At 56.6% G+C, this 115,343-nt stretch carries 104 protein-coding genes, 3 tRNA genes and 1 pseudogene (2 of these 108 cut by a window edge); 67 read left to right on the top strand and 41 right to left on the bottom strand.

Features of this window, described 5'->3' with window-relative positions; all coding sequences use genetic code 11:
* The 3 genes from mscM to rsgA all read right to left on the bottom strand — a co-directional run.
* On the bottom strand, positions 1-1,751 hold the 5' portion of the coding sequence (gene mscM / locus ABIE02_RS11945) for a miniconductance mechanosensitive channel MscM (RefSeq protein WP_032616168.1). Its footprint begins 1,573 nt before the window's first position; only the first 1,751 of its 3,324 coding nucleotides appear in the window; the start codon lies at positions 1,749-1,751; its stop codon lies beyond the left edge, outside the window.
* A 16-nt stretch (positions 1,752-1,767) separates the two neighbouring features.
* Positions 1,768-2,736 carry an archaetidylserine decarboxylase gene (gene asd, locus ABIE02_RS11940; RefSeq protein ID WP_032616169.1) on the bottom strand — a complete coding sequence of 323 codons (969 nt, stop codon included), beginning with the start codon at positions 2,734-2,736 and terminating at the stop codon, positions 1,768-1,770.
* 99 nt (positions 2,737-2,835) lie between these two features.
* Entirely contained in the window at positions 2,836-3,888 is a 1,053-nt protein-coding gene (gene rsgA / locus ABIE02_RS11935) for a small ribosomal subunit biogenesis GTPase RsgA (protein WP_072250796.1), read from the bottom strand.
* Between the two features lie 107 nt (positions 3,889-3,995).
* Between rsgA and orn the strand changes: the two genes are divergently transcribed.
* The 4 genes from orn (at position 3,996) to ABIE02_RS11915 (ending at position 5,136) form a co-directional block, all read left to right on the top strand.
* Entirely contained in the window at positions 3,996-4,541 is a 546-nt protein-coding gene (gene orn, locus ABIE02_RS11930; RefSeq protein WP_032616171.1) for an oligoribonuclease, read from the top strand.
* A gap of 198 nt (positions 4,542-4,739) precedes the next feature.
* Positions 4,740-4,815 (top strand) — tRNA-Gly (locus ABIE02_RS11925).
* An 81-nt stretch (positions 4,816-4,896) separates the two neighbouring features.
* Positions 4,897-4,972, top strand: a tRNA-Gly gene (locus tag ABIE02_RS11920).
* 88 nt (positions 4,973-5,060) lie between these two features.
* A tRNA-Gly gene (locus ABIE02_RS11915) sits at positions 5,061-5,136 on the top strand.
* A gap of 270 nt (positions 5,137-5,406) precedes the next feature.
* Here the strand turns inward: ABIE02_RS11915 and queG are convergent.
* Positions 5,407-6,546 (bottom strand): tRNA epoxyqueuosine(34) reductase QueG, encoded by a 1,140-nt coding sequence (gene queG, locus ABIE02_RS11910; protein ID WP_059308905.1) that lies wholly within the window; start codon positions 6,544-6,546, stop codon positions 5,407-5,409.
* Here queG and nnr point away from each other — a divergent pair.
* The 13 genes from nnr (at position 6,545) to rlmB (ending at position 22,496) form a co-directional block, all read left to right on the top strand.
* Positions 6,545-8,071, top strand: a complete 1,527-nt coding sequence (gene nnr, locus ABIE02_RS11905) for a bifunctional ADP-dependent NAD(P)H-hydrate dehydratase/NAD(P)H-hydrate epimerase (RefSeq protein WP_103793117.1) — start codon at positions 6,545-6,547, stop codon at positions 8,069-8,071. The two genes, queG and nnr, sit on opposite strands and share 2 nt — an antisense overlap.
* Entirely contained in the window at positions 8,064-8,525 is a 462-nt protein-coding gene (gene tsaE / locus ABIE02_RS11900) for a tRNA (adenosine(37)-N6)-threonylcarbamoyltransferase complex ATPase subunit type 1 TsaE (protein WP_032616175.1), read from the top strand. Before nnr ends, tsaE begins: the two co-directional genes overlap by 8 nt.
* Positions 8,526-8,541: 16 nt before the next feature.
* Positions 8,542-9,876, top strand: a complete 1,335-nt coding sequence (gene amiB / locus ABIE02_RS11895; RefSeq protein WP_032616176.1) for an N-acetylmuramoyl-L-alanine amidase AmiB — start codon at positions 8,542-8,544, stop codon at positions 9,874-9,876.
* Positions 9,877-9,885: 9 nt separating this feature from the next.
* On the top strand, positions 9,886-11,733 hold the full coding sequence (gene mutL / locus ABIE02_RS11890; RefSeq protein WP_230431130.1) for a DNA mismatch repair endonuclease MutL: 1,848 nt from the start codon (positions 9,886-9,888) through the stop codon (positions 11,731-11,733).
* The gene (gene miaA, locus ABIE02_RS11885) at positions 11,726-12,676 is read left to right on the top strand and encodes a tRNA (adenosine(37)-N6)-dimethylallyltransferase MiaA (RefSeq protein WP_032616178.1); all 951 of its coding nucleotides are present in this window, start codon (positions 11,726-11,728) and stop codon (positions 12,674-12,676) included. Before mutL ends, miaA begins: the two co-directional genes overlap by 8 nt.
* 85 nt (positions 12,677-12,761) lie before the next feature.
* Entirely contained in the window at positions 12,762-13,070 is a 309-nt protein-coding gene (gene hfq, locus ABIE02_RS11880) for an RNA chaperone Hfq (RefSeq protein WP_032616179.1), read from the top strand.
* A 76-nt stretch (positions 13,071-13,146) separates the two neighbouring features.
* Positions 13,147-14,427, top strand: coding sequence for a ribosome rescue GTPase HflX (gene hflX / locus ABIE02_RS11875; protein WP_032616180.1), 1,281 nt, complete (start codon positions 13,147-13,149; stop codon positions 14,425-14,427).
* Positions 14,428-14,543: 116 nt separating this feature from the next.
* A complete protein-coding gene (gene hflK, locus ABIE02_RS11870) occupies positions 14,544-15,800 on the top strand; it encodes an FtsH protease activity modulator HflK (protein ID WP_077227713.1) in 1,257 nt (418 codons plus the stop codon).
* Positions 15,801-15,802: 2 nt separating this feature from the next.
* Positions 15,803-16,804, top strand: a complete 1,002-nt coding sequence (gene hflC, locus ABIE02_RS11865; protein WP_032616182.1) for a protease modulator HflC — start codon at positions 15,803-15,805, stop codon at positions 16,802-16,804.
* A 266-nt stretch (positions 16,805-17,070) separates the two neighbouring features.
* Positions 17,071-18,369 carry an adenylosuccinate synthase gene (gene purA / locus ABIE02_RS11860; RefSeq protein WP_032616183.1) on the top strand — a complete coding sequence of 433 codons (1,299 nt, stop codon included), beginning with the start codon at positions 17,071-17,073 and terminating at the stop codon, positions 18,367-18,369.
* Between the two features lie 201 nt (positions 18,370-18,570).
* Entirely contained in the window at positions 18,571-18,996 is a 426-nt protein-coding gene (nsrR, locus tag ABIE02_RS11855; RefSeq protein WP_032616184.1) for a nitric oxide-sensing transcriptional repressor NsrR, read from the top strand.
* 38 nt (positions 18,997-19,034) lie between these two features.
* The gene (gene rnr, locus ABIE02_RS11850; protein WP_032616185.1) at positions 19,035-21,476 is read left to right on the top strand and encodes a ribonuclease R; all 2,442 of its coding nucleotides are present in this window, start codon (positions 19,035-19,037) and stop codon (positions 21,474-21,476) included.
* Positions 21,477-21,761: 285 nt separating this feature from the next.
* Entirely contained in the window at positions 21,762-22,496 is a 735-nt protein-coding gene (gene rlmB, locus ABIE02_RS11845) for a 23S rRNA (guanosine(2251)-2'-O)-methyltransferase RlmB (protein WP_032616186.1), read from the top strand.
* Between the two features lie 123 nt (positions 22,497-22,619).
* On the opposite strand, the gene ABIE02_RS11840 is transcribed toward rlmB, so the two are convergent.
* Positions 22,620-23,909 carry an MFS transporter gene (locus ABIE02_RS11840; protein WP_032616187.1) on the bottom strand — a complete coding sequence of 430 codons (1,290 nt, stop codon included), beginning with the start codon at positions 23,907-23,909 and terminating at the stop codon, positions 22,620-22,622.
* A gap of 183 nt (positions 23,910-24,092) precedes the next feature.
* Between ABIE02_RS11840 and ABIE02_RS11835 the strand changes: the two genes are divergently transcribed.
* Positions 24,093-25,715, top strand: coding sequence for an isovaleryl-CoA dehydrogenase (locus ABIE02_RS11835; RefSeq protein ID WP_032616188.1), 1,623 nt, complete (start codon positions 24,093-24,095; stop codon positions 25,713-25,715).
* 3 nt (positions 25,716-25,718) lie between these two features.
* Here the strand turns inward: ABIE02_RS11835 and ABIE02_RS11830 are convergent, their stop codons facing one another.
* The 3 genes from ABIE02_RS11830 to bsmA form a co-directional block, all read right to left on the bottom strand.
* Positions 25,719-27,644 carry a methyl-accepting chemotaxis protein gene (locus tag ABIE02_RS11830; RefSeq protein ID WP_032616189.1) on the bottom strand — a complete coding sequence of 642 codons (1,926 nt, stop codon included), beginning with the start codon at positions 27,642-27,644 and terminating at the stop codon, positions 25,719-25,721.
* Between the two features lie 172 nt (positions 27,645-27,816).
* A complete protein-coding gene (gene yjfN / locus ABIE02_RS11825; RefSeq protein WP_032616190.1) occupies positions 27,817-28,104 on the bottom strand; it encodes a DUF1471 family protease activator YjfN in 288 nt (95 codons plus the stop codon).
* Between the two features lie 136 nt (positions 28,105-28,240).
* Entirely contained in the window at positions 28,241-28,570 is a 330-nt protein-coding gene (gene bsmA / locus ABIE02_RS11820; protein WP_071886502.1) for a biofilm peroxide resistance protein BsmA, read from the bottom strand.
* Between the two features lie 138 nt (positions 28,571-28,708).
* On the opposite strand from bsmA, the gene yjfP reads away from it, so the two are divergent.
* A complete protein-coding gene (gene yjfP / locus ABIE02_RS11815; protein ID WP_336994950.1) occupies positions 28,709-29,440 on the top strand; it encodes an esterase in 732 nt (243 codons plus the stop codon).
* On the opposite strand, the gene ulaR is transcribed toward yjfP, so the two are convergent.
* Both ulaR and ulaG read right to left on the bottom strand, forming a co-directional pair.
* Positions 29,437-30,192 carry an HTH-type transcriptional regulator UlaR gene (gene ulaR / locus ABIE02_RS11810; protein WP_032616193.1) on the bottom strand — a complete coding sequence of 252 codons (756 nt, stop codon included), beginning with the start codon at positions 30,190-30,192 and terminating at the stop codon, positions 29,437-29,439. The genes yjfP and ulaR overlap by 4 nt on opposite strands.
* Before the next feature lie 108 nt (positions 30,193-30,300).
* Positions 30,301-31,365: an L-ascorbate 6-phosphate lactonase gene (gene ulaG / locus ABIE02_RS11805; RefSeq protein WP_032616194.1), complete on the bottom strand. Its 1,065-nt coding sequence runs from the start codon at positions 31,363-31,365 to the stop codon at positions 30,301-30,303.
* Between the two features lie 356 nt (positions 31,366-31,721).
* Between ulaG and ulaA the strand changes: the two genes are divergently transcribed.
* The 6 genes from ulaA to ABIE02_RS11775 are packed head-to-tail and all read left to right on the top strand — an operon-like array spanning position 31,722 to position 36,129.
* A complete protein-coding gene (gene ulaA, locus ABIE02_RS11800; protein WP_032616195.1) occupies positions 31,722-33,122 on the top strand; it encodes a PTS ascorbate transporter subunit IIC in 1,401 nt (466 codons plus the stop codon).
* A gap of 12 nt (positions 33,123-33,134) precedes the next feature.
* Positions 33,135-33,440, top strand: coding sequence for a PTS ascorbate transporter subunit IIB (gene ulaB, locus ABIE02_RS11795; RefSeq protein ID WP_032616196.1), 306 nt, complete (start codon positions 33,135-33,137; stop codon positions 33,438-33,440).
* A gap of 9 nt (positions 33,441-33,449) precedes the next feature.
* Positions 33,450-33,917 (top strand): PTS ascorbate transporter subunit IIA, encoded by a 468-nt coding sequence (gene ulaC, locus ABIE02_RS11790; RefSeq protein WP_032616197.1) that lies wholly within the window; start codon positions 33,450-33,452, stop codon positions 33,915-33,917.
* A 12-nt stretch (positions 33,918-33,929) separates the two neighbouring features.
* Positions 33,930-34,580, top strand: a complete 651-nt coding sequence (locus tag ABIE02_RS11785) for a 3-keto-L-gulonate-6-phosphate decarboxylase UlaD (protein WP_032616198.1) — start codon at positions 33,930-33,932, stop codon at positions 34,578-34,580.
* A gap of 9 nt (positions 34,581-34,589) precedes the next feature.
* Positions 34,590-35,456 carry an L-ribulose-5-phosphate 3-epimerase gene (locus ABIE02_RS11780; RefSeq protein ID WP_032616199.1) on the top strand — a complete coding sequence of 289 codons (867 nt, stop codon included), beginning with the start codon at positions 34,590-34,592 and terminating at the stop codon, positions 35,454-35,456.
* On the top strand, positions 35,443-36,129 hold the full coding sequence (locus ABIE02_RS11775; RefSeq protein ID WP_032616200.1) for an L-ribulose-5-phosphate 4-epimerase: 687 nt from the start codon (positions 35,443-35,445) through the stop codon (positions 36,127-36,129). Before ABIE02_RS11780 ends, ABIE02_RS11775 begins: the two co-directional genes overlap by 14 nt.
* A 79-nt stretch (positions 36,130-36,208) precedes the next feature.
* Here the strand turns inward: ABIE02_RS11775 and yjfY are convergent, their stop codons facing one another.
* Entirely contained in the window at positions 36,209-36,484 is a 276-nt protein-coding gene (gene yjfY, locus ABIE02_RS11770) for a DUF1471 family protein YjfY (RefSeq protein ID WP_032616201.1), read from the bottom strand.
* Positions 36,485-36,827: 343 nt separating this feature from the next.
* Here yjfY and rpsF point away from each other — a divergent pair, with 343 nt between their 5' ends.
* The 5 genes from rpsF (at position 36,828) to ABIE02_RS11745 (ending at position 39,362) form a co-directional block, all read left to right on the top strand.
* Entirely contained in the window at positions 36,828-37,223 is a 396-nt protein-coding gene (gene rpsF / locus ABIE02_RS11765; RefSeq protein WP_011915632.1) for a 30S ribosomal protein S6, read from the top strand.
* Positions 37,224-37,229: 6 nt separating this feature from the next.
* Entirely contained in the window at positions 37,230-37,544 is a 315-nt protein-coding gene (gene priB, locus ABIE02_RS11760; protein WP_006178996.1) for a primosomal replication protein N, read from the top strand.
* A gap of 4 nt (positions 37,545-37,548) precedes the next feature.
* Positions 37,549-37,776 (top strand): 30S ribosomal protein S18, encoded by a 228-nt coding sequence (gene rpsR, locus ABIE02_RS11755; RefSeq protein ID WP_000135199.1) that lies wholly within the window; start codon positions 37,549-37,551, stop codon positions 37,774-37,776.
* A 41-nt stretch (positions 37,777-37,817) separates the two neighbouring features.
* Entirely contained in the window at positions 37,818-38,267 is a 450-nt protein-coding gene (gene rplI, locus ABIE02_RS11750; protein ID WP_032616202.1) for a 50S ribosomal protein L9, read from the top strand.
* A 153-nt stretch (positions 38,268-38,420) separates the two neighbouring features.
* Positions 38,421-39,362 carry a DMT family transporter gene (locus ABIE02_RS11745; RefSeq protein WP_032616203.1) on the top strand — a complete coding sequence of 314 codons (942 nt, stop codon included), beginning with the start codon at positions 38,421-38,423 and terminating at the stop codon, positions 39,360-39,362.
* Positions 39,363-39,385: 23 nt separating this feature from the next.
* Here the strand turns inward: ABIE02_RS11745 and ABIE02_RS11740 are convergent, their stop codons facing one another.
* Positions 39,386-40,021, bottom strand: coding sequence for an OapA family protein (locus ABIE02_RS11740; protein ID WP_032616204.1), 636 nt, complete (start codon positions 40,019-40,021; stop codon positions 39,386-39,388).
* 231 nt (positions 40,022-40,252) lie between these two features.
* Between ABIE02_RS11740 and fklB the strand changes: the two genes are divergently transcribed.
* Both fklB and cycA read left to right on the top strand, forming a co-directional pair.
* Entirely contained in the window at positions 40,253-40,873 is a 621-nt protein-coding gene (gene fklB / locus ABIE02_RS11735) for an FKBP-type peptidyl-prolyl cis-trans isomerase (RefSeq protein WP_032616205.1), read from the top strand.
* Between the two features lie 306 nt (positions 40,874-41,179).
* On the top strand, positions 41,180-42,589 hold the full coding sequence (gene cycA, locus ABIE02_RS11730) for a D-serine/D-alanine/glycine transporter (RefSeq protein ID WP_032616206.1): 1,410 nt from the start codon (positions 41,180-41,182) through the stop codon (positions 42,587-42,589).
* An 84-nt stretch (positions 42,590-42,673) separates the two neighbouring features.
* On the opposite strand, the gene ytfE is transcribed toward cycA, so the two are convergent.
* Entirely contained in the window at positions 42,674-43,336 is a 663-nt protein-coding gene (gene ytfE / locus ABIE02_RS11725) for an iron-sulfur cluster repair protein YtfE (protein ID WP_032616207.1), read from the bottom strand.
* Positions 43,337-43,578: 242 nt separating this feature from the next.
* On the opposite strand from ytfE, the gene ABIE02_RS11720 reads away from it, so the two are divergent.
* Positions 43,579-45,228 carry a methyl-accepting chemotaxis protein gene (locus ABIE02_RS11720; RefSeq protein ID WP_336994949.1) on the top strand — a complete coding sequence of 550 codons (1,650 nt, stop codon included), beginning with the start codon at positions 43,579-43,581 and terminating at the stop codon, positions 45,226-45,228.
* Between the two features lie 280 nt (positions 45,229-45,508).
* On the opposite strand, the gene ABIE02_RS11715 is transcribed toward ABIE02_RS11720, so the two are convergent.
* Positions 45,509-46,357, bottom strand: coding sequence for an SDR family oxidoreductase (locus ABIE02_RS11715; protein ID WP_336994948.1), 849 nt, complete (start codon positions 46,355-46,357; stop codon positions 45,509-45,511).
* Positions 46,358-46,446: 89 nt separating this feature from the next.
* On the opposite strand from ABIE02_RS11715, the gene ABIE02_RS11710 reads away from it, so the two are divergent.
* Positions 46,447-46,827: a winged helix-turn-helix transcriptional regulator gene (locus tag ABIE02_RS11710; protein ID WP_032616210.1), complete on the top strand. Its 381-nt coding sequence runs from the start codon at positions 46,447-46,449 to the stop codon at positions 46,825-46,827.
* Positions 46,828-46,902: 75 nt separating this feature from the next.
* Here ABIE02_RS11710 and ABIE02_RS11705 read toward each other — a convergent pair whose 3' ends face one another.
* The 4 genes from ABIE02_RS11705 to ABIE02_RS11690 form a co-directional block, all read right to left on the bottom strand.
* A complete protein-coding gene (locus ABIE02_RS11705; RefSeq protein WP_336994947.1) occupies positions 46,903-47,868 on the bottom strand; it encodes a DMT family transporter in 966 nt (321 codons plus the stop codon).
* Between the two features lie 75 nt (positions 47,869-47,943).
* Complete coding sequence (locus ABIE02_RS11700) at positions 47,944-48,768, bottom strand: AraC family transcriptional regulator (RefSeq protein ID WP_336994946.1); 825 nt, start codon at positions 48,766-48,768, stop codon at positions 47,944-47,946.
* 80 nt (positions 48,769-48,848) lie between these two features.
* Positions 48,849-48,974: a hypothetical protein gene (locus ABIE02_RS11695; protein WP_255212375.1), complete on the bottom strand. Its 126-nt coding sequence runs from the start codon at positions 48,972-48,974 to the stop codon at positions 48,849-48,851.
* A 529-nt stretch (positions 48,975-49,503) separates the two neighbouring features.
* Positions 49,504-49,734, bottom strand: coding sequence for an ECs_2282 family putative zinc-binding protein (locus ABIE02_RS11690; RefSeq protein WP_032616213.1), 231 nt, complete (start codon positions 49,732-49,734; stop codon positions 49,504-49,506).
* Between the two features lie 591 nt (positions 49,735-50,325).
* Between ABIE02_RS11690 and ABIE02_RS11685 the strand changes: the two genes are divergently transcribed.
* A complete protein-coding gene (locus ABIE02_RS11685) occupies positions 50,326-50,481 on the top strand; it encodes a hypothetical protein (protein ID WP_156107305.1) in 156 nt (51 codons plus the stop codon).
* 133 nt (positions 50,482-50,614) lie between these two features.
* Here ABIE02_RS11685 and arsC read toward each other — a convergent pair whose 3' ends face one another.
* Genes arsC through ABIE02_RS11670 form a run of 3 tightly spaced genes read right to left on the bottom strand, consistent with a single transcriptional unit; the run spans position 50,615 to position 52,707 of the window.
* Entirely contained in the window at positions 50,615-51,040 is a 426-nt protein-coding gene (arsC, locus tag ABIE02_RS11680; protein WP_336994945.1) for a glutaredoxin-dependent arsenate reductase, read from the bottom strand.
* A 12-nt stretch (positions 51,041-51,052) separates the two neighbouring features.
* On the bottom strand, positions 51,053-52,342 hold the full coding sequence (locus tag ABIE02_RS11675; protein ID WP_336994944.1) for an arsenic transporter: 1,290 nt from the start codon (positions 52,340-52,342) through the stop codon (positions 51,053-51,055).
* Between the two features lie 44 nt (positions 52,343-52,386).
* Positions 52,387-52,707, bottom strand: a complete 321-nt coding sequence (locus tag ABIE02_RS11670) for a transcriptional regulator (RefSeq protein ID WP_059308889.1) — start codon at positions 52,705-52,707, stop codon at positions 52,387-52,389.
* Positions 52,708-52,792: 85 nt separating this feature from the next.
* Here ABIE02_RS11670 and arsH point away from each other — a divergent pair, with 85 nt between their 5' ends.
* Positions 52,793-53,491: an arsenical resistance protein ArsH gene (gene arsH, locus ABIE02_RS11665; protein WP_336994943.1), complete on the top strand. Its 699-nt coding sequence runs from the start codon at positions 52,793-52,795 to the stop codon at positions 53,489-53,491.
* A gap of 171 nt (positions 53,492-53,662) precedes the next feature.
* Here arsH and ABIE02_RS11660 read toward each other — a convergent pair whose 3' ends face one another.
* A complete protein-coding gene (locus tag ABIE02_RS11660; protein ID WP_336994942.1) occupies positions 53,663-55,606 on the bottom strand; it encodes a bifunctional 2',3'-cyclic-nucleotide 2'-phosphodiesterase/3'-nucleotidase in 1,944 nt (647 codons plus the stop codon).
* A gap of 190 nt (positions 55,607-55,796) precedes the next feature.
* On the opposite strand from ABIE02_RS11660, the gene cysQ reads away from it, so the two are divergent.
* Positions 55,797-56,537 (top strand): 3'(2'),5'-bisphosphate nucleotidase CysQ, encoded by a 741-nt coding sequence (gene cysQ, locus ABIE02_RS11655; RefSeq protein WP_032616220.1) that lies wholly within the window; start codon positions 55,797-55,799, stop codon positions 56,535-56,537.
* Here cysQ and ABIE02_RS11650 read toward each other — a convergent pair.
* The gene (locus ABIE02_RS11650) at positions 56,531-57,088 is read right to left on the bottom strand and encodes a YtfJ family protein (protein WP_032616221.1); all 558 of its coding nucleotides are present in this window, start codon (positions 57,086-57,088) and stop codon (positions 56,531-56,533) included. The genes cysQ and ABIE02_RS11650 overlap by 7 nt on opposite strands.
* 322 nt (positions 57,089-57,410) lie before the next feature.
* Between ABIE02_RS11650 and ABIE02_RS11645 the strand changes: the two genes are divergently transcribed.
* The gene (locus ABIE02_RS11645; protein ID WP_032616223.1) at positions 57,411-57,617 is read left to right on the top strand and encodes a DUF1107 domain-containing protein; all 207 of its coding nucleotides are present in this window, start codon (positions 57,411-57,413) and stop codon (positions 57,615-57,617) included.
* Between the two features lie 71 nt (positions 57,618-57,688).
* Here the strand turns inward: ABIE02_RS11645 and ABIE02_RS11640 are convergent, their stop codons facing one another.
* On the bottom strand, positions 57,689-59,026 hold the full coding sequence (locus ABIE02_RS11640) for a hemolysin family protein (protein WP_032616224.1): 1,338 nt from the start codon (positions 59,024-59,026) through the stop codon (positions 57,689-57,691).
* Between the two features lie 361 nt (positions 59,027-59,387).
* On the opposite strand from ABIE02_RS11640, the pseudogene ABIE02_RS11635 reads away from it, so the two are divergent.
* Positions 59,388-59,543 (top strand): annotated as a pseudogene (locus ABIE02_RS11635) (LacI family DNA-binding transcriptional regulator); the annotation flags it as partial.
* Here ABIE02_RS11635 and msrA read toward each other — a convergent pair.
* Positions 59,544-60,185, bottom strand: coding sequence for a peptide-methionine (S)-S-oxide reductase MsrA (gene msrA, locus ABIE02_RS11630; RefSeq protein ID WP_032616225.1), 642 nt, complete (start codon positions 60,183-60,185; stop codon positions 59,544-59,546).
* A 224-nt stretch (positions 60,186-60,409) separates the two neighbouring features.
* Here msrA and tamA point away from each other — a divergent pair, with 224 nt between their 5' ends.
* From tamA to ABIE02_RS11615, 3 genes are read left to right on the top strand one after another with little or no spacing between them, the layout of a single operon-like run.
* Positions 60,410-62,143, top strand: coding sequence for an autotransporter assembly complex protein TamA (gene tamA, locus ABIE02_RS11625; protein ID WP_280713672.1), 1,734 nt, complete (start codon positions 60,410-60,412; stop codon positions 62,141-62,143).
* Positions 62,140-65,916 carry an autotransporter assembly complex protein TamB gene (gene tamB / locus ABIE02_RS11620; RefSeq protein ID WP_336994941.1) on the top strand — a complete coding sequence of 1,259 codons (3,777 nt, stop codon included), beginning with the start codon at positions 62,140-62,142 and terminating at the stop codon, positions 65,914-65,916. Before tamA ends, tamB begins: the two co-directional genes overlap by 4 nt.
* Positions 65,917-65,918: 2 nt before the next feature.
* On the top strand, positions 65,919-66,263 hold the full coding sequence (locus ABIE02_RS11615) for a gamma-glutamylcyclotransferase family protein (protein ID WP_032616228.1): 345 nt from the start codon (positions 65,919-65,921) through the stop codon (positions 66,261-66,263).
* 37 nt (positions 66,264-66,300) lie between these two features.
* Here the strand turns inward: ABIE02_RS11615 and ABIE02_RS11610 are convergent, their stop codons facing one another.
* Entirely contained in the window at positions 66,301-67,884 is a 1,584-nt protein-coding gene (locus ABIE02_RS11610; protein WP_336994940.1) for a methyl-accepting chemotaxis protein, read from the bottom strand.
* 219 nt (positions 67,885-68,103) lie between these two features.
* Positions 68,104-68,631 carry an inorganic diphosphatase gene (gene ppa, locus ABIE02_RS11605; protein WP_032616230.1) on the bottom strand — a complete coding sequence of 176 codons (528 nt, stop codon included), beginning with the start codon at positions 68,629-68,631 and terminating at the stop codon, positions 68,104-68,106.
* Between the two features lie 309 nt (positions 68,632-68,940).
* Between ppa and ytfQ the strand changes: the two genes are divergently transcribed.
* The 5 genes from ytfQ (at position 68,941) to ABIE02_RS11580 (ending at position 75,419) form a co-directional block, all read left to right on the top strand.
* Positions 68,941-69,897, top strand: coding sequence for a galactofuranose ABC transporter substrate-binding protein YtfQ (ytfQ, locus tag ABIE02_RS11600; RefSeq protein ID WP_032616231.1), 957 nt, complete (start codon positions 68,941-68,943; stop codon positions 69,895-69,897).
* 333 nt (positions 69,898-70,230) lie between these two features.
* Positions 70,231-71,733, top strand: a complete 1,503-nt coding sequence (gene ytfR, locus ABIE02_RS11595; protein WP_032616233.1) for a galactofuranose ABC transporter, ATP-binding protein YtfR — start codon at positions 70,231-70,233, stop codon at positions 71,731-71,733.
* A gap of 10 nt (positions 71,734-71,743) precedes the next feature.
* Positions 71,744-72,769 (top strand): galactofuranose ABC transporter, ATP-binding protein YtfT, encoded by a 1,026-nt coding sequence (ytfT, locus tag ABIE02_RS11590; protein ID WP_163604553.1) that lies wholly within the window; start codon positions 71,744-71,746, stop codon positions 72,767-72,769.
* Positions 72,756-73,757: a galactofuranose ABC transporter, permease protein YjfF gene (gene yjfF / locus ABIE02_RS11585; RefSeq protein WP_032616236.1), complete on the top strand. Its 1,002-nt coding sequence runs from the start codon at positions 72,756-72,758 to the stop codon at positions 73,755-73,757. Before ytfT ends, yjfF begins: the two co-directional genes overlap by 14 nt.
* A gap of 93 nt (positions 73,758-73,850) precedes the next feature.
* Positions 73,851-75,419: a methyl-accepting chemotaxis protein gene (locus tag ABIE02_RS11580; RefSeq protein ID WP_230431137.1), complete on the top strand. Its 1,569-nt coding sequence runs from the start codon at positions 73,851-73,853 to the stop codon at positions 75,417-75,419.
* On the opposite strand, the gene ABIE02_RS11575 is transcribed toward ABIE02_RS11580, so the two are convergent.
* Both ABIE02_RS11575 and fbp read right to left on the bottom strand, forming a co-directional pair.
* Positions 75,394-75,750: a helix-turn-helix domain-containing protein gene (locus ABIE02_RS11575; RefSeq protein ID WP_051916100.1), complete on the bottom strand. Its 357-nt coding sequence runs from the start codon at positions 75,748-75,750 to the stop codon at positions 75,394-75,396. The genes ABIE02_RS11580 and ABIE02_RS11575 overlap by 26 nt on opposite strands.
* 594 nt (positions 75,751-76,344) lie before the next feature.
* Entirely contained in the window at positions 76,345-77,343 is a 999-nt protein-coding gene (gene fbp, locus ABIE02_RS11570; RefSeq protein ID WP_032616238.1) for a class 1 fructose-bisphosphatase, read from the bottom strand.
* Positions 77,344-77,522: 179 nt separating this feature from the next.
* Here fbp and mpl point away from each other — a divergent pair, with 179 nt between their 5' ends.
* Positions 77,523-78,896 (top strand): UDP-N-acetylmuramate:L-alanyl-gamma-D-glutamyl-meso-diaminopimelate ligase, encoded by a 1,374-nt coding sequence (gene mpl / locus ABIE02_RS11565; protein WP_032616239.1) that lies wholly within the window; start codon positions 77,523-77,525, stop codon positions 78,894-78,896.
* A gap of 79 nt (positions 78,897-78,975) precedes the next feature.
* Here mpl and yjgA read toward each other — a convergent pair whose 3' ends face one another.
* On the bottom strand, positions 78,976-79,527 hold the full coding sequence (yjgA, locus tag ABIE02_RS11560) for a ribosome biogenesis factor YjgA (protein WP_059308883.1): 552 nt from the start codon (positions 79,525-79,527) through the stop codon (positions 78,976-78,978).
* Positions 79,528-79,622: 95 nt separating this feature from the next.
* On the opposite strand from yjgA, the gene pmbA reads away from it, so the two are divergent.
* Positions 79,623-80,975 carry a metalloprotease PmbA gene (pmbA, locus tag ABIE02_RS11555; protein WP_130587939.1) on the top strand — a complete coding sequence of 451 codons (1,353 nt, stop codon included), beginning with the start codon at positions 79,623-79,625 and terminating at the stop codon, positions 80,973-80,975.
* 211 nt (positions 80,976-81,186) lie between these two features.
* On the top strand, positions 81,187-81,570 hold the full coding sequence (gene cybC, locus ABIE02_RS11550) for a cytochrome b562 (protein WP_077226775.1): 384 nt from the start codon (positions 81,187-81,189) through the stop codon (positions 81,568-81,570).
* Positions 81,571-81,643: 73 nt separating this feature from the next.
* Here cybC and ABIE02_RS11545 read toward each other — a convergent pair whose 3' ends face one another.
* On the bottom strand, positions 81,644-81,802 hold the full coding sequence (locus ABIE02_RS11545; RefSeq protein ID WP_059308881.1) for a Hok/Gef family protein: 159 nt from the start codon (positions 81,800-81,802) through the stop codon (positions 81,644-81,646).
* 419 nt (positions 81,803-82,221) lie between these two features.
* Between ABIE02_RS11545 and ABIE02_RS11540 the strand changes: the two genes are divergently transcribed.
* The 10 genes from ABIE02_RS11540 to ABIE02_RS11495 all read left to right on the top strand — a co-directional run bounded on the left by ABIE02_RS11540 (position 82,222) and on the right by ABIE02_RS11495 (position 91,059).
* Positions 82,222-82,560: a glycine dehydrogenase gene (locus ABIE02_RS11540; RefSeq protein ID WP_098946216.1), complete on the top strand. Its 339-nt coding sequence runs from the start codon at positions 82,222-82,224 to the stop codon at positions 82,558-82,560.
* A 10-nt stretch (positions 82,561-82,570) separates the two neighbouring features.
* Positions 82,571-82,933, top strand: a complete 363-nt coding sequence (locus tag ABIE02_RS11535; protein ID WP_032616243.1) for an SFCGS family glycine-rich protein — start codon at positions 82,571-82,573, stop codon at positions 82,931-82,933.
* A 2-nt stretch (positions 82,934-82,935) separates the two neighbouring features.
* Positions 82,936-83,235: a DUF4312 family protein gene (locus ABIE02_RS11530; RefSeq protein WP_006810338.1), complete on the top strand. Its 300-nt coding sequence runs from the start codon at positions 82,936-82,938 to the stop codon at positions 83,233-83,235.
* Positions 83,236-83,257: 22 nt separating this feature from the next.
* Positions 83,258-84,034, top strand: a complete 777-nt coding sequence (locus ABIE02_RS11525; RefSeq protein ID WP_032616244.1) for a DUF4311 domain-containing protein — start codon at positions 83,258-83,260, stop codon at positions 84,032-84,034.
* Positions 84,035-84,047: 13 nt separating this feature from the next.
* Complete coding sequence (locus ABIE02_RS11520) at positions 84,048-84,689, top strand: DUF4310 family protein (protein ID WP_103178023.1); 642 nt, start codon at positions 84,048-84,050, stop codon at positions 84,687-84,689.
* A 42-nt stretch (positions 84,690-84,731) separates the two neighbouring features.
* A complete protein-coding gene (locus tag ABIE02_RS11515) occupies positions 84,732-85,865 on the top strand; it encodes an amidohydrolase/deacetylase family metallohydrolase (RefSeq protein WP_336994939.1) in 1,134 nt (377 codons plus the stop codon).
* The gene (locus ABIE02_RS11510) at positions 85,849-86,967 is read left to right on the top strand and encodes a DgaE family pyridoxal phosphate-dependent ammonia lyase (protein WP_148568784.1); all 1,119 of its coding nucleotides are present in this window, start codon (positions 85,849-85,851) and stop codon (positions 86,965-86,967) included. The genes ABIE02_RS11515 and ABIE02_RS11510 overlap by 17 nt, the downstream gene beginning before the upstream one ends.
* On the top strand, positions 86,964-87,704 hold the full coding sequence (dagF, locus tag ABIE02_RS11505) for a 2-dehydro-3-deoxy-phosphogluconate aldolase (protein WP_032616248.1): 741 nt from the start codon (positions 86,964-86,966) through the stop codon (positions 87,702-87,704). The genes ABIE02_RS11510 and dagF overlap by 4 nt, the downstream gene beginning before the upstream one ends.
* 288 nt (positions 87,705-87,992) lie before the next feature.
* A complete protein-coding gene (locus tag ABIE02_RS11500) occupies positions 87,993-89,129 on the top strand; it encodes a lactonase family protein (RefSeq protein ID WP_336994938.1) in 1,137 nt (378 codons plus the stop codon).
* Between the two features lie 19 nt (positions 89,130-89,148).
* Positions 89,149-91,059 carry a BglG family transcription antiterminator gene (locus ABIE02_RS11495; protein ID WP_032616250.1) on the top strand — a complete coding sequence of 637 codons (1,911 nt, stop codon included), beginning with the start codon at positions 89,149-89,151 and terminating at the stop codon, positions 91,057-91,059.
* A gap of 1 nt (position 91,060) precedes the next feature.
* On the opposite strand, the gene nrdG is transcribed toward ABIE02_RS11495, so the two are convergent.
* From nrdG to treR, 5 genes are all read right to left on the bottom strand, one after another.
* Positions 91,061-91,525, bottom strand: coding sequence for an anaerobic ribonucleoside-triphosphate reductase-activating protein (nrdG, locus tag ABIE02_RS11490; protein ID WP_148568780.1), 465 nt, complete (start codon positions 91,523-91,525; stop codon positions 91,061-91,063).
* Between the two features lie 391 nt (positions 91,526-91,916).
* The gene (nrdD, locus tag ABIE02_RS11485) at positions 91,917-94,055 is read right to left on the bottom strand and encodes an anaerobic ribonucleoside-triphosphate reductase (RefSeq protein ID WP_155166243.1); all 2,139 of its coding nucleotides are present in this window, start codon (positions 94,053-94,055) and stop codon (positions 91,917-91,919) included.
* A gap of 381 nt (positions 94,056-94,436) precedes the next feature.
* Complete coding sequence (gene treC / locus ABIE02_RS11480) at positions 94,437-96,092, bottom strand: alpha,alpha-phosphotrehalase (RefSeq protein ID WP_336994937.1); 1,656 nt, start codon at positions 96,090-96,092, stop codon at positions 94,437-94,439.
* A gap of 48 nt (positions 96,093-96,140) precedes the next feature.
* Positions 96,141-97,559 (bottom strand): PTS trehalose transporter subunit IIBC, encoded by a 1,419-nt coding sequence (gene treB / locus ABIE02_RS11475; RefSeq protein WP_032616258.1) that lies wholly within the window; start codon positions 97,557-97,559, stop codon positions 96,141-96,143.
* Positions 97,560-97,685: 126 nt separating this feature from the next.
* Positions 97,686-98,633 (bottom strand): trehalose operon repressor TreR, encoded by a 948-nt coding sequence (gene treR / locus ABIE02_RS11470; protein WP_059308874.1) that lies wholly within the window; start codon positions 98,631-98,633, stop codon positions 97,686-97,688.
* A gap of 390 nt (positions 98,634-99,023) precedes the next feature.
* Between treR and mgtA the strand changes: the two genes are divergently transcribed.
* Both mgtA and ABIE02_RS11460 read left to right on the top strand, forming a co-directional pair.
* On the top strand, positions 99,024-101,726 hold the full coding sequence (mgtA, locus tag ABIE02_RS11465; protein ID WP_336994936.1) for a magnesium-translocating P-type ATPase: 2,703 nt from the start codon (positions 99,024-99,026) through the stop codon (positions 101,724-101,726).
* A gap of 828 nt (positions 101,727-102,554) precedes the next feature.
* The gene (locus tag ABIE02_RS11460) at positions 102,555-104,939 is read left to right on the top strand and encodes a beta-N-acetylhexosaminidase (RefSeq protein WP_336994935.1); all 2,385 of its coding nucleotides are present in this window, start codon (positions 102,555-102,557) and stop codon (positions 104,937-104,939) included.
* Positions 104,940-105,065: 126 nt separating this feature from the next.
* On the opposite strand, the gene gbpA is transcribed toward ABIE02_RS11460, so the two are convergent.
* The 5 genes from gbpA to ABIE02_RS11435 all read right to left on the bottom strand — a co-directional run bounded on the left by gbpA (position 105,066) and on the right by ABIE02_RS11435 (position 108,712).
* The gene (gbpA, locus tag ABIE02_RS11455) at positions 105,066-106,523 is read right to left on the bottom strand and encodes an N-acetylglucosamine-binding protein GbpA (RefSeq protein ID WP_336994934.1); all 1,458 of its coding nucleotides are present in this window, start codon (positions 106,521-106,523) and stop codon (positions 105,066-105,068) included.
* Positions 106,524-106,707: 184 nt separating this feature from the next.
* Positions 106,708-107,094: a 2-iminobutanoate/2-iminopropanoate deaminase gene (ridA, locus tag ABIE02_RS11450; protein ID WP_032616260.1), complete on the bottom strand. Its 387-nt coding sequence runs from the start codon at positions 107,092-107,094 to the stop codon at positions 106,708-106,710.
* Between the two features lie 72 nt (positions 107,095-107,166).
* Complete coding sequence (pyrI, locus tag ABIE02_RS11445; protein ID WP_059308870.1) at positions 107,167-107,628, bottom strand: aspartate carbamoyltransferase regulatory subunit; 462 nt, start codon at positions 107,626-107,628, stop codon at positions 107,167-107,169.
* A gap of 12 nt (positions 107,629-107,640) precedes the next feature.
* Positions 107,641-108,573, bottom strand: a complete 933-nt coding sequence (pyrB, locus tag ABIE02_RS11440; protein WP_032616262.1) for an aspartate carbamoyltransferase — start codon at positions 108,571-108,573, stop codon at positions 107,641-107,643.
* Positions 108,574-108,607: 34 nt separating this feature from the next.
* A complete protein-coding gene (locus ABIE02_RS11435; RefSeq protein ID WP_143111897.1) occupies positions 108,608-108,712 on the bottom strand; it encodes a pyrBI operon leader peptide in 105 nt (34 codons plus the stop codon).
* 203 nt (positions 108,713-108,915) lie between these two features.
* Between ABIE02_RS11435 and ABIE02_RS11430 the strand changes: the two genes are divergently transcribed.
* The 5 genes from ABIE02_RS11430 to ABIE02_RS11410 all read left to right on the top strand — a co-directional run.
* Positions 108,916-109,368 carry a YhcH/YjgK/YiaL family protein gene (locus ABIE02_RS11430; protein WP_032616263.1) on the top strand — a complete coding sequence of 151 codons (453 nt, stop codon included), beginning with the start codon at positions 108,916-108,918 and terminating at the stop codon, positions 109,366-109,368.
* Between the two features lie 922 nt (positions 109,369-110,290).
* Positions 110,291-111,199, top strand: coding sequence for a dihydrodipicolinate synthase family protein (locus tag ABIE02_RS11425; RefSeq protein WP_336994933.1), 909 nt, complete (start codon positions 110,291-110,293; stop codon positions 111,197-111,199).
* A gap of 14 nt (positions 111,200-111,213) precedes the next feature.
* Positions 111,214-113,181 carry a YjhG/YagF family D-xylonate dehydratase gene (locus ABIE02_RS11420; RefSeq protein WP_336994932.1) on the top strand — a complete coding sequence of 656 codons (1,968 nt, stop codon included), beginning with the start codon at positions 111,214-111,216 and terminating at the stop codon, positions 113,179-113,181.
* 239 nt (positions 113,182-113,420) lie between these two features.
* Entirely contained in the window at positions 113,421-114,803 is a 1,383-nt protein-coding gene (locus ABIE02_RS11415) for an MFS transporter (RefSeq protein ID WP_336994931.1), read from the top strand.
* Between the two features lie 12 nt (positions 114,804-114,815).
* Positions 114,816-115,343: the start of a glycoside hydrolase family 43 protein gene (locus tag ABIE02_RS11410; protein ID WP_336994930.1), read on the top strand. 1,092 nt of this gene lie beyond the right edge of the window; only the first 528 of its 1,620 coding nucleotides appear in the window; its start codon is at positions 114,816-114,818; its stop codon lies off the right edge, out of view.

The following is a 115,343-nucleotide window of genomic DNA, read 5'->3' as shown; positions in this document are numbered from 1 at the left end:
GCGACAAACAGGCCATTCGGCCGGGCGAAGGTGGCGCAGATCATCACGACCCACAGCAGCGGCACGGTGGCCGTTACTCCAAAGCCAATCGCCACCGCCAGCGGGTAAGGCCAGGCTTCACGCAGGCCATAACCCAGGGTCATCCACAGTACCGGCAACGGCGAGGCCACCAGAATCGACCAGAAGACCGTACGCAGCGTGAGCCAGAAATGGTCCTGGGTCACCTTACCGACGCGCGCGCTGGAGCGGTCGAGGAAGCGGGTGAAGTGACGGCGGGAGTAAATACTGAACCCAACCAGAATTAATGCGCCAAGCAGCGGGAAAATCGTCTCCTTGCTGGTGAGCATCATCACGCTGGCTTTACCAAGCTGGCTGAAGGTATCCAGCGAAATCAACCGCCGCAGATCCTGAACAATATCAAGCGGCCAGGAGAAGGTGATCGGGCGTACGTCCGAGGTCCAGAACAGATAGCGGTGAGTGGCCTCGTTGACTTCTTTTAACGCATCTTCCAGCTGGCTATTTGAGACTTTCAGTTTGGTCAGCTCGAGCAGCAGCGTATCGCCCCCCTGTAACAGGGAGTTCAACAACTCGCGCTGGGTGCGCAGCTGGGCTTCCAGAATGCGGTTTTGCTCGGCGGTGAGCGGCTTGCCGTCCGGCTGGTGGATCTGGCGCAGCTGCGGCTGCTTATTCAGCAGATCTTCAAAGCGCAGACGCTGCACACGCAGTTGCGCCATTTCGGTATCGAGCTGCTGGGGTTTTGGCATTTCAGGAAGACGGGCAACCTGGGCGCGCAGGGCTTCACCAAGCAGGTTCGATGAGCCAAGCCACTGCGACTGCTCGCGCAGCGTATTCAGCGCCTGACGTACCTGTAGCGTTTGATTGGTGGCCTGGCGTTGCTGGGAAGCCACCAGATCCATGCGCTGCGCCTGCTGGTTGAGCGCGGCAGAAAGCTCACGGTTGACCTTAAACTGCTCGACGATACCGGCGGGCAGGTTCTCGCTGTTTTCCGCCAGCAGTTCAGTGCTTTCCAGCGCCCGCTCGGCTTCGCGCTGGCGCTGGCTGTTGAGTTGATTGCGCAGCGCCTGGAGATAAGCATCCAGCTGCTCGCCCTGTTTTTTCGCCAGCTCAGAGCGCATACGCGCCAGCTCCTGGCGATTGTTGGCCGAAAGCTGCGCCAGCTCCAGTTCATCTACCCTGGCTTTTAACCTGGCAGATTCCGCCTGTAGGCCGAGATTTTGAGCCTGGCTGAGGGCGTTAGCGCCGGTTTGCGCTCCGGCCCGGCGTTCTACCTCATTGAGCTGACGGCGGGCATCGGTTTGCTGCTGAGGCAGCTGGTTCAGGGAGTCCGCAATATCGCGGGCGCGCTCCTGCTCCTGCTGCGCCTGGCGGGTTTTTTCCAGTAACTGGCTGCTGACCTGCAGGATCTCCTGATTCAGGGTGTCAGAGGTCATGCCCGCAGGCACCTGGCGCGGCTCTTCACGAATATCGTTCAGCTGCGCGCGCAAGGTTTGTGAAAGTTTGGGGAAGTTATCGATGACCTGCTGGTACTGCGCGGCGCGCTCAAGGGAGGCTTTACGCTCCTCAAGCGCGTTCAGCGCAGCCTCGAGCGCCTCAACGGTTTCTGGCTGGGCAGGCTTTGCCGCCTTCGCCTGCTCGAGTTCCTGTGAGATTTGTTTACTGTCAGGGGCGTTCGCGGCGTACGCCCCCGTACTGAGGCACCAGGCCATCAGCAAAGTGATAATCAGGCGCACGTCAGTTTACCTTTGCTTAGCTTGCGTCTTTTTTGTCATCAACCAGCGGGCTGGCTTCGAGTTCAGCGGCGATCTCTTCGTCTGACAGCGGGGCAGGCTCTGCGTCCGTTGTAACGAAAGGCTCCGTCGAAACCGCCAGCGGCTGGCCGAGTTTGGTTACGGACAGGCTTTCAAGCTGCTCTACCAGCTTCACTTTACCCGGGGCAAACAGGTTGATTACAGTGGAGCCGAGTTTGAAGCGGCCCATCTCCTGACCCTTCAGCAGCGCCACGGAGCCTTCGCTTTCACCCTCAGGCCAGGTCCAGCGTTTAATCACGCCTTCGCGCGGTGGCGTAATGGTGCCCGCCCAGACGGTTTCAATGCTGCCGACAATGGTGGCACCCACCAGAATCTGCGCCATCGGGCCAAACTCGGTGTCGAACAGGCAGATAACGCGCTCGTTACGGGCAAAAAGGTTCGGAACATTTTGCGCGGTCAAATGGTTCACCGAGAACAGATCGCCCGGGACGTAGATCATTTCACGCAGAATACCGTTGCACGGCATATGCACGCGGTGATAGTCGCGTGGCGACAGGTAAGTGGTGGCAAAGGAACCATTGCGGAACAGATCCGCCATCAGGTAGTTACCTGCCAGCAAAGCTTCCAGACTGTAGTTATGGCCCTTAGCCTGCAGGATCTTGTCGTTTTCGATCGCGCCCAGCTGGCTGATCACGCCGTCAGCAGGCATCACCAGCACGTTCGGGTCGGTATTCAGCGGACGCACTTCATCGCGCAGTGGGCGCACGAAGAAATCGTTAAAGGTGCGGTAGCTGGCGGTATCCGGCTTCTGCGCTTCACGCATATCGACCTTGTAGTATTTCACGAACAGATCGATTACCAGCTTGGTCAGCCAGCCCGCTCGTTTGCTCGCGCCCCAGCCCGCCAGGCGAGTGAGCCACAGTTTTGGCAGAATGTATTGAAGCGAAAGTTTAAATGAGTTTAACAAGGTAGCCTCCAGGCCATTGTTTTGTCGTTCCTGAACCGGCTGTCAGACAGCCGGAACCTGAAAAAAAGGGGACGATTTTAGCGACGCTTAGCTTAGTTGTCAGTCATCAGATTCAGAAAAGCTTTTACGCGTTTTTACCTGCGCCATGCTGTCGAGAATATGGTGATAGTTGGCAAAACGGGTTTCCGCAATTTCACCGTTTTCGACCGCGGCACGAATGGCGCAGCCAGGGTCGTTATCGTGCTTACAGTCACGGTATTTACACGCGCCTAAATAGTCGAGGAACTCGACAAAGCCGTTAAAGATCTGATCGGGTTCGAGATGCCACAGACCAAATTCACGCACCCCCGGGGAGTCGATAACATCGCCGCCGTGCGGGAAGTGATACAGACGTGAGGCAGTGGTGGTGTGCTGACCCAGACCGGAGTTGTCAGAGACATCGTTAGTCAGAATCTCTTGTTGTAGACCCAGCAGGTTGTTCAGCAGGCTGGATTTGCCTACGCCGGACTGACCGGCAAAAATGCTGATGCGATCGGTTAATGCCTCTTCGAGCGGCTGCAGGCCATTCTGCGTCCGGCTCGAGACCATCAGCACGCGATAGCCAATCTTGCGATAGATATCCATCTGCTCATTAACGAAGTCCATGCCTTCGCTGTCGAGCAGATCGATTTTGTTCAGGACAATCAGCGGCTCTACTTGCAGGGTTTCACAAGCGACGAGATAACGGTCGATAATATTCAGCGACAGCTCGGGCAGGATCGCCGAGACAATGACGATCTGATCGATATTGGCGGCAATGGGTTTTACGCCGTCGTAGAAGTCCGGGCGCGTCAGAACCGACGTGCGCTCATGCACGGCTTCAACGATGCCTTTCACCGTCACGCCTTCTGCTGCAGCTTTACCCGGACGCCAGACCACGCGGTCACCGGTTACCAGCGAGCGGATGGTGCGGCGAATATTGCAGCGGTGAACCTCGCCATCACCCGATTCCACATCAGCATGCATACCGAAGCGGCTAATCACTACGCCTTCAGCGGGTTCGCCAAACAGGTTGTCGTCGTAATCGACCTTCTCCGAAGTGGTTTTAAGACGGCGCTGGTGATTGGCTTTCACGCGGCGCTGCTGCCCTTTGGAGAGTTTATTTTTACTCAATCGTGCTGGCTCCTGGTCGCCCATATTGGGCAAAACCTCTATGATACACACTAATTAATACTAGTTAACCTGCCACGGCCGGTTATACGAGAAGGGTGGAAAATAACATGAGTGCAGATGAAAACAATCTGATTTGGATTGATCTGGAGATGACCGGGCTGGATCCCGAGCGCGATCGCATTATTGAGATCGCCACACTGGTAACCGATGCGAACCTGAATGTGCTGGCGGAAGGGCCAACCATTGCCGTGCATCAGTCCGATGAGCAACTGGCGCTGATGGATGACTGGAACGTACGTACCCACACCGGCAGCGGCCTGGTGGACCGCGTGAAAGCCAGCACCCAGGGCGACCGCGAAGCCGAGCTGGCTACCCTTGAGTTCCTCAAGCAGTGGGTACCGCAGGGTAAGTCACCGATTTGTGGTAACAGCATCGGCCAGGATCGCCGTTTCCTGTTTAAGTACATGCCGGAGCTGGAAGCCTATTTCCACTACCGCTATCTCGATGTCAGTACCCTGAAAGAGCTGGCGCGCCGCTGGAAGCCGGAAATGCTGGATGGCTTTAAGAAGCAGGGGACGCATCAGGCCATGGACGATATTCGTGAGTCAGTGGCGGAACTGGCGTATTACCGCGAACATTTCATTAAACTGTAAGCGAGAACCCCGGCGGTGCTGCAGTTGCCGGGGCTAAACCGCTATAACGATTTAAAAATGCGCAATGTGACGAATATTGCAGCACTTGAATTAAATTTATAAAAAAACGCTTTTGGGGGGGTTGCAGCAGAAAGGATTTCTCGTATAATGCGCCTCCCGTAACGACAGAGAATTCATCGTTACGACAGCACAGATTTTGCGGGAATAGCTCAGTTGGTAGAGCACGACCTTGCCAAGGTCGGGGTCGCGAGTTCGAGTCTCGTTTCCCGCTCCAAATCTGTTCGCTGTGCAGTAAGACCACCAATCGCAGGCTTTCAGGTTGCAACAAAGCAGCAACGTGAAAGACGAAGATTAAGCGGGAATAGCTCAGTTGGTAGAGCACGACCTTGCCAAGGTCGGGGTCGCGAGTTCGAGTCTCGTTTCCCGCTCCAAAATTTGAAAAGTATCGCAAGATACGCACCACCAAAATCGCAGGATTTCAGGTTGCAACCAAGCAGCAGCGTGAAAGACAAAGATTAAGCGGGAATAGCTCAGTTGGTAGAGCACGACCTTGCCAAGGTCGGGGTCGCGAGTTCGAGTCTCGTTTCCCGCTCCAAATTTTTTCTCCTCTTCCAGATATCCACCGCGGCAAGCCCCGCCGGGGATGATTTGTTTCATTTCTGACAAACTCTTCTTAACAGACTTATCCACAGCTTTGTTAATTTTCTGCGAATAGCCAAATACTTCGCCTGATGAATAGTAACTTTATAATTTATTGAAAATTATAGAGAAAATATCATTTCAAAATGTTAAGCCGATCACTTGACCAATAGCCTGGCCCAGATGGTTTCTGGCTTTTAAATTTTATTCACAGGCTGTGGAAACATCACGCATCCCGCGGCAGCCCTTTTTCGACCACCCGGACCAGCCTGTTTTTCTGCGGTAATTGCACCTCTACAGCACAGGCGTTTCGCCTGGCGATTTGCTGCGCAACCGCCCATTCTATGTGTTCATCAAGAAGTGGGTGCTCACCTCGGCGACTTTCCAGAGCCTGAATATTGGCTTCATCCCAGGGAGCATTTCCCAGCGCGACGGCGATATTACGCAGCCAGCGCAAGTGCCCGATACGGCGAATAGCCGATCCCTCTGTTACCTTCAAAAACCAGGCTTCACTCCAGCCAAACAGCTCAATGAGCGGCGGAGCGTGCAGGGCCTTGCGCGGGCTGAAGTCGTCCTCTTCCGTTAACTGTGAATAACGGTTCCACGGGCAGATCAGCTGGCAGTCATCGCAGCCATAAATGCGATTGCCGATTAACGGCCTGAACTCTTCCGGGATCGCCCCTTCAAGTTCAATGGTCAGATAGGAGATGCAGCGGCGGGCATCAACGGTGTAAGGCTCTACGATGGCGCCGGTAGGGCAGATAGTCATGCAGGCGACACAGCGCCCACAGCCATCTTCAACCGGCTTATCCACCGGCAGGGGGAGATCAATCAGTAACTCGCCCAGGAAGAAAAAGGAACCGGCGTCGCGGCTGAGGATAAGTGAGTGCTTACCTGTCCAGCCAAGCCCCGCTTTTTCAGCCAGGGGCCGCTCAAGAACAGGCGCGGAATCGACAAAGGGTCTAAAATTCAGCGTGGCGCATTGCTGCTGGATCATTTCCCCCAGCTTTTTGAGCCGGTTACGCAACAATTTATGATAATCACGCCCCAGGGCATAACGGCTGACGTATCCCAGCGTGGGGTCTTTTAGCGTGCTGGCAAAAGCGGCCCGGGCGGGAAGGTAGTTCATCCGCACACTGATCACGCGCAGCGTTCCCGGCAGCAGTTCATGCGGGCGGGCGCGCATCATGCCGTGACGCGCCATCCACTCCATCTCGCCGTGGTATTGATTATCCAGCCATGCCTGGAGTTTTGGCTCACTGGCAGAGAGATCGGTATCGGTGATACCCACGTGTTGAAAACCAAGCTCAGCGCCCCACTGTTTAATGTTTTGCGCTAACTGATTGAGATCGAGGGGCTGTGACATGACGGACCATACTGTGAAGAAAAACCCCGCAAGTATACCACATTCTGTCTGGCCGGCGGAGGCGCTACGTCGCGTCGAACAAGAGGCTGCAGACAGCATTGGTATGACGCTTTATGAACTGATGCAGCGCGCGGGTGAGGCAGCGTTTGCCGTTGCCCGCAGGGCGTATCCGCAGGCCAGACACTGGCTGATCCTGTGTGGCCATGGCAACAACGGTGGCGATGGTTATGTCGTCGCACGCCTGGCGCTGGCCGCCGGTATAACCGTGACGCTGTTGGCGCAGGAGAGCGACAAACCGCTTCCCGAAGAGGCTGCAAAAGCGCGGGAAACCTGGCTGGAGGCGGCGGGGGTGATCCATGCTGCAGATACGGCCTGGCCCGAAGAGGTCGATCTGATCGTCGACGGCCTGCTGGGAACGGGGTTACGTAGTGCGCCACGTAATGAGATTGCCAGATTAATCGCGCACGCTAACCACCACCCGGCCTCCATCGTTGCGCTGGATGTGCCCTCCGGGCTGAACGCCCAGACGGGCACCACGCCCGGCGACGTCATTCACGCTAACCATACGGTGACCTTTGTTGCCCTCAAGCCCGGCCTGTTGACCGGGAAAGCGCGTGATGTCGTCGGGGAACTGCACCATAACGCCCTCGGGCTGGAAGGCTGGCTTGCCGGACAAGAGACGCCCATCAGCCGCTTTGATGCTTCGCAACTGGCGCAATGGCTACCTCCGCGTCGTCCTACCTCCCATAAGGGCGATCACGGCCGACTGGTGATCATCGGCGGCGATCACGGCACCGCAGGGGCTATCCGCATGACCGGCGAAGCGGCGCTGCGAACGGGGGCAGGGCTGGTGCGCGTTCTGACCCGCCGCGAAAATATTGCCCCGATCGTCACCGCCCGGCCTGAGCTGATGGTACACGAACTGACCGCTGAGGCGCTGGACGACAGCCTGCAGTGGGCCGATGTGGTCGTAATTGGCCCCGGTCTGGGACAAGCGTCCTGGGGTAAAGAGGCGTTACGCAAGGTCGAGAACTTTCGGCACGCCATGCTTTGGGACGCTGACGCGCTGAACCTTCTGGCAATCAACCCGGATAAACGTCACAATCGCATCCTGACGCCGCACCCCGGCGAGGCCGCGCGTCTGCTTAACTGCAGCGTTGCAGAAATTGAAAGCGATCGCTTACATTCTGCCCAGCGTCTGGTAAAACGTTACGGTGGTGTGGTAGTGCTGAAAGGCGCTGGCACCGTCGTCGCCAGTGAAAGCGGAATGTCAGGTATTATTGATGCCGGCAATGCGGGCATGGCGAGCGGCGGTATGGGCGATGTGCTTTCCGGTATTATCGGGGCGTTGCTCGGACAGAAACTGGCGCTTTATGATGCTGCCTGCGCAGGCTGCGTCGTGCATGGTGCAGCCGCCGATCGGCTGGCTGACCAGTACGGTACGCGCGGCATGCTGGCAACCGATCTTTTTGACACGCTACGGCGTGTTGTTAACCCGGAAATAATTGACGTAGAAAATGATTAATCGAGTGATCCCTTTACCCGACGAACAGGCAACTTTAGATCTCGGCCAGCGCGTGGCGCAGGCCTGCAAGGGCGCAACCGTCATTTATCTGTATGGCGACCTTGGCGCGGGTAAAACCACCTTTAGCCGGGGCTTCTTACAGGCGCTGGGACATCAGGGAAACGTGAAAAGCCCGACCTATACGCTGGTGGAGCCGTACACCCTGGATAACCTGATGGTGTACCACTTCGATCTCTATCGCCTTGCCGATCCTGAAGAGCTGGAATTTATGGGGATCCGTGACTATTTCGCCAACGATGCCATTTGCCTGGTAGAGTGGCCGCAGCAGGGTACGGGCGTCTTGCCTGACCCGGATGTTGAAATTCACCTGGAGTATCAGGCGCAAGGGCGTGAAGCCCGCGTCACTGCTGTCTCCGCATCAGGTCACTCCATACTGGCGCGGTTGGCCGGTTAAAAGAAGAGATAACGGGATGATTAATCGCGTTAAAAGTTGGTTGATGGCTGCAACGGTGCTGTTTTGTGCCCAGACCGGGGCAGCAACGTTGTCCGATATTCAGGTGTCCAACGGCGACAATCAGGCCCGGATCACCTTCAGCTTTATGGGCGATCCTGAGTATGCTTTTTCGCAGGACGATAAGCGCAGCGTCGCACTGGATATCAAACAGACCGGTGTTATCAAAGGGTTGCCGCTGCAGTTCAGCGGCAATAACCTGGTGCATAGCATTCGTTCCGGTACGCCGAAAGACAATCAGTCCTTGCGTCTGGTGGTCGATTTAACGCAAAACGGCAAGACCCGGGCGGTGAAGCAACAGAACGGCGCGAACTACATGGTGATTTTTACCATCAACGCCGATGCACCGCCGCCGCCTCCACCACCACCGGTAGTGGCAAAGCGGGTGGAAGCGCCTGTGGTTGCACCGCGTCCTTCAGAGCCAGCCCGCAATCCGTTTAAATCCGGCAGCGATCGTATTACCAGCGTCACCAGCAGCAATACCGTGACCCGTCCGGCCGTCCAGGCGCGCCAGACAAACGGCGATAAGGTTATCATTGCGATTGATGCAGGACACGGTGGCGATGATCCTGGCGCTATCGGACCGGGCGGCACGCGTGAGAAGAACGTGACTATCGCCATTGCCCGTAAGCTGCGAACCCTGCTGAACAACGACCCGATGTTTAAAGGTGTATTAACCCGTGACGGCGATTATTTTATCTCGGTCATGGGCCGTTCTGACGTGGCGCGTCAGCAGAACGCTAATTTCCTCGTTTCTGTGCATGCCGATGCGGCTCCCAACCGCAGCGCGACGGGGGCATCCGTATGGGTGCTTTCCAACCGTCGTGCTAACAGTGAAATGGCAAACTGGCTTGAGGAACATGAAAAGCAATCCGAGCTGTTGGGCGGGGCAGGTGACGTGCTGGCGAACAGCCAGTCGGATCCCTACCTGAGCCAGGCGGTACTGGATTTACAGTTCGGCCATTCCCAGCGTGTCGGGTATGATGTAGCGACTAATGTCCTGAATCAGCTGCAAAGTGTGGGTTCCCTGCATAAGCGCCGCCCGGAACATGCCAGCCTGGGCGTGCTGCGTTCGCCGGATATCCCGTCCATTCTGGTCGAAACTGGCTTTATCAGTAATAACGGTGAAGAGCGACTGCTGGGCAGCGATAACTACCAGCAGCAGATTGCCGAAGCGATTTATAAAGGCCTGCGTAACTATTTTGATACGCATCCGCTCCAGTCTGCACCGCAGGGTGGCGCGGCGCAGACAGCCAGCGCCGTATTACCGGGCGAGTCGACCTCGACCAACTAAGGAGATTTCATGCCGATTCAGGTTCTGCCGCCGCAGCTTGCGAACCAAATCGCCGCCGGTGAGGTGGTAGAACGCCCTGCGTCGGTCGTGAAAGAGCTGGTGGAAAACAGTCTCGATGCGGGTGCGACCCGCATCGATATTGATATTGAGCGCGGCGGCGCGAAACTCATCCGTATTCGTGATAACGGCTGCGGCATCAAAAAAGAGGAGCTGGCGTTAGCGCTGGCCCGTCATGCAACCAGCAAAATCGCCTCCCTTGACGATCTCGAAGCCATCATCAGCCTCGGTTTTCGCGGCGAAGCGTTGGCGAGTATCAGCTCTGTCTCCCGCTTAACGCTCACTTCCCGCACGGCAGAGCAGCCGGAAGCCTGGCAGGCTTACGCCGAAGGCCGGGATATGGACGTGACGGTTAAACCCGCCGCGCATCCGGTGGGCACCACGCTGGAAGTGCTGGATCTGTTCTACAACACCCCCGCGCGGCGCAAGTTTATGCGCACCGAGAAAACCGAATTCGGCCATATCGACGAGATTATCCGCCGCATCGCGCTGGCGCGTTTCGATGTCACCATCAATCTCAGTCATAACGGCAAGATGATGCGCCAGTACCGCGCCGTGGCGCAGGGCGGGCAAAAAGAGCGCCGACTGGGTGCCATCTGCGGTACGCCCTTCCTTGAACAGGCGCTGGCGATTGAGTGGCAGCATGGCGATTTGACCCTGCGCGGCTGGGTGGCGGATCCGAAAGCGAGCAGCGCGGCATTTGCTGAGATCCAGTATTGCTACGTGAACGGGCGCATGATGCGTGACCGCCTGATCAATCACGCGATCCGCCAGGCGTGCGAGGATAAACTCGGTGCCGGAGAGCAGCCTGCTTTTGTGCTCTATCTGGAGATCGACCCGCATCAGGTGGACGTTAACGTTCATCCGGCCAAGCATGAAGTGCGTTTTCATCAGTCACGGCTGGTGCATGACTTTATCTACCAGGGCGTGCTGAGCGTATTGCAGCAGCAGGCCGATCCGACCCTGCCGTTGACTGACGTGGCACCTGCGCCGCGTCCTATCCCGGAAAACCGCGTAGCGGCGGGTAAAAACCAGTTTGCAGAACCGGCTGTCGCACGTGAACCGGCCGCGCCGCGCTTTGCATCCAGCGGATCGGCCCCGCGAGCATCGGGTGCCAGCTACCCCCATGCCCAGCCGGGTTACCAAAAGCAGGCGGGCGCGGTCTATCGCACATTGCTTGATACCCCGGCTCCCGCACATAAAACAGAAGATAGCGCGCCCGCGGCCCCTACGCTGGCGGGGCATAGTCAGAGTTTTGGTCGGGTGCTGACCATCGTAGCGCCGGATACTGCCCTGCTGGAGCGTGACGGCCAGCTGGCGCTGTTGTCCCTACCGGTCGCCGAACGCTGGTTAAAGCAGGCGCAGCTTGCCCCCGGGCCGCATCAGGCCTGCGCCCAGCCGCTGCTGATCCCGGTGCGGATAAAAATCTCGGCGCAAGAGACGCAGGTCATCCAGCGTTATCAAACGGCGCTGGCTGAAATGGGCATCCAGATGGTGACCGAAGCGCACCATGTCACGCTTCGGGCCGTGCCTTTACCCTTACGCCAACAAAATTTACAAAACTTGATTCCTGAACTGATAGGCTACCTGGCGCAACAAACGACGTTTGATGCCGCCAACACCGCGCAGTGGATCGCTCGCCAACTGGCCAGCGAACATTCGACGTGGAGTATGGCGCAGGCGATCACGGTGCTGGCTGAGGTCGAACGCCTCTGCCCGCAGCTGGTGAAAGCGCCGCCGGGTGGTTTATTACAACCTGTAGATCTACATTCGGCGATGAACGCCCTGAAAAATGAGTGACTTGAGTAATACCAGCCTGCCTAAGGCGATATTTTTGATGGGGCCAACGGCCTCCGGCAAAACAGCGTTAGCCATTGAGTTACGTAAAGTTTTGCCAGTAGAGTTGATTAGCGTTGATTCCGCCCTTATTTATCAGGGGATGGATATCGGTACAGCAAAGCCGAACGCAGACGAATTACGCGCCGCGCCGCACCGATTACTGGATATCCTTGACCCGGCGCAGGCGTATTCGGCGGCAGATTTTCGTCGCGATGCGCTGGCGCAGATGGCAGAGATCAGTGCGGCAGGTCGTATCCCCCTGTTAGTGGGTGGAACCATGCTCTATTTCAAAGCCTTACTGGAAGGGTTATCGCCATTGCCATCGGCAGATCCTGAAGTAAGAGCAAAAATTGAGCAACAGGCGGCAGAGCAGGGATGGGGTGCGTTGCATGAACAACTGGCTGAAATCGATCCGGTTGCCGCAGCACGTATTCATCCAAATGATCCGCAAAGGCTTTCCCGGGCACTGGAAGTTTTTTTCATTTCGGGTAAAACTTTAACGGAACTGACGCAAACGTCAGGAGAGGCTCTGCCGTATCAGGTGCATCAGTTCGCCATCGCCCCGGCGAGCCGTGAACTGCTCCATCAACGAATTGAGCAGCGTTTTCATCAGATGTTAGCTTCAGATTTTGAAGCAGAAGTGCGGGCGCTATTTGCCCGTGGAGATTTGCATACGGATATGCCTTCCATTCGTTGTGTGGGTTATCGCCAGATGTGGTCATACATTGAAGGTGAAATATCACATGATGAAATGGTTTATCGAGGTATTTGCGCCACGAGACAGTTAGCGAAACGCCAGATGACCTGGTTGCGCGGTTGGGACGGTATTCACTGGTTAGACAGTGAGAAACCGCAGCAGGCGCTACAAGATGTGTTACAGGTTGTTGGTGATATCGCAGACTGAATGTGTACAATTAAGCCGTATCGTGCGCAATTTTTCAGAATCGCAAGGTTCTAAGTACAAAACAAGCATATAAGGAAAAGATAGAATGGCTAAGGGGCAATCTTTACAAGATCCGTTCTTGAACGCACTGCGTCGTGAACGTGTTCCAGTTTCTATTTATTTGGTGAATGGTATTAAGCTGCAAGGTCAAATTGAGTCTTTCGATCAGTTCGTGATCCTGTTGAAAAACACGGTCAGCCAGATGGTCTACAAGCACGCGATTTCTACTGTTGTTCCGTCTCGCCCGGTATCTCATCACAGCAATAACGCTGGCGGCGGTTCCAGTAACTACCATCATGGCAGCAACGCACAGGGCTCTTCTGCGCCTGCGCAGGACAGTGAAGAAACCGAATAAGGTTACTGGCTGTTATTTCCATATCGGGGAGCCAGGTTTCTGCGTTCCCCGCTGATCTTTTTAGAGAGGTTTACGCTTGTTTGACCGTTATGATGCCGGTGAGCAGGCGGTGCTGGTACACATCTATTTTTCGCAAGACAAAGATATGGAAGATCTCCAGGAGTTTGAATCTCTGGTCTCTTCCGCCGGTGTCGAAGCAATGCAGGTGATTACCGGTAGCCGTAAAGCGCCGCACCCAAAGTATTTTGTTGGTGAAGGTAAAGCAGTAGAGATTGCGGATGCCGTTAAAGCGACTGGCGCATCAGTCGTGCTTTTTGATCACGCCCTGACACCGGCCCAGGAACGCAACCTGGAACGTCTGTGCGAATGTCGTGTTATCGATCGAACGGGTTTGATTTTAGACATTTTTGCTCAACGTGCGCGTACTCATGAAGGGAAGCTGCAGGTTGAGCTGGCGCAGTTGCGCCATCTGGCAACGCGCCTGGTGCGCGGCTGGACACACCTTGAAAGACAGAAAGGCGGGATTGGTTTGCGTGGCCCGGGTGAAACCCAGCTCGAAACCGACCGTCGCTTGCTGCGTGGCCGTATAATGCAGATCCTCTCACGGTTGGAAAAAGTTGAGAAACAACGTGAGCAAGGGCGCCGCTCCCGACAGAAAGCAGACATTCCGACGGTGTCGCTGGTCGGTTATACCAACGCCGGTAAATCCACCCTGTTTAACCAGATCACTGAGGCCCAGGTGTACGCCGCAGACCAGCTGTTTGCGACCCTGGATCCGACGCTGCGCCGCATTGATGTAACGGACGTCGGTGAAACCGTGCTGGCGGATACCGTTGGGTTTATCCGCCATTTGCCGCACGATCTGGTGGCTGCGTTTAAAGCCACCTTGCAGGAGACCCGTCAGGCGACGTTACTGCTGCACGTGATTGACGCTGCGGATGTACGTCTGCAGGAAAACATTGACGCAGTGAATATCGTGCTGGAAGAGATTGATGCGCACGAGATCCCAACGCTGCTGGTGATGAACAAGATCGATATGCTGGACGGTTTCGAACCGCGTATCGACAGAAATGAAGAGAACATACCGATTCGGGTCTGGCTTTCTGCCCAGACCGGTGTCGGTGTACCACTGCTTTTCCAGGCCTTAACAGAACGTCTTTCCGGTGAAGTGGCCCAGCACACGCTGCGTCTACCGCCCGAGGAAGGCCGACTGCGCAGCCGTTTTTATCAGCTTCAGGCGATAGAAAAAGAGTGGATGGAGGATGACGGCAGCGTGGGGTTGCAAGTGCGTATGCCGATCGTTGACTGGCGTCGCCTCTGTAAACAAGAACCTGCGCTGGTCGACTACGTCGTCTGACCGGAAAGGAGATGCCTGAAGGTTTTTGCCCTTTGGGATACCCCAATCGCCATGGATGCTCCGGCATACCAGGCCTTTGAAGGTATATCACCGCATAACAAATATGGAGCACATACATGGCGTGGAATCAGCCCGGTAATAACGGACAAGACCGCGACCCGTGGGGGAGCAGCAATAATCAAGGCGGCAACTCCGGGGGAAATGGCAACAAAGGTGGTCGCGAGCAGGGGCCACCCGATCTGGATGATATCTTCCGCAAGCTGAGTAAAAAGCTGGGCGGTCTTGGCGGTGGTAAAGGCACTGGCGGCGGTACTGGCCAGGGGCCGCGTCCTCATATGGGCGGTCGCGTAGTGACTATTGTTGCGGCTGCAGCGGTAATTATCTGGGCTGCCAGCGGGTTCTACACCATCAAAGAAGCCGAGCGCGGTGTTGTCACTCGTTTCGGTAAGTTCAGCCATCTGGTTGAGCCAGGTCTGAACTGGAAGCCAACCTTTATCGATGACGTTAAGGCGGTAAACGTTGAATCGGTGCGTGAGCTGGCGGCATCCGGTGTGATGCTGACGTCTGACGAAAACGTGGTGCGCGTTGAGATGAACGTGCAGTACCGCGTAACCGATCCACAGCACTATCTGTTTAGCGTGACCAGTGCAGATGACAGCCTGCGTCAGGCTACCGACAGCGCCCTGCGCGGCGTGATCGGCAAATACACCATGGACCGTATTCTGACCGAAGGTCGTACCGTTATTCGTAGCGATACCCAGCGCGAGCTGGAAGAGACCATTCGTCCGTACAACATGGGTATCACCCTGCTGGACGTCAACTTCCAGGCTGCTCGTCCGCCGGAAGAAGTGAAAGCAGCGTTTGACGATGCGATTGCTGCCCGTGAAAACGAACAGCAGTATATCCGTGAAGCGGAAGCATACATCAACGAAGTCCAGCCACGTGCAAACGGTCAGGCACAGCGTATCCTCGAAGAAGCGCGCGCCTATAAGACTCAGACTATCCTCGAAGCTCAGGGTGAAGTGGCGCGTTTCGCGAAACTGCTGCCTGAATATAAAGCCGCACCGGAAATTACCCGCGAGCGTCTCTATATCGAGACCATGGAGAAAGTGCTGAGCCATACCCGTAAGGTACTGGTGAATGACAGCAAAAATGGCAACCTGATGGTTCTGCCACTGGACCAGATGCTGAAAGGCGCAAACGCCACTGGCGCGAAGAACGACACCAGCGGAGCGAATAACCTGCTGCGTCTGCCACCTGCGTCATCAGGCAACTCCAGCGCAAACACCACCTCTTCTTCAAACGATGGTGACATCATGGACCAACGCCGCGCCAACGCGCAGCGTAACGACTACCAGCGTCAGGGGGAATAACGATGCGTAAGTCAGTTATTGCGATCATCATCATCGTGCTGGTCGTGCTTTATACCTCTATTTTTGTCGTCAAAGAGGGCGAGCGCGGAATTACCCTGCGTTTTGGCAAAGTCCTGCGTGACAGCGAAAACAAACCACTGGTTTACGAGCCGGGTCTGCACTTTAAGATCCCGATGATCGAATCGGTTAAAACCCTGGATGCCCGTATCCAGACCATGGATAACCAGGCCGATCGCTTTGTGACCAAAGAGAAGAAAGACCTGATTGTCGACTCGTACATCAAGTGGCGTATCAGTGATTTCAGCCGTTACTACCTGGCAACCGGCGGCGGCGACGTCTCCCAGGCCGAAGTGCTGCTGAAACGTAAGTTCTCTGACCGTCTGCGTTCTGAAATTGGTCGTCTGGATGTAAAAGACATCGTGACCGACTCCCGTGGTCGTCTGACCCTGGAAGTGCGCGATGCCCTGAACTCCGGCTCTGCTGGCACCGAAGATGAAGTGACCACGCCAGCGGCTGACGATGCGATCGCTAAAGCGGCTGAACGTGTTCAGGCTGAGACCAACGGCAAAGTGCCGGTAATCAACCCGAACAGTATGGCTGCATTAGGTATCGAAGTGGTTGACGTGCGTATCAAGCAGATCAACCTGCCGACTGAAGTGTCCGAAGCGATTTACAACCGTATGCGCGCTGAGCGTGAAGCGGTAGCCCGTCGCCATCGTTCACAGGGTCAGGAAGAGGCTGAAAAGCTGCGCGCAACCGCAGACTATGAAGTGACCAAAACGCTGGCAGAAGCTGAGCGTCAGGGTCGTATCCAGCGTGGTGAAGGCGATGCCGAAGCCGCTAAACTGTTCGCGGATGCGTTCAGTCAGGATCCAGACTTCTATGCCTTTATTCGTAGCCTGCGTGCATACGAAAGCAGCTTCCAGAGCAATCAGGATGTGATGGTACTCAGCCCGGATAGCGATTTCTTCCGCTACATGAAGTCTCCGACTGCTGGCCGCTGATTTTCACCGTCTGAATACGAAAATGGCGTCTCTTTGAGGCGCCATTTTTTTATCCGTACTCAACCAACAGGTGTTTTCCATCAGGCTACATTTTTGTCTATCAGGCTCTTCTTGTGATGAAAACAAGCGTGCCACACAAGATATTGAGGTAATCGTTTAACTGAACATGAACCCGGCAATTTCGGCGAAATTTGTATACAAAAAAAGCTGAACATCATCAAAACCGATGGTAGAATCCATTTTTAAGCAATCGGTGATTTTGAAAAATGGGTAACAACGTCGTCGTACTGGGCACCCAATGGGGTGACGAAGGTAAAGGGAAGATCGTCGATCTTCTGACTGAACGTGCTAAATTTGTTGTACGTTATCAGGGTGGTCACAACGCGGGCCATACTCTCGTAATCAACGGTGAAAAAACCGTCCTCCATCTTATTCCATCAGGCATTCTTCGTGACAATGTGACCAGCATCATCGGTAACGGTGTTGTGCTGTCTCCTGCTGCGCTGATGAAAGAGATGAAAGGCCTGGAAGACCGTGGCATCCCGGTTCGCGAACGTCTGCTGCTCTCTGAAGCCTGTCCGCTGATCCTCGACTACCACGTTGCGCTGGATCTGGCACGTGAAAAAGCGCGTGGCGCGAAAGCGATCGGTACTACCGGTCGTGGTATTGGCCCGGCTTACGAAGATAAAGTTGCACGTCGCGGTCTGCGCGTAGGCGACCTGTTCGACAAAGCTACCTTTGCTGAAAAACTGAAAGAAGTGATGGAATATCACAACTTCCAGCTGGTGAACTTCTACAAAGTTGACGCGGTTGACTACCAGAAAGTGCTGGACGATGTGATGGCCGTTGCCGACATCCTGACCGGCATGGTTGTTGATGTGTCCGATCTGCTGGACCAGGCGCGTCAGCGTGGCGATTTCGTCATGTTCGAAGGTGCGCAGGGTACGCTGCTGGATATCGACCACGGTACCTATCCGTACGTAACCTCCTCTAACACCACCGCGGGTGGCGTGGCGACCGGCTCTGGCCTGGGTCCACGTTATGTGGATTACGTTCTGGGTATCATCAAAGCTTACTCCACTCGCGTGGGTGCAGGTCCATTCCCGACCGAACTGTTTGATGACATCGGTGAGTTCCTCTGCAAGCAGGGTAACGAGTTTGGCGCGACCACTGGTCGTCGTCGTCGTACCGGCTGGCTGGATGCGGTTGCTGTGCGCCGTGCAGTGCAGATCAACTCCCTGTCTGGCTTCTGCCTGACCAAACTGGACGTCCTGGACGGCCTGAAAGAAGTGAAAATCTGTGTTGCCTACCGCATGCCGGATGGCCGCGAAGTGACCACCACTCCGCTGGCTGCTGACGACTGGCAGGGCATCGAGCCGATCTACGAAACCATGCCAGGCTGGTCTGAAACCACCTTTGGCGTTAAAGAGCGTAGCGGTCTGCCACAGGCGGCCCTGAATTACATTCAGCGTATCGAAGAGCTGACCGGTGTGCCGATTGACATTATCTCTACCGGCCCGGACCGTTCTGAAACCATGATCCTGCGCGACCCGTTCGACGCATAATCGTGGTTTTGCCCGGCGGCGCTGCGCTTGCCGGGCTGACAAAACGCAATGTAGGCCGGAAAGCCATGCGCATCCGGCTTTTTCTTTCTCCTTCCCTCCTTTCAGTCCAAATAAATTCGCCGTTAACTATCTGGCTGGTTTATCATCATTAATGAATATCTCTGCGGATATACCGCGATTTACCCTTTTCCTGAGGTTGATGTGCAGTTAACAAGTTTCACCGATTACGGATTACGTGCGCTGATCTACATGGCGTCGTTACCCGCTGGACAGATGACCAGTATCTCTGAGGTGACAGAGGTGTACGGCGTGTCCCGTAATCATATGGTCAAAATAATCAATCAACTTAGCCGTGCTGGATATGTTGCTGCCGTCCGCGGGAAAAATGGCGGCATCCGCCTCGGTAAACCGGCACAGAGTATTCGTGTTGGCGATGTGGTACGTGAACTGGAGCCATTGTCTCTGGTGAACTGCAGCAGCGCGTTCTGCCACATTACCCCTGCCTGTCGTCTGAAACAGGCGCTTTCAAAGGCCGTGCAAAGTTTTCTCATGGAGCTGGATAACTACACGCTGGCCGATTTGGTTGAAGAGAATCAACCGCTGTATAAATTATTGCTGGTGGAATGAAGAAAACTTCCACCGGAGATGACAACGGAGGAACCGCTATGTCACAAGATCCTTTCCAGGAACGCGAAGCTGAAAAATACGCTAATCCTATCCCAAGCCGCGAGTTCATCATTGAACACTTAACTAAACGCGAAAAACCCGCTAACCGTGAAGAACTTGCCGTTGAATTAAACATTGAAGGCGAAGAGCAGATTGAAGCCCTTCGCCGTCGTCTGCGTGCGATGGAGCGCGATGGACAACTGGTCTTTACCCGCCGTCAGTGCTATGCCCTGCCAGAACGTCTCGACTTGCTGAAAGGCATCGTGATTGGCCACCGTGATGGTTTTGGCTTCCTGCGCGTCGAAGGCCGCAAGGACGACCTGTATCTCTCCTCTGAACAGATGAAGATGTGCATCCATGGAGACCAGATCCTGGCCCAGCCGCTGGGTGCCGATCGTAAAGGTCGTCGTGAGGCGCGCGTGGTGCGTGTCCTGGTGCCGAAAACCAGCCAGATCGTGGGTCGCTACTTCACCGACGCTGGCGTCGGTTTCGTGGTGCCGGACGACAGCCGCCTGAGCTTTGATATCCTTATTCCACCGGAAGAGGTGATGGGCGCGCGGATGGGCTTTGTGGTGGTCGTTGAACTGACCCAGCGCCCAACCCGTCGCACCAAAGCGATCGGTAAGATTGTTGAAGTGCTGGGCGATAACATGGGCACCGGCATGGCCGTGGATATGGCGCTGCGCACCCACGAAATCCCCTACGTCTGGCCAAAAGCGGTTGAAGAGCAGATTGAAGGCCTGAAAGAGCAGGTGCCAGAGTCGGCAAAAGAAGGCCGCGTGGATCTGCGCAACCTGCCGCTGGTCACCATCGATGGCGAAGACGCCCGTGACTTTGATGACGCCGTCTACTGCGAGAAAAAACGTGGCGGCGGCTGGCGACTGTGGGTGGCGATTGCGGATGTAAGCTATTACGTCCGCACAGGTACGCCGCTGGATGGTGAAGCGCGCAACCGCGGCACCTCGGTATACTTCCCGTCCCAGGTCGTGCCGATGCTGCCAGAGGTGCTCTCCAACGGTTTGTGCTCGCTTAACCCGCAGGTTGATCGTCTGTGCATGGTGTGTGAAATGACCATCTCCACCAAAGGGCGTTTAACGGGCTACAAATTTTATGAAGCGGTGATGAGCTCACATGCTCGCCTGACCTACACCAAAGTGTGGCACATGCTGCAGGGTGACCAGGATCTGCGTGAGCAGTATGCGCCGCTGGTGAAGCACATCGAAGAGTTGCACAACCTCTATAAAGTGCTGGATCAGGCGCGTGAAGAGCGCGGCGGCATTTCATTTGAGAGTGAAGAGGCGAAGTTCATCTTCAACGCCGAACGTCGCATCGAGCGTATTGAACAGACCCAGCGTAACGATGCACACAAGCTGATTGAAGAGTGCATGATCCTGGCGAACATCTCCGCGGCACGCTTCGTTGAGAAAGCCAAAGAGCCAGCGCTGTTCCGTATTCACGATAAACCGACCACGGAAGCCATTACCTCATTCCGTACCGTACTGGCGGAACTGGGGCTTGAGCTGCCGGGCGGCAACAAGCCGGAGCCGCGTGATTACGCCGAATTGCTGGAATCCATTGGCGATCGCCCTGATGCAGAAATGCTGCAAACCATGCTGCTGCGTTCGATGAAGCAGGCGATTTACGATCCAGAAAACCGTGGTCACTTCGGCCTGGCATTGCAGTCTTATGCCCACTTTACCTCGCCGATCCGTCGTTACCCGGATCTTTCCCTGCACCGCGCTATTAAGTATCTGCTGGCGCAGGAGCAAGGTCATAAAGGCAACACGACGGAAACCGGTGGTTACCACTACTCCATGGAAGAGATGCTGCAACTGGGCCAGCACTGTTCCATGGCAGAACGCCGGGCAGATGAAGCAACCCGTGACGTGGCTGACTGGCTGAAGTGTGACTTCATGCTGGATCAGGTCGGCAACGTCTTCAAAGGCGTGATTGCCAGCGTCACCGGCTTTGGCTTCTTTGTCCGTCTGGATGAACTCTTTATTGATGGTCTGGTTCATGTGTCCAGCCTGGACAATGACTACTACCGGTTTGACCAGGTTGGGCAGCGTCTGATCGGTGAATCTGGCGGGCAAACCTATCGTCTGGGCGATCGGGTGGAAGTGAAGGTTGAAGCCGTCAACATGGACGAGCGTAAGATCGACTTCAGCCTGATCTCCAGCGAACGAGCGCCGCGCAACGTGGGTAAAACCGAGCGCGAGAAAGCGAAGAGAGGGGCCGCCGGTAAAACCAGCGGCAAACGTCGTCAGGCCGGGAAGAAGGTGAACTTCGAGCCGGACAGCGCGTTCCGTGGCGAGAAAAAACAGAAGCCGAAGGCCGCAAAGAAAGAAGCCAGAGCCGCGAAAAAGCCGTCAGCGAAATCTCAGAAAATCGCCGCCGCGACCAAAGCAAAGCGCGCAGCGAAGAAAAATAGCGCTGAGTAATACCTCCCTGTCACCCCTTCCAGCCGGAAGGGGTGACGCTTTTTAGCCGTAAGGCATCTCGTAACAAAATAGATATTTCCTTGCGTCCTGCCATGCCTCCACGCGCTTTTTGCTGAACGCCAGTTTGCCTGCGCACCCGGTCCCGACAGACGTTGCGTGAGCGGTGGTGAACGGCTAATGCCGACAGGAGTCGATTTGACCGGCGGGTCGGTTATAATAGGCGCAAGTGACGACATTCACGGCCCCATTTAACCCGGCGCACACCGCCTCACATGAGTACCTTTAATGAGTGAAATGATTTACGGCATCCACGCGGTGCAGGCCCTGCTGGAGCGCGCACCGGAGCGTTTTCAGGAAGTGTTTATTCTGAAAGGGCGTGAAGATAAACGCCTGATGCCGCTGATCCACGCCCTGGAAGCGCAGGGTGTGGTGATCCAGCTGGCGAACCGTCAGTATCTGGATGAAAAAAGCGAAGGCGCGGTGCACCAGGGGATCATCGCCCGCGTGAAGCCGGGCCGCCAGTATCAGGAAAACGATCTGCCGGATCTTATTGCTTCGCTGGAGAATCCGTTCTTCCTGATCCTCGACGGTGTGACCGATCCGCACAACCTCGGTGCCTGCCTGCGTAGCGCCGATGCGGCGGGTGTCCACGCGGTGATCGTGCCCCGGGACCGTTCTGCACAGCTGAACGCGACGGCCAAAAAAGTGGCCTGTGGCGCAGCGGAAAATGTGCCGTTGATCCGGGTAACCAACCTGGCGCGTACCATGCGTCAGCTGCAGGAAGAGAACATCTGGATCGTGGGTACGGCGGGTGAAGCTGACCATACTCTGTTCCAGAGCAAAATGACCGGCCGCATGGCGCTGGTAATGGGTGCAGAAGGTGAAGGTATGCGCCGCCTGACCCGTGAGCACTGCGACGAGCTGATCAGCATTCCGATGGCAGGCAGCGTCTCGTCCCTGAACGTCTCCGTGGCTACCGGCATCTGCCTGTTTGAAGCGGTGCGCCAGCGCGGGAAATAAACTAAAGGCCTTCAAAGAAGGCCTTTAGTGTTTTCTCCCTCTTACTATGGGAGAAGGTTGGGGTGAAGGCACCAGAGGGTGATCATCCGGGCCGGGTAAGCGTAATGCTACCCGGCACATACCTCACTCCTCCAGCGACCGCAAATGGTCATCCTTTCTCAGTGTCATCAGCGCCACAATACTCACCACCGCCGTCGCCATCACGTAATATGCCGGGATATCCAGATTCCCCGTCTCTTTTATCAGACCTGTAATGATTAAACCCGCACAGCCCGAGAAGATGGCATTCGACAGCGAATAGGCCAGCCCCAGCCCGGTATAACGTACTCGCGTCGGGAACATCTCCGACAGCATGGCCGGCCCTGGTCCTGCCAGCATTCCTACCAGGCCACCAGCAATCAGCACCACAATCGCTTTCACTGCCAGGGTACTGGATTCAGCCTGCAATATTTTCAGCAGCGGCAGGGCGAGGATCAGCAGCAGGACGGCGGCAATCACCATCACCGTGCGGCGTCCGATGCGGTCGCTGAGGATCCCCGACGGAATAATGGTCAGCGCAAAACCGATATTGGAGATCACTGCAATCAGCAGCGCCTGGTTAAAGCCGGTATGCAGGGCAGATTGCAGGTAGGCGGGCATGATCACCAGATAGGTATAGCCCGCAGCAGACCACACCATCACCCGGCCGATCCCCATCACAATGGCTTTCAGCGTGTCGCCGGTTTTGGCCTTCGCAACGACCGGCCTGGTTTGCTGTTTCACGAAGCTCGGCGTCTCTTCCATGCTCACCCGCAGCCACAAGGCGACGGCCCCCAGCGGCAGAGCGATAAAGAACGGAATGCGCCAGCCCCAGTCATGCAGAGCTTCTGGTGTCAGCAGCGCCGACAGCAACGCCACAATGCCCGCACCGGCCAGCAGGCCCAGCGCAACGGTAAACGACTGCCATGCGCCGTACAGCCCCCGTTTGCCGCGCGGGGCGAACTCGGTCATCAGCGATACCGCGCCACCATATTCGCCGCCCGCGAACAGCCCCTGCAGGATCCGCAGGACGGTGATAATCAGCGGGGCGGCAATGCCGATGCTGGCATACACCGGTACGAGACCGATGGCCGCGGTGGCCAGCGTCATCATCACCAGCACGATGATAAGCGTGGGCTTACGCCCGATACGATCGCCGATCCGCCCGAAGACGATGGCGCCTAACGGACGAAAGAAAAAGGCGATGGCAAAAGAGGCGTAGGTGAGGATCAGGCTGGTCAGCCCGGCCTCGCCGCTGAGCTGGAAAAAGTTTTTCGCAATCACAGTGGCCAGAAAACCGTACACCGCAAATTCGTACCATTCGATGAAATTACCAATTGAGCCAGCAATTAAAGCGCGCTTATGGGCATCCGGCACTCGTTGAGGGGTTTGCATCGTTATTCTCTCCATGAGGGTAGGAATAAATTATTCACCATAAAAGCTATTTGGAAATTTATTATTCGCGCAATCTGTGACCAGATTCACGCTTGCGGAGGGCGAAATTTTGCGCCCGCTCCCATGCAGCGTCTGCCTGGCCTGTCCATAATTACGTCATTGCCATAGAAGGAGGGATACATTATGCACTGGCAGACGCACACTGTTTTTAATCAGCCTGCGCCACTCACCAACAGCAACCTTTTTCTTTCCGATCGTGCCCTGTGCGAAGCGGTCAGCCGTGAAGGCGCGGACTGGGACGCCGAGCTGCTCGCCAGTATCGGCCAGCAACTGGGTACGGCAGAATCTCTGGAACTGGGCCGCCTTGCCAACGTCAATCCACCTGAACTGCTGCGCTTTGACGCCAGCGGAACCCGGCTGGACGATGTGCGCTTTCATCCCGCGTGGCACCTGCTGATGCAGGGTCTGTGCGCCAACCGGGTGCATAACCTGGCGTGGGAAGAGGAGGTGCGCAAAGGCGCATTTGTGGCCCGGTCGGCACGCTTTATCCTGCATGCGCAGGTGGAGGCCGGCACGCTTTGCCCGATCACCATGACCCATGCCGCCACGCCGCTGCTGCAACAGGCATTACCGCGCGCCTTCCACGACTGGCTGACGCCGCTCCTCAGCGACCGCTATGACTCGCATCTGGCCCCGGGCAATCAGAAGCGCGGTCTGTTAATTGGCATGGGGATGACGGAAAAACAGGGCGGATCGGATGTTCTCAGCAATACCACCCGGGCAGAACGCTGCAGCGACGGTAGCTACCGGCTGGTGGGCCATAAATGGTTCTTCTCTGTGCCGCAAAGCGATGCCCATCTGGTACTGGCGCAGGCGAAAGGCGGCCTGTCGTGCTTTTTCGTTCCCCGTTTTCTCCCAGACGGCCTGCGTAATGCCGTGCATCTGGAGCGTCTGAAAGACAAGCTGGGGAACCGTTCGAACGCCAGTAGTGAAGCCGAGTTCCTCGAGGCGACTGGCTGGCTGTTGGGCGAGGAGGGGGAAGGGGTGCGCCAGATCCTGAAAATGGGCGGCCTCACCCGATTCGATTGCGCGCTTGGCAGCCATGGCCTGATGCGCCGGGCATTTTCGGTGGCGCTGTATCATGCCCACCAGCGGCAGACCTTTGGCAAAAACCTGATCGATCAGCCGCTGATGCGCGACGTATTAAGCCGCATGGCGTTGCAGCTGGAAGGGCAGACTGCGCTTCTGTTCCGCCTGGCGCGCGCCTGGGATCGCCGGGATAACGAGCGCGACGCGCTGTGGGCGCGGCTGTTTACCCCGGCTGCAAAACTGGCCATCTGTAAAGCGGGGATCCCGTTTGTCGCTGAAGCGATGGAGGTGCTCGGCGGTATTGGTTATTGCGAAGAGAGCGAACTGCCGCGCCTGTACCGTGAAATGCCGGTCAACAGTATCTGGGAAGGCTCGGGCAATATCATGGGGCTGGACGTACTGCGCGTGCTGGCGAAACAGCCTGCGGTGATGGATCTGCTGGCCGATGATTTTGCCGAGGTGAAAGGGCAGGATCGGCACTTCGATCGCAGCTGGCGCCAGTTGCAGCAGAAGTTACGTAAGCCGCAGGAGGCGCAGGGCAGGGAGATCGCCCGGCAGATCTTCCTGCTGGGCGCGGGGGCGCAGATGTTGCGCCATGCGTCACCGCCGGTGGCGCAGGCCTGGTGCCGTGAAATGCTTGATGCCCGCGGCGGATCGCTGATCGGCGAGCAGGTCCAGGACGACCTGCTGCTCCGCGCCACGGGCGGTGTTGCCTGATCCTTACAGGCGGAACAGGCTGACCAGATCGGTCAGGTGCGAGCCTTTCCCGCGCAGGACCTGCGCGGTCTGTTCGCTGCGCGAGACGCGATCGGCGTTAATATGCGACGCTTCGCCGATATGCGTCATCGCCAGGTTCACCTGACCGATGCCTGCCGACTGCTCGCGGGAGGCATGGTTAATTTCCGTGACCAGCTGGTTGATATTGTCGATGTGCTCAATGATGCTATCCATCGCCTGACGGGTCTGCTCCGACAGGGCGTGGCCCTCGCTCACCTTGCTGAGCGTATCGCCAATCAGCTGTTCAATCTCCTTCACCGCGTTGGCGCTTCGTGCTGCCAGGGCGCGAACCTCCTGAGCCACCACGGCGAAGCCTTTACCGTGCTCACCTGCGCGGGCGGCTTCTACGGCGGCGTTTAGCGCCAGAATATTGGTCTGGAAAGCGATACCCTCAATCACCCGGGTAATGGCTTCGATACGTTTCGATGCTTCGCGAATATCATCCATCGTAGAGACAGCATTGCTGACGGTCTCCCCGCCCTGATGCACTGCCCGGGACGTTTCGCCCACCAGTTGCTGGGTCTGCTCCATATTGGCCGCATTCTGCTGCACGCTGGCCGCCAGTTGCTCCATACTGGCAGAGGTCTCTTCCACGCTGCTGGCCTGCTTGTTGATCTGTTCGGAGATCTCGCCGGTATCCGCCGCCAGGGCGTTGGTTCCCAGATGGATATCTCCCGCGGCTTCACGCACCTGCAGCACGATTTTTTGCAGCCCGCCGCCAATGCCGTTAATGGCGCTTATCAGCTGACCCACCTCATCCTGACGGGTGGCTGGCAGAGTGGCGCGCAGATCGCCTGCGGCATACTGTTCTGCCAGACCAATCACATCGCGCAGCGGGCGTGTCAGCCAGCGGCGGATAATAAACACGAACAGCATGGCGAAGAGCGCAGACAGAACAACGCCAGCCAGCAGGAAGCGATCGCGCATGCTGGTCACATCGGCCAGCAGGACGGTTTTATCCACTTCGCCCACTATCGTCCAGTTCCAGCCCGGGAGCGGCGTCCAGGCCATAATCAGGGTGCGACCATCGGCGCTCTGACGTTCCAGGGTGCCGGAGTCATCCCCCAGTAACTGTTGCTGAACCTCGTTCTCCCACGTCGGCAACCGTCCCTCTTCTGCGCTGTGGAACAGGTACTGGCCGTGATTTTTGCCATTGCTGCGGTCCAGCACAAAGAAGTGGCCACTTTCGCCCAGACGGCGGCTGAGGATCTTCTCGCGCATGACGTTCCACGAGTGGGTGATGTCGACCCCGACGAAGATAATGGCGATTACCTGTCCACCCGCATCCTTTACCGGTTGGTACTGGGTGATATAGCGTTTGCCGAACAGCAGGGCGAGGCCGCGATAAACCTCTCCTTTGGCCACCACTGCCCATGCTGGACTGGCGTGATCCAGTTTCGTACCGATGGCCCGATCGCCGTTCTCTTTACGCAGGGAGGTTGCCACGCGAACAAAGTCGTCACCGCTGCGAACAAACAGCGTAGAGATGGCGCCGGTGCGATTCAGAAAATCATCGGGTGTGGTGTTGTTCTCATGGAGTTCCGTATCGCCGCCTTTCAGCAGCGGGACAGTCTGACCGTTGATGGTGCGGGTCTGGCTGGCGTCAAGGTTCAGCGGCTGCGGCAAAAAGGTGGTGAACAGGCGGGTATAGCTTTCCACCTCTTCGGTGAGGCTAGTGTTGAACATCTGCACCATATCCACCACGCCGGTGGACTGGTTATGCAGGTCTTCTATGGCCAGCGATTCGAGTTTTTGACTGGTGTTATAGCTCAGAAGGAAAGTGAAAAGCAGAAAGAGTGTGGCAACACTCAAGCCGGTAAGCAGCGATAGCTTTGTGCCCAGACCTGCACGGCGAAAAAAGTTGATCATAAATTGCTCATTGTTAAAAAGGTAACGCTTTTCAACGGCAGAGCAGGGATAACATTTATTGGGTTTATGTAACAAAATGTTACATAAGTGTCTCGTGGTAGTAACGGCAAGGATAATAGAATTGTAAATAATAAAAAGCCACTCTTTTTTAGTGGCTTTTTATTGATGCTTTTTAGACGTAAAGGATGGCCTGGACTCGCCAACGATCAACATGGCTCTCTTCCTGCATAGCAATAATGCGATACCAAGATGCTCCCTGTTCATCTGCTTTTAGCGCGATCATGCGCTCAACATCCTGCGGACTCCCTGAGATATCACTCACGGAAATCAGTCCGATTTCATTTAAACCCGTCACGCAATCAGCACTGGCAAATTCGGCTGACTGGGCGGCAGTGCTCACCAGACCGGCTGAGAGCAACAGTGAGGTCAAAGCAAGAGATCGTTTCATCGTCAGCTCCATTTTACGTGTCCCCGGAATCCGCCGGGCAATCCTTCGCTAATAAACTCGCTTCCATTGACCCAGGCATGGAGTTTATTGTGAACAGGAAAACGTCTATGGACGCAAAGCAGTGTAAATGTCGTTTAAATACCGCGCGTTATTTACGGTATAAAATGGCCTGCGAGTACCATTGTCCTGTCACGATGGTTTCATCAACAAGGACAATGACGTAATAATCTGCTTTCGCAGCGACGGCTTTTGCTTTAATGGCATTTTCCACATCTGCGGGAGAGCCTCGCTCCAGGGCGGTGACCGTACCCATCCGCTGTAATCCTTCCGTCTGATTACGACGAATTTCTTGTGGGTGGTCGGCAACCGGTGGTGCAGGCTGCGGCGAGCCTTCTAATACACTACATCCGCCCAACGCCAGCGTTAGCAATAAAGCAGCAAACCTACGCATAACCATATCTCGTTTCCTGATAGCCATAGTGTAGAACTCTGTTGATTTAGGATTGGGGGAATGTTCCCAAATTGTTAGCTGCGGCGTAAATTTCGAATGAAAATTGTGCGAAAGCGTAATCTGGTTCTCAACATTTTAAATCACCCATTAGCATGAGGCCCATTAATGATTGAACTTGAAATACGTCAATTTGGCGACCATGAGTGTGTACACGCTTTTCCCGCCGGGAAAAAGGCTCAGCCGTTGCCCGTTGTCATTTTTTATCATGGTTTTACATCCTCAAAACTGGTTTACAGCTATTTTGCGGTGGCGCTGGCGCAAGCGGGTTTTCGGGTGGTGATGCCAGATGCACCCGATCACGGGGCGCGTTATTCCGGCGATGAGAAGGCTCGCCTGGGACAGTTCTGGCCGATTCTGCATGGTAACCTCACGGAGTTTGACGCATTGAAGAGCGCGTTATACCAGGCCGGGCTGGTGGCGGATGAACGCCTGGCAGTCGCCGGAGCCTCGATGGGCGGGATGACTGCGCTGGGTATCATGGCGCGCCATCCAGAGGTGAAATGCGTGGCAAGCCTGATGGGTTCTGGCTACTTTACCTCGCTGGCCCGCACGCTGTTTCCGCCGCTGCAACCGGGGGACTTTGCGACCATGGTCTCTCCGCTTGCCGACTGGGAGGTGACGAATGCGTTACCGCGCCTGGCCGATCGTCCGCTGTTGCTGTGGCACGGGGAGGAGGATGATGTGGTGCCCGCCGGGGAAACATTCCGTCTGCAGCAGGCCTTGCAGCATGAAGGGCTGGATAAAAACCTGACCTGCCTCTGGGAGGCGGGAGTAAAACACCGCATCACGCCTACCGCCCTTGACGCCACAGTGGCCTTTTTCCGTCAGCACCTTTAAACGCGCAGGATCTTCACCCCCTGATCTTCCAGTTTCTGGAGGATTGTGGGGTCAGCACTTTTACCGGTGATCACCAGATCAATCTGCTCGGCGCGGCTGAATAACATCCCCGCACGCTCTCCGACCTTGCTGCTGTCGACCAGCACCACCAGCTTGCCGACGACGTTCAGCATGTTCTGCTCCGCCATCGCCGTCAGCATATCGGTTTTATACAATCCCTCGGCGGTGAGTCCTTTCCCGCTGGTAAACATCCAGTGCCCGGCATAGAGGGTGTTCTCGCTATCCTGCGGGCTTAGGGTAATGGACTGGCTCTTGTTGTACTGCCCGCCCATGATCACCACGCTTTCGTGCTCCTGATCGATGAGGTAGTTAGCCAGCGGCAGGTAGTTGGTAATGATCTGCACCGGCTTACCACACATTTCCCGACCCAGCAGGAAAGCGGTTGAACCACAGTTGATCACTACGCTTTCGCCGGGATTGACCAGCTGAGAGGCGGCCCGGGCAATACGCACTTTTTCGTCGTGATTCTGCGCCTGATGAATATTCATTGGCGACCAGCGTGGACGCTGTTGGCTGATACCTTCGGCACCGTTGCGGACTTTTTTCAGCTTCCCGCTTTCATCAAGCTTATTGATATCCCGGCGCGCGGTGGCAGGGGAAACGCCCAGCCGGGCAATCACCTGTTCCACGGTGACAAACCCCGTCTGCGCCAGGAGTTCAAGTAAAATTTGATGCCGCTGTGCTTCTGTCATGAGCTATTCCGAAACAAATTGATTTCAAAAGATGATATTTGAAATAGCGTGAAATTACTAAGTAAAAGATGGTATCGCCAGGCGCTGTGCCCGGCGATAAGAGGGGTATTACAGGAAAGATTTGAACGGCAGATCCGGCTCAATGGTAAAGCAATCGTCAAACCCGCGCGGGTAGTGATATTCAAAATTGTCTTTATCAAGCGGCCAGGTAAACTTGCCGCCCACCTGCCAGATAAACGGCTTAAAGCCATATTTCAGACGGTCTTTTTTCATCTCCCACAGCACACGGATCTCCTGCGGATCGGCCTGGAAGTTTGACCAGATATCGTGGTGGAATGGGATTACCACCTGGGTGTTCAGTGCTTCTGCCATGCGCAGAATATCGGCACTGGTCATCTTGTCGGTGATACCACGCGGGTTCTCGCCATAGGAGCCCAGCGCCACGTCGATGTGATGCTCGTTGCCGTGTTTGGCATAGTAGTTTGAGTAGTGGGAATCGCCGCTGTGATACAGCGTACCACCGGGGGTTTTGAACAAATAGTTCACCGCCCGCTCATCCATGCCGTCCGGCAGTACGCCGGCTGCCTTCTGGTCTGCCGGCAGGGTAATAAGAGCCGTGCGGTCAAAGGCATCCAGCGCGTGGATTTCAACATCTTTGATTTTTACGACATCACCCGGCTTCATCACGATGCAGCGCTCTTTTGGCACGCCCCAACCGATCCATAAATCAACGCAGGTCTGTGGGCCAATAAAAGGAACATCATCTGCACAGTTCTGCATTACCGCCGCCGCGACGTTGACGTCAATATGATCGTTGTGATCGTGGGTCGACAGGACGGCGTCGATCTGGCGAATCGCAAAGGGATCAAGGACAAATGGCGTAGTACGCAGGTTGGGCTGCAGTTTCTGCACCCCCGCCATACGCTGCATCTGATGTCCCTTTTTCATCAGCGGATTGCCATGGCTTTGCTTGCCGGTGCCACACCAGAAGTCGACGCAAATATTGGCTCCCCCCTCTGATTTCAGCCAGATCCCGGTACAGCCCAGCCACCACATTGCAAAGGTGCCAGGCGCAACCTGTTCCTGCTCAATCTCTTCGTTCAGCCAGCTGCCCCATTCCGGGAAGGTGCTCAGAATCCATGATTCGCGGGTGATGGTGTTCACTTTACTCATCTTTTTGACTCCTGGTTTAATCAAATTAAATCATTTTGTGATTTGTTATGATTAATGCTGTCACTATTTCACGCGCTTTGCAACGGTGTAAATGCGGAATTTTGGCTGATCGACTTCACGAATTGTTCAACTATTGCTTATTAAACGATCGCGTTATTTTCATTAATTTTATGAATTATAAGAATTTAATTGGAATTTTTGGTGGTTTAATAAAATCAACACTAACAACAGGGAAATAATTTGCGTGACGCGTCACAAATAATCAAATGCAATCTTGTGATGATTATTCTTGATTACTAGAGTGGGGGCCTGTTGTACGAGCATTACGCAGCGTACTGCCTTTATCGGAGAGTGTTATGGAGATCCTCTACAGCGTCTTTACCGTCTTTTTTAATCAGGTAATGACCAATGCCCCGCTACTGCTGGGTATCGTGACGTGTCTGGGCTACATCCTGTTACGCAAGAGCGTCAGCGTCATTATCAAAGGCACTATTAAAACCATCATCGGTTTTATGCTCCTGCAGGCGGGGTCCGGCATTTTAACCAGCACCTTTAAACCTGTGGTCGCCAAAATGTCGGAGGTCTACGGCATTAATGGCGCAATATCAGACACCTATGCATCAATGATGGCCACCATTGAACGCATGGGCGACGCCTACAGCTGGGTGGGTTACGCCGTCCTGCTCGCGCTGGCGCTGAACATCATTTACGTTCTGCTACGCCGGATCACCGGCATCCGCACCATCATGCTCACCGGCCACATCATGTTCCAGCAGGCGGGGTTGATTGCGGTTTCCTTCTATATCTTCGGTTATCCAATGTGGACCACGATTATCTGCACGGCCGTGTTGGTCTCACTCTATTGGGGTATTACCTCCAATATGATGTACAAACCGACGCAGGAAGTGACCGACGGTTGCGGTTTCTCTATCGGCCATCAGCAGCAGTTCGCCTCGTGGATTGCCTACAAGGTTGCCCCGTATCTGGGTAAAAAAGAGGAGAGTGTTGAGGACCTTAAGCTGCCAGGCTGGCTGAATATCTTCCATGACAACATCGTTTCTACAGCGATTGTAATGACCCTCTTCTTCGGCGCCATTCTGCTCTCTTTCGGTATCGACGTAGTCCAGGCGATGGCAGGTAAGACCCACTGGACGGTCTATATCCTGCAAACCGGTTTCTCTTTTGCAGTGGCAATTTTCATCATCACGCAGGGCGTACGCATGTTTGTCGCCGAGCTGTCCGAAGCCTTCAACGGTATTTCTCAACGTCTGATTCCTGGGGCCGTTCTGGCAATTGACTGTGCAGCTATCTATAGCTTCGCGCCAAATGCCGTGGTCTGGGGCTTTATGTGGGGCACCATCGGTCAGCTGATCGCGGTGGGTATTCTGGTGGGCTGCGGCTCTTCCATCCTTATTATTCCTGGCTTTATCCCGATGTTCTTCTCCAACGCCACCATTGGCGTCTTTGCTAACCACTTTGGCGGCTGGCGCGCGGCGCTCAAGATCTGCCTGGTGATGGGGATGATTGAAATCTTTGGCTGCGTGTGGGCAGTCAAGCTCACCGGCATGAGCGCGTGGATGGGTATGGCCGACTGGTCAATTCTGGCGCCGCCAATGATGCAGGGCTTCGCCTCCGTCGGCATCGTCTTTATGGCCGTCATCATTGTTATTGCCCTGGCTTATATGTTCTTCGCTGGCCGTTCGCTACGGGCGGAAGAAGATGCAGAGAAACAAACAGCAGAAGTTTCTGCTCACTAAGGAGTTCCGATTATGACCGTACGTATCCTGGCTGTGTGTGGCAATGGGCAAGGTAGCTCCATGATCATGAAGATGAAAGTGGACCAATTTTTAACCCAGTCCAACGTTGACCACACGGTGAACAGCTGCGCGGTGGGTGAATACAAAAGTGAACTGAACGGCGCAGACATCATCATTGCCTCGACCCATATCGCCGGTGAAATAAGCGTCACAGGCAATAAATATGTGGTGGGGGTGCGCAATATGCTGTCGCCTGCGGATTTTGGCCCAAAACTGCTGGAGGTGATCAAAGAACACTTCCCGCAAGACGTGAAGTAAGGAGGCCCGATGAAGCTCCGTGATTCGCTGGCAGATAACCACTCCATCCTTTTACAGGCCGAAGCCAGCACCTGGCAGGAGGCGGTAAAGCTAAGCGTTGATTTGCTGGTTAAGGCTGATGTTGTTGAGCCGCGCTATTACCAGGCCATTCTCGATGGCGTTGAGCAATTTGGCCCCTATTTTGTGATTGCGCCAGGGCTGGCAATGCCGCATGGCCGCCCGGAGGAGGGGGTCAAAAAAACCGGCTTTGCACTGGTCACATTGAAAACGCCGCTGGTGTTTAACCATGAAGATAACGATCCGGTCGATATCCTGATCACCATGGCGGCCGTTGATGCCAATACCCATCAGGAGGTGGGCATCATGCAGATCGTCAACCTGTTTGAAGACGAAGCCAATTTCGACCGTTTACGCGCCTGCCGCACCGAGCAGGACGTGCTGGATTTAATCGACAACGCCACAGCGGCGGCAGTTTAAGAGGGAATTGAAATGTCATTACCAATGTTGCAGGTCGCACTGGATAACCAAACCCTGGCCCACGCATACGAAACGACGCGTCTCATCGCCGAAGAGGTGGATATCATCGAAGTGGGCACCATTCTGTGCGTCGGAGAAGGTGTGCGCGCCGTGCGCGATCTGAAAGCGCTTTATCCTCACAAAATTGTGCTGGCTGACGCCAAGATCGCGGATGCAGGCAAAATCCTGTCGCGCATGTGCTTCGAAGCTAACGCCGACTGGGTGACGGTGATCTGCTGTGCAGACATTAATACTGCCAGAGGCGCGCTGGAGGTTGCCAAAGAGTTTAACGGCGACGTGCAGATCGAACTCACCGGCTTCTGGACCTGGGAGCAGGCGCAGGCGTGGCGTGAGGCAGGCATTCAGCAGGTGGTCTATCACCGCAGCCGCGATGCCCAGGCCGCGGGCGTCGCCTGGGGTGATGCCGATATTACTGCCGTGAAGCGTCTGGCGGAGATGGGCTTTAAGGTTACCGTCACCGGCGGTCTGGCGCTGGAGGATCTGCCGCTGTTTAAAGGTATCCCTATTCACGTCTTTATCGCCGGACGCAGCATTCGTGATGCCGCCTCGCCGGTGGAAGCGGCACGTCAGTTCAAACGTTCCATCGCCCAGCTGTGGGGATAAGGAGCGGTTATGTTAAGCAAGCAGGTGCCGCTTGGTATCTATGAAAAGGCACTTCCTGCCGGGGAGTGCTGGCTTGAACGGCTAAAACTGGCTCAGTCTCTGGGTTTTGATTTCGTCGAAATGTCGGTGGATGAGACGGATGCGCGTCTCTCCCGTCTCGACTGGAGCCGCGAGCAGCGTCTGGCGCTGGTAAATGCGGTGGCCGAAACTGGCGTACGCGTGCCTTCAATGTGCCTGAGCGCTCATCGTCGCTTCCCGCTCGGCAGCGAAGATGACGCCGTGCGGGCACAGGGGCTGGCGATCATGCGTAAGGCGATTCGCTTTGCCCAGGACGTGGGGATCCGCGTCATCCAGCTGGCGGGCTACGACGTTTACTACCAGCAGGCCAGCAACGAAACGCGGCGGCGCTTTCGTGAAGGGCTGAAAGAGAGCGTGGAGATGGCGAGCCGCGCCCAGGTGACGCTGGCAATGGAGATCATGGACTACCCGCTGATGAACTCCATCAGCAAGGCGCTGGGCTATGCCCACTACCTCAATAATCCGTGGTTCCAGCTTTATCCCGATATCGGCAACCTGTCTGCGTGGGATAACGATGTGCCTATGGAGCTGCAGGCGGGGATGGGCCATATCGTGGCGGTACACGTCAAAGACACCCGGCCGGGCGTATTTAAAAACGTACCTTTCGGCACAGGCGTGGTGGATTTCGAAGCCTGTTTCGCCACCCTCAAGCACAGCGGTTACTGCGGACCCTACTTGATTGAGATGTGGAGCGAAACCGCAGAGGATCCGCTGCAAGAAGTCGCAAAAGCCCGCGACTGGGTGCTCGAGCGCATGGCACGGTCCGGGCTGACGGGAGCAGAAAATGCAGGAGCTTAAGCAGCAGGTTTTTGAGGCAAATATGGATTTGCCGCGTTACGGTCTTGTGACCTTTACCTGGGGAAACGTCAGTGCGATAGATCGCCAGCGCGGGCTGGTGGCGATCAAACCCAGCGGCGTAGCCTATGAGACCATGCGTGTGGAAGACATGGTGGTGGTGGATCTCGACGGTAAGGTGGTAGAGGGCCAGTGGCGGCCCTCGTCCGATACCGCGACCCATCTGGAACTGTACCGGCGTTATCCGTCACTTGGCGGCGTGGTGCATACCCACTCCACCCATGCCACGGCCTGGGCGCAGGCGGGGCTGGCCATTCCGGCGCTGGGCACCACCCATGCCGACTACTTTTTTGGCGACATCCCCTGTACGCGGGCATTAACCGAAGCGGAGGTGCAGGGCGAGTATGAACGCAACACTGGCAAGGTGATCATTGAAACGCTGGGGGAGGGTGAACCGCTGCACGCCCCGGGGATAGTGGTGTATCAGCATGGCCCTTTTGCCTGGGGTAAAGATGCCCACGATGCCGTACACAATGCCGTGGTGATGGAAGAGGTAGCGAGAATGGCGTGGATTGCCCGCGGCATCAACCCGCATCTGCAACCTATCGACAGCTATCTCATGAACAAGCATTTTATGCGTAAGCATGGCCCGAATGCTTATTATGGGCAGAAATAAAAAAAGCCCCCGGGCAGGGGGCTAATTCGACTATGACAATATTTTAGTTGTTGGCTTTCCTGGTGCTAGCGTCAAAGCATTATCTGTAGATATCTGCACTGACATGCATATTGCCGTTGCTGCCCGGTTCACGGGTGAGCATGACGTGATAGTAGCGGGCATCCCGCGCATCGGCTTCTGCATTAATGGCTTCCGTCGCTTCGCTTTCCGTTGCGAAGTTATGGTTGATATAAATGACGCCCAGACTTTGCACATCATCCATATTTCTGGCCTGTCGGCCGTCAACCTGAATCGCTGCTGTCGCGTTTGCACTGAGCAAAAGCGCAGCCAGAATGGCAAGGTTTATCTTTTTCATGATATGCGCTCCACGACAAACTACGGTGCGACGATAATCACTTCGGGTTTTGTCCTCAGAAGGGGTCTGATTAAAGTGTAACCCCTTATCTGACGGGCATTGGCGACCATTTCTGATGCTGTTGTTCAAAAAATCGCCGCGATCGCCCGTGAGCCATGGTAAATCACCCACTTAGACGAGCTTTACGCTTTGTGCGAATTATTTGTGCAATCAGCTTGAGTTTCCAGGGGGGTACAAGTATTATGGCGCGTCAATTTTTCAGCCGACCTTTAACACGTTCCTTGCCTCCCCGGGCCTCGGCTGACCCAGACAGGAGGCTGAATAATCCGTAAGGAGCAATTCGATGCGTCATTACGAAATCGTTTTTATGGTCCATCCTGACCAGAGCGAACAGGTTCCGGGTATGATCGAGCGCTACACTGGTGCAATCACTGCAGCAGAAGGCACGATCCACCGTCTGGAAGACTGGGGCCGCCGTCAGCTGGCTTATCCGATCAACAAACTGCACAAAGCTCACTACGTTCTGCTGAACGTTGAAGCACCGCAGGAAGCGATCGATGAGCTGGAAACTAACTTCCGCTTCAACGATGCCGTTATCCGCAGCATGGTTATGCGTACCAAAAACGCAGTGACCGAAGCATCTCCGATGGTTAAAGCGAAAGACGAGCGCCGTGAGCGTCGCGATGATTTCGCAAACGAAACCGCAGATGATTCTGATGCTGGGGATTCTGAAGAGTAATTTCTGATGACCAACCGTCTGGTGTTGTCCGGTACCGTGTGCAGGACCCCCCTTCGTAAGGTCAGCCCATCAGGAATTCCTCACTGCCAGTTCGTGCTTGAGCATCGTTCAGTGCAGGAGGAAGCCGGGTTTCACCGGCAGGCGTGGTGCCAAATGCCCGTTATTATTAGCGGACACGAAAACCAGGCCATTACTCACAGTATAACGGTCGGTAGCGCAGTAACCGTTCAGGGGTTCATCTCTTGCCATAAGGCAAAGAACGGCCTGAGCAAAATGGTTCTGCATGCCGAGCAGATTGATTTGATAGATTCTGGAGACTAGCCATATGGCACGTTATTTCCGTCGTCGCAAGTTCTGCCGTTTCACCGCGGAAGGCGTTCAAGAGATCGACTATAAAGATATCGCAACGCTGAAAAACTACATCACCGAAAGCGGTAAGATTGTCCCAAGCCGTATCACCGGTACTCGTGCAAAATACCAGCGTCAGCTGGCTCGCGCTATCAAACGCGCTCGCTACCTGTCTCTGCTGCCGTACACTGATCGTCATCAGTAATCGGGCACGGTCCATTAATACGACTTTAAGAGGATAAGGTAATGCAAGTTATTCTGCTTGATAAAGTAGCAAACCTGGGCAGCCTGGGTGATCAGGTTAACGTTAAAGCGGGCTACGCTCGTAACTTCCTGGTTCCACAGGGTAAAGCTGTTCCTGCTACCAAGAAAAACGTAGAGTTTTTCGAAGCACGTCGTGCTGAACTGGAAGCCAAACTGGCTGACGTTCTGGCGGCTGCTAACGCTCGCGCTGAAGAAATCAACGCACTGGGCACCGTTACTATCGCGTCTAAATCTGGCGACGAAGGTAAACTGTTCGGTTCCATCGGTACCCGCGACATCGCTGATGCAGTAACTGCAGCTGGCGTTAAAGTGGCTAAGAGCGAAGTTCGTATGCCGAACGGCGTTCTGCGTACCACCGGTGAGCACGAAGTGGACTTCCAGGTTCACAGCGAAGTCTTCGCTAAACTGGTTGTTAACGTTGTTGCTGAGTAAGTAATTACTCGTCATCACGTTCGAAGCGCCGGCCTTGTGCCGGCGTTTTGCTTTTTAATGAGACCCGTCCCTACCTTTTGCCTTGTAAGGTAGCTATTCCCATCACATTCTCTGATAATAAAATGAAACAACATTTTAACTTTTGGATGTGTTATGGATGCCGTTCTGCCCACGCCGGTTTTTGCCCGTAAAAACATCGTATTCGCCAGCGCGACGCTGTGCTGTTTGTTATGGGGAAGCTCCTATCCCGCAATTAAAAGCGGCTACGAACTCTTCCAGATCGCCACTAACGACATTTCGTCAAAGGTGGTCTTTGCAGGATATCGCTTTGTGTTTGCCGGCCTGCTATTGCTGCTGTTAGCCCTTGCCCAGCGCAAGCCGATTGGCCGACTCAGTCCACGGCAGTTTGGGCAGTTGACGGTGCTGGGCCTGACGCAGACGGCTATCCAGTACACCTTCTTTTATATCGGTCTCGCTTACACGACGGGTGCTAAAGGGTCGATCATGAACGCGACCGCCACGTTCTTCAGCGTCATGCTGGCGCACTTCATCTATCAAAACGATAAGATCAGCTACAACAAAGCCCTCGGTTGTATCCTCGGTTTTGCCGGGGTGATGATCGTCAACTTCAATAGCGGCTTGCAGGACTTCCACTTTGTCTGGAACGGCGACGGTTTTGTTGTGCTGGCGGCGTTTATCCTCTCTGCGGCCACGCTGTATGGCAAACGTATTTCTCAGACGGTCGATCCTATGGTGATGACCGGCTGGCAGCTGGCGATCGGTGGGGTGATGCTGGTCGTGGGGGGCTACATAACGGGCGGGACGCTGGCAGTACCGAGCGTCAAAGCGGCGGCCATCCTGGGCTATCTGACCTTACTCTCTTCGGTGGCATTTGCGCTGTGGAGTTTGCTGCTGAAGTACAACCGCGTCAGCATGATTGCGCCGTTTAACTTTTTAGTCCCGGTCGCCGGAACCGTGCTCTCAGCCATTTTCCTTGGGGAGAATATCCTGGAGATCAAATATGCCGTGGCGCTGGTGCTGGTCTGCTCAGGGATCTGGTGGGTCAACAAAGTGAGTGGAAAACAGGCCCGGTAAAGGGTGCATTACCGGGCGAACCGCTATTTAGCGCGAACAAAGCTGCCGTCAGCCTGACGAGTAAACAGTACCTGCTGACCATTGCCGCTGTCGATGGTCAGCCCTGTCACCACGCCGCTCGCGTTCTGGCGGATCTGTACCATCTGACCGTTTTGCAAATTGCTCAGCGGCTTGCCTGCGCCCTCAACCTGCGCCATCGCATAGACGTCAGTCGGAGGAAGGTTGTGATCGCGGAACAGCTGCGCCATCGTTTTGCCTGACTCTACCCGATAGGAACGCCACTGCTGTTCAATACCTGGCACCGGCTGCGACTGCACAGGTGCGGCGGCCTGCTCCTGCGGTTGCTCTTCCTGAATTGGCTCCGGCTCTACCGGCGCCATCTGGCCTGGATCGTTTGTCGGGGAGACCAGCTGCGTCTGCATCGGCTGGGTATCGGGTTGCGGCTGCGTTTGCGAGCGGAAATCCAGTTCGGCATCCCGCCGGACAGGCGTTGTCGCGCTGTCGTCAGCCCCTGGCAGCAGAAAACCAACGATAACCATCAGCGCACCGATGATAATGCCTCTGCGGTGCAGGGGCGGCAGCGGGTCCATGAGGCGAAAGTTGTCTGGCGCATGCCAGATTTTCGTCAGGGTAGGTTTTAGTTCAAATGGCCCGGGCATGGCTCTCCTCCTGCTCCGCGTCTTTTTTCCTGTCCCAAGAAGTATAGTTCGCTAACTGCCTGATGAGCGTAGTAAAGCGGGCTTCCGTGACACACATTCGGGAAAAATCCAGATAGCCTCTATTGTTTCCGTTTCATCGCAATTTGTCATCTTTCCATGCGACAAAGTTTTACCGGATGGAAGGTGGCTGTTATGCTGCCCGCTACTTTAAATGTGATGGAAGGAAATCCCATGACCACCCCGACTTTTGACACAATCGAAGCGCAGGCAAGCTACGGTATTGGTTTGCAGGTAGGACAGCAGCTGAGCGAATCAGGTCTGCAAGGTCTGTTACCTGAAGCGCTGGTGGCGGGTATCGCCGATGCGCTGGAAGGTAAACATCCGGCGGTTCCGGTAGATGTGGTTCACCGCGCGCTGCGCGAAATCCACGAACGTGCTGACTCCGTACGTCGCGCGCGCTTCGAAGAGATGGCCGCGGCAGGCGAAAAGTTCCTCGAAGAAAACCGTGAGCGCGAAGGCGTGAACAGCACCGAAACCGGTCTGCAGTTCCGCGTGATCAATCAGGGTGATGGCGCAATTCCGGCGCGTACCGACCATGTTCGCGTGCACTATACCGGTAAACTGATTGACGGCACCGTGTTCGACAGCTCTGTTGCCCGTGGCGAACCGGCTGAATTCCCGGTCAACGGCGTGATCCCAGGCTGGATCGAAGCCCTGACGCTGATGCCGGTAGGCTCCAAATGGGAACTGACTATCCCTCAGAACCTGGCCTACGGCGAGCGTGGCGCAGGCGCGTCCATTCCGCCATTCAGCACCCTGGTCTTTGAAGTTGAGCTGCTGGAAATTCTGTAATTCCGCTCTCTTTCCTCTCCCCAGCCGGGGAGGGGAATTCAGTTTAAAAACCTATAGTTACGCGACAATCAACAGATTATCTTGCAAATGGTCACAGTAAGTGTATTTTTGTGAGCTGTTTTGCGTTGCTTAAGTGATATGCCACTCACTTTCAACATATTGTTAACATAATATTTAAATCATAGTATTCATCCCGCCGATTCTTACCTAATATCGATGAGTCCTTAACCGGGCCGTCGCTTTTCGACGTAATAAAGGGCCAGAAGAGCCTAAACAACACAGGCAGTAACAACAGGAAAACATCACATGGTAGATCAGGTAAAAGTCGTTGCCGACGAAGAGGCACCGTCTGAACAATCGCTACGGCGTAATCTCACAAACCGTCATATTCAGCTTATCGCCATTGGCGGTGCCATTGGCACCGGGCTGTTTATGGGGTCAGGCAAAACCATCAGCCTTGCGGGTCCGTCGATCATTTTTGTCTATATGATCATCGGCTTTATGCTCTTTTTCGTGATGCGTGCAATGGGTGAATTGCTGCTCTCGAATCTCGAATACAAATCCTTTAGCGACTTTGCGTCCGACCTTCTTGGGCCGTGGGCGGGGTACTTTACTGGCTGGACCTACTGGTTCTGCTGGGTGGTTACCGGGATGGCCGACGTTGTCGCCATTACGGCCTATGCGCAGTTCTGGTTCCCCGGACTGTCGGACTGGGTTGCCTCGCTGGCGGTAATTGTTCTGCTGCTGAGCCTTAACCTCGCCACCGTAAAAATGTTCGGTGAGATGGAGTTCTGGTTCGCGATGATTAAAATCGTCGCCATTGTCGGGCTGATTGTGGTCGGCCTGGTGATGGTCATGACTCACTTTACTTCGCCGACGGGCGTAGAAGCCTCGTTCTCCCATCTGTGGAATGACGGCGGCTGGTTCCCGAAAGGGCTGAGCGGATTCTTTGCCGGTTTCCAGATTGCGGTCTTCGCCTTCGTGGGGGTTGAGCTGGTAGGGACTACCGCTGCAGAAACCAAAGATCCTGAGAAATCCCTGCCGCGGGCGATTAACTCCATTCCGATCCGTATCATCATGTTCTATGTGTTTGCGTTGGTCATTATTATGTCCGTTACGCCGTGGAGTTCCGTCGTACCGACCAAGAGCCCATTCGTGGAGCTGTTTGTACTGGTTGGCCTGCCGGCTGCGGCGAGCCTGATTAACTTCGTGGTGCTGACCTCCGCGGCCTCTTCGGCCAACAGCGGTGTGTTCTCCACCAGCCGTATGCTGTTCGGTCTGGCGCAGGAAGGCGTGGCGCCGAGTGCATTCGCCAAGCTGTCAAAGCGTGCGGTTCCGGCGAAAGGGCTGACCTTCTCCTGTATCTGCCTGCTGGGCGGCGTGGTGATGCTTTACGTGAACCCAAGCGTCATCGGTGCGTTCACCATGATCACCACCGTCTCGGCGATCCTGTTCATGTTCGTCTGGACCATCATCCTGTGCTCGTACCTGGTGTACCGCAAACAGCGTCCGCACCTGCATGAAAAGTCCATCTATAAGATGCCGCTGGGCAAGTTTATGTGCTGGGTCTGCATGGCGTTCTTCGTGTTTGTGTTGGTACTGCTGACGCTGGAAGAGGATACCCGTCAGGCGCTGATCGTCACGCCGCTGTGGTTTATCGCACTGGGGCTGGGCTGGCTGTTTATTGGTAAGAAAAGAATGGCAGGCGTAAGGTAAAAGCAAAACGGCAACTTCGGTTGCCGTTTTTTTTATCTGTCTTTTTCTCCCTGTGGGAGAGGGCATCAGGCTGCAATAGTCTTATTATTCCCCGGCAAGCGCCCGCGGGAACAGCACGTTATTCTCGAGGCTGATGTGCTCCATCAGGTCGTCGATCATCTCGTTAATCCCGTTATACATCGCGCGCCAGGTGGTGCAGGCATCCGCCGGTGGGGTAACGTTATGGGTGATGTGTTTGATCACTTCCACCAGTTCACCCGCGTCATCATGCTCGCTTTCCATCACGCTGATTGGCCCCATCGCCTGGCTGCCCATTCCCTGTTTGATCATCGGGAACAGGATCTGCTCTTCTTTCATCATGTGGCTGGACAACTCTTCATGCAGCATGGTCAGGCTCTTCGCCAGGCCACGCGGTACAGAGGCTTTCTCGGCATGAACGCGCTCCACTTTGGTCGCCTGCAGGATCAGTTCCGGCAGCTGTTCGCGGTGGCGGTCATGGTAACGCACGATGATGTGATTGATGATCTCTGCCAGTGCCACGTTGCGCCAGTCTTTTTCCAGCGGTTGCTCAGCCAGTTTTGCCAGTTCAGCTTCGATGAGATCCAGATTCAGTTCCTTACGCGATGCTGCACGCGCCAGGGTTTGCTTACCGCCACAGCAGTAATCCATATCGTATTTACGAAACAGCGCGGAAGCGCGTGGGATGGAGAGCGCCAGCTCGCCTAAAGGTTGGTCGCGGAAGGCCATCATTGTTACCTCATCGTGATTTAATAACATGCATTTTAAATACATCTTTAAGGCAAGGATATAACCCTTTAGGGGCACAGGGAATAAAGTCAGTAAATTATCAAAAATTTCTTATGTTTTAACTTGCTGAATGGATTTGATTATTTCCAAATAATTGAGGTGGTTAGACCACCCAATGTTAAATAACATGCCTTCTCTGCCGATATACCCCTCAGTCAATATCCTGCAAAAGAAGGCTGAGAATGTTCAAACGTATTAAAGTAATCACCCTGTTAGTTTCGGTACTGCTGGTGCTCGGGCTGATGCAGATCATCGCCGCGACGGTTTTTATCAATGCCCTGAACAATGATAAGGACAATTTCACCGTCTCCCAGCTATCCAGCCAGAACGTGGCAGAGTTTACTGACGCGTGGATCAGCCTGAACCAGGCGCGCGTAACCCTTAACCGCGGCATGCTCCGTCTGCAAAGCAGCACGGCGACCGAGATCAACGGTACGCAACTGGGTGAGCTGGTCACCGCCGGTAAAGCCCGGCTGAATGAAGCTCAGGAGCATTACGACAAATATTACGCCCTGCCGGAAACCCCAGGGCTGGACGAGAAGCTGGCCGATCGGCTGGAAGAGCAGTACCGCGCTTACCACACTACGCTGACGAATATGAATGCGCTGCTGGCAGAGGGCAAGCTGGACGATATGTTCAAGCAGAATGCCGAGCAGAAGCAGGTGGCAATGCAGGCGGTGTACCGCGAATGGCGTGAAGCGCAGGCGAAGCTGGCCAGCGCAGGCATCACCGATAACGAAAACGACTACAAGCGTATCCTGTGGATCCTCTCCGCCGTTATGGTGATTGTCGTGGCAGTGATTATTGCCAGCTGGATCGCCATGCGCAACGTGCTGCTGAAGCCGCTGCATGAGGTGATCGCGCATATTCGCGCTATTGCCGCAGGCGACCTGACGCAACCGATCGATGGGCAGGGGCAGAACGAAATGGCGCTGCTGGCGCATAACGTTCATGAGATGCAAAAGGCGCTGGCCAACACCGTGGGCGTGGTGCGCGATGGGGCCGATACCATTTTCACCGGTGCCGGTGAAATCTCCGCAGGCAGTAACGACCTCTCTTCCCGTACCGAGCAGCAGGCGGCCTCGCTGGAAGAGACCGCAGCCAGCATGGAGCAGTTAACCGCAACCGTGAAGCAGAACGCCGATAACGCCCGTCAGGCGTCACGTCTGGCGCTGGATGCCTCATCCACTGCGAAAAAAGGCGGCAACGTCGTCGAAGGCGTGGTGCGTACCATGGACGAGATTGCCACCAGTTCCAGCAAAATCGCTCAGATCACCAACGTGATCGATGGCATTGCCTTCCAGACCAACATCCTGGCGCTGAACGCAGCGGTAGAAGCGGCACGTGCTGGTGAGCAAGGGCGTGGATTTGCGGTGGTAGCAGGGGAAGTTCGTACCCTGGCCCAGCGCAGCGCCCAGGCCGCGAAAGAGATCAAAGGCCTGATTGACGACTCGGGCGCGCGCGTCAGTGCGGGGTCCGCGCTGGTGAATGAAGCCGGGGCGACAATGGCGGAAATCGTCAGCGCCGTAACCCGCGTGACCGACATCATGGGCGAAATCGCTTCCGCCTCGGATGAGCAGAGCCGCGGTATTGACCAGGTGGGTCAGGCAGTGGCCGAGATGGATCGCGTGACCCAGCAGAACGCCTCGCTGGTAGAGGAGTCTGCGGCAGCGGCGGCGGCGCTGGAAGAGCAGGCGGCACGTCTGAATGAGGCGGTGGCGGTGTTCAAGATCGTTCACGGCCAGGCGGCCAAAGCGACACCAGTGAAAACCTATACCGCAAAAGCGAAACCGGTGCTTGCGACCACGGACGCTAACTGGGAAACCTTCTGACAGACGCCGGGTGGCGGCTACGCCTGACCCGGCCTGCGGCTTGTACAGCCCAACCCTCTCCCATCGGGAGAGGGAGCACACATAAAAACGGCAACCCCTGGGTTGCCGTTTTACGTTTATCTCGCGGTAAGTAAGCCGGAACACCCCGTGGCGAATGCCCGTTGCCTCTTCCGTCAGTTCCGGCTCGAAGGAGATCATCCGGTAGCGCCAACCGTGCGGGCCAGTTTTCACGACCGGAGATGACCCGCAGAGACGCCGCAAAAATCACCCTTTTTGACAGCTACAGGATGCCTTTCACGCTCTCCGCAAGGGAGGTCGTCGGATGACCCAGCAGCGCGCTCAGCGTATGACTGTCATCAAACAGACCGCCCTTTGAGGCACCGACATCGGAGTCGGCCAGCATATCGGCCAGGCCCGCCGGTAAACCGACACTCTTCAGCGCGGCGGCAAAATCGGCCTCGCTCAGGTTCTGATACACCACATTTTTACCGCTCTGGTGGCTTAGTTCGGCAGCCAGTTCGCTTAATGTCCACGCCTGGTCGCCCGCCAGCTCATAGACTTTCCCGGCATGACCCTCTTCGCTGATGACGCGCGCGGCAGCGGCGGCATAGTCGGCACGGGTGGCGGAGGCAATTTTGCCTTCTCCCGCAGCGCCGATGAACACGCCATGCTCCAGCGCAGGCGGGGCGCTGGCAAGATAGTTTTCGGTATACCAGCCGTTACGCAGCAGGGCGTAAGCAATGCCGGATTCGGCCAGCGCTTTTTCGGTGGCGACGTGCTCCACGTGCAGCCCCAGCGGCGAGGTATCGGCATGCAGCAGGCTGGTATAGGCGATAAATTTCACGCCCGCCGCCTTTGCTGCATTAATCACGTTCTGATGTTGCGCCGCACGCTGGCCTACTTCGCTCGAGGAGATCAACAGCAGTTTATCCACGCCCGCGAGCGCGGCGGTGAAGGCGGTCTGGTCGGTGTAATCGGCCTGACGGAAGGTCACGCCCTGCTGGCTCAACGCTTCGGCCTTGGCGGGGTTACGCACAATGGCGACCAGTTGGCTGGCCGGAACGGTCTCCAGCAGCTTTTCAATAACGTGTTGGCCAAGCTGGCCGGTAGCTCCGGTAATGGCGATCATGATGAATATCCTTCGTCTCGTGTGAATGTTATGGCACACTACCACCCAAGCTAACTTTGAGTAAGTACGTACAAAAAGGTAAGTATCAAATGAGCAATCTCACCCTCAGCGAACAAATGCGCGACGGCAATCTTTTTGCCGAACAGTGCCCTTCCCGGGATGTACTCAAGCACGTCACCAGCCGCTGGGGTGTGCTGATCCTGGTGGCGTTGCGTCAGGGGACGCATCGCTTTAGCGATCTGCGGCGCAAGATGGGCGGGGTGAGCGAGAAGATGTTAGCCCAGTCGCTTCAGGCGCTGGAGCAGGATGGTTTTATCAATCGCGTGTCGTATCCGGTGGTGCCCCCGCACGTGGAGTACAGCCTGACGCCGCTGGGGGAAGCGGTGAGTGAGAAGGTTGCGGCGTTGGCCGACTGGATTGAGCTGAATTTACCGCAGGTGATGAGTCACCGGGATGAACATGCGGCGTGATGCCGGGTGGCGGCTGCGCCTTACCCGGCCTGCGGGTTTTGTCGGCCCGACAGGTAAAGCGCCGCCGGGCGTTTTCTATGGTTGAGAAGCCGGAACAACCAGTGGCTTTTCCGGCTTCGCGCTGACGGCGATCACCACCCCCACGACCAGCAACACTATCCCCGTACCGGTTAACAGCGGCGGCAGGCTCTGGCGCATCAGGAAGGTATACAGCAGCCCGGCCAGAGTTTCGAAGACTATCAACGGGCCTAAGATCACCGTCGGCAATTTCTGGCTGGCGACGTTCCAGCACAGGGCACCCACCCACGAGCAGCAGATGGCAATCGCCACCATCAGTCCGAGGAAGACCCAGGGGCGCGGCCCCAGCGGCAGGGCGAATTCCGGCTGCTGCACATTCAGCCAGGCGCAGGCGGCGATATAGCCCAGCACCGACACCGGCAGCGTCACCAGCGCCTGCGCGGTAGCCCACATCATCGGATGTTTGTCCGGGTTCTCCCGCAGCCAGCGCGCATTACGCAGCGCATACCATGCCCAGCAAACCACCGACACCGACGCCAATAGGATCCCGGAGACATAGCGCCAGCCGCTGCCCCCAGCCGCGCCATGACGCAGTTCGGCAACGTTGACGCAGGCCAGCCCCAGCGCAATGGCGATCAGGCCTGGCACCATCTTCGACCACGCCAGTTTGCCGTCACGCTGGCTGTAGAGCAGATTGGCAAATACCGGGATCACCACCGGCAGGGTGCCGATGATCATCGTCGAGACGGGAGCGCCGGTGCGCTGGATGGCGCTGGCCAGGCAGATGTAATAGATGAGGTTGCCCATCATGGTCAGCGCCAGCGCGGTCAGCCAGTCCTGGCGTTTCAGCTGGCGTAAGCGCGCGCGGCCCAGCCAGGCGATCGGCAGAGCGATAAGCCCCAGCGCCAGATAGCGCCCCATCGACTGCAATGCCGCCGGGTACTCCGGCACAATCAGCGGACCGACAAAAATCAGCCCCCACATTAGCCCTGCAAGCAGGGCGTAAACTACGCCACTAACCATTTTTGTATCCATTTTCGCTAAACCTGCTGGCAGTGTAGAAAGGCAAAAGGGGGGCGTATTGTATGAGATTGCGCATTAGCGCTTTGCGACCTGCTTCTGGTAACGCACGGGAGTGATGCCATACCGCCGGGTAAACGCCCGGGTCAGGTGCGACTGATCGGTCAGGCCCGTCGCGGCAGCCACCTCTGCCGCCGGCAGCCCCCGGGTGAGGAAGTCTTTGGCGCGCCACAGGCGGATCGCCATCAGCATCTGATGGGGCGTGACGTGGAAATGGGCCTTAAACTGGCGCTGAAAATGGTACGGGCTGAGCGACACCACCTGCGCCAGCTCATCAAGCGTCAGAGAGTGCATGTAATTATCGTGCAGATAGTCGCGCACGCGCTCGAAGCGATGCGTCCCTTCGTGCAGGACCGGGGCATGGCGCGCCAGCGGTGTGAAGGTATCAATCAGATCCAGCAGCAGGCCTTTTTGCGCCAGCGGGTCGTCGGTGTGCCACAGGCCATAGATCAGCTGGCATATCTGCTGCGAACGACGGGGATCGTGGCGGGTGACATCGCTGAACCACCAGTGGCGAATGCCCGTCACCTCTTCCAGCAGATCCGGCTCGAGGTAGATCATCCGGTAGCGCCAGCCGTCAGCGGTTTCGGCTTCGCCGGTATGCAGCTCATCAGGATTCATGGTAACGACGGAATGGACGGGGGCAACGTACTGCGTTCCGCGATAGCGAAAGCGTTCGGCACCGGCTTCAATTGCGCCGATACCAAAGGCCTCGTGGGTGTGCGGCTCAAAGGCGTAGCGTGAAATATGGGCATGATACAGTTCGACGCCCGGCAGCTGCGCCAGATGGCGAAAGCGCGCGCTGTCTCTCTCATCGAAGAACTGTTCGGGTACGCCTTGCACGGTGAGCCTCCTCGCGGGTCAGATTTCATTATCAGAGATGACCCACAGGGATGCCACCAAAAATAACCACTTTTTAACAATTACAGGGTGCTTTTCACGCTCTTTGCGAGGAGCGGCGTGGCGGCATAATCCGCCTCGCTCAGATTTTGATACCCTCCGGCAAAAAGATCTCCGATATCTCCCGGGGTCGTCGCGGGTGGCTTCATGGCCGATCACCGGCGATGCGCGTAAACCCGTGTGCTGGCGCCTTAAATATTCCAGGTAAAAATATTTCTGACCGGTCCCCGCAAGCAGGAACCGGTTAAAAATAAGAGGGATGTAAAATATTTCGCACTGAAAAGGAAAGCGGGCCAGAAAAATAAATTTATCGGACAAATTTTTCGCGTTTAATAAATAAAACAGATAAAAATAGCTTTATGGCAGGAAGACGACTAGGCTGTGCCTGTGATGAATCCCCCTATGCGGCGGGGCGTCCAGACAGGCAGGTGAGTAGCGCGGTTCTGTGGTCTGGCATAGAGTCACCGGGAGGCACCCGGCATCACACCCAATCATGCACTCCTTTTTAGCCCATTATGTAAATTATGTTCACTGTACTGAATCGGATAGCGTCCCCTCGGAAATATCCGGGATGCTGCTCATGAATAATGGCCAGGTGATTATCAGGTAGGGTTTCAACGGTGCCACGACCGCAAACTGTGGCCCCGTAGATGATGGACAAGGCTGGTTACCTGAAAATTATTTTCGTTCCCACGGGGTTCCTTTAAAAACAGCTTCGATAGTTTCATCATCGCGTTTTCTTGTCGCATCGACATCTTGCTGTAGAACATCATCCTTATTAATTTCTCGACCACACTCAACACAACTTACGTCAACAAAGTTGGTTTCAAAATCAAAGTCATTGGGCATCGTCAGGAACGGGCTGCCGCAATACGGGCATGTAACTTTGAGATTTTTATTTTTAAGCATGGAAAAACCTCCTTTTTATTGTGGCGTATAAATATTAGCTCAGATTTTTTATAGAGAAAATACGAAACAAAGATGTCAGTGGTCGATAATTAGGGTGATAACAATGCGTTAAGTTTTTTCCAGCCAGAGCGACTTTATTCTGAAATGAAGGCATACGGGGAAAATGTAATAAATGCACAGTGAAGGATAGCGATTGCGGAACGATGACAGGCAAACATTGGGTCGGGTATTTATCGCCGTCACCATTGACGGTGAAACAGAAACAGAAGTCCTGCCGAAACCGTACGTCTCTGACTGTGTAGAGAGGCCAGTGGTGAGCATCTGGCGTCAGCGCCAGCAGCAAGTCGTGCGTATACAGGTTGAGCAGGAGGCGGCAAGGTTTAAGGCAGGGCAGGGTGGAGACTACGGCTGTCGCCAAGTCGAGAGAATATCAGGCTGTTCAGCCAGCGTTATTACCTGGTGTAGCTGCCTGGCTCCCCCCACCGACCAGGTAACAGAGGTGGCCGACGTAAAAATTTCAGGATGCTAATGACAAATGAAAAATCCGTTCTAAGATTCTGTAGCAAGAAAAGTGAGAATAAGGAGTTTCTTATGACATTAGCTATGCTGGCTGTTTTATCCGCGCTACTGATTGTTTCCGGGCTTATCTACATTTTGAGGCAGTTAATGAATGCCTGGTGTGATCCGGAACATCCTCAGGCAGGGAACTCTCTCCCTGGAACAGCAGACGATCTCTTAAAACGGTAAAACGGATAATCCAGGGGGGAGGTATCGCTGATCCTCATCTGGCGCACTCTGTACTACGTTTTATATCTGCTATGCGCGACAGGCGGACGCCCGCACAGAGTACACGGGCGTCCGTTAACGTGACGTGGACAGATTACTTAACCCGCTTCCCCGTTTCGTCAATGACCTTCTCGCCATCCTCTTTGGTAAACACGCCTTTCTGATCTTCCGGCAGAATATCCAGCACGACTTCTGACGGGCGGCAAAGACGTGTGCCAAGCGGCGTCACTACGATGGGACGATTAATCAGGATCGGATGCTGAAGCATAAAATCAATCAACTGCTCATCCGTAAATTTCTCTTCACTAAGACCCAGTTGTTCATAGGGTTCAACGTTCTTACGCAGCAGTTCGCGAACTCCAATCCCCATATCTGAAATCAGTTTAATCAGCTCGTCCCGGGTCGGTGGCGTATCGAGATAGTAAACGATGGTCGGTTCGTTACCGCAGTTACGGATCATCTCCAGCGTGTTGCGTGAAGTGCCGCAGGCCGGGTTGTGATAAATGGTAATGTTGCTCATATCAATATCTCATTACAAAGTGACAGAGAGCCGCCACGCCAGCGCGGCCAGAGTGACTAACAGCACGGGCACCGTCATGATAATGCCGGTACGGAAATAGTATCCCCAGGTGATCGTGATATTTTTCTGGGCAAGCACATGCAGCCACAGCAGGGTTGCCAGACTGCCAATCGGGGTGATTTTCGGGCCTAAATCGCAGCCAATCACGTTGGCATAAATCATGGCCTCTTTGACAACGCCCGTCGCGGTACTGCCGTCAATCGACAGCGCGCCAATCAGCACCGTTGGCATATTGTTCATCACCGACGACAGGAATGCCGTCAGAATGCCGGTGCCGAACGTTGCGGTCCATAACCCCTTAGCTGCCAGCAGGTTCAGTACGCCTGACAGGTACTCCGTAAGCCCTGCATTACGCAGACCATAGACCACCAGATACATGCCCAGCGAGAAAACAACGATCTGCCATGGCGCACCGCGCAGGACTTTCCCCGTATTGATGGCATGGCCTCTTTTCGCTACCGCAAACAGCACCGCTGCGCCGGAAGCCGCTATCGCGCTGACCGGGATCCCCATCGGCTCCAGTACAAAGAAACCGATAAGCAGCAGTAACAGCACAATCCAGCCCGCCCTGAAGGTTGCCGGATCCTTTATCGCACTGGCAGGGGTTTTCAGCAGCGAAATGTCATACGTCGCCGGTATATCCTTGCGAAAGAAGAGATGCAGCATGAACAGCGTGGCTGCAATCGCGGCCATATCCACAGGGATCATTACGGAGGCGTACTGCGCAAAGCCCAGATCGAAGTAATCCGCCGAGACGATATTCACCAGGTTAGACACAATGAGCGGCAGGCTGGCTGTATCGGCGATAAATCCTGCGGCCATGACAAAGGCCAGTGTCGTGCCCTGGCTGAACCCCAGTGCAAGCAGCATCGCAATCACAATTGGCGTCAGGATCAGCGCGGCGCCGTCATTGGCAAATAACGCAGCAACGGCGGCACCGAGTAACACTATCCAGGTAAACAGCAGGCGGCCACGTCCGTTACCCCAGCGGGAGACGTGCAGTGCGGCCCATTCAAAGAAACCGGACTCATCAAGCAGCAGGCTGATAATGATGACCGCAATAAATGCCGCCGTCGCATTCCAGACGATATTCCAGACAACGGGAATATCAGCAATATGAATGACACCGGTCCCCAGCGCCAGCGCAGCCCCGATACTCGCGCTCCAGCCAATACTCAGGCCTCTGGGTTGCCAGATCACCAGTACCAGCGTCAGTAAAAATATACTCCCTGCCACAAGCATTTCAGACTCCATTATATATGATTATGTGAATGTGTTTTTCTGTCTCAGCAGGCGGTGCAGGCTGATTTGTTCAGCCATTGACGTACATCCTCCCGCAGACACTGCCAGGACGACGTGATGGTCTCCGCTGCCCACGCCGGTATGTGGGGTGACAGGCGATAGTGGATCCACTTGCCTTCCCGGCGGTCAAGCACCAGCCCCGCCTCGCGGAGAATAGCCATATGTCGTGAGATTTTGGGCTGCGATTCAGCGGTGGCCGCGCAGATATCGCAGACACACAGCTCTCCAGACTCCCGCAGCAGCATCACGATGGCGAGCCGTGTTTCATCGGACAGAATTTTAAAAAGCTGAACAGGTTGTAGCATGATTCACTCCGTTCCCTTTAGAATACACATATGCTAATTCATATGTATTGATTTTGAAATCACCTGTTCTCCCCGGAGGAGAAAAATGGAACAATTTCCTGCCCTGAACACTGAATGCTTTGATCGACACATCGCTGGACGCCTGCACCTGCAGGAGCCGCCACGGATTCTGATCCTGTATGGCTCAGTAAGGGAGCGCTCCTACAGCCGCTTTGCCGCAGAGGAGGCCGGTCGCCTGCTGACGGCGATGGGCGCGGAGGTGAAACTCTTTAACCCCTCTGGTTTACCCCTGCCAGATGATGCGCCGGATACGCACCCGAAAGTCACCGAGCTGCGCGGTCTGGTCAGATGGTGTGACGGTATGGTCTGGAGTTCCCCGGAACGACATGGGGCGATGAGCGCAATTATGAAGGCGCAGATCGACTGGATACCCTTAAGTGAAGGCGCGATCCGTCCTTCGCAGGGCAAAACGCTTGCAGTCATGCAGGTGTGCGGCGGTTCGCAGTCTTTTAACGCCGTGAACCAGATGCGCATTCTGGGTCGATGGATGCGGATGTTCACTATCCCCAACCAGTCCTCAGTGGCGAAAGCCTGGCAGGAATTTGATGAGAACGGCCGGATGAAGCCCTCTTCCTGGTATGACCGTATTGTCGATGTCACCGAGGAGCTATTTAAGATCACGCTACTGCTGAAGGGGCAAACCGGCTATCTTGCCGATCGTTACAGCGAGCGAAAAGAGAGTCATCAGGCGCTTTCTTCCCGTGTTAATCAGGACAAAATTTAACGCTGCAGGGGCAAAGAGGGTGTAGGCGCTGGAGGTAGTCGATCTTGCTCTCTGTCCGCCACCCTTTTTAGCCACCGTTTTATCGATACAAAGCACTTCTTCACGCCGTTTTGCGGTCTGACTGCCGGGGGCGGCTTCGCCTTACCCGGCCTTCAGAAACCCTCACTTCTGTTATTTGCTTAAATCTACCTGATAAATCGCAAACCCAATCTCATCGGTTGCGACCTGCTGCATCGGATACTGCGCTTTCTCTTTGATAAACGCCGCCGCTTTTTCTGATGGCGACGTCTCAAAGCGAACATCCAGCTTCACCTTGCTGGCGATCGGTGCCAGACGCCAGTTGTTGTCCGCTGCCGGATGAATTTCAACACTCTTTTTCGACTGCTCACCGATCCACGCAGCCAGCACCGAGCGGTTCTCATCCGGTGAAGCGAAGGCGATATGGCTGTCGCCGGTTCCGGCAAACTTACCGCCGTAGGCGCGATAGTTATTGGTCGCCACCAGGAAGGTCGCTTTAGGATCGATTGGCTTACCGTTAAAGGTCAGGTTTTTGATACGCTCCGCCTGGGCATTTACTACCTGGCACTCGCCGTCATATTTTGCCGGCTGCGAGACATCAATCTGATACTCCACGCCGTCGATTACGTCGAAGTTATAGGTACGGAACCCGTCCCAGTTAATCAGCGACTGCGGTTGGGGGCTGTTCGTATCGATCTGGTTGAATTGTCCGGCAGAGCACTCCAGCCACTCCTTCACCTCCTGGCCGGTCGCTTTCACCACTACCAGGGTGTTCGGATAGAGATAGAGATCGGCGGCGTTACGGAAAGTCAGCTGGCCTTTTTCCACTTCGACGTAGCTGGCCGGATCGTTCTTACGTCCGCCCACTTTAAATGGCGCGGCAGCAGAGAGTACCGGCAGTTTCGCCAGGTCCGGGTCGCCCTGAATATAGCGCTCCACGTAGGCTTTCTGCGCCATGTTCACTACCTGCACGGTGGGATCGTCCTGCACCAGCGACAGGTAGCTGTACATGTTGTCCGAGGATTTACCGATCGGTTTGCTGACAAACTCACGGGTAGCGTCGTGATCGTGTTTCAGCACCTCGACGATGTTTTTATCCTCACCCACCAGCGCTTTTTTGGCGGCCAGATCGTAAATCGGTCGCGCTTCGGCCTTCGACTGCGTCACCTGCCATTTGCCGCCGTCATTATTCAGCACCAGATCAACCACCCCGAGGTGATCCCCCCACATGCCCGGCATGACAGCAGGTACACCGTTCAGCGTTCCTTTGGCAATATCAGCCCCTTTAATGCTGGCGAAATCTTTGCCCGGGAACACTGCGTGCGCGTGGCCGAAGAGAATGGCATCAACGCCTTTCACTTCGCTGAGGTAGTAGACGGAGTTTTCCGCCATCGCCTGATACGGATCGGCAGACAGACCCGAGTGCGCCACGACGACCACCAGATCGGCGCCTTTCTCACGCATCTCCGGCACATACTTACGTGCAGTTTCCGTAATGTCATTGACCGTCACTTTGCCGCTCAGGTTGGCCTTATCCCAGGTCATGATTTGCGGCGGTACAAAACCGATATAACCAATCTTCAGGGTCTGTGTTTTCCCGTCCTGATCGACCACGGTCGTCTCTTTGATCAGATAAGGAGTTAACAGCGGCTTATTGGTCTTAACGTCGATGATATTGGCGTTAACGTACGGGAATTTGGCTCCGGAGAGCGCCATGTGTAGATAATCCAGCCCGTAGTTAAACTCGTGGTTGCCGAGGTTACCCACCGCGTAGTCCAGGGTGTTCAGCGCCTTATAGACCGGATGCACATCGCCCTTTTTCAGACCTTTCGCCGCCATGTAATCGCCAAGCGGACTACCCTGAATTAAGTCCCCGTTATCGACCAGCACGCTGTTTTTCACTTCGCTACGGGCGGCATTAATCAGGCTGGCAGTGCGAACCAGGCCAAATTTTTCCGTCGGTGCATCTTTGTAGTAGTCGAAGTCCATCATATTGCTGTGCAGGTCGGTCGTTTCCATAATGCGGAGATCAACTGTCGCTGCCTGTACGCTCGCGGCAATCAGCGTCGCCAGGAGCGTTGCGCTAAACTTAATCATCAGAGGAGTCCTTTTTTTGAAGCAGGCCACAAAAGAATATGTATCTATATTTTTTTGCTTACAGAATTGTGAATCCTGCCAGAAAAAAGTGCCCTGAAACCGGAATTGCTTCACAGATAGCGGATTTATTCACAATGCGATATAAATAAAACAAAGAGTTAAACCCACTGTGTTAACAAAGAGGTGGAGAATGTTAGATAAAATTTGTCAGCTCGCACGGGATGCGGGCGATGCCATTATGCAGGTCTATGATGGCAAGATCCCGATGGACGTGCTCAGCAAAATCGATGACTCGCCGGTAACCGCAGCGGATCTCGCGGCACACAGAGTGATCCTGCAAGGTCTGCAGGCGCTGACGCCCGATATTCCGGTGCTGTCAGAAGAAGATCCTCAGCCGTGGGAAGAGCGCCAGCACTGGCAACGTTACTGGCTGGTTGATCCGCTGGACGGCACCAAGGAGTTCATCAAACGTAATGGTGAATTCACCGTCAACATTGCCCTGATTGAGAATGGCAAAGCGGTGCTGGGTGTGGTCTATGCCCCGGTGCTGAACGTGATGTATAGCGCCGCCGAAGGCAAAGCCTGGAAAGAAGAGTGTGGCGTGCGTAAACAGATTCAGGTGCGTGATGCCCGGCCACCGCTGGTGGTCATCAGCCGCTCGCACGCCGATAACGAACTGCAGGAGTACCTGCATCAGTTAGGTGAGCATCAGACGACGTCGATCGGTTCCTCGCTGAAGTTCTGCCTGGTAGCAGAAGGGCAGGCGCAGCTGTATCCCCGCTTTGGGCCGACAAACGTCTGGGATACGGCGGCAGGTCACGCCGTTGCCGCCGCTGCGGGAGCACACGTTCACGACTGGCAGGGCAAGCCGCTCGACTATACCCCGCGTGAATCGTTCCTCAATCCCGGCTTCCGTGTCTCGCTTTACTGACCGAGCAGCTTATGCAGCAGGGCAACCACCTGCTGCACCTCTTCCTGCGTCAGCGATCCGTCTTTGGCCCATTGAATGCGGCCTTCTTTATCCAGCACGGCAATCGCTGAACTCTCTTCTTGCAGCTGCCATGCGGCGCGCGCCGTGCCGTTGCTGTCGACGATAATCTGCGACCACGGATAGAGCTTTTTATTGCTCTCAAGGCTGCTACGTACAAACATGCCAGAGCCAGGAATCGCATCGTCGGTATTGACGATGGTGGTCGTCTGGTAGTGATCTCTTGGTAAATTTGCCGCCTTGATCGCTTCAATTAAGGTTGCGTTTTTCTCTTTTGCTGACGAGCGACCGGCAATATGTAGCACAACTCGCACTTTGCCTGGGAGCTGCGCGCTATTCCAGGTTTTATAGCTAAACTTATCATTGTCGAGGATCAATTCTCCCCGGTCGGCAATGCCCACCGGCGGCACACGTTGTCCCTTATCAAAATTATGTGCGGAAGCCATCAGTGGCAGCATCAGGCAGGCAGTTGCCAGAATGTTACGTAGAGTCATGGTGTTTCCTTATTTTTTAGCAGGTGATCCGACCACTTGGTCTGACGTTTAATCATAAGTGCGATTGCGGCGCTTTACCCGCAATCCCGGTGCCAGAGTGAGGCGGAACGCACATATCTGCGCAAAAACGAAGGCTTATACTGCTCGAAAGTTACCATTGCAAAGAATATTCTGATTATTTGTCATCAAAAGGTAAATAAACTTATGCAGACTGGGTATCACCGTTTTTCTGGACTATAGTCATTGGGCAATAAATTTGCGCTCCAGAGGGTCGGCCCGATTGTGGTGCCGCAAGAGCGTATGATTCGCAGGAGATAATAGAATGAAAATTTTCCAACGCTACAATCCGCTTCAGGTGGCGAAATACGTAAAAATCCTGTTCCGTGGACGGTTGTATATCAAGGATGTTGGCGCTTTTGAGTTCGATAAGGGCAAAATCCTTGTCCCAAAAGTGAAGGATAAACAGCACTTTTCTGTGATGTCCGAAGTCAACCGTCAGGTTATGCGTCTGCAAACTGAGATGGCTTAACCAACGTGCTATGCAGTAAAAAAATCGCAGTAAAAAAAACGGCTCCCCAGGGAGCCGTTGATGTTTCTGGCTTAGGCCGACGCGTTCTCTTCGGCGTCCGGCAGTTTCGGCACCAGCACGGTCGGCTTGTTGTCGATGCGCGTCACCAGCAGCTGGTCGATGCGGTAGTTGTCGATATCCACCACTTCGAACTTATATCCCGAGAATTTCACCGAGTCGGTGCGTTTCGGGATCTTACGCAGCATAAACATCATAAAGCCGCCAATGGTCTCGTAGTTACCGGACTGCGGGAACTCGTCGATATCCAGCACGCGCATCACGTCGTCGATCGGCGTACCGCCATCCACCAGCCATGAGTTCTCATCACGCGCCACAATCTGTTCTTCCAGACCCTGGCCCACCAGATCGCCCATCAGCGTGGTCATCACGTCATTGAGCGTGATGATCCCCACCACCAGCGCGTATTCATTCATGATTACCGCGAAGTCTTCCCCGGCGGTTTTGAAGCTTTCCAGCGCTTCGGAGAGCGTCAGGGTGTCCGGCACAATCAGCGTATTGCGGATCTGGACGCCGCTGTTCAGCGCCAGGCTCTGGTTCGCCAGCACACGGTTCAGCAAGTCTTTGGAATCCACATAGCCGATGATGTGGTCAATATCCTCATTACAGACCAGGAACTTGGAGTGCGGATGTTCCGCCACTTTGTTCTTCAGGCTCTGCTCGTCTTCGTGCAGATCGAACCAGATCACGTTCTCGCGGCCGGTCATTGACGACGGCACGGTACGCGACTCCAGCTCAAACACGTTCTCGATCAGCTCATGCTCCTGCTTACGCAGCACCCCTGCCAGCGCACCGGCTTCAAATACCGCGTAGACGTCATCAGAGGTGATGTCGTCTTTACGTACCATCGGCAGCTTGAACAGGCGGAAGATGGTGTTTGCCAGGCCGTTAAAGAACCACACCAGCGGGCGGAACACGAACAGGCAGAAGCGCATCGGGTTGATGATGCGCAAAGCCACGGCTTCGGGCGCAATCATACCGATGCGTTTCGGGGTCAAATCGGCAAACAGAATGAACAGGCCGGTCACCAGCGAGAAGGAGAGGATAAAGCTCAGTTGCTCGGAGAGTTCAGGAGAGAAGTAGTTAGAGAAAACGCTATGAAACACCGGGGAGAATGCGGCGTCGCCGACGATACCGCCCAGGATGGCGACGGCATTAAGGCCAATTTGCACTACGGTGAAGAACATCCCCGGATTTTCCTGCATTTTCAGGACCCGTTGGGCATTAAGGTTGCCATCATCGGCGAGCAGCTTAAGTTTGATTTTACGGGATGCGGCCAGAGAGATTTCCGATATCGAGAAAAATGCACTGACAGCGATTAGACAAAGTATGACTAAGATACTGTTTAACATAGTTTATCCGGCTTCTCGCCAGATCCTCAGAGATAATACTGTGAAGAGACATTGAGTACCCGCTCGTAGCGTTGAGCCGGTTATTTACGCGGCTAGTATAGCGTAAAGGCGTGTAAATCTGCCAGAGGTCACGTTTTACACATATTTTGAGGGTAAATGTATGCCGGGTAACGCAAGGTGTGACCCGGCATAGCAGGGGGGAACTGCCTGCTCTGCTCTCGCACCAGATACCTCTCTCCCGCACGATAGGGCACAGCTTACGGCGTCAGGCCATCGTATAACCCGCGTTTTGTGTTCGAGGGATGTTAAGCGACACCTCCTGCACCCGCAAAAGGCCAGGGAAGAGAATGTCCGCACCGCGCGGGATCGGGGTATAAACGCTGTGCAACTATTGCAGACGCGGCTCAACCGGCCGCAGGCACTGGTTTTGAAGCTGCTGTTAAAGGGTAAAGAGATAAAGGACGGTTCGGTAAGCAATGCCATGCGCCACGCGGCTCGCGTGGCGCTAAACCCATAATCAGGCCAGTTGTGGCGGCAGGCATACGCCGATGCCACCGATACCGCAGTAGCCGTACGGATTTTTATGCAGGTACTGCTGGTGATCGTCTTCCGCGTAGTAGAACGGCAGCGCGGTGGCGATCTCCGTGGTGACCTGACGGTCGTCGTTTGCCGCGAGCATCGCCTGCTGGAAGCGCGCCAGGCTGTCGCGGGCCGCTGCGTCCTGTTCCGGGGTGAGCGGATAGATCGCTGAGCGGTACTGGGTGCCGTGGTCATTGCCCTGACGCATACCCTGCGCCGGGTCGTGGTTTTCCCAGAACACCTGCAGCAGCTGTTCATAGCTGATTACGTTCGGATCATACACAACCCGCACCGCCTCGGCATGACCGGTCTGGCCGGAGCAGACTTCGCGGTAGGTTGGGTTAGGGGTATAGCCGCCGGTGTAGCCCGCAGCGGTGCTATAGACGCCAGGCAGCTGCCAGAACAGGCGCTCCACGCCCCAGAAACAGCCCATCGCGAACAGGGCGATAGCCATGCCGTCGGGGACATTGGTCATTGAGTGACCGTTCACGGCGTGCAGGGTGGCGACTGGCATAGGGGTGTTCCGTCCCGGTAATGCATCCGCCTGAGCAACAAGGTGCTTTTTATCGAATAAACTCACGGTGTGACCTCCGGGTAGGTGATGTTTGGGTTAAGGTTGTCACGACGCGTTTAATTGAACACAATAAATGCCGTGAATGAGTCTAGATTTAAACATAAGAAATATTAGGTTGTTTAACCATTTTTCAACCCGTGTATTGGGTTTTGGGCTTTATGCCGTGATCTGCCGCGGAGCGGCAATTCATCTGCTTCCAGGGGTGGAAACAAGGATATTCAGGAGAAAACGTGCTAAAAATCCGCCAGTTATGTTTAGTCAGTTTCTTGCTGACAAGCGGAATCGCCGACGCGGCGAATGTTCGTTTGCAGGTTGAGGGGTTATCCGGGAAACTGGAAAAAAACGTACGCGCACAGCTCTCCACGATCCAGAGCGACGAAGTGACGCCAGACCGTCGCTTCCGCGCCCGTGTGGATGACGCCATCCGTGGCGGTTTAAAAGCGCTCGGCTACTACGAACCCACTATCGACTTCGAACTGCGTCCACCTCCGGCCAAAGGGCGGCAGGTATTGATTGCCCGTGTCAAGCCGGGCGAGCCGGTGCTGATCGGCGGCACGGACGTGGTGCTGCGCGGCGGCGCGCGCACGGATCGCGACTACCTCGATCTGCTGAATACGCGACCGAAAAACGGCACCGTGCTTAATCACAGCGATTACGACGGCTTCAAAAAAGATCTGACCAAAGTAGCGCTGCGCAAAGGCTATTTCGACAGTCAGTTCAATAAAAGCCAGCTGGGCATCGCCCTCGACAGACGCCTGGCATTCTGGGATATCGACTACGACAGCGGCGAACGTTACCGCTTTGGCGACGTCACCTTTGAAGGGTCGCAAATTCGCGACGAATATCTGCAAAATCTGATCCCCTTCAAAGAGGGCGACTATTACCAGTCGAAAGATCTGGCCGAGCTTAACCGCCGCCTCTCTGCCACCGGCTGGTTTAACTCAGTAGTGGTAGCCCCAGAATTTGATAAAGCGCGGCAGACCAAAGTGCTGCCGCTGCACGGCGTGGTCTCGCCACGCACCGAGAACACCATTGAGACCGGGGTTGGTTACTCCACCGACGTCGGCCCGCGGGTCAAAGCGACGTGGAAAAAGCCGTGGATGAACTCCTACGGCCATAGCCTGACCACCAACGCCAGTATCTCTGCTCCCGAACAGCAGCTGGATTTCAGCTATAAAATGCCGCTGCTGAAAAACCCGCTTGAGCAATATTACCTGGTGCAGGGCGGCTTTAAGCGCACCGATCTGAACGATACCGAAGCCGACTCCACGACCCTCGCCGTGTCGCGCTACTGGGATCTCTCCAGCGGCTGGCAGCGCGCCATTAACCTGCGCTGGAGCCTCGACCACTTTACCCAGGCCAATGTAACCAACACCACCATGCTGCTCTATCCTGGGGTGATGATCAGCCGGACCCGCTCCCGCGGCGGGCTGATGCCGACCTGGGGCGATTCTCAGCGCTATTCAGTGGATTACTCCAATACCGCCTGGGGTTCAGATGTCGATTTTGTCGTTGTGCAGGCGCAGAACGCCTGGATCCGCACCCTCTACGATCGTCACCGCTTCGTGATGCGCGGCAATCTGGGCTGGATTGAGACCGGCGATTTCGAAAAAGTGCCGCCGGATCTTCGCTTCTTCGCTGGGGGCGATCGCAGTATTCGTGGCTACAAATACAAATCCATCGCGCCAAAAGATGACGACGGCAAGCTGATCGGGGCCTCGAAGCTGGCCACCGGCTCGCTGGAGTATCAATACAACGTCACCGGAAAATGGTGGGGCGCGACCTTTATCGACAGCGGGGAAGCGGTAAGCGATATCCGCCGCAGCGACTTTAAAACCGGCGCAGGCGTCGGGGTGCGCTGGGAATCACCGGTCGGGCCGATCAAGCTCGATTTCGCCGTGCCGGTGGGTGATAAAGATGAACACGGTTTACAGTTTTACATCGGTCTGGGGCCTGAATTATGAGTTTATGGAAGAAAATCAGCCTCGGCGTTGTGCTGTTTATTTTGCTGCTGTTGTCTGCGGTGGCCTTTCTGGTGGGCACCACCAGCGGGCTGCATCTGCTGTTTAAGGCGGCCAACCGTTGGGTGCCGGGGCTGGAGATTGGCCAGGTCACCGGCGGCTGGCGCGACCTGCATCTGAAAAACGTCCGCTATGACCAGCCGGGCGTGGCGGTCACCGCGGGCGATCTGCACCTGGCGGTGAAGCTCAGCTGTCTGCGTGACAGCAGCCTGTGCGTTAACGATCTGTCGTTAAAAGACGTGTTCGTGACGATCGATTCGAAAAAAATGCCGGAAGCGGCACCGCCTGCTGAAGAGGAGAGCGGGCCGCTGGATCTCTCCACGCCATACCCGATTTCGCTTAACCGGGTGGCGCTGAATAACGTCAACGTCAAAATCGACGACACCACCGTGTCGGTGATGGACTTCACCTCGGGCCTGCGCTGGCAGGAGAAAAACCTGACCCTGACGCCGACCGCCCTGCAGGGGCTGCTGATTGCCCTGCCGAAAGTGGCGGACGTGGCGCAGGAGGAGATCGTCGAGCCAAAAATTCAGAACCCGAAGCCGGAAGAGAAGCCGCTGGGCGAAACGCTGAAAGAGCTCTTCTCTAAACCGGTCCTGCCGGAGATGACCGACGTTCATCTGCCGTTGAACCTCAACATCGAAGAGTTTAAGGGTGAGCAACTGCGCCTGACCGGCGATACGGACCTGACGGTCTTCAACATGCTGCTGAAGGTGAGCAGTATCGACGGCAATATGAAGCTCGACGCGCTGGATATCGACACCAACCAGGGGAGCGTCAACGCCACCGGTAATGCGCAGCTGCGCGATAACTGGCCGGTGGACATCACCCTCAACAGCAGCCTGAACATCGACCCCATCAAGGGCGAAAAGGTGAAACTGAAGGTCGGCGGTGCCCTGCGTGAGCAACTGGAGTTTGGCGTGAACCTCTCCGGTCCGGTGGATCTGGTGCTGCGCGGCCAGACCCGGCTTGCAGAGGCGGGCCTGCCCCTCAACCTGGAAGTGGTCAGTGAACAGCTGTACTGGCCCTTCACCGGCGAGAAGCAATATCAGGCCGATGACGTGAAGCTGAAGCTCACCGGTAAAATGACCGACTACACCCTGTCGTTCCGCACTGCGGTGAAAGGGGAGGGGCTACCGCCTGCGGGCATTACCCTTGATGCGAAGGGCAACGAACAGCAGATTAACCTCGATAAGCTGACGGTCGCGGCGCTGGAGGGCAAAACCGAGCTGACGGCGCTGCTCGACTGGCAGCAGGCGATCAGCTGGCGCGGGGAGCTGAAGCTCACCGGGATCAACACCGCCAAAGAGGTGCCGGACTGGCCATCGAAGCTCGACGGCCTGATTAAAACCCGCGGCAGTCTGTACGGCGGCAGCTGGCAGATGGATGTGCCGGAGCTGAAAATTACCGGCAACGTGAAGCAGAACAAAGTGGATGTACATGGCTCGCTGAAGGGCAACAGCTACCTGCAGTGGATCATTCCCGGCCTGCACGTGGCGCTGGGCCGCAATACCGCCGACATCAAGGGCGAGCTGGGGGTGAAAGATCTGGATCTGGATGCCACCATCGATGCGCCGAATCTTGATAATGCCCTGCCGGGGCTGGGCGGAACGGCGAAAGGGCTGGTGAAAGTGCGCGGCACGGTCGAGGCCCCGCAGCTTCTGGCTGACATCACCGCTAACGGCCTGCGCTGGCAGGAACTCACCATCGCCCGCGTGCGCGTCGATGGCGATGTGAAATCCACCGACCAGATCGCCGGACACATGAACCTGCGCGTGGATCGTATTTCGCAGCCGGGGGTTAACCTCAATCAGGTCACCCTGGAGGCCAAAGGCAGCGAGAAACAGCACGACCTCCAGCTGCGCGTCCAGGGCGATCCGGTCTCGGGTCAGCTGCATCTGGCGGGCAGTTTTGACCGCAAAGAGATGCGCTGGAAAGGCACGCTCGACAACACCCGCTTCGCCACCCCGGTGGGGCCGTGGTCGTTAACCCGCTCGATTGCGCTGGATTACCGCAATGCGGAGCAGAAGGTCAGCATCGGGCCACACTGCTGGACCAACCCGAACGCTGAGCTGTGCGTGCCGCAGACTATTGATGCCGGGGCCGAAGGGCGGGCGGTAGTGAACCTCAACCGCTTTGACCTGGCGATGCTCAAACCGTTTATGCCGGACGCCACCCAGGCCAGCGGCGTGTTTAGCGGTAAAGCGGATGTGGCCTGGGATACTACCAAGCCGGGGCTGCCGCAGGGCAACGTCACGCTCTCCGGGCGCAACGTGAAGGTCACGCAGGTGGTGAACGACGCGCCGCTGCCGCTGGCATTCACCACGCTCAATCTTACCGCCGATCTGCACAACAATCGCGCCGAGCTGGGCTGGCTGATCCGCCTCGCCAACAACGGCCAGTTTGATGGCCAGATCCAGGTGACCGATCCGCAAGGGCAACGCAACCTGGGCGGCAACGTCAATATCCGCAATCTCAACCTGGCGATGGCCAACGCCATTTTCTCCCGGGGCGAGAAAGCGGCAGGGATGCTGAACGCTAACCTGCGGCTGGCCGGTAACGCGCAAAGCCCGCAGCTCTTCGGTCAGATGCAACTGAACGGGGTCGATATCGACGGCAACTTTATGCCGTTCGATATGCTGCCGAGCCAGCTGGCGATGAACTTCAACGGCATGAGCTCGACGCTGACCGGGACCGTACGCACCCAGCAGGGGCAGATCAACCTCAGCGGCGATGCCGACTGGAGCCAAATCGATAACTGGCGCGCGCGGGTGGCGGCTAAGGGCAGCAAGGTGCGCATCACGGTGCCGCCAATGGTGCGTTTAGACGTCTCGCCGGACGTGGTCTTTGAGGCCACGCCACAGCTGTTCACCCTTGATGGCCGGGTCGATGTGCCGTGGGCGCGTATTGTGGTGCATGACCTGCCAGAAAGCGCGGTGGGCGTCTCCAGCGACGAGGTGATGCTCGATAAAAATCTGCAGCCGGAAGAGACCAAGCGGGCCTCTATCCCGATCAACAGCAACCTGATCGTGCATGTGGGCAACAACGTGCGGCTGGATGCCTTTGGCCTGAAGGCGAGGCTCACCGGCGATCTGAAGGTCGCGCAGGATAAACAGGGGCTGGGCCTGAACGGGCAGATCACTATCCCGGAAGGGCGCTTCCACGCTTACGGGCAGGATCTGCTTGTCCGCAAAGGCGAGCTGCTCTTCTCCGGTCCACCGGATCAGCCGCTGCTGAATATCGAGGCGATTCGTAATCCAGAGGCCACCGAGAATGACGTGATCGCCGGGGTGCGAGTCACTGGCACCGCTGACGAACCGAAAGCGGAGATATTTTCCGACCCGGCCATGTCCCAGCAGGAAGCGCTCTCATACCTGCTGCGCGGGCAAGGTCTGGACAGCAATCAGAGCGACAGTGCGGCGATGACTTCAATGTTAGTCGGTCTGGGGGTTGCACAAAGTGGTCAGGTTGTGGGTAAAATCGGGGAGACGTTTGGCGTAAGCAATCTGGCGCTGGACACCCAGGGGGTCGGTGACTCTTCACAGGTGGTGGTCAGTGGCTATGTACTGCCGGGTCTGCAGGTGAAATATGGCGTGGGGATCTTTGACTCGCTGGCGACACTCACGTTACGCTATCGCCTGATGCCTAAGCTATATCTGGAAGCGGTGTCTGGCGTAGATCAGGCACTCGATTTGCTCTATCAGTTTGAGTTTTAGCAATGCGAATATTTGTCTACGGCAGTTTACGAACCAAGCAGGGCAACAGCCACTGGATGACCAACGCCCAGTTGCTGGGGGATTACAGTATCGAGAACTACCAGTTGTACAGCCTGGGCCACTATCCAGGCGCGGTTCCGGGGAACGGAGCAGTACAGGGTGAGGTTTATCGTATTGATAATGCCACGCTGGCTGAACTTGATGCCTTGCGCACTAAAGGCGGGGAATATGCTCGCCGGTTGATCCAGACGCCCTACGGCAGTGCCTGGATGTACGTGTACCAACGTCCGGTCGATGGCCTGACGCTGATTGAAAGCGGTAACTGGTTAGACAGAGACCAGTACTGAGATGAACAACGCCACCCTCGGGTGGCGTTGTTTTTTGTTATGCCCCTTCCTGGCGCAGCTTAAAGATCTGCACCGTCTCCAGAAGCTGTTCAGCCTGGCGATGCATCGCCTGTGCCGCCGCGGACGACTCCTGCGAAAGCGTAGCGTTTTGCTGCGTGGCGGCATCCATATGGGTGACGGCCACGTTCACCTGATCGATGCCCGTGCTTTGCTCGTGGCTGGCTAACGAAATTGCCTCAATCAGTTCACTCACCTTGCTGACGCTTTGCAGAATACCGGCCATGGCAATCCCGGCTTCTTTGACCTGACCATTACCCTCATCGATGCGGCTGACAGAGCGATCGATAAGGACGCGAATCTCTTTGGCGGCCGAGGCAGAACGCTGGGCCAGCGCGCGCACTTCAGCCGCGACTACCGCGAATCCGCGGCCTTCGGTTCCCGCCCGGGCGGCTTCGACCGCGGCGTTCAGCGCGAGGATGTTGGTCTGGAAGGCGATACTGTCGATCATGCTGATAATGGTGTTGATCTCGCTGGAGAAATTATGGATCTCGCTCATGGTCTGCATGGCACGATCCACGGCTTCCTCCCCCTGACGCGCCACCTGGCGGGCATTACGAGCCAGATCGCTGGCGGTTCGTGAATGTTCCGCGTTGCTTTTGACCACCGAGGTCAGCTCTTCCATCGACGCGGCGGTCTGCTCCAGGGCACTGGCCTGGGCTTCGTTACGGGAAGAGAGTTCATGGCTGCCACTGGCAATCTGTGCCGAGGCGGTGGCGATGGTCTCGGTGCCGCTGCGTACCCCGGACACAATGCGGGTCAGGTTGATGTTCATCTCTTGCAGGGCATGCATCAGTTCGGCCGTCTCATCGCGACCGGCAACCGTAAAGCGGGACTGCAAATCCCCGGCGGCCACGGTACGGGCGATGCTCACCGCCTGGGCCAGCGGCCGGGTGATGCTGCGGATTAACCACCAGGTCACCAGCATTCCGGCGCCGAGCGTTAACGCCATCGTCAGTGCCAGCATCCAGCGGGTCTGCTGGTAGCGGGCCTGGTTCTGGTCAGCGATCTGCTGGTGAAGCATCTTTGCGTGCTGGAGAGTGTTCGCCACCACCTCGTCGATCATTCTGGTCGGTTCGCGGTCAATGCCAGTGACCTGCTTATCCACGCGCTGGGCGCTGGTCACATCCCCCACCTGATAATCGTTCAGCGCTTTCAGGTACTGTTGCTCCAGCCCGGCGTGGATCTGCCGGGTTGCCAGAACCTCGCGGTTATCCATACCGATTTTGGGCAGCAGCTCGCTCAAATGGGTGAGCAGCGCCTGGGTGGCCTGGCTCTCGCGGCTAAAAGCATTTTTGTATTTATCGAACGCCTCCTGCCCCTGGGCACCGCGCAGCAGGGTGTTTTTCCACTCTTGCACCTGGATTTTAAACTGCACCTGGGCGCTACGTGCAGTGTCGATGCTTTCCGTGATGGACTGTTCCATTGCCATAATGCGTTGTTGCTGCGTCAGGCTGTCGTTGTTAATCGCCAGGCCGCGCAACCCGGTGAAGAGTGTTGCAAGCAGCAGCAGTGCGGCCAGCAATCCTAGCCGCTGGCCAATTGTAAGGGTGTTGATTTTCATCTGTAGCAGGTATTTCCCTGGTGGAATAAAGCGATCGTGATCACGTAACGGAGGTATCGACCGAGGGCAGACAGACTTTAAGGGAGCAGAAGGGGATTAAGACAGGGTAAACGCGCTATCTCGTTAATACACATAGAGAAAAGGGGTATGTGACAGTTTCGTGACAATTGACGGGCATAAAAAAACCCCGACAAGTCGGGGCTTTTTACACGTTAAGAATTACTTCTTAGCGCGCTCAAAGGAGGCAATGATTTCAGCTTTAGCCGCTTCTGCATTGTCCCAACCTTCCACTTTCACCCATTTGCCTTTCTCGAGATCTTTGTAGTGCTCGAAGAAGTGGGCGATCTGCGCTTTCAGCAGTTCTGGCAGGTCGTTCACATCTTTGATGTGATCGTATTCTTTGCTCAGCTTGGTGTGCGGTACCGCAACCAGTTTCGCATCTTCACCGGCTTCGTCGGTCATTTTCAGAACACCAACCGGACGGCAGCGGATTACGGAACCAGGCTGCAGTGGGTATGGGGTTGGGACCAGCACGTCTACCGGGTCACCGTCCAGAGACAGGGTGTGGTTGATGTAACCGTAGTTGCACGGATAGAACATCGCGGTAGACATGAAACGGTCAACGAACAGCGCACCGGTGTCTTTGTCGATTTCGTATTTGATAGGATCAGCGTTCGCCGGGATTTCGATAACTACGTAGATGTCTTCCGGCAGTTCTTTACCCGCTGGGACGTTGAGTAAGCTCATGTCTGTGTCCTTTAAAATGATTGGTAATCAAGTGGCGAGTATTATAGCCAACTGACGCGGAATGTCTTCGCCTGTTTTCATCCTTCACTGCTTCTGAGCGCCAGTATTAGACCTTTCTCATGACAAGATAATCCATAAACTTAGCCGCATCTTTAATGGCTCAATGAAAGCGATTACAAACTTGTGATTAACGTTTTATTCACTTCTTCGAAGTGTGATGTAACACACTCCGTTACATCTCGTATTGTCTATAGTCATTTCGCAGAACACCTTTTACCCAACAATAAACTACCCTACGAGGACGTTCTTATGTGGAAGCGCTTACTTCTTGTCACAGCAGTTTCAGCAGCCATGTCGTCTATGGCAATGGCCGCCCCATTAACCGTAGGATTCGCTCAAGTCGGCTCAGAATCAGGCTGGCGAGCAGCTGAAACCAACGTCGCGAAAAGCGAGGCCGAAAAGCGCGGCATCACGCTGAAAATCGCTGACGGTCAGCAAAAACAGGAAAACCAGATCAAAGCGGTGCGTTCTTTTATCGCCCAGGGCGTTGACGCCATCTTCATTGCGCCGGTCGTGGCAACGGGCTGGGAGCCGGTATTGAAAGAAGCCAAAGATGCCGAAATTCCGGTGTTCCTGCTTGATCGTTCCATCGATGTAAAAGACAAATCTCTCTATATGACCACCGTCACTGCCGATAACGTGCTGGAAGGCAAATTGATCGGTGAGTGGCTGGTGAAGCAGGTGGATGGCAAGCCATGTAACGTGGTGGAACTGCAGGGCACCGTCGGTGCCAGCGTGGCCATCGACCGTAAGAAAGGCTTTGCCGATGCCATTTCCAAAGCGTCAAACATCAAGATTATCCGTTCTCAGTCCGGCGACTTCACCCGCAGTAAAGGGAAAGAGGTCATGGAAAGCTTTATCAAAGCCGAGAACAACGGCAAAAACATCTGCATGGTTTACGCCCATAACGATGACATGGTGATCGGCGCCATTCAGGCTATCAAAGAAGCGGGTCTGAAACCAGGCACCGATATCCTGACAGGCTCTATCGACGGCGTACCAGACATCTATAAAGCGATGATCGACAAAGAGGCCAACGCCAGCGTTGAGCTGACGCCAAACATGGCTGGTCCGGCTTTCGATGCGCTGGAAAAATTCAAGAAAGACGGCACCATGCCAGAGAAAGTCACCATCACCAAATCCACGCTTTATCTGCCTGATACCGCAAAAGAAGAGTTAGAGAAAAAGAAAAATATGGGCTACTAAGCCTTAACCCCTCACCCCTGCCCTCTCCCCATAGGGGAGAGGGAGAAAGGCGGGTTGGGCAGAAAAGTAAAGCCTGGCACGTTCAATTCCCTCTTCCCATAGGGGAGAGGGGGAAAGGCGGGTTGGGCAGAAAATTAAAGATTTGCACGATCAATTCCCTCTTCTCATAGAGGAGAGGGGAAAAGGCGGATTGGGCAGAAAAGTAAAGCCTGGCACCATCAATTCCCTCTTCTCATAGAGGAGAGGGGGAAAGGCGGGTTGGGCAGAAAATTAAAGATTTGCACGATCAATTCCCTCTCCCCTCCGGGGAGAGGGTTAGGGTGAGGGGGAAATATGACCACTGAACAACACCAGGAAATCCTCCGCACAGAGGGCTTAAGCAAATTCTTCCCCGGCGTAAAAGCGCTGGATAACGTCGATTTTAGCCTGCGGCGCGGCGAGATCATGGCCCTTCTTGGGGAAAACGGCGCCGGGAAATCCACGCTGATTAAAGCCCTGACCGGCGTCTACCATGCCGATCGCGGCACTATCTGGCTGGAAGGCCAGGCCATTTCGCCGAAAAATACCGCCCATGCCCAGCAGTTGGGGATCGGGACGGTCTATCAGGAAGTGAACCTGCTGCCGAACATGTCGGTCGCTGATAACCTGTTTATCGGTCGCGAGCCGCGGCGTTTTGGCTTTTTGCGCCGCAAAGAGATGGAGGCCCGCGCCACCCGGCTGATGGAGTCCTACGGCTTTTCCCTCGACGTGCGCGAACCGTTGAACCGTTTTTCGGTGGCGATGCAGCAGATCGTCGCTATCTGCCGCGCTATCGATCTCTCAGCCAAAGTGCTGATCCTCGATGAACCCACCGCCAGCCTGGATACCCAGGAGGTGGAGATGCTCTTCACCCTGATGCGTCAGCTGCGCGATCAGGGGGTGAGCCTGATTTTTGTCACCCACTTCCTCGATCAGGTCTACGAAGTGAGCGACCGCATTACTGTGCTGCGTAATGGCGGCTTTGTCGGCTGTCGTGAAACCCGCGAGCTGCCGCAAATCGAGCTGGTGAAAATGATGCTTGGCCGCGAACTGGAGACCAACGCCCTCCAGCGTGCGGGCCGGACGCTGCTAAGTGAAAAGCCCATTGCGGCGTTCAAGGATTACGGCAAGAAAGGCACCATTGCGCCGTTTAACCTGGAAGTCCGCCCTGGCGAGATCGTCGGCCTGGCGGGGCTGTTGGGTTCAGGCCGTACCGAAACCGCAGAGGTGATCTTCGGCATTAAACCAGCCGACACCGGCACTGCGCTGATCAAAGGCAAACCCCAGGCGCTGCGTTCGCCGCATCAGGCCTCCAGCCTCGGGATCGGCTTCTGCCCGGAAGATCGCAAAACCGACGGGATTATTGCCGCGGCCTCCGTGCGTGAAAACATCATTCTGGCCCTGCAGGCCCAGCGCGGCTGGCTGCGGCCAATCCCGCGTAAAGAGCAGAACGCCATTGCCGAGCGCTTTATTCGCCAACTGGGGATCCGCACCCCGAGCGCCGAACAGCCCATCGAATTTCTCTCGGGCGGCAACCAGCAGAAGGTGCTGCTGTCGCGCTGGCTCCTGACCAAACCGCAGTTCCTGATCCTCGACGAGCCGACACGGGGCATCGACGTGGGGGCGCATGCGGAGATTATCCGTCTGATCGAAACGCTCTGCGCCGACGGCCTGGCGCTACTGGTGATCTCCTCGGAACTGGAGGAGTTGGTGGGCTATGCCGATCGCGTGATCATCATGCGTGACCGGCAGCAGGTGGCCGAGATCCCGCTGGACGGGCTGTCCGTTCCGGCAATCATGAACGCCATTGCGGCATAAGGAGTAGATCGTGATGCCACGTTCACTGACTCAAACTGGCGAGCCGAAACGCCGCTTCCGCTGGCCCACCGGAACGCCGCAAATCATTGCGCTGCTGCTGGTGTTACTGGTGGATAGCCTCGTTTCGCCGCATTTTTATCAGATTATCCTCCAGGATGGCCGCCTGTTCGGCAGCCCAATTGATATCTTAAACCGCGCGGCCCCGGTGGCCCTGCTGGCGATCGGCATGACCCTGGTGATCGCCACTGGCGGTATCGACCTGTCGGTAGGGGCGGTGATGGCTATCGCGGGCGCCACCGCGGCCTCGATGACCGTGGCCGGACACAGCCTGCCGGTGGTGCTGCTGGTGACCCTGGGAACGGGCGTGCTGGCGGGATTGTGGAACGGCATCCTGGTGGCGATCCTCAAAATACAGCCCTTCGTCGCCACCCTGATCCTGATGGTGGCCGGACGCGGGGTGGCGCAGCTGATCACCTCCGGGCAGATCGTCACCTTTAATGCCCCCAATCTGGCGTGGATCGGCAGCGGCTCGCTGCTTTTCTTCCCGACGCCGGTGATTATCGTGGTGGTGACGCTGATTGCGTTCTGGCTGTTCACCCGCAAAACCGCCCTCGGGATGTTCATTGAAGCGGTGGGGATTAACATTCGCGCGGCGAAAAACGCCGGGGTCAGCACCCGCCTGATGGTGATGCTGACCTACGTCTTAAGCGGGGTCTGCGCCGCCATTGCCGGGATCATTGTCGCGGCCGATATACGCGGGGCCGACGCCAACAACGCGGGCCTGTGGCTGGAGCTGGATGCGATCCTCGCGGTAGTCATCGGCGGCGGGTCGCTGATGGGCGGGCGCTTTAACCTGCTGCTGTCGGTAATTGGCGCGCTGATTATCCAGGGAATGAACACCGGGATCCTGCTGTCTGGTTTCTCGCCCGAGTTAAACCAGGTGGTGAAAGCGGTAGTGGTGCTCTGTGTGCTGATCGTCCAGTCGCCGCGCTTTATCAGTCTTATTAAGGGGATGCGTGGCCATGATAAAACGTAATTTACCGTTAATGATCACCCTGGGCGTGTTCGTGCTGGGCTATCTCTACTGTCTGACGCAATTCCCCGGTTTTGCCTCGACGCGTGTGATCTGCAACATCCTGACCGATAACGCCTTTCTTGGGATCATCGCCGTCGGCATGACCTTCGTGATCCTCTCCGGCGGGATCGACCTCTCCGTTGGGTCAGTGATCGCCTTTACCGGCGTCTTCCTGGCGAAAGCGATCGGCTACTGGGGGATCTCCCCACTGCTGGCCTTCCCGCTGGTGCTGGTGATGGGCTGCGCCTTCGGCGCCTTTATGGGGTTGTTGATTGATGCGCTGAAGATCCCGGCGTTCATTATCACCCTCGCCGGGATGTTCTTCCTGCGCGGCGTCAGCTATCTGGTGTCGGAAGAGTCGATCCCGATTAACCATCCGGTTTACGACACGCTCTCCAGCCTGGCGTGGAAAATTCCCGGCGGCGGCCGTCTGAGTATTCTCGGGCTGGTGATGCTGGGCGTGGTGGTGATCGGTATTTTCCTCGCCCACCGTACCCGCTTCGGTAACGAGGTGTACGCCATTGGCGGCAGCGCGACCTCTGCCAACCTGATGGGCATCTCCACCCGCAGCACCACCATCCGTATCTATATGCTCTCAACCGGGCTGGCGACGCTGGCGGGGATTGTCTTCTCCATCTATACCCAGGCAGGCTATGCCCTGGCGGGTGTGGGCGTTGAGCTGGACGCGATTGCCTCGGTGGTGATTGGCGGCACGCTGCTGAGCGGCGGGGTCGGCACGGTGCTGGGGACGCTGTTTGGCGTGGCGATCCAGGGGCTGATCCAAACCTATATCAACTTCGACGGCACGCTGAGTTCCTGGTGGACCAAGATTGCGATAGGCATCCTGCTGTTTATCTTTATCGCCCTGCAGCGCGGCCTGACGGTGCTCTGGGAGAACCGCCAAAGCTCGCCTGTCACCCGCGTGAGCACAACGACCAGCAAGGGATAACTTGCTGAATTTTCGCAATGTCTAAATCTTTTCCGGTAGCGGCCGATAACCCTTAATTCTGTCCAGATTTATCTCGCTACCGGAAATTACATCATGCTTAAAACGCTATCGATTCGTACCGGCTTGCTTTCGTTACTGGCCGTCATGACCCTCCTGCTGCTGCTCGTCAGCGGTATCGGCATTTATGCCCTCACACAAAGTTCCGCTTCACTGCAGCGCATTAATCATCTTCAGGGTGAACAGCTGGTGCAGCTTAACTCGGGCTACACCCTGATCCTGCGCGCGCGCAACGAAGCAGGGCAGGCCGTGCGCATGATGGAGGTGGGTCTGCTGGATGACGCCGCAAAAGCGGTGAAAAACATCAATGATGAAATCACGCAGGCACAAACCACGTTGAAAAACGTGATCGATAGCGGGGTAAACGATCCCGAAGGCGAACTGCTGCTGAAGAAGGTTGCGGCAAGCCTCGCAGCCTATAATGACCAGGGGATCGTGCCGATGCAGAACGCGCTGAAAGAGCAGAGCGCGGATGCCTATTACGATCTGCTGGAGAACCATCTGGTGCCGGTGGCACGTCAGTTTGATAACGACATGCAGGCCTTCCAGACCTGGAGCAACAGCCGCGGTAAAGCCGAAGTGGCGGCGGTGCAGGCCAGTAAAAACCGGGTAATGATGCTGATTATCGTCGCCGCGCTGCTGACCGCCGGGATTATTGTGCTGGCCTGGCTGGCACTGCGTCATATGCTCCTGAAGCCGCTCTCCACCTCTATCGCCCAGCTTGAACACGTGGCTGCCGGGGATTTGACCCACACTCTGCCTGTGCCCGCAAGCCAGGAGTTTAACCGCCTGAATGCCGCCATCGAAGCGATGCGCCAGTCGCTGATGGGATCGGTGTTGCGCGTGCGCGATGCCAGTTCCCAGATCGACACCGGCAGCCGGGAGCTGACCGCCGGCAACATGCATCTTGCCCAGCGCACCGAATCCACCGCCACCTCGCTGGAGCAGACCGCAGCCAGCATGGAAGAACTTACGGCCACGGTGAAACAGAACGCCCATAACGCCGAGCAGGCACATCAGGTGGCGAAGACGATGTCTGATACCGCTGATCGCGGCAGCGAAATGGTGTGCTACGTGATTGAGAAGATGCGCGATATCTCCGGCAGCGCCGAACGTATCGCCGATATTCTCAGCGTTATCGACGGCATTGCCTTCCAGACCAATATCCTGGCGCTCAACGCCTCGGTAGAGGCCGCCCGCGCGGGTGAGCAGGGCCGTGGTTTTGCGGTGGTGGCCGGTGAAGTGCGTATACTCGCCAGCCGCAGCGCCGATGCGGCAAAAGAGATCCGCACCCTGATCAGCGACTCGCAGTCACACGTCAGCGAAGGCAGCGAACTGGCGCAGCAGGCGGGTGAAACCATGGATGAGATCGCCAGCGAAGTCATGCGCATGACTCGCCTGATGCGTGAGATTGCTAACGCATCGCACGAGCAGAGCAGGGGCATTGAGCAGGTGAATATTGCGGTCAACCAGATGGACGAAACCGCCCAGCAAAACGCGGCGCTGGTCCAGCAGTCTTCCGCCGCGACGCGCTCGCTGGAAGAGCAGTCGCGCGAGCTTATCGAGGCGATGTCATCGTTTAAACTGTCGATGCAACAGGCGTAGCATCATCACATTCCGGCGCTGTAACAGGCGCCGGAATGCTCTCACCCATGGACGGCGCATTGGCGATCTGGTCATGGATCAAGCCCAGCAGTTTTTCCATCTCAACGGTCAAGTGCAGCGCATAAGGCGTTGGCTCCAGAAATAGACCCTGGCGGGTAAACAGCGGCACATTAAAAAGCATCCCAAAGCGTTTCAGCGCCATGCTCACGGCCGGTCTGGACATATCAAGACGTAAAGAGGCTTTGGCCATACTCCCGCACCTGACAACTTCAATAAAGATCGGAATCAGATTGAGGTCGATCCCAGTAGCTGCGCGAGAGAGATTTTTCATTTCTGCGAATTTCCGTTGAACACACTTTGAACGCCATAATGATGACGGATTGATTCAGCGGGTTACAGCAGCATTTTTATATAGTTTTATAGCGAAAAAGGTATAAATCACGGGGAAAGTAACGGGCCGGATGGTGGGAGGAGTCCCTGATAATTGCCTTGTTCTTAAAGCAATAAAATAGTATCGATTTAATGAATAGCTTACAGCGACTCCCTGGTCCGGCTGAAAATCGCCGAAGCGTTTCCGCAAGGCCGGGGCGAGGCGCAGGGACGCGCCGAGAGGGCATAGCCTGCAGGGATGCAGGCTGGTGCCCGACCCGAAAGCCTGGAGGAATAAGCTGAGGGCACCGCGAAGCGGCGATTTTCTTTGCCGGGAGCCGGGATTGTGAAGGGGGCGGCGGCGAGCCCCCTTCACACGTTCACGGGTGACGCGGCTGACAGAGAAGTGCTGAACGTAAAGTGAACGGAACAACCACCTTAGTCGCATGCTCCCCCTCACCCCAGCCCTCTCCCCAAAGAGGAGAGGGAGCCGACCGTGCCAATATTGTGTGGGGATGCTTCAGGCCAGCTGGCCCCTTTTTCTCAAACTAACACATCAGGCATCCGGGTATTCCCGGATTAAGCGCTCGACGTCTTCCACCATATGATCGTTGCCGACGAAGAACGAACGGCGCTGGTGCAGGCTTTCAGGGATGATATCCATGATCCGCTCTTTACCGTCGCTGGCTTTACCGCCCGCCTGTTCAGCGAGGAAGGCCATCGGGTTGCACTCGTACAGCAGACGCAGTTTACCTTCCGGGTGGCTGGCGGTGCTTGGGTAGAGATAGATGCCGCCTTTCAGCAGGTTGCGGTGGAAATCCGCTACCAGGGAGCCGATATAACGGGAGGTATAAGGGCGTTGGGTGGCTTTATCCTCTTCCTGGCAGAATTTGATGTATTTCTTCACGCCCGCCGGGAATTTGATGTAGTTCCCTTCGTTGATGGAGTAGGTGCTGCCTTTCTGCGGGTAGCGCATGCGCTCCTGGCAGAGACAGAACACGCCCAAAGACGGATCGTACGTAAAGGCATGTACCCCGCAGCCGGTGGTGTAAACCAGCATGGTGGAGGAGCCGTAAACCACATAGCCCGCGGCAACCTGCTTGTTGCCCGGCTGCAGGAAATCTTCTTCGGTAACCGGCGTGCCGACAGGGGTAACGCGGCGGTAAATGGAGAAGATCGTGCCGACAGAGACGTTAACGTCGATGTTAGAGGAGCCATCCAGCGGATCCATCAGAACGACATATTTTGCGTGTTCACACCCTTCAAAGACCACGATTTCGTCTTCTTCTTCAGAGGCGATCCCCGCAACGATGTCGCGTGCGCGCAGTGCAGCTTTGAGTTTTTCATTCGCGAACAGATCGAGTTTTTGTTGAACTTCGCCCTGCACGTTTTCAGCACCGCTGGCACCCAGGATATCGACCAGACCGGCCTTATTGATATCGCGATGGATGATCTTGGCGCCCAGCTTTATTGCCGACAACAAAGCAGTGAGTTCACCGGTAGCATGCGAGAACTCGTGCTGCTTTTCGACAATAAATTCACCTAACGTTTTCATAACACCTTCCCTGCATTGGATGTTGAGTAAAGTTGTTGATGCCCAACAATCTTAACAAACTTTCAAATCATCGCGCAGAGGTGAATCGCGCCAGCAACATACAGATTTCGCTGAAATGCGTTTCTCTGCCGCAGACATATGCGTAAAATGTGCGCCACATTGAAGAAGGATAGTGACGTATGCGCATTCATATATTGGGGATTTGTGGCACTTTCATGGGCGGTCTGGCTATGCTGGCGCGCTCTTTGGGCCATGAAGTGACAGGTTCGGACGCCAATGTGTATCCGCCTATGAGCACGCTGCTGGAAAACCAGGGCATTGATCTTATTCAGGGTTACGATGCCAGCCAGCTGGATCCGCAGCCGGATCTGGTGATCATCGGCAACGCCATGACCCGTGGAAATCCATGCGTGGAAGCCGTGCTGGAAAGGAATATTCCCTACATGTCAGGCCCGCAGTGGCTGCATGACTTTGTGCTACGCGATCGCTGGGTTGTTGCTGTTGCGGGCACGCACGGCAAAACCACCACCGCCGGAATGGCGACCTGGATCCTGGAAGCCTGCGGCTACAAGCCAGGCTTTGTGATCGGTGGCGTACCGGGGAATTTCGAGGTTTCTGCCCGCCTGGGCGACAGCCCGTTTTTTGTCATCGAAGCAGACGAATACGACTGCGCCTTCTTTGATAAGCGCTCTAAATTTGTTCACTACTGCCCGCGCACGCTGATCCTCAACAACCTTGAGTTCGATCACGCGGACATCTTCGATGACCTGAAAGCGATTCAGAAGCAGTTCCATCACCTGGTGCGTATCGTGCCGGGCCAGGGGCGCATCATCCTGCCGGAAAACGACGTCAACCTGAAGCAGACTATGGCGATGGGGTGCTGGAGCGAGCAGGAGCTGGTAGGCGAGCAGGGCCACTGGCAGGCGAAAAAGCTCACCAACGACGCCTCCCAGTGGGAAGTGCTGCTGGAGGGTGAAAAAGTCGGGGAAGTCCACTGGGGGCTGGTGGGCGAACACAACATGCATAACGGCCTGATGGCGATTGCCGCAGCCCGTCATGTGGGCGTACTGCCTGCCGATGCGGCAAATGCGCTGGGATCGTTTATCAACGCCCGCCGCCGTCTTGAACTGCGCGGCGAAGCCCATGGCGTGACGGTGTATGACGATTTTGCCCATCACCCGACGGCGATCCTCGCGACGCTGGCCGCCTTGCGCGGCAAAGTGGGCGGCACGGCACGTATTCTGGCCGTACTTGAACCTCGCTCCAACACCATGAAGATGGGCGTTTGCAAAGACGATCTCGCGCCGTCGTTAGGCCGTGCGGATGAAGTCTTCTTGCTGCAGCCACAGCATATTCCGTGGCAGGTCGCAGAAGTGGCCGAAGCCTGCGTCCAGCCTGCGCACTGGAGTGCCGATGTGGATACGTTAGCGGAGATGGTGGTGAAAACCGCGCAGCCTGGCGATCACATTCTGGTGATGAGCAACGGCGGGTTTGGTGGGATCCATCAGAAGCTGCTGGATGGGCTGGCAAAGAAAGCAGAAGCGGCAGTGTAATCTTTTCCCTCTCCCTGAATGAGAGAGGGAACATTCACCCCCTCGGCCCGTTGGGAAGAGGGGGAAAATAACGCGGTTTTTAACCTTCGGCTTCCGCCAGCTCGCGCAGATACTGGAAGATCAGACGCGCAGACTTCGGCGGCTTATTCCCTTCTTTCTCTTTCCTGGCATTACGGATCAGCGTACGCAACTGCTGGCGGTCGGCGTCCGGCCACAGGTTCAGTACCTCTGCGATGGCGTCATCGCCATTATCAATCAGACGATCGCGGATCTGTTCCAGCTTGTGGAACAGGGCAACCTGCTGGTTGTGGCGGTTTTTCAGCTTATCGAGCGCCTGGCGAATAGGCTCTACGTCGCGCTGGCGCAACATTTTACCAATCAACTGAAGCTGGCGGCGACGGCCCTCTTTCTTGATACGCTGTGCCAGTTCGATGGCGGCACGCAGATCGGGATCCAGCGGGATTTTATCCAGCGCGTTCTTACCCAGTTCTACCATTTCCGCACCAAGCTGTTTTAACTCTTCGGCGTCGCGTTTAATTTCACTTTTACTGACCCAGATGATCTCATCATCTTCGTCTTCGATGTCATCACCGGGAACGTCGTCGAGCCAGTCTTCGGGCTGCTTAGTCATGTCAGGCTCCTTAAAAAAAGAGGCTAATCTTACCAGTTTAGGCGCGTACTGAGAAACGGTTCTCTGTTAGACTTCAGCTAACTACACCTTACATTATGGCATTTACGATGAAAGTGATCTCACAAGTTGCAGCGCAGCGTAAAGCACTGGAAGAAGCTGTCTCCATGGCTCTGGAGCTGGCGTCAGCGAAATCCGACGGGGCAGAAGTCGCCGTCAGCAAAACCACCGGTCTGAGTGTCAGCACCCGCTATGGCGAGGTGGAAACCGTTGAATTTAATAGCGATGGCGCATTAGGGATTACTGTTTATCACCAGAACCGTAAAGGCAGCGCCTCCTCCACCGACCTCAGCCCGGATGCCATTGCGCGCACCGTGCAGGCGGCGCTGGATATCGCCAGCTACACCTCCCCGGACCCTTATGCAGGCGTCGCCGACAGAGAATTACTGGCCTTTGAGGCCCCGGATCTGGATCTGTTCCACCCGGCAGAAGTGACCCCTGACGAAGCCATTGATTTCGCGGCGCGCGCTGAACAGGCCTCCCTTAATGCCGATAAGCGCATCACCAACACCGAAGGCGGCAGCTTTAACAGCCACTACGGCATTAAAGTTTTTGGCAACAGCCACGGCATGTTGCAGGGCTATAGCTCTACCCGTCACTCGCTTTCCAGCTGCGTGATTGCGGAGGAGAACGGCGATATGGAGCGTGATTACGCCTATACCATTGGCCGTGCGATGGGCGATCTGGCGTCGCCAGAGTGGGTGGGGATGGAGTGCGCAAAACGCACATTGTCCCGGTTGGCTCCACGAAAATTGTCTACCATGAAAGCACCGGTTATTTTTGCCAATGAAGTGGCAACCGGGTTGTTCGGGCATCTGGTCGGGGCAATCGCAGGGGGCGCGGTATACCGTAAATCGACCTTCCTGCTCGACGCGCTGGGCACGCAGATCCTGCCGGAATGGCTGACCATTGAAGAACATCCGCACCTGCTGAAAGGGCTGGCCTCTACGCCGTTCGATAGCGAAGGCGTGCGCACGGAACGTCGCGATATCATTAAAGACGGCATCCTGACTCAGTGGCTGCTGACCAGCTACTCCGCGCGCAAACTGGGGCTGCAAAGCACCGGCCATGCGGGCGGCATCCACAACTGGCGTATCCCTGGCCGCGGCCTGAGCTTTGAGCAGATGCTGAAAGAGATGGGTACCGGGCTGGTGGTAACGGAGTTGATGGGCCAGGGCGTTAGCGGCGTAACCGGTGACTACTCCCGCGGGGCGTCTGGCTTCTGGGTCGAAAACGGTGAAATTCAGTATCCGGTGAGCGAAATTACTATCGCCGGTAACTTAAAAGATATGTGGCGCAATATCGTGACGGTAGGCAACGATATCGAAACGCGCAGTAATATCCAGTGCGGATCGGTGCTGTTACCGGAGATGAAGATCGCCGGCCAGTAATACCCGCCAGACTTCACGCTGCAGATGCGTTGGCAGCGCGCGTTCATCCCGGCACTTACTCTGTAAGCTCCCGGGCGTTCACGCGCTTGCCGCGTTACTCGGCCCTTTGGGGCCAGCGCGCGCGCTGTTCAGGGCACAAGTGCCTTGTCTTGCAACGCGAATTATTCAGGGTATTCGTCGGTTTTTTTAATAATAAAAAAGGAAGTGAGCAATGCGTAAAAATCTGTTAGCTATCCTCGCAGCCTCAACGCTGGTATTGAGTACGTCGGTCTTTGCCGACCTGGAAGACAATATGGACACCCTCAGCGAAAACCTGAAGGTGGTGCAGAAAACGGACAATGCGGCGGAAATGAAAGGCGCACTGACCAAAATGCGTGCCGCCGCGGTGGACGCGCAAAAAGAGACGCCGCCGAAGCTGGAAGGTAAAGCGGAGAACAGCGCGGAGATGAAAGATTACCGTCACGGTCTTGAGACGCTGGTCGGGCAGATTGACGGCGCGCTGAAGCTGGCCAATGAAGGCAAAGTAAAAGAGGCGCAGGCGGCGGCCGATGGATTTGTGACCACACGTAATACTTATCACAAAAAATATCGTTAATGGGTGCCTGAGCCGTACGTCCTTGATACACTCATAAAATGCAGGGGGATTGCTCTCCCCCTGCATAATAGCTCTACTCCTTGCCAGAGCTGCAATCCAGTCGGGCAGTCACTTCCAGTGAACCGTTGCGATAGTGAATTTCGCAAAGTGTTCGACGGGTTATCAGCGTCAACAAAATTGCTGTTATTGCGGCAATCGTGGCGACTCTGATAATAAGTTGTGTGCGTTTCATGGATGCCTCCTTGCTTCTTAAGCGGGTAAGGCAGCGAACTTCACGTGTTAGGACGTGTTGTTTCGGGCCCCATCCCTGATTTTTATTCAGGTGGGGCTTTCCACTTCCCGTCCCATGCATGAGACGGTCAGTCTCAAGCACCCGCAGCCACTCTACCCAATCCCCATAAGAAAACCTTATCCAGCTCACATTTCTACGAGTCTGCTCGTAAACTTTTTCACTTCCACCACGCCGCTTTTCCCGTTCAGGAGCGTGATATTCATCACGTAAAACCAGCGGAAAATCATCATTCAGCGTAATTATGTGGCACAGATCACTGGCGCCGCTCTCCTTTCCACTTCGAAGTGGAAAACAACTCGCTACAAACCAGCAACAGCCAGCGTTAGTTTTATCCCAGAGCCAATAACGGGGTAATACGAGTGATTAACGGAACGGTAATAAACGACACTGGAGACCAGGCGGCGCAAACTGAACAGCTGGCCGACACCATGCTCAAGCAGACGTTCACGCTGCTTAGTCATCACCACATTATCCCCAATGCCGTTCAGGAGCAGATGCTGACCTCCCACGTTCGCGCCATGGCGCACCGGTCAGTGACCGGCGAGCCGCTGCCGGAAGTTGAGGCTGACCTGTTCGACGAAATTTCACCTGAATCAATGCAGCTTGCCCGGGACGTCGTGGCGCAGTTTGGCAACCTTCCTGATGAAGAAGCCTGGCTGCTCTCCGTTCACTTTGAAGTCGCAAAAGACAACCTTTAAGGAGTACATCATGGAACAAATTACAGTCGTTATCGGCGATCGCCTGGGTAAAGGTCAGAAGGTTGCAGCAGGCGTTGAAAAAGCAGGCGGACGCGCCGTGGTGGTGCCAGGCATGGCGGCAGACATGAAGCTGGGCGATGTGATGAAAGCGGAAAACGCGACCTTCGGCATCTCCTTCTGCGGCAGCGGTGGCGCAGGTGCTATTACCGCGCAGACCAAATATGGCTACAAAGCGAAATACGGCATGCGTTCCGTGGAAGAGGGCGTGACCGCCATCAACGAAGGCTGCAACGTGCTCGGTTTTGGCTTTATGGATAAAGAAGAGCTGGGTGAGCGTCTGGTCCAGGCGTGGCAGAAGAAGCACGGCGCATAAGCATGAAAGAACAGTTCACCACCACGGTGAGAGTAAAAGGCAAGGGTGACGCCAAAGCGCGCGCCTTTGCCGACGCGCTGAACCATGTTCAGGCCGCGGTGATGAAAGCATCGCCGCATATCTTACTGCGTATTGAGCCACAGGATGTGCAGGTTGTTCAGGCGCAAGAAGCGGTGCGTAAAGAGGCGTTTCTGTTCTTCTTTTTGCGCCGGGAAAGACGCACCTACAGCGTGGAGCTGGACGTGACCGTCAACGTGACTGCCATCAATCTGGACCAGGTGGACTTTGTCACGCAACGCTGATTCTTACTAATAGGGCAGACTAATGTTCCTGATAATTTTAATAAAATCGCTCATCATCGGCGGCCTGGTTGGCGTCGGCGTTGGTGCCGGGGCTGCACGCATGTTTCATGCGCCTACCACACAGGGTATGGGCGCGTTTCGTACGTTGGGGGAGCTGAACTCCTGTGAAGGGGATCCGGCGTCTCACTTCTCCTTTGGGTTAGGCTTCTTCTTCAACGCCTGGGCCTCGTCGGTGGCGGCGGGTTCCTTCACCCAGGACGTTGACCACCGCATCATCCCGAACTGGGGTGCCGCGGCGCTGATGATCAAAAACCGCAACGTCGGCGAGACGCTGCACGATCCACGCAAAATGGCGATAGCCTGCGGCGTGATCGGCATGCTGGTCGTCACCTTCCTGAACCTTACCGCCTCTTCCGTACCGGCAGCCCTTCAGGTCACCGCCGTGAAGGTGCTGGTTCCGGCGGCGAACCTGTTGGTGAACACCGTGATGCCGGTGATCTTCTGGCTGGCAGCCATCGACGCGGGCAAAAAATCCGGCTTCTGGGCCACCGTCTTTGGCGGCGCAGCGCAGCTGATCATGGGTAACGCCGTACCGGGTCTGGTGCTGGGGATCCTGATCGGCAAAGGCGTGGAAGAGAGCGGCTGGAACCATGTCACCAAAGTGATGATGGTCGCTATCGTGGCGCTGTTCGTGCTGAGCGGCTTCTTCCGCGGCTTCGACATGAAGATGATTGAATCCTTCCATCTGACCGTGCCGAACTGGCTCGACATGATCCACAACTCGCTCAGCGGCAAGTAACAGGAGCCTCTAAATGGAACAGAATAAAGGTTTTTGGTATGCCGACTGGTCGTTCCCGATCTTCGTTGGCCTGCTCTCCTCCGGCGTCTTCGCCGGGACACACATGTACTACCTCTACGGCATTGGCGCGTTTAACGAAGTGGCCTTTGTGGCGATGCTGAAAGCGGGCATCGATACCGGTGCCTACGGCGCGGTGGCGGCGTTCGGCGCCAGCTTCCTGTTCGCCCGTATCATTGAAGGCTCCCTGGTGGGGATCCTCGATATCGGCGGGGCGATCCAGACCGGCGTAGGCCTCGGTGTGCCGGCGCTGCTGCTGGGGGCGGGCATCATGTTCCCGGTGACCAACTTTATCGCCTCGCTGGCGACCGGCCTGGTCATTGGTCTGGCGATTGGTTACGTCATCATCCTGGCGCGTAAGTTCACCATCAATCAGAGCAACTCCACCTACGGGGCTGACGTGATGATGGGGGCAGGTAACGCCTCCGGCCGCTTCCTCGGGCCGTTGATTATCCTCAGCGCGATGACCGCGTCGATCCCCATCGGCATCGGTTCACTGTTGGGCGCTCTGCTGTTCTATATCTGGCAGAAGCCGATTACCGGTGGCGCCATCCTCGGTGCAATGCTTTTAGGCTGGCTGTTCCCGGTCGCCCTTTAATACTCGCGGGCGCTCAGGCGCTCGCCTTATCAGGAGAACCCCATGTTTGATTTACTCCTGCGCCGTGCGCGCCTCACCGACGATACCCTGACCGATATCGCCATTCAGGACGGGAAGATCGCGGCGGTTGGCGCCATCACCGATCCCGCACACCGCACCGTTGAGCTGAACGGTGACACTTACGTCAGCGCGGGCTGGATTGACTCTCACGTCCACTGCTACCCGAACTCCCCGATTTACCATGACGAGCCGGACAGCGTGGGCATTGCCACCGGCGTCACCTCTGTAGTGGACGCGGGCAGCACCGGGGCAGATGACGTGGACGACTTCTACAACATTACCCGCAAAGCCTCCACCGAGGTGTTTGCCCTGCTGAACATCTCCCGCGTCGGGCTGATTGCCCAGAACGAACTGGCCAATATGGCCAACATCGACGCCGATGCGGTGAAACAGGCGGTACAACGCCATCCGAATTTTATCGTCGGCCTGAAAGCACGCATGAGCAGCAGCGTGGTGGGTGAAAACGGTATTACCCCGCTGGAACGCGCCAAAACCATTCAGAAAGAGAACGGCGATCTGCCGCTGATGGTGCACATTGGCAACAACCCGCCAAACCTCGACGAAATCGCCGACCTGCTGAGTTCCGGCGACATCATCACCCACTGCTACAACGGCAAGCCAAACCGCATTTTGACCCCGTCCGGCGAGCTGCGCGCGTCCATCACCTCTGCCCTGAAGCGCGGCGTGCGACTGGACGTCGGCCACGGCACGGCGAGTTTCAGCTTTGAGGTGGCGAAGCGCGCCATCGCGATGGGCATTCTGCCGCACACCATCAGCTCGGATATCTACTGCCGCAACCGCCTCAACGGCCCGGTTGGCTCGCTGGCGAGCGTGATGTCGAAATTCCTCGCCATCGGCATGTCGCTGCCGCAGGTGATTGAGTGTGTCACCGCCAACGCCGCCGATGGCCTGCGCCTGGCCCATAAAGGCCGCATTCAGCCTGGCCTCGACGCCGACCTGACGCTGTTCACCCTGAAACGCCAGCCGACGCTGCTGGTGGATGCCGAAAACGACAGCCTGCAGGCTGAACACATTCTGGTGCCGCTTGCCGCGATCCGCGCGGGCAAGGGCTACATGACCGAACAAGGGAGCACGGAACATGCCTTCAATTTTTGAGAAATACAATTTAAAACAGGTGATTAACACCTCCGGGCGCATGACCGCGCTCGGCGTCTCCACCCCGCGCCCGGAAGTGGTGCAGGCGGCCATGGACGGTATGAACCAGTACTTCGAGATGAAAGATCTGGTCAACAAAACCGGGGAGTACATCGCGAAGCTGCTGGACGTGGAAGGCGCGACCGTCGTCTCCTGCGCCTCGGCGGGCATTGCCCAGTCGGTGGCGGCGGTACTGGTCAAAGACAGCGACTGGCTGCTGGAAAACCTGCACGTGACCCCGATTGCAAACAACGAGATCGTCCTGCCGAAAGGCCATAACGTCAACTTTGGCGCGCCGGTCGGCACTATGGTGGCGCTGGGCGGCGGCAAGCTGGTGGAAGCCGGTTACGCTAACGAATGCTCCGCCGATCAGCTGGCGGCGGCGATCACCCCGCGCACCGCGGCGATCCTTTACATCAAATCCCACCACTGCGTGCAGAAAAGCATGCTCAGCGTCGAGCAGGCGGCGGTTGTGGCGCGTAAGCACGAGCTGCCGCTGATCGTCGATGCGGCGGCAGAAGAAGATCTCCAGACTTACTACCGTTCCGGTGCGGATTTGGTGATCTACAGCGGCGCGAAGGCAATCGAAGGGCCAACCAGCGGCCTGGTGATCGGCAAAACCCAGTACGTGGAGTGGGTGAAACGCCAGACGGCGGGCATTGGCCGCGCCATGAAGGTGGGCAAAGAGGGCATTCTCGGCCTGACCTGCGCCATCGAACACTACCTGACGGCGACCAAAGAGAGCGGCGACGAGATGGTGGCGAAAATGACGCCATTTATCGACGCCCTGAATACCCTGAACGGCGTCACGGCCCGCGTGGTCTGGGACAGCGCTGGTCGCGACATCGCCCGCACCGAGATTAAGTTCGACGAAGCGACCACCGGGGTCGGCACTGGCGACCTGGTGAGCGCCCTGAAGCAGGGCGAGTACGCGATCTATTTCCGCGGCTACAAGGCCAACGAAGGGATCATCGAAGCCGACGTGCGTAGCGTCAGCGCAGACCAACTGAATATTGTCTATCGCCGCATCAGCGAAGTATTAGGCCAGGAGAAGAAGGCATGAAACTGACCCCCAATTTTTACCGCGACCGCGTTTGCCTGAACGTGCTGGCCGGATCCAAAGCCAATGCCAGCGCTATCTATGAAGCGGCAGAAGGTCATGTGCTGGTGGGCGTGCTCTCTAAAAACTACCCGGACGTGGACAGCGCCGTAGCGGATATGCGCGAATACGCGGCACTGATTGATAATGCGCTCTCCGTGGGCCTCGGCGCGGGGGATCCGAACCAGTCGGCGATGGTGAGCGAAATCTCCCGCCAGGTGCAGCCGCAGCACGTCAACCAGGTCTTCACCGGCGTCGCCACCAGCCGTGCGCTGCTGGGGCAAAGCGAGTCCGTGGTGAACGGCCTGGTTTCCCCGACCGGCACCGTCGGCATGGTCAAGATCTCCACCGGCCCGCTGAGCAGTAAGGCGCCGGACGGCATCGTCCCGGTGGAAACCGCCATTGCCCTGCTGAAGGATTTCGGCGGCAGCTCGATCAAATACTTCCCGATGGGTGGCCTGAAGTGCCGTGACGAATACAAAGCTGTGGCGGAAGCCTGCGCCCGTCACGACTTCTGGCTGGAGCCGACCGGCGGTATCGATCTGGAAAACTACGAGGAGATCCTGCAGATCGCCCTGGACGCAGGTGTCAGCAAGATCATCCCGCATATCTACAGCTCGATTATCGACAAAGCCAGCGGCGATACGCGCCCGGAAGATGTGCGCACGTTGTTGGAGATGACGAAGAAGCTGGTGAAGTAATAAAAACCTTACCCCTCACCCTGACCCTCTCCCCACAGGGGAGAGGGAACGATTATTCCGTCGCCCAAAGGGCAGAGGGCACGATTACCCCCTCGCCCCAAAGGGGAGAGGGAACGATTATTCCGTCTCCCCAAAGTGCAGAAGGCACGATTATTCCGTCGCCCCAAAGGGCAGAGGGCACGATTAATCCGTCTCCCCAAAGTGCAGTGGGCACGATTACCCCCTCGCCCCTTTGGGGAGAGGGCCGGGGTGAGGGGAAACAAACCGCACACACCTAAAGGAGCCACCATGCATACCCGTAACCTGCTTGTCGCTTCACTCTCTTTACTTGCCACCGCTGCCGTTGCCCAGACGCAGTACGCCTGGGTAGGCACCTACAACCCCAACGGCGAAGGGCTGTACCGCTTTACCGTCGATCCGCAATCCGGCGCGCTCGCCAACAAAACCCTGGTGCGCAAACTGCCGAACGCCGCGCAGTTGACCACCTCAAAGGATGGCAAAACGCTCTATCTGGCAAGCGAAGTTGAGCAGGGCGTGGTGCAGGCGCTGCGCGTGGGCGATAACGGCGAGGTAAGTGAGCTTAATCAGGTGGCTTCCGGTGGTGCAGGGCCGGTCTATCTCTCGCTGACGCCGAACGGCAAACATCTGCTGGTGGCTAACTACGTCAGTGGTTCGATTGCGGTTCTGCCGATCAACGCTGACGGCAGCCTGGGTGATGCCACGGACAAACATCAGGATCAGGGTGATCCGGGCGCCGCAAAACCCGAGGCGGCCGCTGAAGGAAGTTTTGCCATCAGCGATCATAATGGCCCCCATGCGCACATGATCGCCGCCGATCCGAGCGGGAAATACGTATTTTCAACCGATCTGGGCCTGGATCGTATTTATCAGTACCGTTTTGACGATCAAGCCGGGAAGCTGATCCCGAACGATCCGCCGTTTATCAGCGCCTCCTCGAAAGGGGCCGGGCCGCGTCATTTCGTCTTTACGCCCAAAGGCGATGCTTTGTGGCTGATTAACGAAGAGGCTTCTATGCTGACCCATTACGTGCTGGATAACAACGGCAGGCTGAAAGAGGGCAAAACGATCTCTGCCCTGCCAGCAGGTTATAAAGGCACCAGTTTTGCCGCCGGGCTGGCATTAAGTGCCGATGGTAAACAGCTGTATGTGGCTAACCGTTTGCATAACAGCATCGGGCACTTTACCGTAACAGCGGAGGGGACGCTGACGCATCAGGACGATGTCTGGACGCGTGGCGATTACCCGCGCACCCTGACGCTGGATAAACAGGGGCGCTGGCTGTACGTCATGAACCAGCGCAGCGACAACATTACCCGTTTCCGCGTGGCGCAGGACGGCAAGCTGAACGCCGAGCCAGACTATACGCCGGTCGGCAGCCCATCCCAGATGGTCATTTCACCTTAAGCTGTAAGAGGACAACCCCGTGCGATTTCCCAACCAACGTTTAGCGCAACTTTTCGACCTGTTGCAAAACGAAACGCTGCCTCAGGACGAACTGGCGCAACGGTTGTCGGTATCCACGCGTACCGTCCGGGCTGACATTACCGCACTCAATGCGCTGCTGGCAGGAAACGGGGCGCAATTTATTCTCAGCCGCGGGAACGGCTATCAGCTGAAAATCGACGATCCGGCCCGCTATCAGCAGCTACAGGACTCCCACCCGCGGATGCTGCGTATTCCGCGTACCGGCCCGGAGCGGGTTCACTACCTGGTGGTGCGCTTTCTGACCTCCGCTTTCTCTCTCAAGCTGGAAGATCTGGCCGATGAGTGGTTTGTCAGCCGCGCCACGCTGCAAAGCGATATGGCGGAGGTGCGCGAGTGGTTCCATCGTTATCGCCTGACGCTGGAGACCCGCCCGCGCCACGGCATGAAGCTGTTTGGCAGTGAAATGGCTATCCGCGCCTGCCTGACCGACCTGCTGTGGCAGCTGGCGCAGCAGGACAGCCTTAATCCGCTGGTGACGGAAGTGGCGCTCAACGCCGGCGTGCCGGAACAGCTCGCCGCCGTCCTGCATGAGACCTTTACCCGACACCATATTCGCCTCACCGATGAAGGTGAGCTGTTTTTACGCCTCTACGGCGCGGTGACGGTGCGGCGTATCAGCGAAGGTTATCCGTTGCCGGAATTTAACGCCGAAGAGGTGGCGGAAAACGTGCGCGATGCCGCCCGGGATATTGCCAGCGCCATCGCCCGGCTGGCCGATAAGACGCTTTCGCCTGCGGAAGAGACCTGGCTGGGGGTACATATCGCCGCGCGCCAGGTGCAGGAGATCTCCCCAAGCGCCATCAACGCCGATGATGAAGAGGCGCTGGTGAACTATATCCTGCGCTACATCAACACCCACTTTAACTACAACCTGCTCGACGACAGCCAGCTACACGCGGATCTGCTGACCCACATAAAAACCATGATCACCCGCGTGCGCTACCAGATCATGATCCCCAATCCGCTGCTGGATAACATCAAGCAGCACTACCCGATGGCGTGGGATATGACCCTCGCCGCGGTCTCCAGCTGGGGGAAATACACCCCCTATGTGATCAGCGAAAACGAGATCGGTTTTCTGGTGCTGCACATCGGCGTGGGGCTGGAGCGGCACTACAACATTGGCTATCAGCGCCAGCCGCGGGTGATGCTGGTCTGCGACGCGGGCAACGCGATGGTACGGATGATCGAGGCGGTGTTGCAGCGTAAGTATCCGCAAATCGAGGTGACGCGCACCCTGACGCTGCGGGAGTACGAGCAGTGCGAGAATATCAGCGAAGATTTTGTCATTTCCACCGCGCGGATCGCGGAGAAAGCCAAGCCGGTGGTGCTGATCGCCCCGTTCCCGACCGATTACCAGCTCGAGCAGATCGGAAAGCTGGTGCTGGTGGACCGAACGCGCCCGTGGATGCTGGAGAAGTTCTTCGACGCCAGCCATTTCCGCGTCATCGATCGCCCCATCGACCAGCAAACGCTGTTCCGGGAGCTGTGCGGCCAGCTGCAGGAGGAGGGGTTTGTTGACGCGGAGTTTCTCGACTCGGTGGTGGAACGTGAGGCCATCGTCAGCACCCTGCTCGGCGACGGCATCGCGCTGCCGCACTCCCTCGGGTTGCTGGCGCAAAAAACCGTGGTCTATACCGTGCTCGCTCCGCACGGCATTCAGTGGGGCGACGACACCGCGCACGTGATCTTCCTGCTCGCCATCAGCAAAAGCGAGTATGAAGAGGCGATGGCCATCTACGATATTTTCGTCACCTTCCTGCGGGAGCGGGCAATGACCCGGCTGTGCGGTTGCAGCGACTTTGCCGGGTTTAAAACCGTGGCGATGGAGTGTTTGAGCCGATTTTAAATTAACGTAACTGATGCACCACCTGATTACTGCTGCCGCGCCAGATAAGCATCGGATCTTTCAGATCCTGCACAAATTTGCCGTCGATCAGCACGTTGATCAGGTCTACCACCTGCATCTGGGCGTCGTTTAATTCATCCATTTTGTAGCCGGTCCACACCCAGATATCTTTTCCCACACACTCGGCACGAATGCGCTGCACCAGCTTCAAAATATCCGGGACGTTTTGCGGATGCAGGGGATCGCCGCCGGAGAGGGAGATCCCCTGGCGTTTAATGCGTGTGTCGTTGAGATCGTCGATGATCCGCTGCTCCATTTCTGCGGTAAACGGCATCCCGGAGTTCAGCCGCCAGGTGCTCTTGTTGTAGCAGCCGGGGCATTCGTGAATGCAGCCGGAGACAAACAGAGTGCAACGGGTGCCAGGGCCGTTGACGATGTCGACGGGGTAGTACTGATGATAATTCATTTTCGCTTCTCAATTGGCGCCATGACTACGTTGGCTGCCCTCGTTCACCCGGGTCACTTACTGATGTAAGCTCCCCGGGATTCGCTCGCTTGCCGCCTTGTCCTGACGTCAATTGCTTTGCGAAAAGCATTGCTTCTCAATTGACGCCATGACTACGTTGGCTGCCCTCGTTCACCCGGGTCACTTACTGATGTAAGCTCCCCGGGATTCGCTCACTTGCCGCCTTGTCCGGGCATCAGGTGCTTTGCGAAAACCAGGTTCAGGCTTAACAATGTGTTCGATCGATCCCCTCTTTTGCGAAAACCAGGTCCAGGCTTAACAATGTGCTCGATCGATCCCCTCTCCCCTGTGGGGAGAGGGTTAGGGTGAGGGGAAAAACCCTGCGCAGAACTTACCCGATCTGCCCATTCCCCAGATGCTTCACGCGGCGCTTCACCTCTTCCTGCTTACCGGCGTTAAACGGGCGCGCATCCGGGCTGCCGAGATAACCGCACACGCGGCGGGTCACGGAGACGCGGGCGGCGTCGTGGTTACCGCATTTCGGGCAGGTGAAGCCTTTGCTGGTGCATTCGAACTCGCCGGTAAAGCCGCATTCGTAGCACTCGTCGATTGGCGTGTTAGTCCCGTAATAAGGCACGTGCTGATAGCTGTAATCCCACACGTCTTCCAGCGCCTTCAGGTTGTGCTGAATGTTCGGGTATTCGCCGTAACAGATAAAGCCGCCGCTCGCGACCGGTGGGTAGGCCGCTTCAAAATCGATCTTATCGTACGGGTTCACCTTCTTCTCCACGTCGAGGTGGAAGCTGTTGGTGTAGTAACCCTTATCGGTCACACCCTCTACCACGCCAAACTCGGCGGTATCCAGACGGCAGAAACGGTCGCACAGGTTTTCGCTCGGGGTGCTGTAGAGGCTGAACCCGTAGCCGGTTTCGTCTTTCCAGCGATCCACCGCGTCGCGCAGACGCTGGACGATAGCGATGCCTTTCGCACGCAGGGCCTCGCTGTCGTAGACATGCTGGTCGCCAAACAGGGCGTTAATGGTTTCGTGGATCCCGATATAGCCCAGCGAGATAGAGGCGCGGCCGTTTTTGAAGATCTCCGACACATCATCGTCAGCTTTCAGACGCACGCCGCAGGCCCCTTCCATATACAAAATCGGGGCGACACGGGCTTTGACCCCTTCCAGCCGGGCGATACGGGTCATCAGCGCCTTACGCGCCAGCAGCAGGCGCTCGTCCAGCAACGCCCAGAAGGCGGCCTCGTCGCCTTTGGCTTCCAGCGCGATGCGCGGCAGGTTCAGGCTGATCACGCCCAGGTTGTTACGCCCGTCGTGGATCTGCTCGCCGTTTTCATCTTCGTACACGCCAAGGAAGCTGCGGCAGCCCATCGGGGTTTTGAACGAACCGGTGACTTTCACCACCTGGTCATAGTTCAGAATGTCCGGGTACATGCGCTTGCTCGCGCACTCTAATGCCAGCTGTTTGATGTCGTAGTTGGCATCGCCGGGTTTATGGTTCAGGCCGTCGCGGATGGCGAACACCAGTTTCGGGAACACCGCAGTTTTGCGATTTTTGCCGAGACCCGAGATGCGGTTACGCAGAATGGACTGCTGGATCAGACGTGATTCCCAGCTGGTGCCCAGACCGAAGCCAAAGGTGACAAACGGCGTCTGGCCGTTGGCGGTGTGCAGGGTGTTCACCTCATACTCCAGTGACTGGAAGGCGTCGTAACACTCTTTCTCGGTGCGGGTGCGGGCATAGCCGTCTGCATCCGGGATCTGCCACTCTTCCGCCACCTGGCGATGCTTAGCAAAGCTGGCGGCAACAAACGGAGCCAGCACTTCGTCGATACGGTTGATGGTGGTGCCGCCATAGATATGGCTGGCGACCTGGGCGATGATCTGCGCCGTGACCGCGGTGGCAGTAGAAATAGATTTTGGCGGCTCAATCTCGGCGTTGCCCATCTTGAAACCGTGGGTCAGCATGCCTTTCAGGTCGATCAGCATGCAGTTGAACATCGGGAAGAACGGCGAATAGTCGAGATCGTGATAGTGAATATCCCCGCGCTCGTGCGCCTGCACCACGTCACGCGGCAGCAGGTGCTGACGGGCATAGTGCTTGGCGACGATACCGGCCAGCAAATCACGCTGGGTGGGGATCACTTTGCTGTCTTTATTGGCGTTTTCGTTGAGCAGCGCAGAGTTGGTCTGTTCGACCAGGCCGCGGATCTCCTGGTTCAGGCGACCGCGTTTTTCACGCTCGATATCCCGGTCGTGACGGTATTCAATATAGGCGCGAGCCAGCTGTTTATACGGACCCGACATCAGCTGGTTTTCCACCGCGGTCTGGATCTCGTTGATATCCACCTTGCTGCGGTTTTTCATCTGATTACTGACGACGTCTGCGACGGTGGCGCAGTAATCTGCGTCATCGACTCCCGCTGCTTTAGCTGCACGCAGAATCGCTTCCTGAATGCGCTCTGATTTGAAAGGCACGTTACAGCCATCTCGTTTCATCACATGCGGTGTCATGATCACTCCATTCATCTATTTATAACTACAGGTTATCCACAGAGTCAGGGAAAAGGGTCGGGGCCGTAACTGCCGACACGCGCGCGATTTCTCCTGATATCGACCCTTTTTATCCACAATTTTAAGCAGCGTGGTTTGCATCGTCTTGTGGCAATAATAGACGATGAATACAACATCTTGGGTCGGCGAGCATTCTAAGTTCTATATATAGTGATTTGCATCAAACAAGTTTGCGATTTATTTGATTCAGGACAAGGTAAAAAACAGAGTGTACAGATGACGGGCGATCCGGGGTTTGTAAATTCTTCAAGCGCTAATCTGGTTGATTTTGCATCAAAAAAAGCGTGCGCCGGGCAACCGTGCGGTGCCCGGCGGATAACGTCAGGCCTGTAGCCACCATACCGCCTCAAACGGCCTCAGGGTCATGGTGCCAGGCTGGGGCGAGACTTCGCTGTAGTTGCTCATCACTACCTGCCAGTCGCCTTCCACCACCTGCGGATGCCACGGCTGGCACTCGCGGCTCAGGCTGGCGACCACCATCAGTGTCTGACCCTGCCACTGTCGGCGATAGCACCACAGCGACGGGTGATCCGGGAGCAGATCCTGATAATCCCCCCAGGTCAGTACCGGCAGGGTTTTACGCAGTTTGATCAACGCCTGGTAGGCGTAAAACACCGAGTCGGGATCGGCCAGCGCCGCCTCGACGTTGATTGCTTCCGCGTTATTTCCCAGGGCGATCCACGGCTCGCCGGTGGTGAACCCGGCATGGGCCGAGGCATCCCACTGCATTGGCGTGCGGCTGTTGTCGCGGGACTTACTTGCAAGGATCGCCAGCAGCTCGTCGGCATCCCGCCCCTGCGTGCGCAGCTCGGCGAACATGTTGTGGCTCTCCACGTCGCGGTAGTCGGTGATGCGGCTAAAGTGTGGGTTGGTCATGCCAATCTCTTCACCCTGGTAGACATAAGGCGTGCCCTGCATACCGTGCAGCACCATCGCCAGCATCTTCGCCGCCGGAACGCGGTATTCCCCCTCGTCGCCAAAACGCGAGACGATGCGCGGCTGGTCGTGGTTACACCAGAACAGCGCATTCCAGGCTTTATTGTGCATACCCTGCTGCCAGTGGCTGAAGAGGGCCTTCAGCGCCACAAAATCCGGTTTGGCCAGCGTCCACTTCTCGCCGTTGGGGTAATCCACTTTCAGATGGTGGAAGTTAAAGGTCATCGACAGCTCACGCCCGTCGAGCGCCGCGTACTGCTGACAGTGTGCCAGGTGAGTAGAGGACATCTCGCCCACCGTCATCAGGTTGCGCGGGGTAAAGACGTCGCGGCTCATCTCCTGCAGATAGTCGTGAATGCGCGGCCCGTCGGTGTAAAAGCGGCGGCCATCGCCGATCTCATCGTCGGGGAAATCCTGGTCTTTCGACACCAGGTTAATCACGTCGAGACGCAGGCCGTCCACGCCGCGATCGGCCCAGAATTCGCACACCTTTTTCAGCTCGGCGCGCACCTGCGGGTTTTCCCAGTTCAGGTCTGCCTGCTCCGGGGCAAACAGGTGCAGATAGTACTGCTCGCTTTCGGCATGCCAGCGCCAGGCGTTACCGCCAAACTTGGAGCGCCAGTTGTTCGGCAGCTGCTCCGGGGTGCCGTCGCGCCAGATATAGAACTCGCGGTATGGACTCTCTTTATTAAGCGACTCACGGAACCACGCATGCTGGGTGGAGGTATGGTTAAACACCATATCCAGCACGATGCGGATCCCGCGTTTATGGGCCTCGGCCACCAGCTCGTCAAAATCATCCAGCGTGCCGTAGGCCGGATCGATGCTGATGTAGTTCGCCACATCGTAGCCGTTATCCACCTGCGGGGAGATATAGAACGGCGTCAGCCAGATGGCGTCGATGCCGAGGGTGTTGAGGTAGTCGAGACGCGAGGTCACGCCGCGTAAATCGCCGGTGCCACGCCCGGTGGTGTCCTGGAAACTCTTCGGGTAGATCTGATAGATGACGCCGTTTTGCCACCAATGAGGAAGGGTATTCATCTTGCGTTCCTGCAAATGCGAAGGGGCGCAACGGCGCCCCGAAAAAAATTAAACAATCTGTAACGCGCCCTGACGGAATTTGCGCTGGTAGATCACGGTGGTCAGTGCCATCGGTACGATAATCGCAATGGCCATCGCCAGGGAAAACACCTGCCAGTAGCCCGGCTGGATGGAGAGGATACCCGGCAGGCCGCCGACACCAATGCCGTTAGCCATCACGCTGTTCAGGCCGCACAGCAGGCCCGCCAGCCCGGAGCCGATCATGGCGCACAGCATCGGGAAGCGGTATTTCAGGTTGATGCCGTACATCGCCGGTTCGGTGACCCCGAGGTAGGCGGAGATCGCCGCCGGAACCGAGATTTCACGTTCGTTATGCTTCCGGCTGACGATGATGATGCCGGTAACCGCCGAGGCCTGGGCAATGTTCGACAGGGCGATGAGCGGCCATACCGGGGTGCCGCCGAGGCTCTGGATCATCTGCATATCAATCGCCAGGGTCGTCTGATGCACGCCGGTGATTACCAGCGGGGCATACAGGAAGCCAAACAGCGCGGCGCCAATCGGGGCGAAGCTGCCGGTCATCAGGTGGCGCACCGCGTAGGCCACGCCGTCACCGATCATGCGGCCAAACGGACCGATAAAGGCGTGGGCGAGGAACACCGCGAGGATCAGGGAGCACACCGGCACCACCACCAGATAGAGGTAGTCCGGCACCATGCGCTTCAGGCGGGTCTCAATCATCCCCAGCGCCAGACCGGCCAGCAGGGCCGGGATCACCTGGGCCTGATAGCCAACTTTGGCGATAGTAAACAGGCCGAAGTTCCACACCTCAGGTACCTGCTGCCCAAGTAAGTAAGCGTTCATTAACTGCGGAGAGACCAGCGTTACGCCCAGTACGATACCCAGAATCGGCGTACCGCCCATTTTGCGCACCGCCGACCAGCAGATCCCCACCGGCAGATAGAAGAAGATCGCCTCGCCAATCAGCCACAGGAAGTCATAGATGCTTTGCAGGGCCGGATACATCTGGGCCAGGGTTTTGCCGCCGCTCATCGGCACATCGCCAATCACGTTACGGAAGCCGAGGATTAAGCCCCCGCTGATCAGCGCTGGCAGCAGCGGGAAGAAGATCTCCGCGAAATGTGAAATGAGCTGTTCATGCCACTTCATGTTCTGGCGCGCGGCTTTTTTGGCCTGCTCTTTATCCGCCGACGAGTGGCCGGTGGTGGCCAGCAGCGCCTTATAGTAATCACCCACGTCGGTGCCGATCACTACCTGGAACTGGCCCGCATTGGTAAAGCAGCCTTTCACCATCGACAGCTCCTCGATGGCTTTGGGATTCGCTTTGGCCGGATCGTTTAACACAAAACGCAGGCGGGTGATGCAGTGGCTAACCGTGGCGATGTTGTCACGTCCGCCAACCAGCACGATTAACTGGTCGATATCCGTTTGTTTTACTTTGCTCATCATGAAACCTCATGACAGATGGTAGGGGGTTATGGACTGGTGGCAAGCCTACTCTGAACCTGTAATAACGAAAATGGGAACGTTCCCGAAACCGGGCGAGGATCACAATAAAGCGTCTTTAGACGCTCAGGAGAGGGTGGCGGGAATGACGATCTGGCGAGGTTCGCTGCGGCCGTTGATCTGCTCAATCAACTGCATAGCGGTCTGGCGGCCAGATTCGGCGTAGCCAGGATCGACGGTGATGATCTCCGGGTGAAGGAACTTCATCAGCGGCGTGTTACCCACGCTCGCCAGCTGCAGGCCGTCGAGGCGCTGCTCTTGTAAGTACTTACTTGCGCCAAGAGCCAGCGTATCCGTGGCACAGACCAGGGCAGTCGTCTGTGGGGTCAGCACGTCAGGCACCTTTTCATAGCCCTGTTTCATTCCAAGACCGGGTAACGCGGCCACGGCAGGCAACGCATACTTTTTGCAGAATTCCAGATAGGCATTGTGGCGGCGCTGGCCGGTGGTGACGTCGCTGTGCGGCACGCCGAGATAGCTGATATGGCGATGGCCGCTGTCATACAGGCGCTGCATCAGAATGCGGATCGCCCCTTCATCGTCGTAGCATACGGAGGCAAAACCGCGGGCATCGCGCGCCAGTAGCACCAGCGACGATTGCCACGGCGTGAGCATCTGCTCGTTAAGGCCGGTGAAGCCAAACAGCACCACACCGTCGATGTTGCGGCGTTTCAGCATCCCGAGATGCTCTTCCACCATTTGCGGCGAGAACTTACTCTCCATCATGATCGGATCGTAACCCTGTTCGTAGAAGACAGGCAGCATGGTCTGCACGGCAAGGTTTTCCGACAGCGAATCCAGACGGGTGACCATGATCGCCACCACTTTGTCGCTCTGCCCCCGCATGGCGCGCGCCGAGCGCGACGGGGAGAAGCCGTGCTGATTCATGACCGCCTCGACGCGTTCGCGGGTGCGTTCGCTGACACCACTTTCGTTGTTCAGCACCCGTGAGACGGTGGATTTACCCACGCCGCTCAGACGCGCGATGTCTTTAATGGTGAGGCGGTTCTGCATGCTTTCATTCCTGTAACGCATTGATGAAATAATCAATAAGCCTAAATCGGGGGTCCGGTTCCGCAATGAGCAAAGTCTGGTTTACGTTTGGTTTAATGCCTGGGCGCTATCATACCGCCCGAATAGTCACAAACGGTACGGCTAAAACACTATACTGCGCGCCGACTTACCTTTTTTTACTTACCGGAGGCGATATGGATCCCGATCCCACCCCTCTCCCGCGAGGGAGAACCCTTTCTTTCCGGTAAGCCTGTTCTCACTGTCTTACCGGATGCGTAAGGCAGTGACGTTATTCAACGTTCCTGCATAACTGATACCGCCGCTCAGGCGTGGCTTTGTCACGTCTGAAGGCAAGACTGCGCCCGTCTTCACGGGTGCGGGGGACGTGTTATGTTCAAAAATTTCACACAACTGCTGCTGGCCCGGCTGGGCCGCCACCTGCCGCGCCGTCTGGTGCAGCGCGACCCAATGGCAACGGGCAAAACCGATGCCGTCATTCCCGGCGCACTGGCCGCCCACTGTCTGCGAATCGCCGCGATGGAAGAGCCTGAACTGTGGCGGACGTTTGCCAGCCACCCGGAAGGGCTGACGGCTGCCGAGGTCGAAACCGCCCGCGCCACGCATGGCGAAAATCAGATCCCGGCACAAAAACCGGCCCGCTGGTGGGTGCATCTGTGGGTCTGCTACCGCAACCCCTTTAACCTGCTGCTGACGGTGCTGGGCGTTATCTCCTATGCCACCGAAGACCTGTTTGCCGCCGGGGTGATCGCCCTGATGGTGGGCATCTCCACGCTGCTGAACTTTATCCAGGAGGCCCGCTCCACCCGGGCGGCAGATGCCCTGAAGGCGATGGTCAGCAACACCGCTACCGTCTTACGGACGATCAACGATAAAGGCGAAAGCGTCTGGCAGGAGCTACCGATTGACCAGCTGGTGGTGGGCGATGTGGTTAAGCTGGCGGCCGGGGACATGATCCCGGCGGATTTACGCCTTCTCCAGGCGCGGGATCTGTTTGTGGCCCAGGCCTCGCTGACCGGGGAATCCCTGCCGGTGGAAAAGGTGGCCCACAGCCGCGATCCGCAGCAGAGCAACCCGCTGGAGTGCGACACTCTGTGCTTTATGGGCACCACAGTGGTGAGCGGCACGGCGCAGGCGATGGTGATCGCCACCGGGGGCAATACCTGGTTCGGGCAACTGGCCGGGCGCGTCAGCGAGCAGGAGAGCGAGCCGAACGCCTTTCAGCAGGGGATTGGCCGCATCAGCATGCTGCTGATCCGCTTCATGCTGGTGATGACGCCCATCGTGCTGCTGATTAACGGCTACACCAAAGGTGACTGGTGGGAAGCGGCGCTATTTGCGCTCTCGGTGGCGGTGGGGCTGACCCCGGAAATGCTGCCGATGATTGTTACCTCGACCCTGGCGCGTGGGGCAGTCAAACTCTCGAAGCAAAAGGTGATCGTCAAACACCTCGACGCCATTCAGAACTTTGGCGCCATGGACATCCTCTGCACCGACAAAACCGGCACCCTGACCCAGGACAAAATTGTGCTGGAGCACCATACCGACGTCTCGGGCAAGGAGTGCGAGCGGGTGCTGAACACCGCCTGGCTGAACAGCCACTACCAGACCGGGCTGAAGAACCTGCTCGACGTCGCGGTGCTGGAAGGGGTGGATGAAGCCGTCGCCCGCACGCTCTCGACGCGCTGGCAGAAAGTGGATGAGATCCCCTTTGATTTTGAGCGCCGCCGCATGTCGGTGGTGGTGAGTGAAGAGCAGGGCGTCCATCAGTTGATCTGTAAAGGGGCGCTGCAGGAGATCCTGAACGTGTCGACCCAGGTGTGGCATAACGGCGAGATTGTGCCGCTGGACGACAGCATGTTGCGGCGCATCCGGCGCGTCACCGACAACCTCAACCGCCAGGGGCTGCGGGTGGTGGCGGTCGCCAGCAAGCTTTTGCCGGCCCGCGAAGGGGATTACCAGCGTATTGACGAATCGGATCTGATCCTCGAAGGCTATATCGCCTTCCTCGATCCGCCGAAAGAGACCACCGCCCCGGCGCTTAAGGCGCTGAAAAACAGCGGCATCACGGTGAAAATTCTCACCGGCGACAGCGAGCTGGTGGCCGCAAAAGTGTGCCGCGACGTCGGCCTGGATGCGGGCAAGGTGGTGACGGGCAGCGAGATCGAAACCCTCTCCGACGACGAGCTGGCAACCCTTGCGAAGCGCACCACGCTGTTCGCACGCCTGACCCCGATGCACAAAGAGCGCATTGTCACCCTGCTGAAGCGCGAAGGGCACGTGGTGGGCTTTATGGGGGATGGCATTAACGATGCGCCCGCGCTGCGTGCCGCGGATATCGGGATTTCGGTGGATGGCGCGGTGGATATCGCCCGTGAGGCCGCGGATATCATTCTGTTGGAGAAGAGCCTGATGGTGCTGGAAGAGGGGGTGATCGAAGGCCGCCGCACTTTTGCCAACATGCTCAAGTACATCAAAATGACCGCCAGCTCCAACTTCGGTAACGTCTTCAGCGTGCTGGTGGCGAGCGCGTTTCTGCCCTTCCTGCCGATGCTGCCGCTGCACCTGCTGATCCAGAACCTGATGTACGACGTCTCGCAGGTGGCGATCCCGTTTGATAATGTCGATGATGAGCAGATCCAAAAGCCGCAGCGCTGGGAACCGGCAGAACTGGGCCGTTTCATGCTCTTTTTCGGCCCAATCAGTTCGATCTTTGATATTTTGACCTTCTGCCTGATGTGGTTTGTGTTCCATGCCACCACGCCGGAACAACAGACGCTGTTCCAGTCCGGCTGGTTCGTGGTCGGGCTGCTGTCGCAAACGCTGATTGTGCATATGATCCGCACGCGGCGGATCCCGTTCCTCCAGAGCCGCGCCGCCTGGCCGCTGATCCTGATGACGGGGCTGGTGATGGTGCTCGGCATCGCGCTGCCGTTCTCGCCGCTGGCAGGCTATCTGCAATTGCAGGCGCTACCGCTGAGCTACTTCCCGTGGCTGGTGGCGATCCTCGCGGGTTATATGGTGCTGACGCAGATGGTGAAAGGATTCTATAGCCGCCGGTATGGGTGGCAGTGACCTGTTTTTACACACCTTCAACTTCACCTTCACCTTCACCCTCACCCTAACCCTCTCCCTAAAAGGGAGAGGGGACAGTCTTGTGCGGTCTTTTGCCTCTGGCTCTTGTAGGGAGAGGGTCGGGGTAACGGGACATCCCGGTGCGGTCTTTTCCTCCTCGCCCCTTTGGGGAGAGGGTCGGGGTGAGGGGACCGCCGGTGCGATCTTTCCCTCTCGCCCCTTTGGGGAGAGGGCCGGGGTGAGGGGACATCCCGGTGCGGTCTTTTCCCCCTCGCCCCTTTGGGGAGAGGGCCGGGGTGAGGTGACAGCCCGGTGCGGTCTTTCCTCCCTCGCCCCTGTGGGGAGAGGGCCGGGGTGAGGGGACAGCCCGGTACGGTCTCTTCCCCCTCGCCCCTCTGGGAAGAGGGCCGGAGTGAGGGGACAGCCCGGTGCGGTTTTCCCCCCTCGCCCCTTTGGGAAGAGGGCCGGGGTGAAGGGACAGCCCGGTGCGGTCTTTTCCCCCTCGCCCCTTTGGGGAGAGGGCCGGGGTGAAGGGACAGCCCGGTGCGGTCTTTTCCCCCTCGCCCCTTTGGGGAGAGGGCCGGGGTGAGGGGACAGCCCGGTGCGGTTTTCCCCCTCGCCCCTTTGGGGAGAGGGCCGGGGTGAGGGAACAGCGCGGTGCGGTCTTTTCCCCCTCGCCCCTTTGGGGAGAGGGCCGGGGTGAGGGGATGGCTTTCCTCTCAAATTCAACAACCTGTGATCCCCGTCATGCCATTTGCTTGACGACAATTTGTACGCATGTTAACAGAATGTTTTGCATTTTTTCGGCCCGTCAAATAAGGAACATTCATGTTACGGTACAGCTTATTAACCGCCGGGCTTATGCTCGGCTTTTCTGCGTTTGCCGCCCCGGCAGGCGATCTTCCTTTGATGCCCTGGCCTGCAAAGGTCGAACGTCCTGCCACCCAGGGCGCGTTGGTCATCAGCAATGACTTCTCGGTCAGCGTCTCCGGGGACGATCTCGGCGATGCGGTGACCCGTCTGCGCCAGCGGGTGGCGCAGCAGACCGGCTGGACGCTCCAGCCGCAGGCCGATAAACCGGCGAAGCCGACGGTGACCATCGCCATCGCCCGCAAAGTGGCTCCGCAGCCCAAACCGGACAGCGACGAAAGCTACAAACTCACCGTGGACGCCAGCGGGGTGAATATCACCGCCAATACCCGCTTCGGCGCGCTGCGGGCGATGGAAACCCTGCTCCAGCTGATCCAGAACGGTGCGGAAAACACTTCCCTGCCGTGGGTCGCCATTGAGGATGACCCGCGCTTCCCGTGGCGCGGCCTGCTGCTCGATTCGGCCCGCCACTTTATTCCGCTCGACGACATCAAACGCCAGATCGACGGCATGGCGGCGGCAAAGCTTAACGTGCTGCACTGGCACTTAACCGACGATCAGGGCTGGCGTTTTGCCTCGAAGCGCTATCCGAAACTGACCGAACTTGCCAGCGACGGTCTGTTCTACACCCAGGATCAGATGCGCGACGTGGTGCGCTACGCCACCGCGCGTGGTGTTCGCGTGGTGCCTGAAATTGACATGCCGGGCCACGCTTCGGCCATTGCGGTGGCCTACCCGGAACTAATGAGCGCGCCGGGGCCGTATGAGATGGAGCGCCACTGGGGCGTGCTCAAGCCGGTAATGGATCCTACCAAAGAGGCCACGTATGCGTTTGCCGGAGCGATGGTCGCCGAACTGGCGGCGATCTTCCCGGATCCTTATCTGCACATCGGCGGCGATGAGGTGGACGACAGCCAGTGGAAAGCGAATCCTGCCATCCAGCAGTTTATGCGTGACAACAAACTGGCCGACAGCCACGCGTTGCAGGCGTATTTCAACCGCAAGCTGGAGACGATCCTCGAGAAGAACCAGCGCCAGATGGTGGGCTGGGATGAGATCTTCCACCCGGATCTGCCAAAAAGCATCCTGATCCACTCCTGGCAAGGGCAGGACGCGTTGGGTGAGGTGGCGAAGCAGGGCTATAAAGGGATCCTCTCCACCGGGTTTTATCTCGATCAGCCCCAGTACACCGCCTATCACTATCGCAATGAGATCGTGCCCCAGGGGCTAAACAATGTGGACGTCATCACCGACCGCGACAGCGCCCAGAGCTGGTCCTTTACCCTGCCGCGCCTGAAGGGCAAGCCGGTGGAGGGGAGCTTCACGCTGGTGAAAGGCGACGCGGGCTGGCGTGGGTTTATCGATTTCAACGGCAAATCGCGGCGTGCGGTGCAGGACATCGACTGGCGCAGCGACAACCAGGTGAGCTTCACCGTCGATACCTGGATGGGGGAAACCCGCCCGGTAGTGACGGTGAAAGATGACAAGATTGAGGGCTATTTCCTGCTGGGCAACAGCCGCTATCCGGTGACGGGCCAGCGGCTGGACGCGGTGCCGGAAGGGATCGCTCCGGCAGTGCCGGATGCCAGCCAGCAGGCCAATCTCCTTGGCGGCGAGGCGGCGCTGTGGGCGGAAAACGTCGCGGCGCCGGTGCTTGATATCAAGCTGTGGCCACGGGCGTTTGCGGTGGCTGAGCGGCTGTGGTCGGCGCAGGAGGTGAACGATGTCGAGAACATGTACACCCGTCTGCAGGCGATGGACACCTGGTCAACGGTGTCGGTAGGGTTACAGCAACACGCCCGCCAGCAGGTGCAGTTCACGCGTCTGGGGAATACCACCGACACGCTGGCGCTGAACATCCTCGCCCAGGCGCTGGAGCCTGCCCAGTATTACACCCGTAACCATCTCAAGTTCCAGGCCGGGAATTACGACCTGTTTGAGCCGCTGAACCGTTTTGCCGACGCGCTGGCACCGGAAAGTAACACGGTGCGGCAGATGAACCGCTGGGTCGAGCGCCTGGTGAGCGATGCTGAAGACAGCGAAAGCGCGGAATCGCTGCGTCATCTGTTTACCCGCTGGCAGACCAACACCCCGGACGCGCTGGCGCTGGCGGGGAACAACTATCAGCTTAAAGCGCTGAAGCCGGTGATTCTGACGGTGGATAAACTGGCGGCGATTGGGCTGCGGCTGACGGATCTGGTGGCACGACAGGGGACGCTGGATGATACCGAGATTGCGTCGATTCAGGGAGAGTTAGATAACGCGGCGCAGATTCAGGATGAGGTGGTGATTGCGGCGGTGTATCCGCTGGAGAAACTGCTGCGCGCGACGCGCAATCAGTAGGGTAAAACACCTGCCCGGTGGCGCTGCGCCTGCCGGGCCTGCGGAGGTGATGACCTTGCAGGCCCGGCAAACGAAGCGTCACCGGCAAACAGCGTAAACGCCTCTGTATGCCGGGCGTTTACATCACTATTTCTGCAGCGTCCACGCCATCTGCCAGTGAGAACCTACACCTGGTTCGAACTGGTTAGCCGTTGGTGCGTACTGCACGCAGTAGCCGCTGTATGGCGCTTTCTTACACTTGTAAGTTTTGCCATTCTTCGGTTGCAGAACCACAGTGTCTGCTTTGTAAGACGAAAGATTCTGCGGGAAGGTAAAGTCGTATTTACCCGCAGCACCGGTATCCGCACTGGCTTCGCCTTCCAGCATCATGTCGATCACGTCCTGCGCGAACATAACGCCATCTTTGTTGGTGGCGAAGTATTTCAGCATGTGGTGGCCAGGGGTCACGTCAGTCAGGTTCATGGTCACGTCCTGGTTGGCGTTGTTCATGTCCTGCTTCACATAACCTTTTTCTGCACCGACGTGGTTCATCACACGGGCTTCCAGGTTGACGTCCCTCTGGGTGTTAACGTGGAAGGTCACGGTTGCCGCGCCGTCTTTGATTTTGCTGAACTGCACGTTGGTCACAGCGATATCTTCGCTGGCCTGAGTCTGCTGCTCTTCATAAGAAATGGCGACAGATTTCAGGGCGCTGCCGTCTTTCACGTAGACGTTGTTCGCGCCGTGAACCGGGTTAACCACGCCGCTTTCATCTTTCACCCCGACACGTACATCGCTGTGTGCTGCGTTGATCGCCTGCGCCAGATCGAATGCCCACTGATTTGCCTGGCCCTGAGATGCAGAGGAGACAGTCAGTTCGGTGCGCATGGAAGCAACTTCACCGTTAGCATCGAAGAAGCGCGCGATCACTTTGTCGCCTGGGTTGATGTTGTTACCGGAGATCTGGCCGTCCAGGGAATGGGTCCACTCGGAAACCACTGCCGGGGTTTCGTCTGGGGTGACATTGCCACCGTTGCCGAAATCAACGTCGATTGCCTGGTAGAAGCTGTTAGTGGTATCGGCAATTTCCCATACCGCGTAAATAACCTGGTAACCGGTACGCTGAGGAACATTACAGCTCATTTCCTGACGTGGAGACGGTGCCTGGCCATTACCGTTAACAGTACAGAATGGAGTGGATTCAAATTGATCGCGGGTCAGCGGTTTATTTGGATTCCAGTCTTGCTTGGTAATATACCAACGCCAGTTAACGGTTTTATGCGGTGCAGTGTGATACCAGGTAAATGTATTTTTACCGGCGGTAATTGGTGTTTTAGTCCAGGCATTCAGGCTCTGGCGATCAAGCTGGGAATATTGCGAAATACCGGCGCTGGCAAGCTGACCATCTGGCGGCAGGGCCCCTGTCGGGAAGCCAGACGTACGTTCAACGCTCTGTGGTTCATATTGAACGGTACCGCAGTCGATATTTTTACCGAGCTTACACATATAAGCGCGGCTGGCCGGAGACTCCACATAACCATGTGCTAAAGCCGACGAAGCAACCGTGAGTGTGGCAAGTGCCAACGCAATTTTTGACAATTTCATTTTTTATTCCATTAAAGATGATTAATGAGTTTTGGGCACGGCTAGTGTCGGCTGGAATAAAAAATTAGTCATTTCAAGCAGAGATGAAAAAGAATAGTGAAAATGCTTGAAGGATATTTCTCTCTGTGTATTCAGATAATAAAAAAAGGCAGCCCAGGCTGCCTTTTACTTAGTAAATAATTATTTAGCGGCGCACGGCAATCGCTTCAATTTCGATTTTCACGTCTTTTGGCAGACGCGCCACTTCCACGCAGGAGCGTGCCGGGAAGCCCGCATTGTGCTCGGTGAAGAATGCTTCGTAGGTGGCGTTAACAGTGGCAAAGTCATTGAGATCTTTAACGAACACGGTCGTTTTCACGATATCGCCCACTTTCAGGCCAGCAGATTCAACGATCGCTTTAACGTTTTCCAGCGACTGACGCGCCTGGGCAGAGACGTCTTCCGCCACTTCGCCGGTTTTTGGGTTCACCGGGATCTGGCCGGAGGTGATGATCATGCTGCCAAGATCAACGCCCTGAACGTATGGGCCGATAGCTGCAGGTGCATTTTCCGTCGCGAGTACTTTGGTCATGATTTCTCCTGAATTACAGCGTTATGAGTATGCCTGCCATTATAAAGAGGCAGGCATGCTTTACCACCGCGATTAGTTGGCCAGCACCACATTATGAGAAAACTCTTTTTCGCAGTATTTACATTTGAGCGCGATGTCGTTGGCGCGCTTTTTCACTGCAAAACTGGAGTTAACCGGCTCAGCATGGCTGATGCAGTTGCTGTTTGGGCAGACCAGCACGCTTTCAATACGATCCGGCAGGCTCGGGCGGGATTTGCCCACCACTTCGTAATCGTCGATGCGGTTGACGGTCGCTTCCGGTGCGTACAGCGACAGCTGGTTAACCTGCTCGTCGGTCAGGAAGGTGTTCTCGATTTTAATCAGATCTTTACGGCCCATCTCGCCAGAAGGCAGGTTCAGGCCGATGGTGATGCGCTGGTCGGTTTCGGTCAGTTTGAACAGGGTCAGCAGCTTAAAGCCCACCTGCGCAGGGATATGGTCAATTACGGTGCCACGTTTGATGGCTTCGACCTGGAGTTTGTTATCGTGTGTCATGGTCATTTCCCCTTACAGAGCTAAGTCGCGATTCAGAACCAGTGCCAGTAACGCCTGGCGAGCGAAGATGCCGTTCCCGGCCTGCTGGAAGTACCAGGCGTGCGGCGTCTTATCCACGTCGGTGGTGATCTCATCGATACGCGGCAGCGGGTGCAGCACTTTCATGTTACTGCGTGCGCCCTCAAGATCGCTGGCGCGCAGGACGAACTGCGCCTTGACGTTGGCGTACTCTGACGGATCAAGACGCTCTTTCTGCACGCGGGTCATATACAGAATATCCACCTCAGCCATCATCTCTTCGATGCTGGCGTGCAGGCTCCACGGGATGCCTTTCTCATCGAGCATATCGAGGATGTACTGCGGCATCGCCAGCGCGTCCGGGGCAACGAAGTAGAAGCGGTTGCCGTTGAACTTCGCCAGTGCCTGCGTCAGGGAGTGGACGGTGCGGCCATATTTCAGGTCGCCGACCATGGCGATGTTCAGGTTCTCCAGACGGCCCTGGGTCTCCTGAATGGTGAACAGATCCAGCAGGGTCTGGGTCGGATGCTGATTAGCGCCATCCCCGGCGTTCAGCACCGGAACGCCGCCGGAGAACTCGGTCGCCAGACGCGCGGCGCCCTCCTGCGGGTGACGCATTACGATGGCATCAACGTAGGTGCTGATCACTGAGATGGTATCCGCGAGGGTCTCGCCTTTTTTCCCCAGCGAGGTGTTGCTGCTGTCGGAGAAGCCCACGACGCTTGCGCCCAGACGGTGGATGGAGGTCTCGAACGACAGGCGGGTACGGGTGGAGGCTTCAAAGAAGCAGCTGGCGATCACCTTGTGCTTCAGCAACTCCGGCTGCGGGTTGGCTTTCAGTTTTGCCGCGGTTTCAAGAACCAGCTCCAGCTCTTCACGGCTGAGGTCGTTGATGGAAATGATGTGTTTTTGATAAAGCGGATTCATTTTTATCTCCTGACGCCGGGCAAAAAAAAGCCCCTCAAATGAGGGGCTTCTGGAATAGGGACTGCAACGGGAAGAAAAACGGCAGGCCAGCGTCTTTTTTAAGACGCGCTACGACACTCTGTAGACACTGTTTGACCATGCTTCCTCCCGGCAAATTGTGGGGCATTATACGCAGCCTGATTGGCGGATCAAGCGAATAATGCACACTTTACGCAACGTAAACGGTTAGGTGTGCATGGTTATGCGCTAATGCAAAGCACGCACAAAAAGAAGTGGTATGGCAGCTAAAATTCTCGTATAAAAGCTTAAAATGAAACGATGTTTTATATTGAGGATATCACCATGATCGTTGGCAACATTCACAACCTCCAGTCCTGGCTGCCACACCCACTGCGTCAGGCGATCGAACATGTTAAAACGCATGTGTCAGACGCGACCCCAACCGGTAAGCACGACATCGACGGCAACAATCTGTTCTATCTGGTCTCCGAAGACATGACCCAGCCATTTGAAGAGCGTCGCGCCGAGTATCACGCCCGCTATCTGGATATCCAGATCGTGCTGAAAGGCCAGGAAGGGATGACCTTCAGCACCCTGCCAAACGGCACGCCGGACACCGACTGGCTGGCGGATAAAGACATCGCATTTCTGCCGGAAGGCGAGCAGGAGAAAACCCTGGTGTTAAGCGAGGGCGACTTTGTGGTCTTCTACCCAGGCGAAGTGCACAAACCGCTGTGCGCGGTGGGCGCGCCTGCGCAGGTCAGAAAAGTTGTTGTTAAAATGCTGCTTGGTTAAGCCCCTCATCCCGGCCCCCTCCCACAGAGCTAAGGGATACCTGGTAATTTAATTGCCCTTAAAGCAATGAAATTATCATAATATTTTAAAAGACTTACAGCGACTCCCTTGTCCGGCTGAAAATCGACGAAGCGTTTCCGGAAGGCCGGGGCGAGGCGCAGGGACGCGCCGAGAGGGCATAGCCTGCAGGGATGCAGGCTGGTGCCCGACCCGAAAGCCTGGAGGAATAAGCTGAGTGCACCGCGAAGCGGCGATTTTCTTTGCCGGGAGCCGGGGTAGCCAGGGGGGAGGCGGCGAGCCCCCCTGGCACGTTCACGGGTGACGCGGCTGGCAGAGAAGTGCAGAACCTAAAGTGAACGGAACAATCACCTGAGTCGCATGTTCCCCTCACCCCAACCCTCTCCCCAAAGGGGAGAGGGAGCTGACCGAGCCAATATCAGGAGCGGGAGCCGACCGTGCCCATTTTTTTGTGGGCATCCCTCAGCCCAACCCTCTTCCCAAAGAGGAGAGGGAGCTGACCGTGCCCATTTTTTTGTAGGGATCCCTCACCCCAACCCTCTTCCCAAAGGGGAGAGGGAACTGACCGTGCCCATTTTTTTGTAGGGATCCCTCAGCCCAACCCTCTCCCCAAAGGGGAGAGGGAGCTGACCGTGCCCATTTTTATGGGGGATCCCTCACCCCAACCCTCTCCCCAAAGAGGAGCGGGAACCGACCGTGCCAATATTTTTATGGAGATCTCTCAACCCAGCGGGAGAGGGTGAGGGCATCAGGCCGCGCCCTTTAATATGTGATCCAGCTTAAATTTTCTACACTCCTTCTTTCCTTTCCATTTACCTGCGCTTTTTCTGCGTCATAGTATGAAAATCAAATAAACGAACGCTGTTCTATAATGTAGAACAAATGCTTTCAGCAAGGAGATCCCATGCAGCAGAATCAACCGTTCTCGGGCATTATTCCCCCTGTCTCCACTATCTTCACCGCCGACGGCGCGTTGGATAAAGCCGGTACCGCCGCGTTAATCGACAGCATGATCGACGCCGGTGTAAATGGCCTGTTCTTTTTAGGCAGCGGCGGGGAGTTTTCGCAGCTCAACACCGAAGAACGCAAAGCCATCGCAGAATTTGCTGTCGCCCATGTGGATCGCCGGGTACCGGTGCTGATCGGCACCGGGGGGACCAACGCCCGTGAGACCATCGGGCTGAGCCAGCACGCGCAGCAGGTCGGTGCAGACGGCATCGTGGTGATTAACCCCTACTACTGGAAAGTGTCTGACGCGAACCTGATCCGCTACTTCGAGCAGGTGGCTGACAGCGTGACCCTGCCGGTGATCCTCTATAACTTCCCGGCGCTGACCGGGCAGGATCTGACTCCGCAGCTTGTCAAAATCCTTGTGGACTCCCGCCGCAATATCGTGGGGATTAAAGACACCATCGACTCCGTGGCCCATCTGCGCAGCATGATCCTCACCGTCAAGGCGGCGCATCCCGACTTTGTGGTGCTGTGCGGCTATGACGATCACCTGTTCAATACCCTGCTGTTGGGTGGCGATGGGGCGATCTCCGCCAGCGGCAACTTTGCCCCGCAGATTTCGGTGAAACTGTTGCAGGCTTTCCGCGATGGCGATCTGGCCCGGGCGGCGCAGTATCATCAGACCCTGCTGCAAATTCCGCAGATGTATCAGCTGGATGCCCCGTTCGTGAACGTGATTAAAGAAGCTATTTCGCTCTGCGTGCGTCCGGTCTCCACCCATGTGCTGCCGCCTGCCGGGCCGCTGGATGAACCGCGCAAGGCGCAGCTGAAAGCGCTGCTGCAACAGCTCAAGCTCTGCTGAGTCGGACGGTCACGATGTCGATAGAGAAGATTTTTACCCCGCAGGACGACGCCTTCTATTCAGTGATCACCCATGCGGCCGGGCCACAGGGGGCGCTCCCCCTGACCCCGCAGATGCTGATGGAATCGCCGAGCGGCAATTTGTTTGGCATGACGCAGAACGCCGGGATGGGGTGGGATGCCAATAAGCTCACCGGCAAAGAGGTGCTGATTATTGGCACGCAGGGTGGGATCCGCGCGGGCGATGGCCGCCCGGTGGCGCTGGGTTATCACACCGGCCACTGGGAGATTGGCCTGCAGATGCAGGCGGCGGCGAAAGAGATCACCCGCAACGGTGGGATCCCGTTTGCCGCCTTTGTCAGCGACCCCTGCGACGGTCGCTCCCAGGGCACCCACGGCATGTTCGACTCCCTGCCGTATCGCAACGACGCGGCGATCGTGTTTCGTCGGCTGATCCGCTCCCTGCCGACGCGCCGGGCGGTGATCGGGGTTGCAACCTGCGATAAAGGCCTGCCTGCCACCATGATTGCACTGGCTTCGATGCACAACCTGCCGACCATTCTGGTGCCGGGCGGGGCCACGCTGCCGCCCACCTTTGGCGAGGATGCGGGCAAGGTGCAGACCATCGGCGCGCGTTACGCCAACCATGAGCTTTCGTTGCAGGAGGCCGCCGAGCTGGGGTGTCGCGCCTGCGCGTCGCCGGGCGGCGGCTGCCAGTTCCTGGGCACAGCCGGTACGTCACAGGTGGTGGCCGAAGCCTTAGGGCTGGCGCTGCCGCATTCCGCACTGGCCCCGTCCGGCCAGGACGTGTGGCTGGAAATTTCCCGCCAGTCCGCGCGGGCGGTGGTGGAGCTGGATAACCGCGGCATCACCACACGCGATATCCTCACCGACAAAGCGATTGAGAACGCGATGGTGATCCATGCCGCGTTCGGCGGCTCGACCAATCTGCTGCTGCATATCCCGGCCATTGCCCATGCGGCGGGCTGCACTATTCCTGACGTCGATCACTGGACGCGCATCAACCGTAAGGTGCCGCGGCTGGTAAGCGTTCTGCCCAACGGGCCGGATTATCACCCGACGGTGCGGGCCTTCCTCGCGGGCGGCGTGCCGGAAGTAATGCTCCATCTGCGCGCGCTGGGTCTGCTGCATGAAGATGCCATGACGGTGACCGGGCAGACCGTCGGGGAAAACCTCGACTGGTGGCAGTCTTCGGTGCGCCGCGAACGCTTCCGGCAGTGCCTGCGCGAGCAGGATGGCGTCGATCCTGACGACGTGATCCTGCCGCCGGAACGCGCCAAAGCAAGGGGGCTGACCTCCACGGTGGCCTTCCCGGTGGGCAACATCGCGCCGGAAGGATCGGTGATCAAGGCCACGGCGATCGACCCGTCGGTCGTGGGTGAGGACGGGGTGTACCGTCACACCGGGCGGGCGCGGGTTTTTGTCTCGGAAGCCCGGGCGATCAAGGCGATCAAAAGCGGCGAGATCGAACAGGGGGACATCATGGTGGTGATCGGCGGCGGGCCGTCCGGCACCGGGATGGAAGAGACCTATCAGCTGACCTCGGCGCTCAAGCATGTCTCCTGGGGGAAAACGGTATCGCTGATCACCGATGCTCGCTTCTCGGGCGTCTCCACCGGTGCCTGTTTTGGGCATGTGGCCCCCGAAGCGCTGGCCGGTGGGCCGATCGGTAAACTGCGCGATAACGACATCATCGAGATTGTGGTGGACCGCCTTTCTCTGACCGGCAGCGTCAACTTTATCGGCACGCCGCTGGCACCGCTCACCCCGGAAGAGGGGGCGGTGGAGCTGGCACGGCGTCAGCCACACCCGGAGCTGCACGCCCATGATTTTTTACCCGACGATACGCGGCTGTGGGCGGCATTACAGTCAATAAGTGGCGGCACCTGGAAAGGCTGTATTTATGACACCGATAAAATCATCGAGGTAATAAACGCCGGGAAAAAAGCGCTCGGGATTTAAATATATTTAGCACTATTGTCGCCTACGGAAAATATTCCGTGGGCGGCTTTGCCGTGTCTGTTTTTTATTATTTTTAATACTCTAAAAACAATTAGTTACCTTATATGGCGTCGTGTCACAAAAGCAAAATAACGTAATTCAGAAACAAGATATGACCATTGCTGGTTAATTGAACAGCTTATTACACTCCATTAACACGATGTTGTGAATTCAGCACACTAAATAAGGGTGTATTTCTGATGATGCAATTAACCATGAAAGATAAAATTGGCTACGGGCTGGGTGATACCGCCTGCGGCTTTGTCTGGCAGGCGACCATGTTCCTGCTCGCCTACTTTTATACCGATGTGTTTGGCCTGTCGGCGGGCATTATGGGCACGCTGTTTTTAGTCTCTCGCGTGCTGGATGCAGTAACCGACCCGCTGATGGGGCTGCTGGTGGACCGCACCCGTACCCGTCACGGCCAGTTCCGCCCGTTCCTGCTGTGGGGCGCGATCCCGTTTGGCATCGTCTGTATGCTGACGTTTTACACGCCGGACTTCTCCGCCAACGGCAAAATTATTTACGCCTGCGTCACCTACATCCTGCTGACGCTGGTTTATACCTTCGTCAACGTGCCTTACTGCGCCATGCCAGGGGTGATCACCGCCGATCCGAAGGAGCGCCATGCCTTGCAGTCGTGGCGCTTTTTCCTGGCGGCGGCGGGATCGCTGGCGATCAGCGGTATTGCCCTGCCGCTGGTGGGGATCATCGGTAACGGTAACGAGCAGCTCGGCTACTTTGGCGCGATGTGCGTGCTGGGGCTGAGTGGCGTGGTGCTGCTGTACGTCTGCTTCTTCACCACCAAAGAGCGCTACACCTTTGAGGTGCAGCCGGGGTCGTCGGTGGCGAAAGATCTGAAGCTGCTGCTCGGCAACAGCCAGTGGCGGATCATGTGTGCCTTCAAAATGATGGCCACCTGTTCCAACGTGGTGCGCGGTGGGGCGACGCTCTACTTCGTGAAATACGTGATGGACCACCCGGAGATGGCGACCCAGTTCCTGCTTTACGGCAGCATCGCTACCATGTTTGGTTCGCTCTGCTCCTCCCGCCTGCTGGGCCGTTTTGACCGCGTGAAGGCATTCAAGTGGATTATTGTCATCTACTCCCTGATCAGCCTGCTGATTTTCTTCACTCCGGCTGAACATATGGCGCTGATTTTCGCCCTCAACATTCTGTTCCTGTTTGTGTTTAACACCACGACGCCATTGCAGTGGCTGATGGCCTCCGACGTGGTGGATTACGAAGAGAGCCGCAGCGGCCGCCGTCTGGACGGGCTGGTGTTCTCGACCTATCTGTTCAGCCTGAAGATCGGCCTGGCGATCGGTGGCGCGGTGGTGGGCTGGATCCTGGCGTACGTGAACTACTCCGCCAGCAGCAGCGTGCAGCCGGTCGAAGTGTTAACCACCATCAAAATTCTGTTCTGCGTGGTGCCGGTGGTGCTCTACGTGGGCATGTTCACCATGCTGTCGTTTTACAAGCTCTCGGATGCGCGGGTGGAAGCCATCAGCCAGCAGTTACTTAAGCATCGCGCGGCGCAGGGTGAAGCAATCCCCGAAGCGGCAACGGCGGCATCTCATTAAGGAGGAGGTACTATGTACACTATTACCAACCCGATTCTGACCGGCTTTAACCCGGACCCGTCGATGTGCCGTCAGGGCGAGGATTACTACATCGCCACCTCAACCTTTGAGTGGTTCCCTGGCGTGCGCATATACCACTCCCGCGACCTGAAAAACTGGCGGCTGGTGAGTACCCCGCTGGATCGCGTATCGATGCTGGATATGAAGGGCAACCCGGATTCCGGCGGGATCTGGGCGCCGTGCCTGAGCTACGCCGACGGGCAGTTCTGGCTGCTCTATACCGATGTGAAAATTGTCGATTCGCCGTGGAAAAACGGGCGTAACTTCCTGGTGACGGCCCCCTCCATCGAAGGCCCCTGGAGTGAGCCGATCCCGATGGGCAACGGCGGGTTTGATCCCTCTCTGTTCCACGACGACGATGGCCGCAAATACTACATTTATCGCCCGTGGGGGCCGCGCCATCACAGCAATCCGCACAACACCATTGTGATGCAGGAATTTGATCCGCAGACCGGCACCCTGTCGCCCGAGCGTAAAACC

Source organism: Leclercia sp. 1548, assembly GCF_050435045.1.
GTDB classification, from domain to species: domain Bacteria; phylum Pseudomonadota; class Gammaproteobacteria; order Enterobacterales; family Enterobacteriaceae; genus Enterobacter; species Enterobacter adecarboxylatus.
The sequence above is the reverse complement of the archived record's forward strand: the minus strand, read 5'-3'. Positions and strand labels throughout refer to the sequence as shown.

Excerpts from the sequence above, each read along its gene's own strand:
- ABIE02_RS11640 (WP_032616224.1), bottom strand. The coding sequence starts at position 59,026 with ATGTTAAACAGTATCTTAGTCATACTTTGTCTAATCGCTGTCAGTGCA.
- ABIE02_RS11740 (WP_032616204.1), bottom strand. The coding sequence starts at position 40,021 with ATGCCCGGGCCATTTGAACTAAAACCTACCCTGACGAAAATCTGGCAT.
- pyrB (WP_032616262.1), bottom strand. The coding sequence starts at position 108,573 with ATGAATCCGCTTTATCAAAAACACATCATTTCCATCAACGACCTCAGC.
- arsH (WP_336994943.1), top strand. The coding sequence starts at position 52,793 with ATGGAACAATTTCCTGCCCTGAACACTGAATGCTTTGATCGACACATC.
- ABIE02_RS11460 (WP_336994935.1), top strand. The coding sequence starts at position 102,555 with ATGTTACGGTACAGCTTATTAACCGCCGGGCTTATGCTCGGCTTTTCT.
- hflC (WP_032616182.1), top strand. The coding sequence starts at position 15,803 with ATGCGTAAGTCAGTTATTGCGATCATCATCATCGTGCTGGTCGTGCTT.
- ABIE02_RS11775 (WP_032616200.1), top strand. The coding sequence starts at position 35,443 with ATGCAGGAGCTTAAGCAGCAGGTTTTTGAGGCAAATATGGATTTGCCG.
- ABIE02_RS11785 (WP_032616198.1), top strand. The coding sequence starts at position 33,930 with ATGTCATTACCAATGTTGCAGGTCGCACTGGATAACCAAACCCTGGCC.
- pyrI (WP_059308870.1), bottom strand. The coding sequence starts at position 107,628 with ATGACACACGATAACAAACTCCAGGTCGAAGCCATCAAACGTGGCACC.
- ABIE02_RS11430 (WP_032616263.1), top strand. The coding sequence starts at position 108,916 with ATGATCGTTGGCAACATTCACAACCTCCAGTCCTGGCTGCCACACCCA.
- ABIE02_RS11780 (WP_032616199.1), top strand. The coding sequence starts at position 34,590 with ATGTTAAGCAAGCAGGTGCCGCTTGGTATCTATGAAAAGGCACTTCCT.
- queG (WP_059308905.1), bottom strand. The coding sequence starts at position 6,546 with ATGTCACAGCCCCTCGATCTCAATCAGTTAGCGCAAAACATTAAACAG.
- ABIE02_RS11575 (WP_051916100.1), bottom strand. The coding sequence starts at position 75,750 with ATGAAAAATCTCTCTCGCGCAGCTACTGGGATCGACCTCAATCTGATT.
- hflK (WP_077227713.1), top strand. The coding sequence starts at position 14,544 with ATGGCGTGGAATCAGCCCGGTAATAACGGACAAGACCGCGACCCGTGG.
- nrdG (WP_148568780.1), bottom strand. The coding sequence starts at position 91,525 with ATGAATTATCATCAGTACTACCCCGTCGACATCGTCAACGGCCCTGGC.
- treC (WP_336994937.1), bottom strand. The coding sequence starts at position 96,092 with ATGAATACCCTTCCTCATTGGTGGCAAAACGGCGTCATCTATCAGATC.
- fbp (WP_032616238.1), bottom strand. The coding sequence starts at position 77,343 with ATGAAAACGTTAGGTGAATTTATTGTCGAAAAGCAGCACGAGTTCTCG.
- rpsR (WP_000135199.1), top strand. The coding sequence starts at position 37,549 with ATGGCACGTTATTTCCGTCGTCGCAAGTTCTGCCGTTTCACCGCGGAA.
- ABIE02_RS11650 (WP_032616221.1), bottom strand. The coding sequence starts at position 57,088 with ATGACTCTACGTAACATTCTGGCAACTGCCTGCCTGATGCTGCCACTG.
- amiB (WP_032616176.1), top strand. The coding sequence starts at position 8,542 with ATGATTAATCGCGTTAAAAGTTGGTTGATGGCTGCAACGGTGCTGTTT.
- gbpA (WP_336994934.1), bottom strand. The coding sequence starts at position 106,523 with ATGAAATTGTCAAAAATTGCGTTGGCACTTGCCACACTCACGGTTGCT.
- dagF (WP_032616248.1), top strand. The coding sequence starts at position 86,964 with ATGAAACTGACCCCCAATTTTTACCGCGACCGCGTTTGCCTGAACGTG.
- ABIE02_RS11670 (WP_059308889.1), bottom strand. The coding sequence starts at position 52,707 with ATGCTACAACCTGTTCAGCTTTTTAAAATTCTGTCCGATGAAACACGG.
- mpl (WP_032616239.1), top strand. The coding sequence starts at position 77,523 with ATGCGCATTCATATATTGGGGATTTGTGGCACTTTCATGGGCGGTCTG.
- ytfQ (WP_032616231.1), top strand. The coding sequence starts at position 68,941 with ATGTGGAAGCGCTTACTTCTTGTCACAGCAGTTTCAGCAGCCATGTCG.
- ABIE02_RS11710 (WP_032616210.1), top strand. The coding sequence starts at position 46,447 with ATGAGCAATCTCACCCTCAGCGAACAAATGCGCGACGGCAATCTTTTT.
- pmbA (WP_130587939.1), top strand. The coding sequence starts at position 79,623 with ATGGCATTTACGATGAAAGTGATCTCACAAGTTGCAGCGCAGCGTAAA.
- ppa (WP_032616230.1), bottom strand. The coding sequence starts at position 68,631 with ATGAGCTTACTCAACGTCCCAGCGGGTAAAGAACTGCCGGAAGACATC.
- ABIE02_RS11530 (WP_006810338.1), top strand. The coding sequence starts at position 82,936 with ATGAAAGAACAGTTCACCACCACGGTGAGAGTAAAAGGCAAGGGTGAC.
- treB (WP_032616258.1), bottom strand. The coding sequence starts at position 97,559 with ATGAGCAAAGTAAAACAAACGGATATCGACCAGTTAATCGTGCTGGTT.
- ABIE02_RS11425 (WP_336994933.1), top strand. The coding sequence starts at position 110,291 with ATGCAGCAGAATCAACCGTTCTCGGGCATTATTCCCCCTGTCTCCACT.
- ulaC (WP_032616197.1), top strand. The coding sequence starts at position 33,450 with ATGAAGCTCCGTGATTCGCTGGCAGATAACCACTCCATCCTTTTACAG.
- priB (WP_006178996.1), top strand. The coding sequence starts at position 37,230 with ATGACCAACCGTCTGGTGTTGTCCGGTACCGTGTGCAGGACCCCCCTT.
- ABIE02_RS11690 (WP_032616213.1), bottom strand. The coding sequence starts at position 49,734 with ATGCTTAAAAATAAAAATCTCAAAGTTACATGCCCGTATTGCGGCAGC.
- ABIE02_RS11415 (WP_336994931.1), top strand. The coding sequence starts at position 113,421 with ATGATGCAATTAACCATGAAAGATAAAATTGGCTACGGGCTGGGTGAT.
- ABIE02_RS11745 (WP_032616203.1), top strand. The coding sequence starts at position 38,421 with ATGGATGCCGTTCTGCCCACGCCGGTTTTTGCCCGTAAAAACATCGTA.
- cysQ (WP_032616220.1), top strand. The coding sequence starts at position 55,797 with ATGTTAGATAAAATTTGTCAGCTCGCACGGGATGCGGGCGATGCCATT.
- ytfE (WP_032616207.1), bottom strand. The coding sequence starts at position 43,336 with ATGGCCTTCCGCGACCAACCTTTAGGCGAGCTGGCGCTCTCCATCCCA.
- yjfN (WP_032616190.1), bottom strand. The coding sequence starts at position 28,104 with ATGGAGCTGACGATGAAACGATCTCTTGCTTTGACCTCACTGTTGCTC.
- fklB (WP_032616205.1), top strand. The coding sequence starts at position 40,253 with ATGACCACCCCGACTTTTGACACAATCGAAGCGCAGGCAAGCTACGGT.
- ulaR (WP_032616193.1), bottom strand. The coding sequence starts at position 30,192 with ATGACAGAAGCACAGCGGCATCAAATTTTACTTGAACTCCTGGCGCAG.
- ABIE02_RS11645 (WP_032616223.1), top strand. The coding sequence starts at position 57,411 with ATGAAAATTTTCCAACGCTACAATCCGCTTCAGGTGGCGAAATACGTA.
- cybC (WP_077226775.1), top strand. The coding sequence starts at position 81,187 with ATGCGTAAAAATCTGTTAGCTATCCTCGCAGCCTCAACGCTGGTATTG.
- ABIE02_RS11715 (WP_336994948.1), bottom strand. The coding sequence starts at position 46,357 with ATGATCGCCATTACCGGAGCTACCGGCCAGCTTGGCCAACACGTTATT.
- arsC (WP_336994945.1), bottom strand. The coding sequence starts at position 51,040 with ATGAGCAACATTACCATTTATCACAACCCGGCCTGCGGCACTTCACGC.
- mgtA (WP_336994936.1), top strand. The coding sequence starts at position 99,024 with ATGTTCAAAAATTTCACACAACTGCTGCTGGCCCGGCTGGGCCGCCAC.
- ABIE02_RS11660 (WP_336994942.1), bottom strand. The coding sequence starts at position 55,606 with ATGATTAAGTTTAGCGCAACGCTCCTGGCGACGCTGATTGCCGCGAGC.
- ABIE02_RS11500 (WP_336994938.1), top strand. The coding sequence starts at position 87,993 with ATGCATACCCGTAACCTGCTTGTCGCTTCACTCTCTTTACTTGCCACC.
- hfq (WP_032616179.1), top strand. The coding sequence starts at position 12,762 with ATGGCTAAGGGGCAATCTTTACAAGATCCGTTCTTGAACGCACTGCGT.
- nnr (WP_103793117.1), top strand. The coding sequence starts at position 6,545 with ATGACGGACCATACTGTGAAGAAAAACCCCGCAAGTATACCACATTCT.
- ABIE02_RS11720 (WP_336994949.1), top strand. The coding sequence starts at position 43,579 with ATGTTCAAACGTATTAAAGTAATCACCCTGTTAGTTTCGGTACTGCTG.
- ABIE02_RS11705 (WP_336994947.1), bottom strand. The coding sequence starts at position 47,868 with ATGGTTAGTGGCGTAGTTTACGCCCTGCTTGCAGGGCTAATGTGGGGG.
- ABIE02_RS11610 (WP_336994940.1), bottom strand. The coding sequence starts at position 67,884 with ATGAAAATCAACACCCTTACAATTGGCCAGCGGCTAGGATTGCTGGCC.
- ridA (WP_032616260.1), bottom strand. The coding sequence starts at position 107,094 with ATGACCAAAGTACTCGCGACGGAAAATGCACCTGCAGCTATCGGCCCA.
- ABIE02_RS11840 (WP_032616187.1), bottom strand. The coding sequence starts at position 23,909 with ATGCAAACCCCTCAACGAGTGCCGGATGCCCATAAGCGCGCTTTAATT.
- rpsF (WP_011915632.1), top strand. The coding sequence starts at position 36,828 with ATGCGTCATTACGAAATCGTTTTTATGGTCCATCCTGACCAGAGCGAA.
- mutL (WP_230431130.1), top strand. The coding sequence starts at position 9,886 with ATGCCGATTCAGGTTCTGCCGCCGCAGCTTGCGAACCAAATCGCCGCC.
- yjfF (WP_032616236.1), top strand. The coding sequence starts at position 72,756 with ATGATAAAACGTAATTTACCGTTAATGATCACCCTGGGCGTGTTCGTG.
- ABIE02_RS11435 (WP_143111897.1), bottom strand. The coding sequence starts at position 108,712 with ATGGTCAAACAGTGTCTACAGAGTGTCGTAGCGCGTCTTAAAAAAGAC.
- rnr (WP_032616185.1), top strand. The coding sequence starts at position 19,035 with ATGTCACAAGATCCTTTCCAGGAACGCGAAGCTGAAAAATACGCTAAT.
- ABIE02_RS11615 (WP_032616228.1), top strand. The coding sequence starts at position 65,919 with ATGCGAATATTTGTCTACGGCAGTTTACGAACCAAGCAGGGCAACAGC.
- rplI (WP_032616202.1), top strand. The coding sequence starts at position 37,818 with ATGCAAGTTATTCTGCTTGATAAAGTAGCAAACCTGGGCAGCCTGGGT.
- ABIE02_RS11835 (WP_032616188.1), top strand. The coding sequence starts at position 24,093 with ATGCACTGGCAGACGCACACTGTTTTTAATCAGCCTGCGCCACTCACC.
- ulaA (WP_032616195.1), top strand. The coding sequence starts at position 31,722 with ATGGAGATCCTCTACAGCGTCTTTACCGTCTTTTTTAATCAGGTAATG.
- ulaG (WP_032616194.1), bottom strand. The coding sequence starts at position 31,365 with ATGAGTAAAGTGAACACCATCACCCGCGAATCATGGATTCTGAGCACC.
- rlmB (WP_032616186.1), top strand. The coding sequence starts at position 21,762 with ATGAGTGAAATGATTTACGGCATCCACGCGGTGCAGGCCCTGCTGGAG.
- ABIE02_RS11685 (WP_156107305.1), top strand. The coding sequence starts at position 50,326 with ATGACATTAGCTATGCTGGCTGTTTTATCCGCGCTACTGATTGTTTCC.
- ABIE02_RS11830 (WP_032616189.1), bottom strand. The coding sequence starts at position 27,644 with ATGATCAACTTTTTTCGCCGTGCAGGTCTGGGCACAAAGCTATCGCTG.
- ABIE02_RS11515 (WP_336994939.1), top strand. The coding sequence starts at position 84,732 with ATGTTTGATTTACTCCTGCGCCGTGCGCGCCTCACCGACGATACCCTG.
- tsaE (WP_032616175.1), top strand. The coding sequence starts at position 8,064 with ATGATTAATCGAGTGATCCCTTTACCCGACGAACAGGCAACTTTAGAT.
- ABIE02_RS11535 (WP_032616243.1), top strand. The coding sequence starts at position 82,571 with ATGGAACAAATTACAGTCGTTATCGGCGATCGCCTGGGTAAAGGTCAG.
- ABIE02_RS11420 (WP_336994932.1), top strand. The coding sequence starts at position 111,214 with ATGTCGATAGAGAAGATTTTTACCCCGCAGGACGACGCCTTCTATTCA.
- ABIE02_RS11580 (WP_230431137.1), top strand. The coding sequence starts at position 73,851 with ATGCTTAAAACGCTATCGATTCGTACCGGCTTGCTTTCGTTACTGGCC.
- yjfY (WP_032616201.1), bottom strand. The coding sequence starts at position 36,484 with ATGAAAAAGATAAACCTTGCCATTCTGGCTGCGCTTTTGCTCAGTGCA.
- ABIE02_RS11675 (WP_336994944.1), bottom strand. The coding sequence starts at position 52,342 with ATGCTTGTGGCAGGGAGTATATTTTTACTGACGCTGGTACTGGTGATC.
- tamB (WP_336994941.1), top strand. The coding sequence starts at position 62,140 with ATGAGTTTATGGAAGAAAATCAGCCTCGGCGTTGTGCTGTTTATTTTG.
- cycA (WP_032616206.1), top strand. The coding sequence starts at position 41,180 with ATGGTAGATCAGGTAAAAGTCGTTGCCGACGAAGAGGCACCGTCTGAA.
- ABIE02_RS11520 (WP_103178023.1), top strand. The coding sequence starts at position 84,048 with ATGGAACAGAATAAAGGTTTTTGGTATGCCGACTGGTCGTTCCCGATC.
- ABIE02_RS11525 (WP_032616244.1), top strand. The coding sequence starts at position 83,258 with ATGTTCCTGATAATTTTAATAAAATCGCTCATCATCGGCGGCCTGGTT.
- ytfR (WP_032616233.1), top strand. The coding sequence starts at position 70,231 with ATGACCACTGAACAACACCAGGAAATCCTCCGCACAGAGGGCTTAAGC.
- bsmA (WP_071886502.1), bottom strand. The coding sequence starts at position 28,570 with ATGGCTATCAGGAAACGAGATATGGTTATGCGTAGGTTTGCTGCTTTA.
- purA (WP_032616183.1), top strand. The coding sequence starts at position 17,071 with ATGGGTAACAACGTCGTCGTACTGGGCACCCAATGGGGTGACGAAGGT.
- ABIE02_RS11510 (WP_148568784.1), top strand. The coding sequence starts at position 85,849 with ATGCCTTCAATTTTTGAGAAATACAATTTAAAACAGGTGATTAACACC.
- treR (WP_059308874.1), bottom strand. The coding sequence starts at position 98,633 with ATGCAGAACCGCCTCACCATTAAAGACATCGCGCGTCTGAGCGGCGTG.
- ABIE02_RS11695 (WP_255212375.1), bottom strand. The coding sequence starts at position 48,974 with ATGAAGCCACCCGCGACGACCCCGGGAGATATCGGAGATCTTTTTGCC.
- yjfP (WP_336994950.1), top strand. The coding sequence starts at position 28,709 with ATGATTGAACTTGAAATACGTCAATTTGGCGACCATGAGTGTGTACAC.
- nrdD (WP_155166243.1), bottom strand. The coding sequence starts at position 94,055 with ATGACACCGCATGTGATGAAACGAGATGGCTGTAACGTGCCTTTCAAA.
- ABIE02_RS11545 (WP_059308881.1), bottom strand. The coding sequence starts at position 81,802 with ATGAAACGCACACAACTTATTATCAGAGTCGCCACGATTGCCGCAATA.
- yjgA (WP_059308883.1), bottom strand. The coding sequence starts at position 79,527 with ATGACTAAGCAGCCCGAAGACTGGCTCGACGACGTTCCCGGTGATGAC.
- miaA (WP_032616178.1), top strand. The coding sequence starts at position 11,726 with ATGAGTGACTTGAGTAATACCAGCCTGCCTAAGGCGATATTTTTGATG.
- ulaB (WP_032616196.1), top strand. The coding sequence starts at position 33,135 with ATGACCGTACGTATCCTGGCTGTGTGTGGCAATGGGCAAGGTAGCTCC.
- orn (WP_032616171.1), top strand. The coding sequence starts at position 3,996 with ATGAGTGCAGATGAAAACAATCTGATTTGGATTGATCTGGAGATGACC.